Raw genomic sequence first — 89,829 nt, 5'->3', positions numbered from 1 at the left:
CCCCTACGTATTACCGCGGCTGCTGGCACGTAGTTAGCCGGGGCTTCTTAGTCAGGTACCGTCATTTTCTTCCCTGCTGATAGAAGTTTACATACCGAAATACTTCTTCCTTCACGCGGCGTCGCTGCATCAGGGTTTCCCCCATTGTGCAATATTCCCCACTGCTGCCTCCCGTAGGAGTTTGGGCCGTGTCTCAGTCCCAATGTGGCCGTTCACCCTCTCAGGCCGGCTACTGATCGTCGCCTTGGTGGGCCGTTACCCCGCCAACCAGCTAATCAGACGCGGGTCCATCCCATACCACCGGAGTTTTTCACACTGTTCCATGCGAAACCGTGCGCTTATGCGGTATTAGCAGTCATTTCTAACTGTTATCCCCCTGTATGAGGCAGGTTACCCACGCGTTACTCACCCGTCCGCCACTCAGTCAAAGAAAGCTTCAAACCGAAGTAATCTGCTTTCAGTGCTTCGTTCGACTTGCATGTGTTAAGCACGCCGCCAGCGTTCATCCTGAGCCAGGATCAAACTCTCATGTTTAAGTGTTTGTCTGGTCAGAAATCGCTGCTAGCAATTTCTTTCCCGTTCTTACTGTTTTTAGGTCGCTTATCTCTAAGCTGTTCTTGAATGATAACCGTCCGGCTCCTTACAGAACACGAACCATTATCCATGATTCTCTTTCAGAATTTTCAAGGTTTTACACTGTTTAGTTATCAAGGTTCGCTTGCTGCTGTCCCGTGCGACAGCTTCTATATACTACCACGCCATTTTACACTTGTCAACACCTTTTTTTATTTTTTTACAAAATTTTTTCCACCCCTTTTCCCCTCCCATTTTCCACCCATTTTTTCAACCCCTTTTTCACCTTTTCACCCATCCCCCCATACCCCCAACACTCCCACCCCTCCGCCCCCAAAAACCAGTTCAGACAGTCTGCGGCAAAATCCGCTCCGTGGTGTTTTCCGGTATCCAGTGTCCGGCTGTTCGCGTACACTTTATCTGATATGGACGAACATTGCCCCAAAATTCTCCGAAAAGAAAATCCAAAAGGCAATGTCCGTACAGAGCAGATAAAGTGTACGAGAACCGTCCGAACACAGGATACCGGAAAACACCACAGAGCAGATTTTGCCGCAGACTGTCTGAACGTCCGTCCCCCTATCCTAAAACGCCCTCAAATAAATCTCCAAAACATCCCCCTCCCCCATAACCACAAAAGCCTTCCCCAACCCAGCCCCTGCTCTCTTCGCCATAACCTCAAACCTACTATCATCAACCCCGACATCCCTCAAAGTCTCCGGCAGTCCCATATCCCTAAAGTACTTCCCGGTAGCCTCAATAGCCCTCTCTGCAATCTCCATATCCGGCAGCGACTCCTCAATCCCCCACACATTCACTCCATACTCCACATACTTCCACACATTATCCTCCCGCAGCATATGCCGCAGCCAGTGAGGAATCAGAACCGCCAGCCCCTCCCCATGAACAACATCATAGTAAGCGCTCAGCTCATGCTCCATGGCATGGACACTCCACCCCACCGGACTTCCCTTCGTCAGAAGCCCGTTAATCGCCCAGCTCCCGGCCCACATAAGATTCGCCCGGGCCTCGTAATCCTCCGGATTCTCACATGCGCGGCGCCCATACGCAACACAAGTCTTCAGTACCGCCTCTGCAAACCGGCTCTGCAGAAAAGCCCCTTTATTATTATTGAAATAAACCTCAAGAGCATGGCTCATAATATCCGCCGTCCCGGCTGCCGTCTGCTTCCTGGACACCGTAAACGTATACTCCGGATCCATAATAGAAACCTTAGGACGCATCCCCGGATTGGAAGGCCCCGTCTTCTCCTGTGTCTCCAGATTCGTAATAATCGCGCTGGTATCCATCTCACTTCCCGTCGCCGCAAGCGTAAGCACCGTAATCACCGGCAGCACCTTGCCGATCGCCGCCTTCCCGGTTACAATCCCCCACATATCATCACTGCCAGAGAGCGTCCCGGCCGCAATCAGCTTCGCGCAGTCAATCACACTGCCGCCTCCCACCGGAAGAAGCACATCCAGCTTATGCTCCCGGCAGAGCTTAACCCCCTCCTCCACACTGGTAATGCGGGGATTGGGATCCACGCCTCCCAGTTCCATGAACGGTATGTCATTCTCATTCAGAATCCCCACAACCCTGTCATACAGTCCAATCCTTTTGATACTTCCTCCGCCATAGACCAGCAGCACCCGGGTGCCCCATGTCTTGATCTCCTCCGCCAGCTTACCAATCTCTCCCCTTCCAAAATGCACCTTTGTGGGAATGTGATACATAAAATTCTGCATAAAATCCTTATCCTCCATTTCTCTTATCACAGGGCGGACAAACCTGCTTCTTCCAAAAGCCGCCCTTAAGCCAAGCTTAAACATCCTTCTTCCAGCTTCTTTTCTGCGTTGCTAAGACGTCTCTCCTGCCGCTTTATAACAGCGTATTACCTCTGCCAGCCGCTCAGGCTTCTCATAATACTGCATAAGCGTGCTGCCCAGGAAAAATCCCTGTCCTCCGCTCTCCTTTATAAATGCCACATCCTCCGGCCTGCGGATCCCCACACCGCAGTAGACCGGCCGGGACACTCCCTTTTCACGCAGCAGTTCAATCGCCTTCTTTAATGTCTTTCGTCCTCTTCCCTCATCCAGATCCCTCTGGGACGGCAATGCCTGCATATACACAAAGCCATTGGCAGAGCAGACCCTGGAAATCTCCTCCGGGTACATGGTATAATTCATGGAGGCAGCAATCTTTATCCCCTCCTGCATAAGCCGGGCCTTCGCCGCCTCATCCGTCAGATTCCCGGAAAGAATCGTTTCAATGCCATTATCCCGGCAAAAAGCAGCCAGCCTTCCCGGGGAAAGTTCCAGAATCGTTTCCTGGTACAGAAGTAAGATAATCTCCGTATCCGGAAACCTTCTGCAAAATCCCTGGAGCCTTTCCAGATACACCTCATAATCGCCGCATGCCTCCCTGGCCTTTTGCATCTTTTCTGCAATATAAGGCGGATCTACATAAGGATCCTTTGGCGGAAGGCTCCACTCTATGGCGTCACAGCCGGCCCTCACATAAAGCTCCGCTATTTCCAGACTTTTCTCCATACTGGGATATCCGCCTGCCAGATAACAAATCATCTTCATACACTATCCGTCCTGATTCTTCTTTCCGCCTGCCTGACCGCCTTCATTAAAGCTCTGCCAAGCTCCGGATCTATGGGTTCCATTGTACTGCCGCCCTTTTTCATGGCAGTGCCTACAATCGCTCCGTCCGCCGCCTCAAGCTGTTCCGCCGCATTTCCCAGACTGAATCCGCTGCCTGCCACTACCGGTATGGGAACCGCCTTTTTCACCCGTCTGACAGCCTCCAGAGGTGTTTCCAGCCCCGTGGACAATCCGGTCACAATCAAAACCTCCGCCCCGTATTCCCAGGCCGTCCGGGCCGATTCCTCCAGGGAAACCTCCGGCAGAAGCAGATGGGAATGCTTTACCTGGACATCGGCCCATATTCCGATATGCTCCGCCCCCAGCAGCCTGCGCATACGCAAGACCTCCTTTGCACAGGGGCCAATCTTCCCCGCCCCTGTAACCATCACGCAGTCCACATAAACCGGGCAGCGGATAAAGGAAGCCCCCGAAGCACAGGCAACGGCGATTCCTGCCGGGCCGTCATTAAAAGAAGCATCGATGCCGACCACAAGCCCCGTCTCTTCCACAACCTGCCGTGCAACTGCCGCCAGGGCTGCAGTCTGCTCCGTTTCCAGCCGCTCCGCCAAAGGCCTGTCATTTGTATTTTCCACAATAACAGCGTCCACTCCCACGGCCTTAAGAGCCGCAGCGTCTGCCAGAGCCTTATGGAGCACCGCTTCCATGCTTCCGCCGTACAGCAGTGTTCCCGGCAGCGGCAGGCAGTGCACCATCCCGGCAATCACCTTTTTGCCTTCCCTCATCTTCGCCGTCAATTCCTGACTCTGATTTTTATTCATCTCTTTTCACCTCGGTTACTGGGCCATAACGCCCAGTGCAGTGAGCAGGATACACACTGCCATGGAAAGCATAATCAGCACAAATGTATTTACCTTCTTTCCCAGCAGCCAGTAAAACAGCCAGATGACCCCCAGAGACGCCAGGCCCGGAAAAATATTGTCCAGGGTTGACTGTAAAGACACTGCCGCATCCTCCGTTCCAAAGGTGATGGCAAAGTTTGTCCATACAAAGCCGTTTGACATACAGCCGATGACAAGAAGCCCCAGAACAGACGCCGCCTCCATAATTTTCTCCATCAGCCCGGAGCTCTGAACCTTGTGCAGGAAATCAACGCCCAGGCGGTAGCCCATCTGTCCGCCCCAAAAACGGAACATAAAAGAAGGTATGTTATACAGCAGCCCATAGAGAATCACGCCCATCACCTGCCCCTGCAGCGCCATGGAAATACCAATGCCCGCGCAGATAATGCGCCAGGTTCCAGGAAAGATAGAATCCAGAATCCCGGAAAGAGGGCCCATCAGCGCACCCTTGACTGCCGGAATTGTCGCCGGATCAAAATCGGGATTCTTCGCATTTTCCTCCTCCATGGCAATGGTAAGGCCTCCCATGAACGCATGGCCCTGGGGTGTAATATTGAAAAATTCCATATTGCGTTTCAAGGCTTCCCGGTAACCCTCTTTATCATCCTCATAGATCTTTTTCAAAAAGGGCGCAATCATAAAGGTAAATGTCTTATGCACCAGCCGATCCCAGTTTACGGAAAATCCTCCGGTGATAGATCGGATATTCATCCGCCGGATATCTGCCTTTGTGAACATACGGTCTTGATTTTCTTGATTAGAAGTCGTCATCTGTCAGATCCTCCTCTCCCACCTCTGCACCGGCAAGCCTGCCTGTACGAAAGTCATATTTAATCAGAATGTAAACAACGCCTATCACTGCGGCTCCAAGAACCGGCACACCAAGATAGCCTGCCAGCACCCAGCCAAGGAAGAAAAAGGGCGCCGCTTTTTTGTTCATGGTCATACGCATCAGCATGGCAAAGCCAATCGCCGGAAGAATACCGCCCGCTACCGACATCCCCTCCACAAACCAGTCGGGAATCTGTCCCAGAAGGTTTACGACCGCCTCGCTTCCGAATCTCCAGGCGAAAAATACCAGAAGGAATTTTAACAGGATATTCAGGCCGCCCTCCAGAAACATAACGGCATAGATTCCCTTCTCATTTCCTTGATCTGCCGCTTTATCGGCCAGCTTGGATGTGAGGGAATGAACCGACCACAGCACATTCTGGAAGGAGGTCGCTATGATTGCAATGGGAATCGCCATAGTCAGGGCCGCTTCCGCCCCCAAGCCGGACTGGATGGCAAATGCCGTTCCCAGAACGCCGCCGACCGCCGCATCAGGCGGAATATAGGAGCCGATGGCCATAGCGCCCAGAAAGAATATCTCAATCGTTGCCCCGATGATCAGTCCCTGTGTGGGATCACCCAATATAATGCCTGTAATCCACCCCAGCACCAGCGGTCTGCCAAGGAACGGAGTGCCAAGCCCCCATTCTATATGGCTCCAGGCCGCCGTAAGCCCCAAAAGTATCGCTTGTAACATAGAATCCCCCTCCTTTTACTTTATCAATTTTTCTGCAGGTATCGCTTTGGTCGTCGGCACGTTCTGCATTTCCACGCGAATGCCCTCCGAAATCAGTTCTTTCAGCATGGCAGTCTCCTCCGGCGTAACCCATACCCAGCTTGTTAAGGTCTGGGTATTCTCCCGTTTCCCGTTGTAGCCGATGCTTACGCCCTTTAACACCGAGCAGTTCTTCACCATCCGGTATGCGTCCTCAATGGATTCCACAACAATCATCAGCCTGTATTGATCCGTCTTTCCTTTGTTGATGGCCTCAACCGAATCCGCAATGGTCTTGATGACCAGCTTCGTTCCCGCCGGCTTGCTCATTTTAATCGTCGTAAGCCGCAGCGGATCGTTCTGCAGGGAGTCGCAGGCAATCAGAATACAGTCTGCGCCCACAGAAGTTGTCCATGTGAACGCCACCTGCCCGTGCAGAAGTCTTTTGTCAATTCTCAAAAGCTTTATCAGTTCCTTCACCTCCTTGTTCTTCCAGCCCCAATCCTCCTGCCATCAGGCAGGCGATAAGGATCATTCGTTAAATTCCTCTTCCATCACCTCCTCCACAATCCGGTTGCAGTAGCATATAGAATTTTTTCCGCTGTTTACCACCTCATCGATCAGCTCCGGCAGCGGCAGATCCCTGCCCAGAAACAGCCCCAGCAAAAAGCCCAGGTTCATTCCGGCCAGAATGTGAAGATTTTTCCGGTCCAGATGGCGTACAAACTGGTTGCAGACACTGCCTCCCATGACATCGGTTACAACAATCACTTCGTCCTCAAGAGGGTATGCTGCCAGCAGCCGGCTCACAGAATCCTCCATCACCTCCCCTGGATCGATGTATGCCCCATAGCACCGGACATCCTCCACCTCTCCCAGAATCAGCCGCACAGCGTCCAGCATACCCTCCGCAAGCCTTCCATGGGAAGCAACAATAAAATGTCTCATCTTCTATCCTCCATTAAATGCATCCTTCTAAAATGAATGTTCCGGATTTTCATTTTCGATATAATCATAAATATATTTAATCTCCGACGTAGGAAGCTCCACATGGTAATGCTCACAAATCTGCACAAAGCTTTCCTTCACATAGCGGATAAACTGCTCCTGTTCCTTCTGAAACACCTGGGAATCCTCTTCGTCCTCCTCCGATGTCCTGGTCACAAGCCGCTCAATCAGACAGCTGATATGAATGTAAAGCCCTACGATTGTCTTTGCGGCAAACTGTCTTTCCATCATGTGCTGCAGCCGGTTCACCGCTATCTGTACGAATTCCAGAAGCTTGTCCGCATCCAGAATCGTCAGATGCTTCACAACATTCTGCAGGGAAAAATTTTTCAGAAGATTCCGGGCAAATTCCTCCAGCTGCATGGCATCCATATTTTCCGAAAACATCTGGCGTATATCCTTCTCATCCATTAGATTGATGATTTTCTCAATGGGGATAAACGGCGCTCCGCTGATGCCAGGGTTAAACACTCCCGACACGAACAAGACATTCCGGTTCTGAAATAATTCCCGGTTCTGCCGCTCTGCCACCGCAGAGTCAAAATCACAGCTTATGACTTCCACATCGCTGTTTTTCGGCAGACTGTCCCGAAACAGCCGGATCATGCGCTTCGCTACTCCGGTGTCGTTTTTTTCCACAAAGACAACCGTATCCGCCAGCTGGCGCCGGGGAATGACCCGGTAGGAAAATGCCCGGCGTCCGCAAAGCTCTTTAAGAACACATTCCGCTTTTCTGCCTTCCAGAATTCCTTTTCCCAGCTCCAGGGCCAGCCCTGTCGTGATATCGCTGATCATAACAAGATTCAGCTTCCTTTCCTGCAGAAGCAGCTCATCCAGGGCCTCCAGCGTATCCATATCAATCATCAGGATTAGATTCTTCACATGCTGCTGCGTCCGAAGATACCGCTTGATGCGTTCCGCTGTCTCCCCGACAGGGGTGTCTGCCAAAATATCCATGGGCACAAAAAGAAAGGTCTTCAGCCATCCGTTGACCGTCTGTGCAATACTCCCTGCCGTATGCCCGTGGGCCAGAATGACGCAGGATGTTTTGTTGACAGCCTTATCCGCATTCACCACGCAGATGCAGATATTCAGCGCCAGCAGGCAGACGTGATCCAAGCTCACATTCAGGCGGCGGTTCAATACGGCCGCTGCCTCCGCTGCAATTCCATGGACATCCGGCCTGGCTTCTTTTAGAAACTGCAGGCACTCCTGCAGCTCCTTTTCATGGAGCTGTTCCCACTGCCGCATATCCGTATCTGTCTGCATGGAATTGCAGATCACTCGAACGAGAAGCGCCAGCATATCGGCCGGAAGCTGTAACTGGTACAGGCTGCAGATGCTGTCCAGCCCATGTTCTACCATCTTATTTATGGCCTGGGTATGCTGATTCTGATGCGGTCCGCCGAACAGGAACAGCCCCTCAGACTCATACAAGATCTTAGACCAGGCAGCCGTCAGCTCCGTAAAATCTCCCTTCTGCTCTTTGTAATTCCGATACTCTTCCAGCAAAAGGGAAAAGAATTCCTTGTTTCTGGCAGACGCCTGTTCCGACAGAACGCCCAGGCTGACGGCCGTCTCTTCCTCATCACTTTCATTTTCCAGACGGTATTCCTCCACCATCTGTTCCGGCAGATGGAAAAGCTTAATCAGAAGCTCCCGATCCCTTTTTGTATAGTGCAGATACGCCTTCGCACAGCTAATCTGAATCATTCCCTTAAGCTGGGTTAGATTTTCCGAATACTCATATTGCAGAAAGGCATTGAGAGCCGGACGGCTGATGGTGATATCGATTCCAATCTTATGCATTTCATCGTCCAGAAAGGTCTGTATCAATTCTATTTTTTCCTGGATGGAACGCTCCCCCAGGGAAGGGATTCTGACGATAAAGGGAATTCTTCTAAGAAAATCCCGATCAAGGGTCTCCTTCGGATCCACGTTGGATGCAAAGGCTGTCTTGCAAGGCGCCCATGGGTTTCTTCCTCCGCCCACACCGCTTCCTTCCTCCAGCCTCCCAAACAGCCTGCTCTGCACCCTGGCCGGAAGCAGATGAATCTGATCGAAGAAAAGAACGCCCCCTTTCGCCTGTTCCAGAAAGCCGTCTTCTCCCTGTGAGAACATCCTCTCCCAGAATGCCTTCTCACACTCTGCAAATTCACTGCAGTTTATGGTAACCAGGCGGCTCTCCTCCCCGATATAGCCCTTCCCCTGGGCATACTCATACATCTGCCGGACCATAAAGCTTTTTCCCACTCCGGGCCCTCCAAAGAGCAGGATAGGAAGGCCGGACGGCGGATAGCCCATAGCTGCCTTACACTGCTCAACGCATTCCCGGAGGCTTCCGTAAAAGCCGGCTGCCCGGCCAAAGCCAAGCCGTACCATATCGTGGCTGCGGAGTATCTCCAGCAGATCCGTTTTACTCTTAAACACCACCATATTCAGTTTTATACGGTACTTTTTCTCAAAGGTACGCTTATGAATGAAATATACCGGTCTGGAAATAATCTTGATCGCCAGTGATTCCTTTACGAAATCATTCAGATACTGGCTTGCCAGATTTCTGCTGATACTCAAAAAATCACTAATGCTCTGGGCCGTATAGGGCGTATCGTTTTCTCCGTCATACTTCTCTGTCAAGAATGCCAGATATTCCAGAACCTCATCACGTGTATTTGACTGATACATTGCTTCTCTCCACTTCTGTCTGCTTATTATAGCATCCCGCTCTGCTATTATTTCGCAATTCAAACAGTTTCATCAGTTACCGCGCAATTCAGACACTTATCCGTATCCAATTGTTGATTTTCTCATATTCCGCCTCCTTATCCGACAGTTTTTTTGATATTTTGTACAAATATTTTCTAACTCGACACTTTTTCTCTTCACACTTCATATGAATTCTTCCCCAATTTCAAGACAAATACCCAGACGCAGGCCGTCAGGCCCCTGCCGCAGGAATAAAAAAAACAGGTATGCAACCCGATACCTGTTTCTAACCGCTCCTTTGTATTCCGAAAGCATACCCACACTTTCGCAAGAGTCTTCTATATTTACTTTTCTTCGTCCTCTTCTCCCCATTCCCGAATCTCATGGAGCAGCATAGGCATCACCCGGGAGCTGTATGCCTTCAGCGAATACTCCCCGTTGCAGATGCACCAATCGTAAAGCAGGGCTCGTTCGCAGAGTGCATACAGCTTGGTAATCTCATAGGAAGACATGGACGATGTCAGCTCCCCTTTCTGCTGTCCCTCCGACACAATCTCATTCAGCAGCCGGTAATACAGACGGTTCCGATCCAGCAGATGCTTCTCCCCCCTGGTAATCAGCTGGGACGAGTAAAGAGAGGCCAGAAGCTCCCTGGAAACACTGGTCTCAATCATACCGAAAAGCTCCTGGTTCAGATAGATCAGCTTGTCAAAGCTGTTCCCCTCCGGCTGGAGCTTTGGCAGAAGCTCTTCGTATTTATCGTCAAAGAGATAAGACAGGGAGCTTAACAGGGCATCCTTCCCTTCAAAATAATGATAAAAAGTGCCTTTCGACGTACCGGCCTCCCGTATAATCTCATCTACCGTAGTATCGTCATAGCCCTGCCTGTAAAAAAGCTTCCAGGCCGCCGTTACAATCTTCTTCTTTGTCAGCTGCTTTTTCTGCTTCGCCATAACCGCCTCCGCCTGAATTTTGCCTCAAGACCTAAGCCTTGGCTTGACGCTTTCTTTCGTTCTTAGTATAATATGGGAGTTTACTGAATGCAAGTACAACACACGGCATTGTTTATAGATACGAAAAGGATGTTACTGTTCATTCCGCGGCCAGTAACAAAAGGGGTATACTTATGTGGATAGCAGAAAATTGGAAAGACTATGAAGTACTGGACACTTCACAAGGCGAAAAGCTGGAGCGGTGGGGAAATTATATCCTGGTAAGGCCCGACCCCCAGGTCATCTGGGACACCCCCAGAACACACAAAGGATGGAAACAGAAAAACGGCCATTACCACCGCAGCAAAAAAGGCGGCGGCGAATGGGAATTCTTTCAGCTTCCCCAGCAGTGGAGCATCGGATACAAGACCGATACCCCACAAGCCCTTACCTTCCAGCTAAAGCCCTTCAGCTTCAAGCACACAGGCCTCTTTCCCGAGCAGGCCGCCAACTGGGACTGGTTCGGCGCAAAGATACGCGCCTGCGGCCGTCCGGTTAAGGTTCTGAATCTCTTTGCCTACACAGGAGGAGCCACCTTAGCCGCCGCCAAGGCCGGAGCCTCTGTCACCCACGTAGACGCCTCCAAGGGTATGGTAGGCTGGGCCAGGGAAAACGCCCGGGCCTCCGGTCTGGAAGCAGCCCCTATCCGCTGGATTGTAGATGACTGCGTAAAATTTGTAGAGCGAGAGATACGCCGCGGCAATCATTACGATGCCATTATAATGGATCCTCCCTCCTACGGCCGGGGCCCCAAGGGAGAAATCTGGAAAATAGAAGACGCCATTTTCCCACTGATTCAGCTGTGCAGTCAGCTCCTAAGCAAAGAACCTCTATTCTTCCTGGTCAACTCCTATACCACAGGGCTTGCCCCCGCTGTCCTAACCTACATGCTGGCATCCGCACTAAGGCAGTTCAACGGCGCTGTAGATTCCCAGGAAGTAGGACTTCCCGTATCCTCCACCGGTCTCGTACTCCCCTGCGGCGCAAGCGGACGCTGGTCGGCAGGCTAAACTTTCCAAACTCATAGCATAAAAAACTGCGGCCAGACGCTCCACGAGCCCGCCGCAGTTCTTTTTTTATTCTTTAATAATAGTAATAATTAGATTCAAGGCTTTCCATAACCCCCACCGCAGCCGCACTCATCACAATCACCAAAACAATCGAGAACACCATCATAATCGCAAAGAAAATGAGATAAGCCTTGAAAAAGTTAGATTTACTCTTCTTCTCCGTACTGCTGAAGGCCCACACAAACATCATTACAATATTAACACAGGGAATCAGCATAACAAGCATCGAGATCATCCACTCTCCCATGCTCATAGGCTCTTCCAGATTATCCTGAGCCGGCTGGTACTGATACTGAAGCTGGGATTGAATACTACTAGTCTGCGGCTGCTGATACTGACTGCCGCCATAGGAACCCTGCTCCTGATTCTCAGAATTATTGTACATATCATCCATAACATTGCCCTCCTCAAATTCCATCTTAAAATCCTTATATCTTCCGTCTTAGTGTACCACTTTTCCCCCGCCAATGCAACTCTTTTCCCTCCCCAAAACCTACCACATTAACTCCACCGGAAACCCATTCCTCATCCGATACACATAAAAAACCATCATCCCAAAAAGAAGCCCTACAAGCCCCGCCGTAAGCATATGCAGCCTCTTATCCAGCAGATACCGGTTTACCCCAAACATCCCTCCAAGCAAAATCCAGCCATACACCAAAGGATGAAGCTCCCACGCCTCCCTCAAGCGTCCTGTCAGAACCAGGACAAACGCCCGTGTCATCCCACATCCCGGGCAGGGCAGATGCAGCACAATCATCATGGGGCAGAACTGCCCGAAAAGCAAATGAACCGTCACATAATACACGGCAATTCCCAACAAAGCATACCGCAGACTGTACAAATCCTCTCCCAGACGCTTAAGCCCCTTCTTCACTCTCTCCATTCCTTCAGCTCCCTATCAAAAAGAGGGCCGCCTTTTCGGCAGCCCCCTCTGTCCTTACCTTGTCTTATTTTTCCTTTAAGCCTTGCCTGCGCTGCCCAGTACGTCTTTGATCTTATGAGCAACAACATCCTTTACATTGGCACGAGCAACAGTCAGATACTGTCTCGGATCAAAGTAATCCGGATGCTCCTGCATCACCTGGCGGATGCCGGCTGTCAGACCCAGACGCAGGTCAGAGTCAATGTTGATCTTGCAGACAGCAGATCTTGCCGCCTCACGCAGCTGCTCCTCGGGAACACCGATAGCATCCTTCAAAGCTCCGCCATTCTCGTTGATGATCTTTACATACTCCTGGGGAACGGAGGATGCACCGTGAAGAACGATGGGGAAGCCCGGAATTCTCTGCTCAATCTCATGGAGAATGTCAAAACGAAGCTGGGGCTTTGTGCCCGGTTTGAACTTGAATGCGCCATGGCTTGTACCAATAGCAATCGCAAGGGAGTCAACGCCGGTCTTGGTAACGAACTCTTCTACCTCGTCAGGCTGTGTATAGGAGGAATCCTCGTCGGATACATTCACATCATCCTCGATTCCAGCCAGCTTGCCAAGCTCAGCCTCTACCACTGCGCCGTGAGCATGGGCGTACTCAACAACCTTCTTTGTAATTTCAATATTCTCCTCAAAGGCATACTTGGAAGCATCAATCATAACGGAGGAAAAACCGCCGTCTACACAGGACTTGCAGATCTCAAAGTCTGCGCCGTGATCCAGATGCAGAGCAATCGGGATGTTCGGATTCTCAATGATCGCTGCCTCAACCAACTTGGTCAGATAAGTATGGTTTGCATACTTTCTGGCTCCTGCGGATACCTGCAGGATAATGGGGGAGTTCAACTCGCCGGCTGCCTCTGTGATAGCCTGTACGATCTCCATGTTGTTCACATTGAAAGCGCCGATTGCATAGCCGCCTTCGTATGCTTTCTTAAACATTTCCGTTGTTGTTACTAAAGCCATTGTTATCATCCTCACTTTTTTATGAAATTTTAACGGTTACGATCAGTATACTACAAACCGTAAAAATCATCAATGTAGAATTCATTTTTTTTGCAAAACCTTCTGGACTTCCCCTCCACTTTGTGATACGTTGTTTAATAGGCATAAGATTCTCTGCCAAATTTGCTTAACATGATAAATTACAGAATGGAGGAGATTTCTATGGGTGGATTTTTTGGAGTTGCTTCCAAAAGCGATTGTTTGTTTGACTTATTTTTCGGAGTAGATTACCACTCCCATCTGGGAACCAGACGAGGCGGCATGGCCGTATACGGAGAGGAAAAAGGCTTTGACCGCGCCATCCACAACATTGAAAATACACCGTTCCGAACAAAATTTGATAAAGATATGCGTGAGATGAAGGGCTATCTGGGTATCGGCTGTATCTCAGACTATGAGCCGCAGCCTCTCATTGTCCGCTCCCACCACGGCACCTTTGCCATCACAACCGTAGGCCGTATCAACAATACCGATGAAATCACAGATTTGATCTGCAAAAACGGACACGCTCATTTTCTGGAGATGAGCGGCGGAGACATCAACCCTACCGAGCTGGTAGCCTCTGTCATCAACCAGAAGGAAAACCTGATTGAGGGCATCCAATATGCCCAGGATCTTATCAACGGCTCCATGACCTTTCTGATTATGACTCCCAAGGGAATCTATGCCGCCCGGGATAAGATGGGCCGCACCCCTGTGGTGATCGGCCAGAAGGAGGACGCCTGCTGTGTATCCTTCGAAGACTTCGCCTACCTGAATCTAGGCTACTCAAGCTATAAGGAGCTTGGCCCCGGCGAGATTGTGGTTCTCACCCCGGATGGGGTAAAGACACTGGCGCAGCCGGGAAAGGATATGAAGATCTGCACTTTTCTCTGGGTTTATTACGGCTACCCCTCCAGCTCCTACCAGGGCATCAGCGTAGAGCAGATGCGTTATAACTGCGGCGCCAAGATGGCTGAAAGAGACAATGTGAAGCCCGATACGGTAGCCGGCGTTCCCGATTCCGGAATCGCCCATGCCATAGGCTACTCCAATGCCTCAGGGATTCCCTTTACCCGGCCCTTTATCAAGTACACGCCCACCTGGCCCCGTTCCTTTATGCCCACCATCCAGAGCAAGCGGAATCTGATTGCCAAGATGAAGCTTCTGCCTGTCCACGAGCTTATTGACGGCAAGAGCCTGCTGCTCATCGACGATTCCATTGTACGGGGCACACAGCTTGGAGAGACTACGGAGTTCCTCTACCAGAGCGGCGCAAAGGAGGTTCATATCCGGCCGGCCTGTCCGCCCATCCTCTACGGCTGCAAGTATCTCAACTTCTCCCGTTCCTCCTCCGAGATGGATCTCATCGCCCGGAGGGTGATTGAAAAGCTGGAGGGAGGGCCTGTGACAGATGAAGTATTAAAGGAATATGCCGACCCGGAATCGGAGAAATACGAACAGATGCTGGAAGAAATCTGCAGGCAGTTAAATTTCACGTCTCTGCGCTACAACCGCCTGGATGATATGATTGAATCTACGGGACTTCCGGCAGAGAAGCTCTGTACCTACTGTTGGAACGGAAAAGAATAAGAGTATGATCAAAAGGGCTGCCGCAATGCGGCAGCCCTTTCGTGGGATTTCAGTTATTCAGCCACTCCATGTCAAATTCCGTAAAATCACGGATACAATGAGCGGCCCCTGTGCGAATCAATTCCGGATGGACAGAATCACTTCCAATACCTATGATTTTTCCTGCATTATTTTCTCTTGCATAGCCGATTGCGCTTATGCTGTCTTCGATCACAATACATTCCGAAAGCGTCTTCCCCAATCTTCTGGCAGCCTCTGCCTGCATCTCTCCCTTGTCCGCATATGCACCGTCGTCATAGACGCACATCTCACGTTCAAACCACTCCTCCAGATGAAAGGTCTCAAAATAAAAATCAATGTTATCCTTAATGGAGGCCGTGGCAAGCGTATAAGAGATCTGCTGCTCCCTAAGCTTAAGGAACAGCTCCTTGGCTCCTGCTGTCAGATGTACCTTATCCGGATTCTCCATGCAGATTCCCCGGTATATGGCTTCCTTGTGGACAGACCACTTCTGTCTTTCTTCCTTTGTCAATTGGGGAGCAAGAGCATAAATCAGGGTATCGTTGGGCGGTCCGCAGAAAAATGCCGGATCCGGTTCCTCATCCTTTTCTTTGCAAAGCTCCCGGTAAACCCTTGACCATGCCTCCTCATGGAAGCATGTGTCAAGGAAAAGCGTACCATTAAAATCAAAAACGACTGCCTGCTTCATCCGCTCTTTAGAAGAGACCGATAAGTGCGCCTAGCAGACCTACTACCAGCAGTAATCCGATACACGCAACCGGAGTCCAGCCTTTCTTCTTAATTAAGAAGTACAGGCCCAGAGTAATGGTCAGCGGAATCAGCTTCGGAAGAATACCGTCCAAAATATCCTGGATGATAATGGGGCTTTCGCCGTTTTCAAACTGAAGCTTAATGGCAGTTGCACCATAGTTGGAGGTCAGAGCGCCTACAACAAATACGCCAAGGAGAGAAGCCGCACGGGTAAATTCCTTTGCATTGGCCGTCAGCAACTCAATGGCCTTGGAGCCCAGTCTATAAGACCAGTTCATCAGCCAGAAACGGATTCCAAACTGTACTGCGTTAAAGATCAGCAGGAACAGAATCGGTCCGGCCAGCGAGCCGTCTATGGCCATCTGCGATGTAATACCTGCCGTAATCGGCACCAAAGTAAACCAGAAAATAGCATCACCGATACCGCCAAGGGGGCCCATAGCCGCCACGCGGACACCACGAATCATATCAATATCTGCCTTCTGCTGTTCCAGAGAAAGCACAATACCCATTACAAAGGTTACCAGGAAAGGATGTGTATTAAAGAACTCCAGATTGTGTCCCATGGAGATCTTAAGGTCCTCTTCATTGTCCCCGTGGATCTTCTCCAGTCCGGGGAGAATACCGTAGAGCCATCCGCCTGACTGCATTCTCTCGTAGTTGAAGGAGCCCTGCAGGTTCAGGGAACGCCATACCATCTTATTCAAAGTCTTCTTATCCAGCGGCTGCGCCGGTGTCAGATTGTTGTAATGTGTTGCATTAGATGCCATCCTCGTCACCTCCATTTCCATTTCCTGCATTCTGTCTGATAGCAACGCGTGTCTGGAAGTCATTCAGTGCAATTGCGATACCTACGAATGCAACAAGGAGCAGTGCGGAACCGGAAAGTCCCGGAACATATCCGACAACAGTTGCCAGTGTAAAGCCTGCGAAGTAAATTCCCCACAGTTCATTAGAAAGCATAATACGGAGCAGGATAGCGAAACCAACGAAACGCATCATTCCGCCTGCAGCTCCCAGGCCGTCCATAATCCATCCATACTTATCGGAAATAGCCTGCAGGGTAGTACCAAGAGCTGTTCCTCCAAGAAGACCGCCGACACATACAACTGCAAACAGAAGTCCAAGAGCTCCCATAGCCAGATAATTCAGACGAACAATTCCCTTTGTGTCTCCCTTCTCCGCCATCTTGTCAGCAGTAGACATAAGGGGAGACATAACGGTGAACACAAGCGTAATCATGTACTGTCCGAAAAGTGCGAACGGCACGCCAAGACCTACGGCCGCCGCGGGCTCCAGTCCGGAACCGATGGCAAATACGGTTGCCATAATTCCTCCGATAATTGCGTTGGGGGGCTGTGCGCCTCCGACCGGCATGTTACCGATTGTCATAAGCTGATATGTACCGCCTACAACCAGACCGGTATGCAGATCGCCAAGGATGGCTCCCACAACCGCACCGGTTACGATGGGCTGGTACAAAGATTCTAAAAGGTTGTACTGGTCAATACCTACAATAAAGGCCCATACGCCGACCAGTAAAACTTGAATTGCATTAAATTCCATAATTTATACAATCTCCTTTCCCATAATAATTCAACAGGTTACTTATTTGAACAATTTCTCAATGTTCTCCGAAGCCTCGGTGGGAACTCTCCGAATCTCAAGCTCCACGCCAAGCTCCCGTAATTTTGCAAAGGCAGCCACGTCGCTGTCGTCTACAGCTACGGAGCCGGCAACCTGACGCTTGCCGTCCGCCATATGCATATTACCGATATTCACTTTTTTGATCGGCACACCGCCCTCTACCAGTGCAAGAACATCCTGGGGTGTCTCGCAGACAATAAAGATCATCTGCTTGTCAGATGCCTTATGAATGGTAGAAATGGTCTTCTCCAGTGTCCAGTAGCGCATAGCCGCATAGCTGGGGGCTGCCATATCCATCAGTCCCTGACGAAGCTTGTTGCCTGCTACCTCGTCGTTGGCTACCAGAATCAGGTTCGCGCCAATGCTGCCGCACCACTGTGTTGCCACCTGGCCGTGAACCAGACGGTTGTCGATTCTCGTTAAAACAATATTGGGCATAATACTCCCTCCTTAGATAATGATTCTTCTCCGAAAATCCCGTTCAGAGTGGCTTAATTATAATATTTTTCCAAATGTTAGTCTTTGTAACTTTTAACAATTTTTTTATTATTTTCGTTTTTATTTATAAAATTTTAATTATTTTTTATGATTTTTTATTATTTTGCTCTGAACTTTAGCTATATTGCATAATATTTTCCCAAAACAAAAAGGGATTTCATTCACCTTTACAGGCTTTCTGAAATCCCTCTCTAAATTATAAAAATCTGTTTATATTTTTCTCTGTCCTACAGAATTCCCAGGAAGGAAAGTGCAATGGACAAAACAAAGGTAGTTACAATCAGCACTACCGGGCTGACCTTTTTGTTCTTAAGGAAGTAGTACATTAAGAATACATATCCGATGGATAAGATATTCGGGAAGATCTTGTCAAAGAAATCCGCCTGCAGGGCAACCGTCTTTGCTTCATTTACCACGATCTCCGTCTGTACGTTGATGCTTACATAGGAAGCAATCAGTCCGCCGATTACGGTACAGCCAAGAACCGTAGCTGCCTTTGCCAGAACCTCGGATATATCTGTAATCTGCGCCACTGCCTTTACACCCAGGTTATACCCCAAGCGGGTCCAGAACCATCTCATAATAAAGATTGCCAGGTATACCAGGAAGAAGATGATGGGGCCCATTACACTTCCTTCCATGGCCATGGAGGAACAGATACCTGCCACAATGGGAAGAAGGGTGAACCAGAAAATAGCGTCGCCGATACCAGCCAGGGGCGCAAACAGGGCAACCTTCAGACCCTTGATAATGCTGCGGTCCGAATGTGACTCTTCCATGGAAATCAAAAGCCCCATAAGGAAGCCCACCAGATTGGGATGGGTATTGATAAATTCCAAGTTATCCGTCATGGCTGCGGACAGGCCGGCCTTATCATCCTTATAAATCTTCTTAAGGGCCGGAAGCTGTGCCTGCAGAAAGCCGCAGGACTGCATTCTCTCATAATTGAAGCCCGCCTGCAGGAGCACGGAATGAAGTGCCAGCTTATTAATATCTTTTTTTGTCAAAACCTTATTTTCATTAGATGCCATCCTCTTCGCCCTCCTCTGCCATATTTTGAACTGATGCATTTGCCTTTGTGCTCTTCTCAATATTGTATACAAACAAAGCCAAAGCAACGCCTACTACTGCGATGGGCAGCAGATTGGAGTAATCCAGGAAGCAGGCGATTACGAATCCGATAAGCAGGTAGGGAACAAATTCTCCCTTTAACATAACCTTTAACAGCATTGCAAATCCTACTGCCGGAAGGATTCCGCCGGCTACCTCGAAGCCATGGGTCAGCCATGCAGGAAGAATCTCTACAAAGGTCTTCATGGCGTCCTGCGCAACATAGGCGCAGAGGAATACTACAAGTCCGTACAAAAGCGCGATAATCGCAGTACAAGTCATATTAATCTTTACGATCTTGGCAGTGTCTGCTTCCTCAGCTGCCTTATCCGCACCTTTCATAAAGAAGGAGAAGGTGGAGTAGCAGAAGAGAATGATGTACTGCATCAGAAAGCTGAAGGGCAGCGCAAGCGCCATGGCGCCTGAAGCCTCAGTCTTTGTGGTATATGCAATCACCGTGGACATAACGCCCGCCAGAACCGGGTTGGGAGGCTGGGTTCCGCCTGCCGGCGTCAGTCCTGCGAATGCAAGCTCTGTAATACCGCCGGTTAAAAGGCCGAGCTGCACGTCTCCCAGAATCACGCCTGTCAGAGTACTTACGATAATGGGCCGGAAAATAAACAAGCCCTCCAGCCAGAAGTCCACACCTACAATAATTGCCATAATTGCCAGGCCAATGCCCTGCATCAATGTAATTTCCATAAATAGTGTTCCTTTCTCTCGTCTAAATTTCCTTGATACGCTCCTTTATGTCACCAGGCACATCCTGGATATATAAATCAACTCCCGCGTCCCGAATGGCTTTTAAATCTGCAAGGTCTGCGTCATCTACGTACACTTTTTTACTAATCTGATGCTTTCCCTGTGAAAAATGCATGTTGCCCACATTCACTTCCTTAATTGGCACGCCCCCTTCAATGAGCCTGCGCACATCCTTCGGTGTCTTGCAGACAATAAAAATCTTCTGACGCTCCGCCGCTTTATGAATCACATCAATGGTCTTCTGAATTGTAAAGAACCGGACTCCCGCTCCTGACGACTTGGCCGTTGCCGTCATAAGCTGCTGCATCAGCTCGTTTTCCGATGTCTCGTCATCGGCTACAAGTATCAGATTGGCCCCCAGCGTCATCGTCCATGTAACGCCAACCTGTCCGTGTATTAAGCGATTGTCAATTCTTGTCAAAACAATGTTGGGCATTTTGCTCCCTCCTTATAAAATTTATGATTCTTTTTGGAAATTTCCTATAGCGTGTTATTATTATAACCATAATTCACTACTAAGTATTTATAATAATTAGTAATCTTCTTATTATTTTTATGTTTTTTTACTGTTTTTTTATAAATATTTAATATTTTGTAGACATCTTTCACAAAAGCCTGTATAATATTTTCGTTATGGAGGTCAAAATATGCAATTAAAAACATCCAGCGCAGCATTTGAGCACTATGGTTCTGTGTATGAAACGCCTGTCGATTTGGAACAGACCGGCATGATCAGCAGGAACTGGCGGCTCATCGCCCGGCGAAGCATCAGCCAGCTCTACCATTTTAATTGTGAAGTATATCTCGAGATGCAGGAAGGCATGGCGGCTCTCCTGGTGGGAGATGCCCCCCAGGCTGACATGTTAGAGGTTTTTGCCGTCCACCGCTTTGTAAGAATAAAACCCGGCGTTTATTTTTCTCTTGTAGCCGTTACATCCAGTATCACCTGTAAGCTAATCACAGTCACATCCTACGCATCTACCGTGGAGGCCCTCTCACCGCCTTACCTGTTTGAACGAATCCTTCCCCGCATCCGAATCAGCGAAATCCTTGGCTATTTCTACTCTATCCGCGATTCCGGTTATGAATTCGGAGGAGAGAAGCATTCTTACTTTGAGCTTACCTACGTAGACCGGGGGTGTATGACCTCAGAGGTGGACGGAAAAGCCTACTCTTTAAAAGAGCGGGAGCTGATGATCTACGGCCCGGGACAGTTCCACACCCAGATCATTCCTGACGGCTGTTCCTGCTCCTATGTGACCATTATTTTCGACATGGAAACAATTGTTTATGATGTAGAGAGCCATCACTATGAGCTGCTGTTAAATAAAGTATTCACCTACGACAAAAAAATACATACCCTTATCAAAACCTTTGTTATGGAGAGCACCTCCCAGATTCCCTATATGAACAGCCTGATGCTTTGCCTGCTCCAGGAGACGATTATCCGGCTTCTCCAGTCCGCATTTATCGGCAAGAAAAATGAGAAGCCTGTAACGGAGGCCAGACAGCACTACCAGGATGAGCTTCTGGAAAAAATCCTGGCTTACATTGACGAAACTATCTACGAGCCTATTACCATTGCGGAGATCTGCCAGAAGTTTTCCCTGTCCCGCTCTTCTTTACAGATTTTATTTAAGGAAAACCTGGATCAGCCGCCGAAGAAATACATCAATGAGCTGAAGCTGGAGACCAGCCGCCAGATGATCTGCGAGGGAAAATATACCATCAGCGAAATTGCCTTGATGCTTGGCTTTAATTCCATTCATTACTTTTCCAGGGCCTTTACCCAGAAGTACGGGATGGCGCCCAGCGAGTATGCCAAGACGCTTTTCAAGGTATAAGGCCGCAGCTCCCACGGCGGACAAAGGGACGCAGCCTTGTACGCTGAAGGCACTTTCTTTTCAGAATACAGAAGAACCGCAGTCCGAGAGCATCAAAACTCTTTGACTGCGGTTCTTATCTGTTTTCACATCTGATTTGATCCTATGAATCAGCCAACGCCTGGATCGCATACCGGGAAATCTGAATGACCGTGCCCTTGGCCACCTCCACATTTACGGTTTCCTCCTCTATGCCTACCACTTTTCCATAAATTCCTCCGGCAAACATAATCTTGCTTCCAATCTTCAGCTCTGTGTGGACTTCTCCCAGAGCTTCTCTGCGCTTACGCATATTTTTGGCGGAAATAAAACTCAGAATCAGTCCGACGATTCCCATTATAACCGCTAATGTGATACAGGTCCAGCTAACTACTTCCCAGTTTATACCCATCGCTTAAATTCCATCCTCTTCCGCATTGTCCTCATGAGCCGCAAGCTCAAACCGAATGATATAATCCTTCCCTGTAGGAATCAGTGATTCCGCCATATCAAGGGGAGAATCGAATGCTCCCATCATCATGGAGCCCTCAATCAGCATGGGGAGATTGGAGCCTGCAATGACCTCAATGGCCTGATCCCCTCTGGCAAACTTGCACTCTACGGCGCATTTGAAGGGTGAGCCTCCTGCCAGATCGGAGAGAACCAGCACGCCGTCGCAGCCTTTCAGCTCGTCGAAGGCCTTGTTCAGATTCTCTGTTAATGTATCGGTGGAGTGATCCGCCTCAAAATCTACATATGCAATGTTCTCTGTGTTGCCAGTGATCAGCTTCAGGCTTGAGCCAAGCCCCGTTGCGAAATGACCGTGTCCGGTAATCAATAAACCAACCATCCTTACATCCTCCTATTTAAGTTCCGTAATATTCTGTTTTTTATTTTAATGTATAGGGATACAAAGTCACGCCCTTCACCACGCGGTTCACCTCTCCTGTGGGGCAGGGGTTGTCTGGGGTGATTCCCAGGGACAGGGATTTCAGTACCGCCAGGGTCTGCGCGAACAGAATGTAGTCAAAGCCGAGAAGTACATTTTCCAGAGGCTGTCCAACGCCGAACTCTACTGTATAGTCTGCCAGCTTCTTTGCTTCCTCGCAAGGCGTATTCATCACTGCAGCAATGCGGTTCTGCTTTCTCTGGGGGCTCATCTCCTTAATCAGATCCAGCTCGTACTTCCGGCGGTACTCGTCATCGCTTAAGTATACCACCGTGAGGGTTCTGTCGTCGATGATAGACTTAGGGCCGTGGCGGAAGCCTAAGGGTGAATCATACATGGCAGCCACCTGTCCGGCAGTCAGCTCCAGCATCTTCAGAGCGGATTCCTGAGAAACGCCCTTCAAAGCTACATTGCCCAGATATACAATACGGTTGAAGTCAAAGCCGTCTACAATCTGCTGTGCAAGGGCAAATTTCTCCTCCAGGAAGCCTGTTCCAGCCGCGCATACCTTGTCAATCTGTGCCGTAATCTCCTCCAGGCGATCCAGATTGAAGGCCAGATAAGCTGCCATGTACATATTGGAAAAGCTTGAGGTCATGGCGAAGGACTGGTCGTGGGTCTCCGGCGTGAGATTCAAGGCAAAGCAGTGCTCTCTGCCTTCCGCCATCTTGGAAAGGCTGCCCTCATGGTTGCAGGTTACAAAAAGATGATAGAGGTTCTGGCATACAACCTCTGCCGCCTCCACGGCTCCGATGGACTCCGGTGAGTTTCCGGAACGTCCAAAGCTTACCAGAATCGTAGGCTTTGTTCTGGAAAGGAAATCCTCCGGAGAGGGCACAATATCTGTGGTAGCGTAAGATTTTACCTTATAGCCGTATCTTCCGTTCAATGCCTGATATAAGGAATTGCCTATAAATTCACTGGTTCCGGCTCCTGTGAGAACAATGTCAAAATCCTCCGCTCCCAGTACCTGGTCAAGAAATGCCTGAAGCTCCTCCTTGCAGGCCGCAAGCTGTGCGCAGGTCTTCTTCCATGTGGAAGGCTGCTGGTGAATCTCGGTCAGAGTAAATACGGAAGATGTCTCCTTCATCTTCTCCTGTGAAATGCCAAATATGCTCATTTCTTAAAATCCTCCTTTGCTGTTTTATGTTGTGCTGCACATCCTATTATGTCCCGATTATAACCCATGAAATTCCCAAAAAACAATAGAAGTACTAAAACTAATAATGATTAGCTTAAAAAATGCAACCTATTCTGTTTATTCGGTGATATAATAAAGTTATTCCAATTTTATTTTCGGACAGGAGGTTTTTTATGCTGATTCAAAGTAAAAAAGTCTGGATTGCGGATCAATTTGTTCCTGCAATGCTTGAGGTAACGGATGGTAAGATCTCGGACATCCTTCCCTATGGCAGTCAGACAGCAGATGAGGATTACGGCAGTCTGCGCATTGTTCCCGGCTTTCTGGATATCCACTGTCACGGTGCTTACGGCTTCGATACCAACGACGCCAATGAAGAGGGCCTGCGCAATTGGACGAAAAACGTAGTGGACGAGGGTGTAACCGCTTTTCTCGCCACCACTATTACCCAGAGCGAGGAAGTTCTGACCAACGCTGTTGCCAATGTGGCAAAAGTAATGGAGGAAGGCTATGAGGGCGCTGAGATCTTAGGCATTCATTTTGAAGGGCCCTATCTGGACATGGTGTACAAGGGAGCCCAGCCGGAGCAGCACATTGTAAAGCCGTCCATTGAACAGTTTGAGCGTTACCAGGCTGCTGCCAAGGGGCATATCCGGTACATCACTATGGCCACTGAGACGGACGATGACTTTGCTCTGACCCATTATCTCACAAAGCAGGGTGTGGTTGTAAGCATCGGCCATTCCGCCGCCACTTACGATCAGGCTGTTATGGCCTATGCACACGGCGCCCGTTCCATGACCCATGTGTACAACGGTATGACTCCCTTTAATCACCGGGCCAACGGACTGGTAGGCGCCGCTTACCGCATCCGCACCATGTACGGGGAGCTCATCTGCGACGGCAATCATTCCACTACGGCGGCTCTGAACAATTACTTTATGTCCAAAGGGCCGGATTATTCCATTATGATCTCCGATGCCTTGATGGCAAAGGGATCCCCTGCCGGAAGCCGTTATATCTTCGGCGGCAGCGAGATTGAGATCTACCCTGACGGAAGCGCCCATTTAACCGCAACCGGAGGATTGGCCGGCTCTACCTTACGTCTGAACGAGGGGCTGCGGATTCTGGTGGAAGAGGCTATGGTTCCCTTCAACTATGCCATCAATTCCTGCACCATCAATCCCGCCCGGTGCCTGGGCGTGGACGGCCGCAAGGGACTTATCGGCGTCGGCATGGACGCAGATCTGGTTGTACTGGAGCCGGATTACAAGGTACATCAGACCTACTGCCTGGGCAGGGCACAGCTGTAAAAATGGACGGTAAAGCCGCAAAGGCGCACGAGAGGAACTTTTATGAGTGCCTTTTCGAATAAAAGTTTCTCTCATTACCGGTGTGTCGAAGCAGCTTTACCCTTTAGTGCTGTCGCGCAGCGACTTTTAATAGGAGGATAAGACTATGAAACATCCGATTCAAGAAATGATGGAACAGCGCAGACAGGGAAAGAAATGCGGAATTCCCTCCTACTGCACCGCCAACCCACTGGTACTGGAGATTATCTTAAGACGCGCAAAGCTTCTGAACACTCCGGTGCTGATTGAAGCAACCGCCAACCAGGTAAACCAGTACGGCGGTTATACGGGAATGGTTCCCAGTGATTTTTACGAAATGATTATAAAGATGGCAAAGGAATTTGACGTTCCGGAAAATCTGATTATTCTGGGGGGCGATCATCTGGGCCCCTTAACCTGGCAGAACCTTCCCGAAAAAGAAGCCATGGAAAAATCCGTAGAACTGGTCTATCAGTATGCCCGCGCCGGATTTACCAAGATCCATCTGGATACCAGTATGAAGGTAGCCGATGATCCGGAAGGACTTCTGTCTACGGAAACCATCGCCCGCCGGGGTGCTGAGCTCTACAAAGCATCCATGAAAGGTTATGAGGAGCTGAAGGCCGAGAAGCCCGACGCCCTCCGCCCTGTTTTTGTCATCGGAAGCGAGGTTCCGATTCCCGGCGGCGCACAGGAAGCAGAGGACAGCCTGACCGTTACAAGTCCTGCTGCCTTCCAGGATACGGTTGCCACCTACAAGCGCATCTTTGAAGAAGCCGGCGTAGGAGAAGGCTGGAAGGATGTTGTGGCTGTTGTCGTTCAGCCCGGCGTCGAGTTCGGCGACGATCAGGTATTCTTATACAGCCATGATGCAGCAGCCGGCCTTTGCGCTGCATTAAAGGAATATCCGGAGGTCTGCTTTGAAGGCCACTCCACTGATTACCAGAGTCCGGAATGCTTAAAAGACATGGTTCAGGACGGTATTGCCATCCTAAAGGTAGGCCCCGCTCTTACCTATGGCCTTCGGGAGGCTCTCTTTGCCCTAAGCTTTATGGAAAAAGAACTTGTTCCCCAGGAAAAGCGCGCCGGCTTTATCGAGACACTGGAACGGGTGATGCTGGCCCAGCCCGGCAACTGGCAGAAGCATTACCACGGAGATGACAAGCAGCTTGCCCTGGCCAGAAAGTACAGCTTCTCTGACCGCGCCCGTTACTACATCGGCCAGCCCGAGGTAGCGGCAGCCATTGACAAGCTCTTCGCTAACCTGAAGGAGTATCCTGTTCCCATGAATATGCTTCATCAGTATATGCCGGTTACTTATGCCAAGGTCCGGGACGGCCTCCTTCCGCTGGATCCCAAGGAGCTTGCCCTGGACGGCGTCACCTTCTTTATGCTTGATTATGAATATGCCGTAGCCCAATAAGCAGATATACATTCATCACAGTCAAGGGGCTGTCGGGAAAGACAACATCAGACTTTTCTGATTCTCTTATCTTTCCCGACAGCCCCTTGCTTTTCTCTTGCTGTTTTTCTCTTGTTGTTTCTATCTCGCTGCTATTTTTTCCTCCCGGTTATTCCGGCCTTCCAGCTTCGTCAATATGTTCCATAATTTCTTCAATGGAATGGTCAAAATCATTGATGCTCAGATAATCCATCCGGTCTGTATCCAGCACAAAGTCGCCTTCCTTCGGCCGGCTTCGGTACAAGCGCACCTCCTGTCTCCGGTCGCCCTCTTCTTCATTGTATATGAAAAGCTGGTACTCTATGAGTATAATCACATCCAGATTACCGTCTCCGTCATAATCCTTGAAGCTGACTGCCTGAACCTCCTGAAATTGCTCGTTTCTCCGATATTCCCCTTCCTCCATAAACGGAAATCGAAAAAGCTCTGCTCCGTCGCTGGGCTTGATAATGCTGAAGGTCACGTCACGGTTTCCACTGACGCTTTTATCCGGAGCATAGGATACAAAATACACGTCTCCCCATGGAGCCCCTAAGTCTACATTGAAGCTTTGCTCCTCTATCTTCCAGATCTCTTTGGAATACTCCACCCCTGCCGTATAGATGTTGGACAGAAACTGATAATCTTCCCCTTGCTTCTGAAGAGTCAGGCGGCAGGAAGGAACAGCGGGTTCGTAATTCTCGTCCCCCGGCACACATTCCAGCTCATAGGTATCCGCACTTATCTGCCTGCCGCTGACGCAGGTAAAATTCATGTAGTTGGTATCCCCATGCTGCCACACCCATGCGTCGGAATCCGGCAGGCAGGCCCAGGGTAATCCTTTCGTCATATCCTCCAGACTAAGCCCCAGCTTCTCCTTCAGAAATTCATCGATCTCACCTGTCGTCAGCCTGGTATAGTCCGTGTAGATTTCCTCCTCACCGGTAATTTCCAAGTATGCCTCCTCTTCTGCCTTGCTCAAGGGCGCAGTTTCAATACCCGCCCCCGAATAAAATACCTGGCTTAGATCCACATCCTGGGGCCTTGTATACTCAGAGAGTAAAAATCCGTAATTGCTTTTGCCGTTGATCCACTGGGTGAATCCGCGAAGCTCCTCACTGGTCAGATCACGGGGCACGTTCTCCTGGCCCTCTATCCCGGTTTCCGGATTCTCTGCCGCCTGTTCTATGTCTGGTTCTTCGCTCCTATTCTCTTGCTCCTGCTCCTTTGCGTCCGGCTGTTTCTGGATATCCTGTTCTTTTTTGCATCCCGTCAGAAACAACAGAACGCAGACTGACGCAATCCACAGTCTCTTTATTTTTTTCATTGTCTCAGCCTATCTTTCTCTTCTTTCTGACATAGGGCTTCTTATTATCCTTCCATACGGGCCGTTCCCGGCCGGTATGCATGCTCTGTGTCCTGCCTGTTGTCCTGCTTCTTTGCGTCTGCCTGGCCTTGGAAGTCCTTCGTCCCGGTTCGGCACGCTTTCCTGTCTGTCTGCTCCTGCTCCGGGCATGAACTGTCTGCTGCCGCGCCTTTGCCGCCGCATAAGCGCTTCCGCTCCCATGTACACGGCGCTTTTTCCGGCGCTTCCGCTTTCCGGATGTCCGTACCGCCATGCTGACGCCGATTCCTCCTGCAACTGCTGCGGATCCTGCAAAAAGTCCGAAGAATATCTTTGTCCATACATCCATACCGATGGCCCCGGTCTTTTCTCTCCACAGCTTCGCCCCGTCTTCCCATAGGGAATGTTCCGGAATCAAGGGCTCCTTTTCCTCCGATTCCTCCTGGGAATCATCGTTTTCCAGGCTCCAATCCGGATCTGATTCCAAAGAGTCTTCACTGGCCGGATCCTTTAACACGGTGTCCAGAATCTTCTGGGCGCTTCCGGTAGTTCCTGCGGACGGCTTATTCTTGTCCTTCTTTTTGTCATGCCCCCCGCCGGAAGAGCTTCCGCCGCCGGAGCTTCCGCTGTCGGAATTCTCTCCGCCGGTATTTTGGCCGTCGCTTCCTTCATCCGGCTTCTCCTCTTCCTCCGGAGGTCTCATTTCCTCTCCCACATCGTCGTCATCGGCATTGCCTCCGCTTGGGCCGCCGTTGTTGATGCTCTGCCCCCCATTGCCGGTATTGACCTCGCCCTCATACATGCCGTGGGCGCTGTTTACAGTCTTAAAGCTGTCTTTTACTACTTTGACAGTCGTTTTTTCCTCAGAGTTTACAACCACCTTTCCCAGAGAAATATTTTTACTGTTGTAAATATTCTTGTTCCCGGAAATATAAATGTTTAAAACTCCTGTATCCTCCTGGTAACGATACTCCTTCATTACGCCCTGGGGAATACTGCTTCCGAACTCAAAAGAAACATCTTCTTTTTTTATGCTTCCCTGTCCCGAAAGCTGGAAGCTGAGCTGTATGGCCACAACCTCCTCCGGAGGGGTAAAGGTTCCGTTCTGGTTCTCCCCGACAGGAAGTTCAAGAGTCGCCTCGATCCCCCCGTTTACATTGTTTAAGGACACGGTCTCCTTTTCCCCAGCCCTCACCGACAATACGAAAGCCGTAAAACAGACAAGTGAAATTCCAAGCCAGAGAATGAATTTATTTCTCATAAGTGCCTCCCTTGCTGCAGCTCTGACCGGCCGGCGTTCACAGGACAAACCATAACCCGTCAGATATCTTCATTCACGTGCTCTATTTTTTACTGCTGCTAAGACTTATTTCCGGAAGTGTTCCAGGTACGGTTATAAATTCCGTATCGCTGACTAACCGCTGGCCTTCATTGGTAAGTGCATTGTCCACCCTGTAAAGCTCTGCACGCACCTTCCCGGGAAGGCTTGCGGCAGAAATGCCTGCCGAGGGTTCTATCCAGTAGATCCAGGTTCCGTCTGAGGTATCGCCCAGCAATGCATTCCCCGGATCCTCTGCCAGAATAATCTGGTGTGCCGTCAAGGTTCCGTCTTCGTCCGTGCCGCCTACAATATTTCCGTTCTCGTCGTAGAGCACCACCACATTATATGCCGGATTTCCCTTATACGTTCCCGTAAATATGATGGAATCCTTCGGAATCTTTTCCCCTTTCTTCCCGTACTGGTAATCACTTGCAAGCTTTCCAACGGCCTTTTGTCCGTCGGCCACCGTCATAAATTCCACATTATCTCCGGAAGGCCCGTACAGGTCAAGCTCTGCCACGGAAATGTTCTTTCCCTGCTGCCCAACTGCCGTCAGCTTCACATACGCCGCATCGTAGGTACAGATCCAGTTGTCCTTGCCGTTGGTAAAGTAGACTCTTGACTTTCCGCCTGACTGTGCGAAGGTTCCGGTTCCTACCTCCCGGTATACCTGGCCGTCCTCACTGATCTCAATCTTATAATCCGTCGCCGCCTGTCCGCCGGACGGGAAGGTGTATTCCAAAGCCGATACCGGCGTACTCTGGTTCAGTTCCAGAAGGATATAAGGATCTTCCGTACCTGCCGTTCCGGTATACACCGTGCCCGGATTACCGTCAATCACCTTCGTTACTGCGGATATGGTTTCGCTCTCACAGGGAAGATCCTCTGTTCCGTCAGGCTTGGAATCCTCGCCGGAGGTCATATTCGTGGAAGCGGTCCATGCGCTCTTATCCTGCAGCCCGTCGCCTTTTATCTTTACGGTGCCTGCCTGGCATACGTCCGCACGGTTCAAATATTTATCTATGGCTGTCACCTCGTAGCGGATCACATGGTTGGCTGCAAAGGCTGCCTCATCCGTGAAGGTATCCGTCTGGGTAAAGCCTGCCGTCTCACGGCGCTCCTCTCCTCCTTCCACAAACACACGGGTAATCTCATAGCCCTGTAAAAGCTCCGGATCTCCCCCTGTATAGGTCATCTTCAAAGTAACCTTGCTGTTATTTTCCGAAACCGTGGCTGCCGCCGCCTGCTTTCCGGCAAATCCGGCTCCGCCCGCATGCTCCATCTCGTAAACACGGGCCGTATCGTCCACATAGTAAATGGCTCGTTTTTCCGCTTCAAACTGCTTCATGTAGGCTGTGCTTTCCGTATCCGGCCGCATACCCCAGCGGATAAAGAATTCGCTCAAATCTTTTTCTGCGGCTGCGCTTGCCAGACGCATCAGATTCTGCTCCCGTCCCCCGTTCAGGGTAAGAGCCACTCCGCCCGGCTTGGGAGCCCGGCTGGTATCTCTCGCATAGCTGTCTACTCTTGCAAAGAATAAATTGTCAAATATCTCATCATACGTTCCGTAAGTCTTGTAATTATAATCCCGGTCATAGGCCAGATGAAGCTGCCAGTACATACCAAGCTGGGTAAATACATTGCTTGCGGCCCCCTCTGTCCCCGAGGTTACCTTCTTGAATACCTCCGGATATTTGAAGCGGACTGTACTGTTATCGTCCTTGGCCTGGGCCAGCACAGAGAAATAATTATTTGTCACCTCTGCATGAGCATAGGCGCCCTGGTTGATATTATGTCCGATCTCATGTGCAATTCCCCAGCCGTAATACCGGCCGCTCTGATATCTTCCCCGTTCGTCTGATACGACCGGCTGGCCGCTCATCATTCCCGAGGTTTCGTTCCACTCGATACCGATGTGATTTCCTGCCGCATACATGAAGGCTCCTGCAAACATCTTCATATAACGGATATTCAAGTACCGATATGGCAGATGGTTCTTGTCGATAATACTGCTGTTGGTTCCCTCCGCAAAGGAATCGGTCAAGCCCTTATGCTGATAAAACAGCGTGAGCATATCTCCCATAGCCTGTACTGTCTGGGAAAGCCGTTCTTCCGGATTCTCTCCCAGCCCTGCAAGCACCTGGCTGGCCGGAAGCGAGAGCATCATCTGATCTGTCTGAATATCTGTAAGATTCAGAATACACTCTGCCTTATTGTATGCATATCTTACATTCTCATTCTCAGATCCGTCGTGAAGCTCTTCGTGCTTTTTGCCAAGCTCTGATACGTAGTCTCTCAGCTCCTGTACATATGTCTGTATCCGCTGGCTCTTTTCTTCTTCTGATACCCCGTACAGACAAAGCACCGGATAGCTGGTTCCGCCGCTGACCCGGACTGCATAGGCATCCCGGCTGTTGTTTCCGTTATACTGAATATAAAGGGCTCCTCCCCGTTCTTTATCCGTGGAGCAGATCTCCCCAACCTTAATTTCATTTCTGCCGATTTTCAGATTTACACTGCCGCTTAAGGCAGAGGATTCCGCATGATGCTGGGTATATACCAGGCTTAAGGATGTGGCCGCCCCTTCCTTCTTTCCCGGATAGCCCACGTATACTACAAGATCGTCGCCTGCTGCGGCCGTAACTCCAAGAGGCTGCCATGCATTTAAGCCTCCTACGGAAATTCCGGCATCCTTAGCACCTGCAATATCCGGGTTCACATAGAGAACGCCGTTCAGGCCTCCTGTCTCCAGAAGCTTTCTTGCCGTATCCAGCTCTTTTTGAAGAGCAGTCCGTTCGGGATGATATTCTCCGCTTACCGGATCTGCAGTATCCAGACGCTTCTGCAGCGCGTCAATGGTTTCCGCTGTCACATCCTCCCGGAGCGTGATATGAAGATCATCCTCGTACAGGTTCATAATATCCTGTTCGATACTGTCGTATTCATAGAAGCGTATTTCCGATACGGTTGTCTTTCTAAGGCCGCCGTTGTACCGTCCGATTCCGAACTGCACCTTTGAAGTGCGGACCGGTTCCTTGAATTTTATAAGGTAATAGTCCCGGCCGTCTGCCCGCTTTTTCAGCATGGTGATATTTTCTACCTTCTGCTTCGTGCCGTTCTCATCCCAGTATTGCACGTTGGCATACATATAAGCTCCCAGATCCAGAGGCTCTGCAAAAGCTATCATTCCCAGGTCATAGACACTGTCCAGTTCCACGGTCATACCCTTGTCTCCGCCTGGATAGGCTCCGCCGTAATCCCAGTCTTCTACCTGGACATAAGACGCATAGTTGTTGTCAAGGAGTCCCAGTGCGCTTTTCTTTTCCGTATCCAGAGCGCTGTCCACCATAACGCCGGCTCCGCCTATGGACGCCGCCTTAATATGGCTGCTCAGCACGCCGCTTCCGTTGGAGGTATTGATCAGACGGTAAGCAGGGAGCTTTGCGTCAATGAGGCCGCTTATAGTCCTCCCGGAAGCCTCCATAGACTTGGGGCCTTCTCCCAGCTCATTGGATGCCGTTACATAGACTATGTATTTTGTATTGTCCTTCAGATCGCCAATCTGGTAGTAGAGCCCTTCAATTCCTGCAATTTTCTGGAACTGCGCTGCCCCTTCTTCCTTCCAGTATACGTTGTAGCTGTCTGCATCCTCCGTCTTCTTCCAACGCACGTCTGCGCTTCGATAGCTTCCCTTTACCGATACTCCGTCCGGCGCGGGGGGCTTTCCGCTGACCTTGGGAACCACCGGAAGCTCATCGCAGTATGCGCTCTTCCAGGCTCCGTTTGTAGAGCGCACGCTTACCATATATTCGGTGCCGTTTTCAAGATCGTCCTTGTCAAACTGGCTGACAGTCAGCTTGGTGGAGGTTGTTTTGCGGATCTCTGTCTTGCCGCCCTTTGTGATGGATATTTCGTAGCCTGTTACATTGCTGGCCTTGTTCCAGCTTATGGTAAAGGACTTGTTTGCCGGATCCGCCTTAAGTCCCACGGGTATATCCGCTGCCGGCTCCGGAATCCTGCTTTCCATGTCATTGACAAATTCCACCCGGGAGATCTCCGCGAGATTCTGGGATTTGGCTGTCTTTGTGATCACCAGAATCACATGCTTAACGGCAACCTTTCCCCCAAGATTAATGCAGAGGGCTCCGTTGGGATCCCAGGAGCTCGTAAATTGACTGCTTTTTCCGTAGGACGGAGCGCTCAGCATACGCAGATTGCCCGGAGCAGAAAAGTCTACGTATTCATACTGTTCCTGACCGCTGCCATCCTGATAGTGAATCTGAACCATTCCCGCTTGGACAGCATGCTCACTGTTTTTCGGAGACTGAATGACAATCCCCCCAAGCTCCGCCTCTGAGCCGCCAAAGTCGAACATTATCGCTACAGGGCTCTGCCCGGATATGGTTCCTCCTGTGGGAATAAGGCCCACATTTCCGGTTCCGCCCTTAAGGAGATTGTCCAGATCGCCGCTGACATTCGTGCCGTTTCCTTCTTTCAGCGTCATTGCTTCATTGGGAATCAAAAGCTCCAGGGTAGAGGACTGCGGTTTTACTTCCGACAAAGCGGCATAATAATTCAGATCCAGCAGATCCACCTTTCCGTCGCCGTTGAGATCACAGCTTGTATCCTCCGAAGTGTTCTCAATTACGTTCAGAATAGTTTTTTCGTCTTCACCGCTGAATTTGCCGTCTTTGTTAACATCTCCGTAGAGGAGCACGCCCGGATGAGCCTTCTCCTGCTTTAACTGGGGAAGGCTTCCGGTGTAAACCTGTATCCGGCAGCCCAGATTTTCTTTTACTTCAATCTTCTGTTCATAGGGGATATAGCCCTGTCCTTCTATGGTTAATGTATATTCTCCGCTGCCCAGATTGGCAAACCGGGCAAAGGCTTTTGGAGCTTCCTCCTCCTGCTTTCCTTCCGTCTTGGAGGCAGGAAGAACCATGTTTGTATTAGAAGTGCCCGGACCTGTTAAGGTCACATGAAATTCCTGTTCTTTCTGAACTTCTATTCCCGAAATAATCTGTACCTCAACAGAGCCGGGGACTGGTTTTGGAGGCTCTGTCTGATCCAGATCCTGCCCTTCCTCCGGCACCGGGCTGTTCCCGTCTGGCTGTTCCGGCGGTACAGTATCTTTGGAAGGCTGTCCCTCCACAGGTGCGCTGTCCCCGGAAGGCTGCCCTTCTAAAGGTGCGTCGCCACCGGAAGGCTGTGCTTCTCCAGGCGTGCTGTCGCCGGAAGGCTGTCCTCCCTCAGGCGCAGTATCCCCGGAAGGCTGTCCTGTTGTTGTATCCGGGGCCTGCGTTGTTCCATCTGTCCCGTCGCTCTTGGGGGACTGTGTATCTTCCTCTGGGGCGTCTGCATTTCCCGGTTCTCCTATTCCGACAACCCCTGTAGCTGCAAACCTCTGATTCGTTCCGGCAAATACGGTGCTGCTTCCGGAGGAAACCACCAGCATCATCACCAGAATTCCTGCAAGAACTCTCGAAAATCTGTACCTCATATTTTTCTCTCTCCTCATATATTCTTAGAATCCTCCCGAAAAACCAGCCTCACAGGCCAAGGCAAAGGCGCCGCCGGGAGCATTCCCTTATGAACGGCGGGCGAAAAGTTAAGCTGCCGTTTTTTGTGAGTATACAGAAATATTTTATTATGAAATCAGAGGAAATGCAACTATTTTCGACAATTTATGTAACCTATTTATGTAACCTGTATCTACATAAGGTAATTCAAAAGGGTTTCTTTGAACGTGTCTTCCCCAAGACGCCGGAATCCCCAGGTATCTCCCAGCTTCCTGCACATATTCCTGTAATTTCCGTTAGGCGTAAGCTTTGCCGCCGATTCATTGTAACCGCTGACTTCATCATCAATCGCTCCCATCAGCTCCCGGGCGGCCGTATCGCAGTTGTGGGTATAAATCTGGTAAAGGGGAATCCCCTCTCTCTTAGGGAAATCTTCTATCTGCTTCCAAAGCTTTTCCGCCTCTTCTCCCGATCGCTCATACAGGGCGGCGTACAGTCTCTCAAAATCTTCCCCTGCGGCTATGTAAACCTCTGCTGCCTGAACAACTATTTCATACTGCTCTCTCGAAATCTTCCTCCAGAGGGCCCGATCAAAGTTGCTGCATTCCTCATATTCTCCTGCCGGAAGATTCCCTGTGTCCAGCAGCTCCTCTACGCCCTCTCTATCCAGAAAAAATTCCTTCATTTTCCCAATACCCTCTTTCCCCAGAAGGCACTGTGCCAGATTATACTGCATCCCATTGTAGCTGAATATCCGCCCTTCTCCCTGCTCATCCGTGAGCATCAGCGCCGCATGTCCCAGTCCTTTCATGCCGTCCACATTTAAAAGATAATAGATTCCGCAGAGTCCGTGCTCACTCCGGCATTCCCGGTAAGAGGTTCCGCTGCGGCTTATAAGCCGGTATATCAGAAAAGCACATATTCCCAGAAAAATAAGTATAAGAAACCGTCCGGCTCTTTTTCCCTTACTCATTTTGCTCCCCTTCCGGGCCCTGGTAGCTGTAGGCCCACAGGTTTTTTATCTGGCCCATAAGCTGGTTGATGTCCCAGGCTTCCTTGCTGCGAATCTTGCTGTTGGGATCGTTTAGGATGATTTTTCCATCCTCATCCACGCCGGTGAGCACCAGAAAATGCCCGCTGTCCGTAAAATCTCCGGGGCCTACCACGCAGATAATGGGCGTACCTGCCTCTAGCGCGGCCTTGATATGTTCTTCGTCAAAAATAACTTCCTCATAGAGAAGCCCAAGTTCGGATGCGCCCTGAGTCATCAGATCCCAGGAGGAACCGGAGCCGGATACATAGTAGCCGCTATTTTCCGCCATCCTGGCCGTCTTGTAGGGATTCCAGCTGCTGTCGCCGCTTAAGCCGCAGCGCACCATAGACAGGCAGGTAGGGCCGCAGCCGGTGAGAGCCAGGAAATCGTCCCCGTAGGTCTCGTAGCCCCAGCGCTCGTCCCATTGGAGGAACAAAGGAATCTTCCCCTGAGTCACCTCCTTTGACACGTCGATATCCACATGCCTGTCCTTGTTCTTTGGATAATTCATTACAAAATCCTTGGTTTCCGGATTTTTCTCCAGAAGCTTTAGGAGGCTTTCGGGGTATTCTTCTTTCTCTGCAAGCTTTTCAATATCTATTTTTTCTTCTTTTTTACCTGGCTCTGCAGTCCAGTTTTTTACAAGCCTAATCCCCAGGAAAAGGGCGATGCCAAAGAGAGCCGCTGTAAAGAGAACCAGGGCCTTTCGGATTCTGGCTTTGCGCTTTCGCCGGAGCTTAAGCCTTCTTCTGCGCTCCTGCTCCTTTCGTTCCTGCGCTCTTCTCTGCTCTACTTCCAGCCGATCCGGCCAGGAACCGGCGGCTGCCCGTCTTACTCCGGATGTCCTTTGCTCCGAGCGGCGCTGCGGCTGATATCCGCCGGCCTGTCTGCGGCCCTGCGGCTGCCCTCCGCCCTGGCGGGCCGGGCCGCTGCGGCCGCCGCTCTGTGTACTGCGGCTCCGGCCTTCTCCCCGTGCCCGTCCGTTTCCTTCCATGCGGCTGTTTCTGCTTCTTTTTTCATCCTGTCTCATGCTTTTTCCCCCATTATAAGAACGCTTACAGCTTTCGGCTCTCTGCTGCTTTACTCCTGCGCCAGACGGCTGCGATTCCTTTTTCTTATCTTTATTATTGCAGACAAGGATTGGGTATTTCTTTATTTTTTCTTAGGAAACCTCAAGTATTTTCTTACATTATACCAAAAAATTATAAAAATTCAAAAAAGAACTGCTCTTCTGGTTTAAACAACGCAAAATCAGAAGGACAGCCCTTTTTCTCTTAATTTTTATATGTAGTTTACAGATGCAAGGAAATATTCCTTTAATGTTGATGGCAGCTTATGCCTTTTAATCACATCCTCGCAGTATCTTTTATACACGGATTTTAATCCCTTGTTATGACGGCCGTCCCCTTTTGACATATAATAAATGTATGCCAGAAGCACAATAACATCAAATGTAATAATTTCGATCTGTTTCAGTTCATCCAAATCCTTTGCAATCTGATCCACCATAATTTCTTTGGAACTAAAGTAATTGATCTTATGAAAAGCCCCATAGGCCAAACTATATACTTCTCCTCTGTCTTTTGTGCTTCCCCGTGAATAGGACACCCTGTCATGTCTTGCAATGCTGTTGAATATGGTCGTATATATCGGATCTTTTCCATATAAATCATTTTCTGAAACAATTGTTACATTCTTTCCCTTATATTCATCCACCAAAGCTCTGGATGCTTCGTCCAGTTCACAATAAACCATTTCATGTATCATAATCTGCTCAAAGCTCTCCAGCATCGGAAGAAGATACAGCTGCTTCATATTTTCAAATGAACAATTGGGATCCGAGCCTCTGTCTTCAATCCCTACCATAAAAATATTTGCGTCAAACAAAACCGGCTGCTGAATGAGGATTTTTAACGAAATCTTCTTTAACGGGGAAATCATAGCTCCTTCCTCCAAATCTGTCCGATATAATCCATCAGTTCCGTATCATCCTCATCTTCATCCTCATCTGAAATTTTATCAAAAAATTCATAAATTAATGAACTGTCCAATTCCAGCAGCTTTGCGTCTGCCAGCATTTCCTCTCGCGATGCGAGACCGGCGTCATAGGCAAGGCGCATCTGTCTATAAATAAGGCTGTCTGAATCAAAATGATGATTACTGCAGCCATAGAGATGTTTCACTCGCTTCTCTAAAAACTTTATCTCCTGTAAAATACCTTTTATAAAACTGTAATTTTGAATATACTCCTCTATATCATCCATGTAATGTTCTTCATACAGCCTATAGATTACAGCTTTCAAAGGTAATTGATATTTCACTGTAAGATATATGCCAAGAGCAGCGTAGTCTTCAAAAAGCCATTTTCGTTCCCCCAGGCCGCCAAGTCGTTTTTTGAATAATTTTATTTCATTTCGCAAAGCCTCTTCCGGGAGCAGAAATTCTGCTGCAAAACGGCTTGCTTTTTTTTCATTGATGCTTTCCAGCGCGGAAAAGTTACAGATAAAGGGCTCTTCTTTCACTCTGGCATAATCTGTGATGTAATGATAATATTCATGGGCTGCCGCAAAAATTTGATTAATAAGCGGCTTTCTGGAATTCAGTACTACATAAGCTTTATCCGAGCCGCTCTGCGGAATGTACAGCAGGCCGTCAATCTTTTCCGAATCAAAATCAACCAGCTCAAAACGGATATTTGCGCTTTGCTCCATAATCCAGTCAAATATTTTTTCTCCAATAGGAGCCAGCGCATAATTTACCCGCTTCTCTTTTACCAGCTCTTTAATTGCGTCTATCTCTTCTTCTGTTAAAGAGGCAGTATTGAAATCATACTCTGCCTGATAATATGTCTCAAAAAGTTCTTGATTATCTACAGATACCATCCGCGCACCTTCTTGCCAAAGCTTCATATTTTTCTCTTACTTTTATTCTGTCCATCATTACGGCAATTTTCTCTTTATCATTCTCTTCCAGACTGCCCATTAAATAAATAAGTCCGTCGCTGTCACTCTCAACAAAATACTCTCCCGGATTCCGTCCAAAAACGCCGCACATCTTATCGAGGATTTCCAGGGTCGGCATCTGCTTTCCTGTTTCGAGCAGAGATAAAGTGCTTCTATTGATTCCCAGCTTTTCCGAAAACTTCACCTGTGTTTCATTTCCCCGCAACACGATCAGATCTTGACAAAATTTCTCCGTATTAAATGATTTCATTGTTTTCCCTCCCAAGTAATACGTTAAATATATTAACACACTATCCCAAAAACGTCAATTCTTGTTAGATTTTACAACCTTATTATATGCAGTTTTGTTCCATTCAACCCTCATAAAGCTTATTCTGCCTTGTCTGCGCAGATTTTTAATAGGGACTGCCCTTTTAAAGCCGCCTTCAGCAAGAGCAATCCCTTTCAGATCCTTATTGTACTGGTTCTCGATTCACAATCTTAATATAAGTCCTGGTTGTAATCAGATAGACAATCCCGTATGCAGCGGAAAATAGCAGGAAGCTGACAGCCGACACCCGGATAAGCAGGGGGCGGTTATCAAGCACGGCGGCTTTCAGCACCTGATACACGGCCGGCAGGGCAAAGGCAAGATGGAGGCCCGCCATCCCAAGGGGCAGACAGAACACCGTAAGCATCTGGGAGTTGATGCTGCGGCGGATCTCCTTTCGCGTCATACCAATTTTGCGCATAATAGAAAACTGCCTCTGATCCTCATAGCCCTCGGAAATCTGTTTATAGTACATAATCAAAGCAGCCGCAAAGACAAATACCAGGCTGACAACAAAGGCTAGAAACAATACCCCTCCGGCAAGGCTTTTCAGCTTGGCCCATTTTTCAGCCTTTGTATACCAGGTACACTCCGGCGCATTTTCCTCCTCTGACACTTCCTGTATCCACGCCTCACAGGCATCCCCGATGACAAGCTGCCGGTCTTGCTCCTCCGCAAGCCTCACACCGTATTCCCAAAAGCACAGCACCTGATTTTTCGTGCTCCAGGCAGAAGCATCGAATCCGCCCCAGAATCCTTCCATATCCGGGACTACAAGAACCATGTAATCCATCATCATGTCAGAATAACTGCCGTATAGCTTAAAGGCAGATAATTCCGGCATCTGCCTTACCGCCTTTTTAACAGTATATTCGCTCCCGTCCCAATTGCGGATTCTTTCGGCTTCCCCTGCCCTGGCTCCTCCTGCAAGGAACACCTCGCCGGCCTTCAATTCCTCCGCCGTATGGCAGAGACGATTGTAGTCTTCCAGGGAGATAACGCGTACACACACATAATTTTCCAGATATTCGTTCCACTCCTTCACGCTGCCCTCGCCGGGCGCATTTTTATAAATATCAACGTTCAGATCCAGGACGCCTTCCTCTATAGGCGCGTCAATTCCCACCTCGTAAAGTCCTGCAATCTCCGACACCTTGGCGCCTGCATCCTTTAGAACGGATTCCAGCTCTGCCTGGTATCTCAGCCCTGTTTCTCCCTGATTCAGTCCGTCCACCTCAATCATGCCGCCCAAATCATAAGGATAGTGACGTTCAATAATATCATCCACACCTGTGTAAAAACCGGCTGTCCCCACCAGAGCCACCAGAATTGCAGCGGCCAGAATACAGATAGAAGCCAGGCTTGCACCGTTTCGCTTCATCCGGTAGGTCAAGGCGGACACAGTGACAAAGTGGGCCGTTTTGTAGTAATAGCGCTTCCTCCTTTTCAGCCAGCCGCACAGAAATACAGATCCGGCGACAAAAAGCAGGTAGGTTCCGATTACCGCCAAGCCGGCAGCCATCATAAGCTGTACCATGGCATCCCGGGGATTTTCAATCCGGACTGCCCACGCATAAGCTCCTGCAGTAAGAGCCAGCCCGGCAGCGGCAAGCGCCCGGCGGCTTTTGGGAGGACGTTCCCCTGCTGCCTCGCTTCCAAGCAGCTCTATGGGATTGTTCTGCCGGATCTGCCGGGCAGTATTAAGGAAAATAAGTCCATAAATTCCTGCATAAAGCACTAAGGCCGTGAAAAACGCCTTCCACTCAATATAAATGCGATAATTGATTTCCTCCTCCATAATATTTACCAGGCCCAGCTCTGCAATTTTCGAAAACAGCACGCCGAAAAATATGCCCGTAAAAATTACAATTCCATAGGTAATCAGATTTTCCCAAATGAGGCTTACAAGAATATTCCCCTTATTCATACCCAGAATATTGTAAAGCCCGAATTCCTTTTTGCGGTTCCTCATAAGAGAGGAGCTGGTATAAAATAAAAACGGGACAGAGAACACTCCTATCAGCGCCTCGCCGCAGATGAGCAGCGTCGTCATTGCCTCGCCTCCGCGCAGATTGTGTACCATACTGGATTCTGCCAAAAATGCAAGGATATAGAATATCATCACCATGGCCGTTCCCGACAAAAGATAGGGAAAATAAAGCTGCTTGTTTTTCTTAATCCCCGTCAGCGCGAGCCTTCTGTAAATTCCTTTTTTCATCTGTGCTCACCACCTGTCATCAGTATAGTCAGCGTATCCGTGATCTTCTGATAGAGCTGCTCATCGCTGTCCTCCCCCCGGCAGATCTGATGAAAGACCTCCCCGTCCTTGATAAACAGGACACATTTGGCCCGGCTGGCTGCGGCTGCCGAGTGGGTAACCATGAGAATGGTCTGGCCGCTCTCATTGACAGCCCCGAAAAGACGTAAAAGCTCGTCGGAAGCCCTGGAATCCAGTGCGCCGGTTGGTTCGTCTGCCAGAATCAGATGGGGCTTTGTGATCAGCGCCCTGGCAACGGCGGCCCTCTGCTTCTGGCCTCCCGATACCTCGTAAGGATATTTTTTCAGGAGCTCCGTGATGCCCAGCATTTTTGCTATGGGCATAAGCCTATGGTGCATTTCCTCATAGGAAGCGCCTGCCAGAACCAGGGGAAGGTATATATTGTCCTCCAGGCTAAAGGTGTCAAGCAGGTGAAACTCCTGAAATACAAAGCCCAGGCTGCTTCTGCGGAATTTTGCAAGCTGCTTTTCCGACATTTTTGTGATGTCCCTTCCGTTTAAGAGAACAGAACCTCCGGTGGGCTTGTCGAGGGCTGCCAGGATGTTCAGCAGGGTGGTTTTTCCGGAACCGGATTCTCCCATAATCGCTACGTATTCTCCCTGCTCCACAGTAAAGGTTACGTTGCGCAGCGCAGTCACCTGACTGGAGCCAAAGCGTGTGGTGTATATCTTTTTCAGTCCTTTTACTTCTAAAATGCTCATGTTGAATGCCTCCTTTTGCTTTCTAAGTCTATCCTAACAAAGAAAGGGAAGTGTATTCCATTGCTTCGGCTTACATTTCCCCTTGATTTCTAACATTTTTGTAAGAACTTTTTGAAAAACAGGCATCCCGCTTTACGGCGGCTCCAACAATCAGGAGCATGCTCACTGCTCAGTCATTCATGGGATTCTGCATAAGGCTTAAATCTATCTTTACAGTCGTGCCGCTCTCCGGCTGGGAGGTTATGGAGATCTCCGCTCCCAGACGTTTACAAATCTCCCTACACAGAAAAAGGCCCAGGCCGCTTGCGTGCTTGTCCCGGCGGCCATTGATTCCGGTGTAGCCTCTCTCAAAAATCCGCGGAAGATCCTGGGGCGCTATGCCGATTCCTGTATCGCGGATGCAGAGCGTCTTAGGTTCTTCCGAACATATGGCAATGGAGCCCTGGCCTGTGTATTTCAGGGCATTGGAAAGAAGCTGCTCAATCACGAAGGAAAGCCATTTTTCATCGGATATTACTGTTTCTTTGACTGGCTCATAATCAAGCTTAAGCTTCTTGATGATAAAATCTCCCCGGAGCTTCCGGAGGTTTTCCCGTATGATTTTGTCCAGGCTGACAGGGGCAAATACGTAGTCTGTGGATTCCGCACCCATTTTTAAGTAGGTGAGCACCATTTCCACGTAATGCTCAATGTGGAGGAGATCGGACTTTAACCTTTGGGAGAGCCTGGTGTCCTCAGCTTCCAGGTTGAGGCGCATGGAGGCAATGGGGGTTTTGATTTGATGCACCCATATGGTGAAATAGTCTATCATTTCCTGACTGGTTTCTGTATGTTGTTCCTTCATGGACTGCATTTCCATACACAGCTTTTGAATCACGGACTGGTAATCGCTTTCCTCTGCCGCCGCTGGTATGGGAAGCTCATTTTTCAGTACATCTCCCTGGAGGTCTGCCAGTCTTGTCAATAATTTATGCTTTTTGTAAGCCTTGTACATGGAATTGCACAGAAAAATGCTGCCAAGCAGGGCACAGATTACGGCCGGATACAGAACCGCAGACAGTGGCAGGCGATACAGCCAGAAAACGATTCCAAAAACCGCTGCAAAAAGCAGTTCCAATAAAAGAAGCCGCATATGCTCCCGCAAATACCGAAGCGCAAAGGTCATGCCGATTCCTCCCCTATATAATAGCCCACGCCGAATTTTGTATGGATAAAGCCGGGAAGGCCCTTTGATTCAAGCTTTTTCCGCAGGCGGCCTACATTGACGGTCAGTGTGTTATCATCAATGTAACAGTCGGATTCCCACAAAAGCTCCATAAGGCGTTCCCGGCTGACGATCCGGCCCTTGTTTTCCATGAGCAGGCAGAGGATCCGGTGTTCGTTTTTTGTCAGATCAATGGTAATGTCCTGATAGGTAAGCGTCCCGTTTTCCACGTTGAGGAAGGCTCCCTGATGCTCTAAGACGGGCATAGCTGCCGCAAAATCATAGGAGCGGCGCAGAAGCGCCTGGATCTTGGCAAAGAGCACGTCCATATCAAAGGGCTTTGCCACAAAGTCGTCGCCGCCCATGCTCATTGCCATAACCATATTCATATTGTCGGAGGCGGAGGAGAGGAAGATAATCGGAACCTTAGACAGCTTCCGAAGCTCGGTGCACCAGTAATAGCCGTCAAAGGCCGGAAGGCCGATGTCCATCAGCACAAGATGGGGCTGTATTTCCGAAAACTCTGTGAGGATTTTGCGGAAATTTCCCACTCCATATACCCGGAGCTCCCATTTTTCGCCTCTCGCTTTTACTGCCTCCAGAATGCCCTGGTCGTCTTCTATCATATAGATGCGGTACATCTCCCTTTTCCTCCTCTCCCAGTTTCTATTTTTATCATTTTAGAATCATCTTACTACAAAAATTTTAGAATGTCATTTGATTTTATTTAGAAATGCCAAAAAAGGCTGCCGGGAAATATGACATCAAACTTTTCTGATGTCATATTTTCCGACAGACCCTTTCGACACTTTCGCTTACCGGCTGTCTTTTAATGCATAGCATTTACACGTATTGTATTGTCCTCCGGACTTCCTGCTATCAGATACTGATATTCCGTTCCATCCAGCTCAAAGGTTCCTTCGCAGCTTCCATTTGCAAAAGATTCTGTAACGTCAATCCGGACAGCTCCGTTTATATCCAGGAAAATGTGCTCTCCTTCCTTAACGACCTGGACTTTTGCGGGATCTGCACATTCTTCTTCCGTGCTCTTCGCCGCAGTCTCTTCGTTTCCGGTCATGTCTTCTCCCTTCTCAGGGCCCTCTGCATCCACCTCATACTTAACCGTGTATACCATTCCGTCTCCCAGTTCATAGTAGGTTCCAGGTTCTGCAGGCAGTACTCTTCCGTCTGATGTAGTCACCGAAATGATCCAGTATCTTCCTGTGGCTGCGTAGGAGATAATATTGCTGGAAATCAGCGCCAGCGCCAATGCAGCTGCTGCAATACAGCTTCTGCGCAATATTTTTTTCCCGTGTTTCTGATGATATTCTTTTCCCATAGCTTCCACCTTTCTCAACAGTTGCTCGGAAGCATGTACTTCCCGGTAGGCAGCCTGGTAGAATTCCTTGTTTTCTTTTTCACCTGTCATTTCCACGCCTCCTTTAATTGTTGTCTCAATTTTTCACGAGCCCGCATTAAGCGGGTCTGGATGGCAGTTTCGGAGATGTGAAGAAGCTTTGCAATTTCCTTTATGCTGTATTCTTCATAGTAATAGAGGTAGGTTGCCTCCCGGTATTTGGGCGGCAGCTTCTGCACTGCCCAAAAGAGCTCACTGTGTTCCGGCTCTGTGAATTCCGGTTCTGTAAGAGTTTCCTCCAGGGAAATGACTCTCTTTCTCCACAGGGAGCGCCAGAGGTTATTCGCCTCGTTTACTGTCACTCGGATGAGCCATTTGCGGATATGCTCTTCGTCCTGGAACTCCGGGCTGCTCTCCAACAGCTTGAGAAAGGTACTCTGAACGATGTCTTCTGCATCGTGAGGATTCTTACAGCTGCTTAGGGCAACACGGTATACCGTGTCCAGATACCGTTGAACAATCCGTGTGTACTCTGTCTCCTCCAAAGACTCACCTCCTGTTCTGCTTTTGAAAGGCCTTTCAATATTAGAACGGGTCTGGGGGCTGGTATATCACATTTTTTATCAATAAATTTTTTTGTTTAGTCACTTAGCGTCTATCCAGCCATAATTTCTCATTTCTTGCCGAAATGCGCTCCTTCTTGGATATTTATCCTTATATGATGTCATAAGTCTCTGTTTTGCGTTTATCTCTCCCATGGACTCCCGCACCTCTCCCAAAGCAGCGATATACGCCGCACATTCCCCATAATAATTTCTGCGGTTTGCGTCCATAATTCCTGCTGTCCGCTTTTCAAGCAGCGCTGTAATTCTTTTTAGCGCACGGTCTCTGATATCAGATTCCATTTGGATCTTAGACTTCCATTTTAAAAATAATTGGCAGAACAGCTCGTTTTCGCCTATCTTTTCAAGACCGCAGACACCTTTTCGATATTCTTCTGAGGAAAATTTCATAACGCTTTTCACAATCTCTGCCATAGCAGCCATTCCTTTGCCGTTCCATTGCCCCTCGTACAAATATAACAGATACAGCGCAATTCCCTGTTTCATAAAAGTTCCCGTCCAGCCTAATGCCTGCGATTGATTCAATCCCTTATCCAATACATCCGCAAACTGCCCGTCTAAAAATCCGAGCAGGAAAACCGTATTGCCATCCAGTCTGTTTTCTTCCCTTTCGGAGCATGAATAACTCCTTTCATGTATGCCAAAAGAGCTGCCGCCTTTATCTACAGATGATTTCATAAAGATCTTTTGAAGCGCTTCCCTTTTCTTATCATCTTCGCTGCCATTTAACAGCGCACGAAGATAGTTCAATGCAGAGGTATCCGATTCATATGCCGCAAAATAGCACTTTTCCAGTAAAGGCAATTCCCCGTTTGACGCAATAACATACTCAGCCGTTTTCAATGCTGCCCTGCTGCGTATAATATATTTCTCCGGTATCGCCTTCATCGCTTTTATTCCTATGGATACCATATCATTTGCCGCCGCATATTTCCTGTCTTCCAATATATTCACATATAATCCCGGATGGACAGCGGCATATTTTTCCGCGTACGGAACCTCCAAAGAAATATCGTTTAACAAACTGACTGCTTCCAGAATAAGGCGATCCGCATCATGCCCTGTCTTATCGCCAAGATATTCAATCCAAAACGGAAGAAACTCCTCAAATGCAGGTAATTCTTCATCGCCATGCTGCATAATCGCTTCTAATGTAACTGCATCCTCTTTTGCATTTACAATAATGCCATACAATGTCTCCGGACGTTTGACCGGCGGTACTGTATGATATGCACAATATATCGTATCAAGGACAAACCGTCTCAGGCTGAAGTTCAACAGTTCACAGCGCGCCATATCCCTGAGGGAAAATTCTTCATCGCCATACTCACTATCGCATAGAATTTCCATTGCCAACATTTGACTTCCGACTTCAAAGCCTTCTCGATATCTCTCCCTGTCCATACAAATATGCACGAAATCACAGGCTTCCTCAAGCATATCTGAAATTCCGCTGTTGTCCTCGTAATAAAATTCTTCGCCGCTGTCAGCATACCATTCATCATATTCTTCGTTCAATATTTCAGTAATCGCAATTTCCTGTGAATCAATGCTCTCTAAATTGTCTTTGGCACGGCGATACATTTCATCGAAACCAATATCTGTTTCCTCATTTTTGTCTGGCATCCTTCCTGCTTTATTCCCGATAGATTTCAGCATTTCCAGAAACTCTTCCCTGCGCTGCTCCGGCAAAACCCTCCCGATCCCATGAATAAAAGCAATGAGCTGTTCTGCTGAATATTGCGCTGTAAGGGTATCCGTCTGTTTTAAAAAATTTGTCAGGTTCATATCGTATCTCCATTCTTATCTCTATTAGCAGTGATTTACTGTCTGGCGGACTGCGTGGGTTTCACCAATACATTCCTGCTCCAGCTTTATATTTTTTTCCAGCATAAATCGGATTATCTCGCAGAATTCTTTCTCTTTGCCTATTTTCCTCAATCGCTTTTGATCTGACTCAGTCAAGCGCTTTCCATATTGCATATATCGTTTCAGTGTATCCAAATCCATATGGTAACTCAAAAACGGAATTCCCGTCTTTTTCCGCAGATCCAGAAGAATGGAAAATCCTCCCGCATCAATATCTCCAAAATGATAATACTTCGCATCCGGGATTGTTTCATAAACCATTTTTAAAAAAGTCCTTCGAATCCTGTTGTGATATCCGCCAAGATATATAAAAAGACTATCCTCCTCCCAGTACCTAAAAAAAGAGGTGAGATTTTCGATGGTAATTACTTTCTTTATCCTGCTCAGATCCGAAAACCGAATGCTTGAAAGATCCTCGCCGGAAATGCCTATTCCCTGCTTTAACAGAGATAAATCGATGATTCCCTCACCGATAGATATCCTGGCATCCCCCTTAAAATACACATAATCAGGGGTTCTGTAAATTCCATATTCCGCCAATAGTTCCAAGGTGTCCATTTCCGCATATTCCTCCGAAAACTGCCGGAATACTTTGGCAATACGACTTTCTATCCGCTCAAAATACTTTGAATCCTGAAAATGCCTGATAGAAAATTCCCTGATATAGCATGACTTCCTATTCTGCTCTACAAGTACACATGCCCGAAGAAACTCTTCCGTCTCCTTCCTCTTCTCCAGCTCAATATATTCTTTTACTGACTTATGATTTTGTAACCGTTCCAGAAGATACCCAGCAAAAGCCGCTGTGATGGGCGCTTCCACATTCAGATATTTCTGAAGCAGGGTAATGTTTTCTTCTTCCAATCCCCGCTTTGGCTTACGTCCAGCATATTGATAAGCCTCTTCTATGTGATCTGTCATCAGCCGGACTTTCCAAATCACATAATCCTGCTTGTTATCCTTCCAAATGATGCGGATTAGCTTTTTGCTTTCCAACAACTTCATCAATACATGAATGTTTTCATATTCGTTAGAGCTCTCATCAAAATAGGACGGGATCGATGTCTTTGTAAAACGGAGCTCTATCTGTATGGTCCGTTTATTCTCCCCTGTAGACAGCAGACTGTTCTCATATGCATCTAACAGGTGATTTAAAACTCTCCGATCATACTGCACCATTGATATACCTCTCTGCAAAGCTTACCTTTTCGTCCGTCATCACCAGCAGCGTTTCTTCAACGAACGGACTGATATACTGTATTTTATCAGGAGGAGCTGCAATCAGAATCTGCAGCGGCAGTCTTCTTAAGAATTCCAGAACACCACCGATCCTTTCGTCATCCATGTTATTAAAGGCCTCATCAAACAGCACAAGGCCTATTGCTTCTCCTCCGATATTATTTTTATAAAGCTGGACAAAAGATGCCGCTACCGTCACATAAAACGGCGTCTGCGTTTCTCCGCCGCTCTTTTCCTCACACACTTTGGAATACAGAGAATAATTTCCATCACTATGAATGATGCGGATATCATAATCCATATAGGTTCGATAATCCGTAAATTCATCTAAGGCCCTGGCATTATTCTCATTATCCAGCGCCAGCCGTTCAAACAACTCCTCTATAACCGCTTTATGATTCTCGTGGAACAGCCCGCTGAAAATGGATTCTCCCCGCATAGCATTAAAATCATCCATGATCATCTCATAATACTGTCTATATCTTTTACTCGGCATATATAGGAACTCATACTTTTCATTGCTGAATATAATATCATCAAGCGCCTTATTCAGCTCTTTGAACTCTGCCTGAGCCGTCTTCATATTTTCCTGCAGCTTGGAAAGGAACTGCTCTCTGAATTCTTCCTCTGCCGCACATCTGGCCGCCTCCACTTTGCCTTCGTACTGCAGCAGTTCCGAATTCTTAAGCTTCATATATTCTGTTTCAAAATCCGGATAACCATCCATCGTCGCCGGAGCCCCAAAATCATGAGCCGTTTTGTATTCGCCCATGAATTCCTTCATGGAATCGACGGCTTTATCTACCAGCGTCTGATTCGCTTTTCTCCGCCTGAGATAATTATCCCGGAACTGTGAGAAGGACTTATCCTCGGTATGTTTCTCATATTCCTGCTCCCAAACCGGCAGGGAATCACCGGCTTTATCTCCCAATTCCTTGTAAATAACTGCTTTTTCGGCATGCTTTATCTGCCCGTCTGCCGCCTGTTCTTTTGTCAGGCTGATTCTTTCTTCCGTTTTGCCTGCCGCTCTGTTCAAAGAATCCAGTTTAACCGCCAGCTCTCCCAGTATTTTCTCAAGCGCTGACAGCTGTACCTGTTTCATAATCATATTGGAGTTCTTCTCTAAGGTGGCAATATTTTCTCTGCATTTATTGATTTCCAGCTCAACCTGACGCAAGTCCCCAATAACATCCAGCCTGTACTTGATGTCTGTATCATACTCAGTCTCCAAAGGCTCCAGGACGAATTCCATCTGTTCCAGTCTGGTATGAATCTGCCTCAACTGTTCCTTTATATCTTCACGCTTTTTCCTGGCCTGTTCCAGCTGGACCTTTAACGCATTCTGACCAATGTAAGGAGTTTCAAAAACAGCCGGCTTTATGGCACTGGCCACATGATTCTGATACTTCATACACTCCTTTGTAATGGATGTTTTATAGTTTTTCAGATCCCGATAGCGCACACACATGTGCACTTTTCCCAAAATCATATTGATATAGCGTTTTGCATATTTGTTTTTTGAGGTAACAACGGAGGCCAGCGATCCTTCCGGAGCCGTATCATGCTGATCCAGATTCTGCGTATTGATAAGGCCGACTCCGTATGCTTTTCCCTCTTTTCGCAGCTTGTCATAAGTACCCAGCGCAATATCAAAGCTATCCGGTTCTACTAAAATGTAAAACCTCTGTGTATTCAAATACCCCTCTACCGCATTTCGCCATGAATCATCCGTGATTTCTAACATCTCGCATAAGATGCGTGGTTCCGGCGTTCTGCCAATGCGGCTGAATTCTTCTTTTATGGCCGTTCTGACACGCTCCACATCTTCTGCATAGGATAGCTTTTTCTTCATCAATTGTTCTATTTTGCCGTCCAGCTCCTGCTTCTGACTGCTGACCCTTGCTTCTTCCGTCAATGCTTCCGCTCTTTTTTTGAAAATCTTATCACGCATTTCATTTTTATAAGCGAGCACATGCAAAAGTGTATCCTTCGTCTCTGCCAGATTGATATCCTTGTCTATTTCACATAAATTTTTATAGTAAAGCCTTACTGTGCTGTCTACATCCCTGACCTGCAGCAGCTTCTTAAGCTGCCCCTTCGCCGCATCTACGCTTTTTTGGAGTATTTTGCGTTCTGTCAGCATCTCTTCTTTTTTGCTTTCCAATAAATGCAGCCTTTTCTCCTGTTCATCCTTTGCCAGGAAATCCTTATCTGTTGCAAGTTCCGCCCTCAGATCATCCCTAATCTGCTGCTTTTCGGTCTGTTCTGCTCTCACAGAGTCAATCTGCCTGTTCTGCTCCTCCAATCTGAGGATATCCGACTGTATTTCTGACTGCATTCTCTTAATATCTTCACCAATCAGATCTGCTTCCACTCTGGCAAGATAATATTCATACTGACTGTCCTTACGCAGGCCATCCACTGCCTGCTCATGCATGGTATTGATTTTTTCCAGTCTTCCAATACGAATCTTTACATTCTCTAACGTGCGCTGCAAATCCTGGTATGTGCGGACATTTTCACGCAGCACATCAATATTCACTTCTTTCTCATCTAACACATAGGAATAAACAAAATCTTTGATATCATCGATCGGCCTGAAAGCCAGGGCCTTTGGGATAAGTCTGAAAAACTTATCCTCGATTCGTCCAAACCTGTTTTTCATCATAGATCTGGCTTCTTTGTCCGTCGTACACCATTGTTTAATCTTCTTAGCGTTCGTAGTTCTGAACTGGTTGATGGACTTTGGTGTTTTCCCCTGGAAGAAAAGAGAATCCTCCAGACAGATGCCGTCCATCAAATATCTTGCCGTTTTTTCCTGTCCCTCAGAAGCCGAATCTACCACTGCACCCACCACAAAGTATTTATCCCTTTTTTCCTCATAGAATTCCAATGCAATATGTGCACTGATTTCACCGGTACGTTCATACGGCCTCTTTTCCCGTCCTGTTTTGCAGCGGATATATCCTGTTAGTTTTCTCTTCCCATTCTCGTGTGCTGCTTTATTGAAATAATTTGTAGAACAAATCACTACAAACTGGATTGCGTCCAAAAGCGTGGACTTGCCGGCGCCATTTTCACCGGAAATCAAAGTGGATTTTTCTAACTCAATCGTCGTGTTCGTAAAACGATGCCAGTTAATCAGCTTCACCCTCATCAGCTTCTTCACTGCTCTTTCCTCCCTTTTTGTAAATCTCCAGTTTCTCATAGGCAGCCTTAATATCTTCCACCCGGACGGCCATCAGAATCGCATCAAAAATAATGATGCGCGCTTCTTCATCTGTCAGGTTGGTATCGAGGGTTTCAATCAGCTGAAATCTTTTTAATGTGCTGATTGCATTACGAAAAGTTGTTTTATCAATCATCTTGTCCCGGATTTTTAGGCTTAAGAATTTTTCATGAATATCGCCCACATTTACGATCACTTCATCTGAAACGGAAAGGTCTCTTCTTTTTTCGTCATAAAGAATTCGAAGAATCAGCAGAAGAATGGATTCGAACAGCTTCATATTATAGCGGTTGTAATTCTGAGGATTTGTCAGCTGGATGACATCGTATTCCTCATTGATCTCCAGACGGTATCCCAAAAGAGCAAAGCATTCCGAAAACTTTTCTTTATATTTCATTATAAAATAGTAATCCTGCTTGTTTGTTTCATTTCTCCTGCAAAGAAAGCACGAGCTTAGAAGGCGATTGCAGATTCTTGAAAAGTCGTCTTTATCCCGCTGCAGCATTCCCTCTAGAATATTCATTCCTATCAATACTCCTTCCTATGTATCGTAAAATCATTAAAACAATAGCCGGCTTTTTTTATCATCTCTTTTACAGCAATTGTATACTTCATATTTTTTCTCTGTCCATAAAGCCTGACATAAATCATTTTGACAAAGTCATCTGTATCTCCCAGAGGCAGTTCTGAAGCTGACATTTCCTGTCTGTCACCAAGCTGCTTTTCCACATAATTATTTATCTTTTCCGGATTTAGAACTTTTGCCAGTTTTTCCAGCATCCGCCTCATTTTTTCATCTCGAAGTTCTTGATTCGGCTCCTCATCTGAAAGCATTTCTGGTTCAAATGCCTTTTTCCCCTCAATCGGCGTATAGAAAGACTTTTCATCCAATACGGCAGAGCTGTAAATCCGGATTAGTTCATCCATAAATTCAATTCGATAAATTCCGCTCAAATCCTTATCATCCCGGTTGATTTCTTCGTTCATCCCTGATAGGATTTCCTTGATTTGTCCTCTGACATCCTCCCCTCCTATCAGATAAAACTTTGCCCGGTTGATTGCTGCTCTTTGATACTGCGTATTCTTGCGGTTAATCTCTGACAAAATCTCATCCATATTCTGGAAGGCATCTATCACCTGATGAATGTAATGGTAAACCAGCTCCTCCGCCTCATCCCTTGAAATCTCCCGGATGCCCGCCAGTTCCTGACTTGCTTTTTCCATATAAGACTTGCTCCGGCTTTTACTTTCCAGTCTATCTATAATCTCCGGGCGGAATTTTGAGACATTGTCCGATGTAAGCAGCCGATGATAGGCCTTATCCACTATATTCTCAATATAATCGTTGAAAAGCACATTCATAATCTCAGCGGGTGTTTTATATCTGGTCAGTTCATCTATATAATGCTTGATGCCGGAACTTAAGTTTTTAAGACCCATAATCAGCATATCCGTATTTTCCATTATTGATAAAAGGACAATGCCCGGATTGTCCGTCGCACTTCTCACCAGACTGTATATTGTATAAATATACCCTTGATATTCAATCTTTTTTCCTTCTGCAATCTCAAGGAGGGTCTTTATTACCTTGACTGCATATTCCTTAAAATTAATTCTTTGCACGTAGCTTTTATCTGTTTCAATATCAATCCATCCATAAGTCTCCAGCTTCCGAATCATCCAGTTTGCTTTATCTCTTGCAGATTTTCCTTCTACATCTTCCCCTTCCAGCTCTGCTGCCTGTGTCTGTTCAAAATAGTACTGCAATTCTTCTACCAGGATATCTCTTTCTACACCAAATGAAGGCTGATGATCCATGACGGAAAACAACTTGCAGATACATTCCCAATATACTGTCTTATTCGGAGATGCCAATGGCACAAAAAAACGTTCATCTATAACACGAAACACATTCGTCTCCTTCCATCGAAACGTGTTGAACCATTTCCGGACAGCAGTCGTTTGTTTCTCTCAGCTTTCCCGAAACTTTGTCCATGACAATTCCTCCTTAAAATCATTGTAATAACCAAAGAACGGATGACCTTAAGGAGGGAGGGCTGTCTGCACCATAATGGTGCGGCCGGATTACCTGCCAGTTCTGCAAGATTTCCTTGCGTTTTGTTTTTATCTTTGCTCCTATATTGTACCAAGTCGCTAGCGCGACGGCTAGCTCCAGTTATAATTATTCTCGCTACATTATAGAAAAAAGTAGCAGTTTTTGTTTTTATGTTGTATTGTTGAATTACCCCTAATCCACAATCACATAACAACCAAAACTGCTATGCTTATTTTATCATGGATTTCTCATTTCAACAACTGTATATCTTATTTTCCTCGTCCGCCGCCTTTTCTGAAATGTAACCCGTTGTTTTCTTACATTTCATCAAAGGAGATTTTATTATGGACAATTATTTAAACACTTTCCGGGAGATGATCTCCCTGCGTGGCCTTACGGACCATACACTCAAAAATTACTGCACCTATATCCGTGCCTATCTGGATTACCTTTCCCGCTTTCTCCTTAAAGCTCCCGAAGATGTTTCCTGGAATGAATTGCGTGATTATATCCGCTGGCTCCAGAAATCCAGAAACCTTTCTGACAGGACTATCAACTGTGCCATCTCACAGCTCCGCTTTTTTACCATCTATGTCCTCCACAAAACATGGGACGATACCCAGCTACCCTTCCGCAGGTTCGATGAATATCTTCCCTATGTCCCCTCCAGACAGGATACCTGGACTTTCATATCCACTATGCCTGATTTAAAGCAGAAGGCCATGACTGCCCTGATGTATTCCTCCGGCCTCCGCATCGGCGAGGTATGCTCCCTGCGTTATGAAGATGTTGACAGAAAGAATCTCAGACTCCATATCACTCATGGCAAGAACCGCCATGACCGCTATGCCATCCTTTCAACAGCCGCTCTTGACCTGCTTACCCAGTACTGGTTTCAATACGGAAAGCCCCGGGGATATCTTTTCCCCAAGCAGAACGGACAGGACAGGCCCATTGACACCTTTTTCCTTTCCAGGCATATCCATGCCCATGAGGACCGCCTTGGCTGGGAGCGCAGGCTCACCTGCCATTCTTTCCGGCATGCTTTCGGCACCCATCTGTATGAGGATGGCGTTGACCTGCTTACCATTAAAGCTCTGCTGGGACATAAATCTTTAAGCTCCACCGCCATTTATGTCCATCTGGCCTCCAATGGCACCGGCTCCGCCGTCAGCCCTTTTGACCGCATGGCAGGTGTTTCTCATGGGTGAATTTAAGATCCGGCAGGTATTTGAAGCTTCTTATCAGGCTTATTCCGCAAAAGCGCCTTATCTGTCGGATGTACAGCGTAAAGCGGCACATTCCATCCTGAAATGTAAATCCCCTTCCCTCGGGTGTAACGTAAGCCGCTGTGACTGCTGCGGACATATGGTATTCCACAATAATTCCTGCCGTAACCGCAGCTGCCCTGACTGTCAGGCTGTCTTAAAAGAAATCTGGGTGGACAAGCGCAGGGCCGAGGTTATCGATTCCCCCTATTTCCATGTGGTATTTACTCTTCCACATGAACTGGGGCCGCTCTTTTACCACAACCAAAAGCTCCTTTACGGACTCTTCCACAGATGCTGCGCCCAGACCCTTCTCGAATTAGCTTCAAGCAGGAAATATCTCGGGGCTGTGCCCGGCATCATACAGGTCCTCCATACCTGGAACCAGGAGCTTTCCTACCATGTCCATATGCACTGTATTGTTTCCGGAGGCGGCCTTACAAAGGACCATAAGATACGCCTCTCTTCCAATAACTTTTTTATTCCGGTCAGGGTTCTGAGGGATAAATTCAAGGGAAAGTTTATGGCCTGCCTCAGCCTGCTTTATAAGGACGGCTCCCTTGTTTTTCCTTCCTCCTGCTCCGCTCTTAAAAATCCCTGCTCTTTCAGGAAGTGGAAGGATTCCCTTTATGCAAAGGACTGGTGCCCTTACATAAAAGAAACATTCAACGGATTCGGCAATGCAATTGAATATCTTGGGCGTTACACCCACAGAATTGCTGTTTCAAACAGCAGGCTCCTTTCCGTTTCACGGGATTCGGTCTCTTTTTCTGCCAGAGGTTTAAAACCTAATGACCCAAAACGCACCATTACACTGGACAACATTGAATTCATACGCCGCTATCTGATGCACGTCCTGCCTTCCGGTTTTCAGAAAATCCGGTACTATGGTTTCCTGAACAACCGCATGAAGACACACAACCTGACGGTTATTTTTAAACTTCAGGGCGGACAGCGTTTCCGGCAGCGTTATGCCGGTATGGCCATGGCAGAACTGCTCAAAGCGGTCTGGGGTTTTGATATCCGCATCTGCCCGGAGTGCGGCTGTGCTTCCATGAAGCAGCTTGGAAGAATGTATGCGGCTTCCGGATAAAACAGCGTTTTTTCATACTGTTTTTCAAGACCTCCCGGCGGAAGGTCTGTGAAGCATGCCCTTAAATACGAATACCGCATAACAAAGACCTGCCTTCACAGCCTTTTTTCATAGGATTCTCCTGTTTAGGGGAGCTGGAAAAGATACTATCCCCATATACATACCGGCTGCACGTCCGCGAATTGGTACAATTGGAAAGAATCACATTCCGAGCAGTTTTATCTTTTGTATAAAGCTGTTCTCTTTTTCTGCTCTGAATCTGATACTTTCCTTAAGAATATTACCACATAACCGCCTGTTTTTCCATAAAATGCGGCAATAATTCGTAAAAATCACTGCAAATTTAAGCAGTTCATACGCTATATTGCAAGAAAACCTAACCTCTGTCATTTCAATCACTCCATCTTACCGTCTTCGATTTTATTAAAGACCTGTTTCTCAATAATTTACTCACTTAACAAATGGGAATTTAATCCCAAGTGATTTTCAGGGCATTCTCGGCGGTTTTTTCTTTGATATACACCTTGTATCTGACGTTTTTGGAATTTTTTTATCCTGGGGTTATCACAAGACTACGCTCGTTATCCTTTGGATAGTTGATAGACGGCATTATTTGTATTACCACTTACTTCGACATATCCCGTCTCTACAAGCATAGTCAAGTATCTATAAGTAGTTGATTTGGATTTTTTAATCACCATTTCAGCAACTTGTGGCGTTATTTTTCCGTTTTTATCTAAATACTTCAAAAGAGGTAAAACCTTATCATAATTCTTTTTTGTCAAAACTTCGGTCAAAACTTCGGTCAAACTTCGGTCATTTTTTTGACCGAAGTTTTTATTATCTATTTCGAACCTTTCATGGATCTTTATAGTAGTAATCATATAAGTTCTGTCCGCATCCGTTTCAAACTCCGGCATGGGCGAACCGTTTCTTTTCAGTTCACGCAAAATTTTCGATATACCCGTTGATTTCTTTTCAGACAAATCAATTTCCTTGAAAAATTCTCCAATTTTGGGATTTCTGTATCTTCTTGCCCTGACTTTCCCCGCCGCAAACTTTTCCATATCAATATACTGATCCGGTCCGGGAAAATTGATAATCTAAATTTGATCCAAATAAATTCGAATCTCTACCGGCACATCCTCTTTATAATTTTTGTGTAAAACTGCATTTACAAGCGCTTCTTCCAATGCATTATACGGATAGTTGAAAAAACGGTCTGCTTCCGCCCTTCCATCAACCTTTACCACCTTTTCCTCAATCACAGTTGCCTTAATGTAGTCTAGTGCGTCTCTTACCTGCTTCCATATCGGGCCGTAAAATGTCTTCTCTGTAAAATCAGACGCCTCCGCCTCCTTATCATGAAAACGCACCAGCTCAATCTTGCTTCCTGCAATCAACTTGTCTGGTCTTTCCCCAAACATAAGCAGTCCAATATTTTTGATTGCTATTCCCTCATCTTTTTCTTCCGCCACTTCCTCGGATACTAATAAGTCCTCCAAAGAGCGTACATTAAGTTCTTCAATCAATGAACTGTTACTTTCACTGATAAAATCTTCCAAGTATCCCCTACGCATATGCTCCATAGATGCCCGACTGTTTATACGGTCAACAAATGGTATGGAAGCAAATTTCTCAAAAAGTTCCGCTATCTCGCTCTGTTTGGCTTCTACCGTAAGCGATGCCGGACGAATCCAATATTTTATTGTGCGATCCTGCTCTTTCCCTATTTGAATAATATTTGTATAACTTAGATGGCATACTTCCATACCTTCTAAGATCAAATTTTCTACTTTATGGCACCGCTTACAACTTTTTCACTGTTGCAAAGTTTCAAAAAGGGCTTCCCTATTCTTAGGAAAGCCCCATAAAATCTAACTTTTTACTGATTACTCAATAATTGTAGCCACACGGCCAGACCCTACTGTACGTCCACCCTCACGAATAGCAAACGTAAGTCCCTGCTCCATAGCGATAGGATGAATCAGCTCAATGGTCATCTCTACGTTATCGCCAGGCATGCACATCTCAGTACCAGCAGGCAGATTGCAGACACCGGTAACGTCGGTAGTTCTGAAGTAGAACTGCGGACGATAGTTGTTGAAGAACGGTGTATGACGGCCGCCCTCATCTTTGGTCAGTACGTATACCTGAGCGGTAAACTTTGTATGGCAGGTAACGCTGCCAGGCTTAGCAATAACCTGACCTCTTTCAATCTCGGTTCTCTGAACACCACGAAGCAGAGCTCCGATGTTGTCGCCGGCCTGAGCCTCGTCAAGAAGCTTACGGAACATCTCGATACCGGTAACTACAGTCTTACGTGTCTCTTCCTTGATACCGATGATTTCAACTTCCTCATTTACATGAAGCACACCACGCTCAACACGGCCGGTAGCAACAGTACCACGACCAGTAATGGTGAATACGTCCTCTACAGGCATCAGGAACGGCTGATCGGTTGCACGCTGGGGATCCGGAATATACTCGTCTACAGTCTTCATCAGCTCCATGATCTTGTCGCCCCACTCTCCTGAAGGATCTTCCAGAGCCTTCAGAGCGGAACCCTTGATGATCGGGCAGTCTGTGAACTCATACTCCTCAAGCTGCTCTGTGATCTCCATCTCGGTCAGCTCGATCAGCTCTTCGTCATCCATAGCATCGCACTTGTTCAGGAATACTACGATATAGGGAACACCTACCTGACGGGACAGAAGGATGTGCTCCTTTGTCTGAGCCATAACACCGTCAGTAGCAGCAACTACCAGGATAGCGCCGTCCATCTGAGCAGCACCGGTGATCATGTTCTTTACATAGTCGGCATGGCCCGGGCAGTCAACGTGTGCATAGTGTCTGTTCTCGGTCTCATACTCAACATGAGCAGTAGAAATAGTGATTCCACGCTCTCTCTCCTCGGGAGCCTTGTCGATGTTCTCGAAATCAGTAGCAGTGTTGCCGGCTACTCTCTCAGAAAGCACCTTGGTAATAGCTGCTGTCAGAGTTGTTTTACCATGGTCAACGTGACCAATGGTTCCGATATTACAATGGGGTTTGTTTCTTTCAAATTTAGCTTTAGCCATTTTGAATGTCCTCCTTAATTCTTACGCCTTCGCGGCATTTTTCATAATTATTTGTTTCGTTATTTAGATAAACTCGGCTATCTTTGATTATATTTCAAAGCGCCTTATTTTTCAAGCAAAACTTTCAATATTATTCGGTTATTTCTTTGCTGCCAGTACCTTTTCCTGAATACTCTTGGGCACCTGCTCGTATTTCTCAAAGAACATGGAGTAGTTACCACGGCCCTGTGTCTTGGAACGAAGGTCTGTAGAGTATCCAAACATCTCTGCCAGAGGTACGTAACCGCGGATCATCTTTCCTCCGCCGATATCGTCCATACCCTCGATACGGCCCCGGCGGCTGTTGATGTCGCCGATAACGTCGCCCATGTAATCCTCGGGGGTAGTAACCTCAACCTTCATAATGGGCTCCAAAAGTACCGGATTACCCTTCTGCATAGCCTCCTTAAATGCCAGAGAACCTGCAATGTGGAATGCCATCTCACTGGAGTCTACCTCATGGTAAGAACCGTCGTATACGGTCGCATGAAGTCCAAGCACCGGGAAGCCTCCCAGGATACCGGACTGCGCCGCCTCTTCGATACCCTCGCCGACTGCAGGAATGTATTCCTTCGGAATCGCACCGCCCACAACCTGGGAATCGAACTTGAACAGCTCTTCTCCGTTGGCGTCCATGGGCTCGAAGCGTACCTTACAGTGGCCATACTGTCCACGTCCGCCGGACTGCTTCGCATACTTGCTGTCCACGTCCACCGGCTTCGTAAAGGTCTCCTTGTAGGCAACCTGAGGTGCGCCTACGTTGGCCTCTACCTTGTACTCTCTTAAGAGACGGTCAACAATAATCTCAAGATGCAGCTCGCCCATACCTGCAATAATCGTCTGGCCCGTTTCCGGATCCGTGTGAGCACGGAAGGTCGGGTCCTCCTCTGCAAGCTTTGCAAGAGCCTCGCCCATCTTGCCCTGGCCGGCCTTTGTCTTCGGCTCGATAGCCAGCTCGATAACCGGCTCCGGGAACTCCATGGACTCCAGGATTACCGGATGCTGCTCGTCGCAGATGGTATCGCCTGTGGTGGTAAACTTAAAGCCTACTGCCGCAGCGATATCTCCGGAATATACCTTGTCAAGCTCCGCTCTCTTGTTTGCGTGCATCTGAAGGATACGTCCTACACGTTCCTTCTTCTGTTTGGTAGAATTATATACGTAGGAACCGGAATTCATGGTTCCGGAGTATACTCGGAAAAATGCAAGCTTTCCTACAAAGGGGTCAGCCATAATCTTAAATGCCAGTGCAGAGAAGGGCTCTTCGTCAGAAGAATGACGCTCCGTCTCGTTGCCTTCCATATCCGTTCCCTTGATGGCCGCAATGTCCGTGGGAGCCGGCATATAGTCAAGCACTGCATCCAGAAGCTTCTGAACGCCCTTGTTCCGGTAAGCTGTACCGCAGCATACGGGCACTGCCGTACACTCGCAGGTCGCTTTTCTCAAAACCTTCTTCAAATCATCTACAGCGGGTTCTTCTCCCTCCAGATATACCATCATCAGGTCATCGTCCAGCTCACAGATTTTCTCAACCAGCTCGGTACGATAAAGCTCGGCGTCATCTGCCATATCCTCCGGGATATCAACAATGGAAATGTCCTCGCCCTTCTCATCGTTGTAGATGTAGGCTTTCATCTCGAACAAATCAATGATTCCCTTGAATTCGTCTTCCTTTCCGATGGGAAGCTGAATGCAGATGGCATTCTTTCCAAGTCTTGTTTTAATCATTTCTACCGCATTGTAGAAATCTGCACCCAGGATGTCCATCTTATTGATGAACGCCATACGGGGTACATTGTAGGTATCAGCCTGGCGCCAAACGTTTTCAGACTGAGGCTCTACACCGCCCTTCGCACAGAACACGCCTACGGCGCCGTCCAGTACACGAAGGGAACGCTCTACCTCAACCGTAAAGTCAACGTGACCCGGGGTATCAATGATATTGATACGATGCTCCAAAGCTCCATCCTGGGGCTTGCAGTTCTCCTGGTGGGTCCAATGACAGGTTGTAGCTGCGGAAGTGATGGTGATACCACGCTCCTGTTCCTGCTCCATCCAGTCCATGGTAGCAGTACCTTCGTGAGTATCTCCGATTTTATAGTTTACGCCAGTGTAATACAGAATACGCTCGGTCAATGTGGTCTTACCGGCATCGATATGAGCCATGATTCCGATATTCCTGGTTCTCTCCAATGGATATTCTCTTCCAGCCACGGGTTTTCCTCCTCAAATCATCAAGCACAAACGACTTTCGGTCTTGATTAGAACCGATAGTGTGCAAATGCCTTGTTGGCCTCTGCCATCTTGTGCATGTCTTCTTTTCTCTTCACAGATGCGCCTGTGTTGTTGGCGGCATCCATAATCTCATTTGCAAGTCTCTCTTCCATGGTCTTCTCACCGCGCTTACGGGAGAACATGGTCAGCCAGCGAAGCGCAAGAGCCTGACGGCGGTCCGGGCGAACCTCAATCGGTACCTGATAGGTTGCTCCACCGATACGTCTTGCCTTAACCTCGAGCATAGGCATGATGTTGTTCATAGCCTCCTCGAATACTTCCAGAGCCGGCTTCTCAGTCTTTGCCTCTACTCTTGTAAATGCTCCGTATACAATCTTCTGTGCCACACCCTTCTTACCGTCCAGCATAATGTTGTTGATAAGCTTGGTGACAACCTTATTATTGTACAGCGGATCTGCTAATACATCTCTTTTCTGGATATGTCCTTTACGTGCCACGATACTTCCCTCCTTAATACGTGCTTATTAAACCTCTGGCTTAATAAAATTCACTCTTTAATTCTCAGGTACTCACATGTGTCTCTCTACTTGTGTTGTGCACGGCAATTTCTATATACAACCCGCAGCCTGTTAAGGGCGATATGTCATTCCGGCATGCAGACATGTCTGTCTGCCCAACGTCTCATAGCTTCTGTTCTTATAAACGAAATGCTTCCGGTTTATAAGGTGTTACCTGTAACAAATCTGAGCCGAATTTACTTCTTAGCGTCTTTCGGTCTCTTGGCGCCGTATTTGGAACGGGCCTGTCTTCTCTTCGCTACGCCTGCGGTATCCAATGTACCGCGGATGATATGATATCTTGTACCGGGAAGGTCCTTTACTCTTCCTCCGCGGATCATAACAACACTATGCTCCTGAAGGTTGTGGCCTTCGCCCGGAATATAGCTCGTTACCTCGATACCGTTGGAAAGACGTACTCTGGCAATCTTACGAAGAGCGGAGTTCGGCTTCTTCGGTGTGGCAGTCTTTACTGCAGTACATACACCGCGCTTCTGGGGTGCGGATGTATCCGTAGCTTTCTTTTTCAGAGAGTTAAATCCTTTCTGAAGAGCGGGAGCAGTAGACTTCTTCACAGAGGTCTGTCTTCCTTTTCTTACTAACTGGTTAAATGTTGGCATTCCTTTCACCTCCTGTAATAAGTGGCTGGCATGCTGCCGGCCCTGTCAGGCTGCTGTGCCATGATCGGCTTTATGGCGCACGAAAACCTGCGCATTCGCACACACTGGTTCATTATAGTAACAAAACTGCCGGCTGTCAAGGACTTTTTCAAAGAAACCCGGCAGATTCTGCCGGGTTTCTTTGAATTCTTACAACAATACTCTATAAACAATACATCTTCCCTGGCTTCTCACCAAACCAGGGCATAGGAAGGCCGTCTTTTGCACTCTCACAGACCTTCTTCGCACTGGCAAGCCAGTTCTGGCTGTCCCTTTCCGGCTTAGGAAGATGCAGAGCCAGAATCTGAGCGGGCTTCAGATGTTTTACAAGAAGCCGTCTGCTGGAAGGCAGACCGATAACAGGAAAGGGCGCAATCAGTATATCCGGCGTTTGCTCCCATGCCCCGATTCGTGCAAACAGCTCCTCCCGAGGCCAGGCATCCCCCAAAAGCACCATCCGTTTTCCTTCCATCTCAACCATGGCGGTCAGATTCTGAACTCCCGCATAGGCCTCGCCCATATGTGTGCTGTTAAAAAGCTCGGCGCAGCCGCCGGGAAACCATATCTTCACATTCCCCTTTTCCTCCGGAGAAACCTCATACATCCTCCCCCTATCAGGCGCCATCCCGCGAAGCTTCCCAATGACCTCTTCTGTAGAAATAATCATCAGCTCCGGATTTCGTCCAAGAGCCTCTGCCGTATCTTTAGGACAGAAATGATCTCCATGGGCGTGCGTAAACAAAAGCGTCCCTATGCCTCCCTTCTCTATCCCGGCAAAAAGCTCCGCTTTCACTTGGGGAGGCGTATCCGGATACAGCCCGTCCGGGTCTTTGCTAAAAGCATCCACTCCGACGGCCTTTCTTCCTATTTTTATGAGCACGCCGCAGCTGGCCGTATGGTACACTATGATATTGGTATTCATAATAAAACGCCCGCCTTCCATATTAGATCAAGCTTTCAAGTGCATTTTAAATTAAATTTCAATCCTCTGTCAAGAATACACTCTTTTTAATTTTTTAAAAAAATGTTAAAATAGATGCAATAAAATTCTATTCTCGTGTATTAATGAAGTGAAAGGAGAAGGCAATTATGATAATTTGCTTGACGTCGGCAAATGACAGTGGAGGAATACCGGATTCCTCCCGATTGGATCGCTGCCTTTTCGGAATCGCCCATGAAGATTCCAATGCTCTTGGAGAGCTTTATGACTGCACCAGCGCTTCTGTCTATGCTTTTGCCCTTTCTATTTTGAAGAATACCCAGGACGCAGAGGATGTCCTGCACGACTGCTATCTCCAGATTTATTCGGCAGCCCCCAGGTATCAGTCCTCTAAAAAGCCCATGGCATGGATTCTGACCATCACCCGGAACCTCTGTCTTTTGAAGCTTCGGGAACGCAGAAAGACGGCAGATATCCCTCCGGAAAACTGGGAGCCTTATCTGGAGGCATGCGAGACTGTCTCCTTGGAGGATCGGCTGATTCTAACGGAATGTATGGAGCTTCTCTCCGACGAGGAGCGTCAGATCGTTATTCTCCATGCTGTTGCAGGCTTTAAGCATCGGGAAACTGCAAAGTTCCTTGCGCTTCCCCTGTCCACCGTTCTTTCAAAATACAACCGCGCCATAAAGAAACTAAAAAATCATATAGGAGAGGAGGATTGAAGATGGCAGACAAGAACACTGAGCAGAAAATCAAGCAGGCCTTTTCAAACGCTGTTCCCGACATACGCGGCAGCATCCTTTCCGACTGCAAATCTCAGAAAGGAGCTGTAATCATTATGACAGATACCAATAAAAAAACCTTTTTATCACGGCGTCTTGCCGGTATTGCAGCGGCATTTGTACTGCTGATCGGCGGTTTGGCCGGCTTCCAGATATACCGCACCAATTATTCCGTTGCCTCCACCGTCTCTCTGGATGTAAATCCTTCCATTGAGATTGAGGTAAATAAAAAAGAAGAGGTTCTGGCCGTAAATCCCCGAAATAAGGACGCAGAAACCGTAGTCGGCAGCATGAATTTCAAAGGAAGCAGCCTTGACGTAGCCATAAACGCACTCATCGGCTCTATGCTCCGCAACGGTTATTTAAATGAGCTGGCCAATTCCATCTTAATCAGCGTAGACAACCAGGATCCGGCCAAGAGCGCAGAGCTGCAGGAGCGTCTGGCTAACGAAATCAGCGCCGTCCTTCAGTCCGGAACCTTCAACGGGGCCGTTCTAAGCCAGAGCATTTACGCAGATTCCAATCTCAGGCAGCTTGCCGAGACTTACGGCATTACTTTAGGCAAAGCCCAGCTGATTCAGCAGATTATTGACCAGAGCGCCTTTTACTCCTTTGAGGATCTGGTTCCCTTATCCATCAATGAGCTGAACCTGCTGACCGAATCCGGCAATCTGAATCTGGCAAATGTGAATTCTCTGGGAACCGCCAGCGACAAAGCCTACATCGGCGAAGAAAAAGCAAAGCAGGCCGCCCTCTCTCATGCCGGAGCTTCAGCAGATAAGCTTACGGAATACGAGATCGAACTGGACTATGAACACGGCGCAATGGTTTATGAGATTGAATTTAAATGTGAAGGTTTTGAATACGACTATGAAATTGACGCTGTTACCGGAGCCGTTTTAAAGAGTGGGAAGGAGACGGATGACGACTATATTCCGCCCAAGGCTGACACTCCGCAGCCGGATACCGGCAGCTCTTCCCAGACAAATAACAGCGGCCCCCAGGCTGACGGCGGCTCTTCCCAGGCAGGCGGCACACCACAGGCGAATAACACGCCCCAGGCTGACGGCAGCTCTTCCCAGGCGGATAATACGCCGAAAGCCGACAACAGCTCTTCCCAGACGAATAGCACGCCTCCTCAGCCTGCTCCGGAAAGCCAGAAGCCCAAGGCCTCCTATATTGACGAAGGCCAGGCTAAAAATGCAGCCCTCTCCCATGCAGGCGTATCGGCAAATGCTGTCACAGAATATCAGAGCGAATTGGATCGGGAACACGGCATTATGGTCTATGAGATTGAATTCAAATGCCAGGGCTTTGAGTACGAGTATGAAATCGATGCCTCTACCGGCGCCGTTCTGAAACATGAAAAAGACACAGATGACGACTATGTTCCGCCTCAGGCAGGAGGAGACCAGGCTTCCGGGGGAAGCAGCGGAAATATCGGCGAAGCGCGAGCAAAAGAAATTGCTTTCTCCCACGCAGGTGTCTCGGCAGATTCCGTTCATAATTACGAAGCTGGCTTAGATGAAGATGACGGTATGATGATTTATGAAATTGAATTCAAAGCCGGCAATTGTGAGTATGAATATGAGATTGATGCTGTCAGCGGTTCCGTTTTGAAATACGAATGGGACGAGAACGATTAAAGAAAAGCTTGCGTCGTTAACGCATAAACGCAAGGGGCTGCTGCAAAATAAGACAGCAGCCCCTTGTTAATGAGTATTAATTTCAAATCCTTCTCTTTAGGAAAACAGAGCCTCCCGAATCACTTCGCATACGGTAGGATGGGGGAAGATCGTTCTCTTTATGCTCTCCAGAGGAATCTTATTTTCAATCATCAGGGCCAGAGAATAAATGTACTCTGACGCATAGGAGGACATCAAAGCCGCGCCTATTATCACATCCCTCTGCGAATCAATGATAATCTTGCAGATCCCATTACTCATTCCATTTTCCGCCACATGACGGCCGCTGAAATTAATGGAGGCCTTCTTAACGGTATAAGGAATCCCGGATTCTTTTGCCTGCTCCTCGGACATTCCCACAAAAGCCGCTTCCGGGCTGGTATACACTACGCCGCAGACTGCGTCATAGCTCATGGCATCCTCCTTTCCAAGGATGGTGTTGACAGCCACCTCACCCTCACGGTAGCCCACATGGGCCAGCATTACTTTTCCATTCACATCACCTACGGCGTAGACCCCCGGCACATTGGTACGCATCTGGGCATCCGTCACAATGGCTCCCCGTTCCATCTCTACGCCAAGATCCGCAAGGCCCTCAATATTGCTGTTGGCCCGGCGGCCTACGCACATCAATGCTTTGTCGTAAGCGGCCACATCTATTCTGCCGTCTCTTGTAAAGGTCACAACGCCATCTGCCACCTTTTTCACTGCGCTTGAGAGATAGAAGGTCACGCCTTTTTTCTCCAGCTCCTGCTGAAGGAGAAGGCTTACCTCCCGATCGTTAGGCCCCAGTACCTTGTCCATCATCTCAATGACCGTCACCTTGGCTCCTGCCTCCTGGAAGTAAGCCGCCATCTCAAAGCCAATAACGCCGCCGCCTACGATCAGAAGCTTTTGGGGAATCTCCGTCATGTCCAGAATCTCGTCGCTGGTCATAACCGTGCCTTTTTCAAACTCCTCTTTTACGCCGTCAATGGGCGGTACCACCGGAGAGGAACCGGACGCGATAATGATATTCTTTCCAAGAAAAGTTTCCGTTTCTGTGGACACCGTCAGAGCCCCATTCTCCCTGGACAGCTTTGCTGTTCCGTTCACCACCTTAACCTTTTTTCGCCTCAGGCCTCCGGCCACACCCTGCACCAGGGTCTTTACCACCTCGTTTTTCTTCTGGACAACTGCCCCGTGATCCAGGGAAGCCTCTCTGACCGTTACGCCGTAGGGTTCTCCAGCACCGTTGGCATAGTGGTATATCTTAGATGCATACAAAAAGGTTTTTGTAGGAATACAGCCTACGTTCAGGCAAGTACCGCCTAAGTTCTTTTTCTCTACCAGAAGCACGCTCTTTCCGTGGTGGGCTGCATACTCTGCGCTGTTGTAGCCCGCCGGGCCGCCGCCAATCACAATTACATCAAATTCCTGCATCAATTTCCTCCATTCCAGTACCGTAATGCTTCTTCAATACACTTTGACTAAATCAATTTCTGGCCGCAGGTACATGCGTCCATAAATCGATTTGTGCATTAAATAAGCATTACTGTTTCCAGTTCCGTAATGCTTCTTCAATACACTTTAACTAAATCAATTTCTGGCCGCAGGTACATGCGTCCATAAATCGATTTGTGCATTGAAAGGCATTACTGTTTCCAGTTCCATAGTATCCCTTACAATACATCAGATTATTTTCTGATTATTCTATCATACAATCCCTGCAGTGTAAAATGCAAGAATATTCTACGCAAATCACAAAAAAACAAACATAAAAACAGAGAGCCGCAGATTTTATCTTCTGCAGCTCTCTCTACTTTCTTAGACCTCGGTCAGTTCTTCTTCTGTTTCTTCAATTACTTCTTCCTCAGAGCCTTCTTCCAGCAATTCTTCTGCCGCATCACTGTCAACGGCTTCTTCTTCCAAAAGCTCCTCTGTCAGCTCCGGCTCTTCCTCCAGCTCCTCACAGATCTCCGGGTCATCATATATCTTCAGCTCTGTATCCAGCTTCACAGACTGATAACGCTTCATACCCGTACCGGCCGGAATCAGCTTACCGATCAGCACATTCTCCTTAAGGCCGATCAGCGGATCGACTCTTCCCTTAATAGCCGCCTCGGTCAGAACCTTGGTCGTCTCCTGGAAGGACGCAGCAGACAAGAAGGAATTCGTTGCCAGGGACGCCTTGGTGATACCAAGCATCACCTGCTTGCCCTCTGCCGGACGCTTGCCCTCTTCCTCCAGCTTCTCGTTCATTTCGTCGAATTCCAGCACATCCACCAGTGTTCCGGGCAGGAAATCCGTATCGCCGTTATCCTCCACACGGATCTTCTTTAGCATCTGACGCACAATCATCTCAATATGCTTGTCATTAATCTCAACACCCTGGAGGCGGTATACACGCTGTACCTCCTGGATCATATAATCCTGTACAGCCCGGATGCCCTTAATCTTCAAGATGTCATGGGGGTTCACACTACCCTCTGTCAGCTCGTCTCCGGCTTCCAGAACCTGGCCGTCCTGCACCTTCATACGGGAACCGTAAGGAATCAGATAAGTCTTGGATTCTCCGTCGTCGCCTGTCACCTGAATCTCACGCTTCTTCTTGGTATCCAGAATGGTTACCGTGCCGGCAATCTCTGTGATAATTGCAAGTCCCTTGGGCTTTCTGGCCTCAAACAGCTCCTCTACACGGGGAAGACCCTGTGTAATATCGCCTCCGGCCACGCCGCCTGTATGGAAGGTACGCATGGTCAGCTGTGTACCCGGCTCGCCGATAGACTGGGCTGCAATGATTCCTACAGACTCACCTACCTGAACCGCCTCGCCCGTTGCCATATTAGAGCCGTAGCATTTTGCACAGACGCCGATGTGTGATTTACATGTCAATATTGTACGAATCTTCAATCTGTCAAAGGGCTCGCCGTTCTCATCCACTCCGGAATTGATAATAGCTGCGGCGCGTCTTGGCGTAATCATATGATTTGCCTTTACAATGACATTGCCGTCCTTATCCTTAATGGTCTCGCAGGAGAAACGCCCTGTAATACGCTCCTGGAGACTCTCAATCTCTTCTCTTCCATCCATAAAGGCCTTTACTACCATGCCCGGGATCTCATCCCTGTCCTCACAGCAGTCCACCTCACGGATAATCAAATCCTGGGATACGTCTACCAGACGCCTTGTCAGATAACCGGAGTCTGCTGTACGCAGAGCCGTATCGGACAGTCCCTTACGTGCGCCGTGGGCAGACATAAAGTACTCCAAAACGTCCAGACCCTCACGGAAATTGGATTTGATAGGAAGCTCAATGGTGTGTCCTGTGGTATCCGCCATCAGTCCGCGCATACCGGCCAGCTGCTTAATCTGCTTATCGGAACCACGGGCTCCGGAGTCCGCCATCATATAGATGTTGTTGTATTTATCCAGACCGTCAAGCAGCGCTTTGGTCAGAATCTCGTCCGTCTGCTTCCAGGTCTCCACAACCTCTTTGTAACGCTCTTCCTCAGTGATCAGACCACGCTTATAGTTCCGGGTAATCTTATCCACCGTATCCTGGGCGTTCTTAATCAGCTCCGGCTTCTCCGGCGGCACAGTCATATCGGAAATAGATACCGTCATAGCCGCCTTTGTAGAGTATTTATATCCCATGGCCTTGATGTCATCCAGAACCTCTGCGGTGCGGGTTGCCCCATGGGTATTGATAACCTTTTCCAGAATCTGCTTTAAGCCCTTTTTGCCAACGTGGAAGTCCACCTCAAGCTTCAGCTCATTGCCCGGAATACTCCGGTCTACAAAGCCCAGATCCTGGGGCAGAATCTCGTTAAAGATAAAGCGTCCCATGGTGGATTCAATAATATCCGAAATCTCACTGCCGTCAGCCAGGGTCTTGACTGACTTCACCTTGATTCTTGACTGAAGCTTGATCGCTCCGTTCTCATAAGCAAGGATCGCCTCATTTACATTCTTAAAGAACTTGCCCTCACCCTCGATTCCCGGGCGCTCCTGGGTCAGATAGTAGATTCCAAGCACCATGTCCTGGGAAGGAACGGCTACAGGCCCTCCGTCCGAAGGCTTCAGAAGGTTGTTGGGGGAGAGCAGAAGGAAACGGCACTCCGCCTGGGCCTCTACGGACAGGGGAAGATGCACAGCCATCTGGTCTCCGTCAAAGTCTGCGTTGAAGGCCGTACAAACCAGGGGATGCAGTTTAATCGCCTTACCCTCTACCAGAATCGGCTCAAACGCCTGGATCCCCAGTCTGTGGAGAGTAGGAGCACGGTTCAGCATAACCGGATGCTCTTTGATCACTTCCTCCAGTACGTCCCATACCTCGGGCTGTACCTGACGCTCTACCATCTTCTTGGCACTTTTAATGTTGTGAGCCGTGCCTTTCTGTACCAGCTCCTTCATCACAAAGGGTTTAAACAGCTCAATGGCCATCTCCTTGGGCAGACCGCACTGGTAGATCTTCAGCTCCGGCCCCACTACGATAACGGAACGGCCGGAATAGTCCACACGCTTTCCGAGAAGGTTCTGGCGGAAACGTCCCGATTTACCTTTCAGCATATCGGAGAGAGACTTAAGGGCGCGGTTGCCCGGGCCCGTAACGGGGCGGCCTCTTCTTCCGTTGTCAATCAGCGCATCCACAGCCTCCTGGAGCATACGCTTCTCATTTCTTACGATGATATCCGGCGCCCCCAGCTCCAAAAGCCGTTTCAGGCGGTTGTTCCGGTTAATAATTCTACGATACAAATCATTGAGGTCAGAGGTGGCGAACCGGCCGCCGTCCAGCTGAACCATCGGACGCAGGTCGGGCGGAATCACAGGAATGGCATCCATAATCATCCATTCCGGCTGGTTTCCGGATTCACGGAATGCTTCCACAACCTCCAGACGCTTGATAATACGGGCCCGCTTCTGTCCCGTGGCATTGGTAAGCGCGCTTTTCAGCTCCACGGACTCCTTCTCCAGATCAATAGCCTCCAGAAGCTCCTTGATGGATTCTGCGCCCATTCCCACACGGAAACGGCTTCCATACTTCTCACGCATATCCTGGTACTCTTTTTCTGTCAGAATCTGCTTATACTGAAGCTCCGTATCCCCGGCATCCAGCACAATATAAGATGCAAAATAGAGCACCTTCTCCAAGGTACGGGGAGACAGGTCCAGAATCAGTCCCATACGGCTCGGAATCCCTTTAAAATACCAGATATGGGATACCGGCGCCGCCAGTTCAATATGGCCCATGCGCTCGCGGCGGACATTGGACTTGGTAACCTCTACGCCGCAGCGGTCGCAGACTACACCTTTATAGCGGATCTTCTTATACTTTCCACAGTGACATTCCCAGTCCTTGCTGGGTCCGAAGATACGTTCGCAGAATAAGCCGTCCTTTTCCGGTTTCAGGGTTCTGTAATTGATGGTTTCCGGCTTCTTCACCTCGCCCTTGGACCATTCCCGGATCTTTTCCGGCGACGCAAGTCCAATCCGAATCGCGTCAAAGGTCATAGGCTGATAAACCGCTTGATTCGTTGTTTCTGGCATGAATACACTCCCTTTCTTATTCTTCCTCAAATTCCTCTTCGAAGTCTAAAAAGTCATCCTCGTCTTCCTCATCTTCTTCTGTGACGTCAACCAGTTCTTCTCCTTCGAATTCCTGTTTGCTGAATCCATATTCTCCAAAAGATTCCTCTTCCTTATTGGAGTGTCTGTCGCCTTCAATAATGGAGCGCAGATCCACGTCGCCGTAGTCGCTTGTCTCCATAATCTCCACTTCTGTATTGTCATCCCGGAGCACTCTTACATCCAAGCCCAGGGACTGAAGCTCTTTCAAAAGCACCTTGAAGGACTCCGGAATGCCTGCCTCCGGAATATTGTCGCCCTTAATAATCGCCTCGTAGGTTTTCACACGGCCGATGACGTCGTCGGACTTCACAGTCAGAATCTCCTGCAGGGTATAAGACGCACCATAAGCCTCCAGAGCCCACACCTCCATCTCTCCGAAACGCTGGCCGCCGAACTGGGCCTTGCCGCCCAGAGGCTGCTGGGTAACGAGAGAATACGGTCCTGTGGAACGGGCGTGAATCTTATCGTCTACCAGGTGATGCAGCTTCAGATAATGCATGTGCCCGATGGTAACAGGGCTGTCGAAGTACTCTCCCGTCCGGCCGTCACGCAGACGCACCTTACCGTCCCTGGAAATGGGAACTCCCTTCCACAGCTCTCTGTGATCCAGATTGTCATGGAGATATTCCAGCACCTCCGGAAGAAGCTCTTCCTTGTACTTTTTCTCAAACTCTTCCCACTCCAGATTCACATAGTCATTGGCCAGATCCAGAGTGTCCATAATATCATTCTCATTGGCTCCGTCAAATACCGGCGTTGCCACGTTAAAGCCAAGGGCCTTTGCCGCCAGGCTCAAATGAATCTCCAATACCTGTCCGATATTCATACGGGACGGTACGCCAAGAGGGTTCAATACGATATCCAGGGGACGTCCGTTGGGCAGGAAGGGCATATCCTCCACCGGAAGCACACGGGAAACCACACCCTTATTTCCGTGGCGGCCCGCCATCTTGTCTCCCACGGAGATCTTTCTCTTCTGTGCAATGTAGATGCGCACGGCCTGGTTCACACCCGGAGACAGCTCATCTCCGTTCTCCCTGGTAAATACCTTGGCGTCTACTACGATACCATATTCTCCATGAGGCACCTTTAAGGAAGTATCCCGGACCTCTCTGGCCTTTTCCCCGAAAATCGCCCTAAGAAGACGCTCCTCCGCAGTCAGCTCCGTCTCGCCCTTCGGCGTTACTTTTCCTACCAGAATATCGCCTGCCCGAACCTCGGCGCCGATACGGATGATTCCTCTCTCATCCAGATCCTTTAAGGCATCGTCGCCTACGCCGGGAACATCACGGGTAATCTCCTCCGGCCCCAGCTTGGTATCACGGGCTTCTGCCTCGTATTCTTCAATATGAACAGAGGTATACACATCCTCCTGTACCAGACGCTCGCTCAAAAGCACGGCATCCTCGTAGTTATAGCCTTCCCAGGTCATAAATCCAATCAGCGGATTCTTGCCCAGGGCGATTTCTCCGCCGGAGGTGGAAGGCCCGTCGGCAATCACCTGGCCTGCCTCTACCTTCTCTCCCTTGAATACAATGGGCTTCTGGTTGTAGCAGTTGCTCTGATTGCTTCGTGAAAACTTAGTCAGACGATAGGTATCCTTAGTTCCGTCGGGACATTTTACCACAATCTCATTGGATACGGAGCGTTCTACCACGCCGGAATGCCTGGCCACAACACACACGCCGGAGTCTACCGCCGTCTTTGTCTCCATTCCCGTTCCCACAACAGGTGCTTCCGTCACCAGCAGCGGCACTGCCTGACGCTGCATGTTGGAGCCCATCAGCGCACGGTTTGCGTCGTCATTTTCCAGGAAAGGAATGAGCGCCGTCGCCACAGAGAACACCATCTTCGGAGATACGTCCATGTAATCAAACATGGAACGCTCATACTCCTGCGTCTCCTCGCGGTAACGTCCGGATACGTTCCTGCGGACAAAATGTCCCTCTGCATCCAGGGCCTCATTTGCCTGGGCCACATGGTAATTATCCTCTTCATCCGCCGTCATGTATACCACCTCGTCGGTAACACGGGGATTCTTCGGATCGGATTTGTCAATCTTACGGTAAGGCGTCTCCACAAAGCCGTACTCGTTGATCCTTGCATAGGTTGCAAGAGAGTTGATAAGGCCGATGTTAGGGCCTTCAGGGGTTTCAATGGGGCACATTCTTCCGTAGTGTGAATAGTGCACGTCACGAACCTCGAATCCGGCACGGTCTCTGGACAGGCCGCCGGGTCCAAGTGCAGACAGACGGCGCTTGTGGGTCAGCTCTCCCAAGGGGTTATTCTGATCCATGAACTGGGACAGCTGGGAGGAGCCGAAGAACTCTTTCACGGCCGCAGTTACCGGCTTAATGTTGATGAGGGACTGGGGCGTAATGTTCTCCTGATCCTGCGTCGTCATACGCTCCCGGACGGTACGCTCCATTCTGGACAGACCGATGCGGTACTGGTTCTGCAGAAGCTCGCCCACCGCACGGATACGGCGGTTGCCCAGATGGTCAATGTCGTCGTCATTGCCCACACCGTATTCCAGATGCAGGTTATAGTTAATGGAAGCAATAATATCTTCCTTTGTAATGTGCTTTGGAATCAGCTCGTGAATATCACGCTTCACGGCTGCCTTGCGCTCCTCCAAATCGCCAGATTCATCCAGTATCTTTTTCAGAGCCGGGTAATATACTAATTCCGTAACCCCAAGTTCCTTAGGATCCACATCCAGGAAATGCGTGATATCCACCATCATGCTGGAAATCACACGGATATCCCTCTCCTCGCCTTTAATCATCACAAAGGGAACCGCCGCATTCTGAATCTCATCCGCCAGTTCTCTGGAAATCTCTGTGCCTGCCTCCGCAATAATCTCTCCGGTCAGAGTATCTACTGCATCCTCTGCCAGAACCTGTCCGCGGATTCGGTTGCGCAGCATCAGTTTTTTGTTGAACTTATACCGGCCTACTTTTGCCAGATCGTATCTTCTGGGGTCAAAGAACATGCTGGTGATCAAGCTCTCGGCGCTCTCTACGGCCAAGGGCTCTCCCGGACGTATCTTCTTGTACAGCTCCAAAAGGCCTTCCTGGTAATTCTCTGCCGTGTCCTTGCCCAGGGTCGCCAGGATCTTGGGCTCCTCGCCGAAGAGCTCCAGGATCTCCGCATTGGTTCCAAAGCCCAGGGCACGCACCAGAACCGTGATAGGAACCTTTCTGGTCCTGTCTACACGCACGTAAAAAATGTCATTGGAATCCGTCTCATACTCCAGCCATGCGCCGCGGTTGGGAATCACGGTACAGGAATACAAGCCTTTTCCTACTTTATCATGATCAATTGCATAGTAAATACCAGGGGAACGAACAAGCTGACTGACAATGACACGTTCTGCACCGTTGATCACAAACGTACCGGTCTCCGTCATCAGCGGCAAATCACCCATGAAAATCTCGTGTTCATTAATTTCATCGGTTTCTTTATTATAAAGACGTACCTTTACTTTCAGAGGAGCTGCATACGTTGCATCTCTTTCCTTGCATTCCTCGATTGTATATTTAATATCGCCTTCGCCTGTGCAAAGTGTAAAATCAACAAACTCAAGACTTAACTGACCGCTGTAATCGGCAATCGGAGAAATGTCGTCAAACACTTCCCGAAGTCCCTCATCCAGAAACCATCCATAGGAATCTTTTTGAACCTCGATCAGATTCGGCATTTCCAAAACTTCTTTCTGTCTTGAATAGCTCATTCTACTGCTTTTACCGGTTGTAATAGGACGTATCCTGTTCTTTTCCATTGACGTTCACCCCTTATTTTAGTTGTGAATTGCAGTGTTTTTCGTCATTTTTGACAATGACAGTCACAAAAACAGAGTATAACTCACCACAATAGTGCATCCTACATGATAACATAGGCTTGTTTGTGTGTCAAGCATTGTTTTGGGAAAATTTTTCAGAAATTTTTCAGAAAATTTTTTATATTACAAAAAGCCGCCGCAAAACCAGAGCATCGGTCTTGCGGCAGCTTCGCTTTCCATCTTTCATTTATACCGCCATAAATAAGGCGAGGATAAAAATAGCCAATACAATCAGAGCTGCCACGATGCCGACAGCCGAAAGAATCACTCCAGCCACTGCGGCTCCATGTCCCGCGCGGCGCTGTACCAGACTTACGATTCCGCCTGAATTTGGAATTGCTTAGCAGCATATAGACCCAGCAGCCCTTGTGATTGCTGGTATTTTTTTGTCAATATGTTGTATATTTTACATAGGTTATATTGATTTATTCTTCGATTTGTGGTATACTAATATCCAGGGAGGGGTCTACTATGCATGTCAAAGTTATTACATCAAAAGGTGTTTCCCGTTTGTATATATACGAAACCTATTACGATAAAGATACTACTACTGGAAAAGGCAGAGTCCGAAGCAAAATGCTCGAAAGTCTGGGGCGGCTTGATGAACTCCAAAAAATTTATGACGATCCTGTCGCACATTTCAAAACAGTATGCGAACTGCGCACTGCCCAAAACAGGGAAATCCGTAAGCAGTCCGTCATCATTGATCTGGATGCGAAAATATCCATAGGCGAAGACAGTCTTAAAAATATCGGCTATGGGATTCTTAAAGCGCTTTATAAGGAATTAGAACTCGATAAGTTCTGGAACTGGAAAACAAGGCATCTTTCGATTGATTACAGCATTGACAAGATTTTCCGCCTTCTTGTATTTTCCAGAATACTCTACCCCGGTTCTAAGAAAAAAGCCTATGACAGGCGGAATATTTTCTTTGAGGGTTTCAACGGCTTCTGTCTCGATGATGTTTACTATTCTCTTGACATCATTGCCAGAAACCAGGAAGCCCTCCAAAAATGGATCTTTGACCATTCCGGAAAAATCTCGGAACGCGACCTTTCGGTTGCTTATTTTGACTGTACCAACTATTACTTTGATATCGGCCGCCCCGATGCAGACATTTTGAATGATGACGGAAAACCGGTTGATAAAAACGGCGGCGAAATCCAGCCAAAGTATAGAAAAAGAGGACCGGAGAAAAACCGCCGTCCCGACCCAATCGTTGAAATGGGACTTCTTATAGATAAAAACGGCATCCCTATGGCCTACGACCTGTTTCCTGGAAATGAGTCGGAAAAACTCCATATGCGCCCTATTATAAACCGCTTAAAGAAAGATTATTCCAATACCCGTACCATATTCGTAGCGGACCGCGGGCTCAACACGTCGGACAATATCTATTGGATTAATGGAAGCAACAAAGGGGATAACAATCAACGTGATGGTTATGTATACGGACAATCCGTCCGGGGCGCCGACGCGGAATTTAAAGCATGGGTGCTCGCAGAAGATTATATAATCGATAAAGTAAAGGACGACGCCGGGAAAGAGATTGCGTTCAAGCATAAATCGCGCATATATCCAAAAGAATTGCATGTAAACACAACAAAACCCGGAAGCAAAAAAACTTCTAAGAAAACAGTCCGCGCTGACCAGAAGCAGATGGCTTACTATTCTGAAAAATATGCGAAAAAACAGAAAGCAGATCGTGACGTTATGGTTGCACGTGCCAGGGATCTGATTAAACACCCTAAAAAATACGACAAAGTGACTTCTGCCGGAAGTGCTGCATATGTAAAAAATATATCGTTTGATAAAACCACGGGGGAAATCCTGGAAGGAAAGGTTCTTGAGCTGGATGAAGAAAAGATCCGGGAACAGGAACTTTATGACGGATACTATGCAATCGTTACAAGCGAATTGAATATGAGTGATTTTGAACTGCGGGACATATACCGAGGCCTTATACACATTGAAGATACTTTTAAGGTTTCTAAATCAGACTTCAAATCTCGCCCGGTCTATGTATCTACGAATGACCACATAGACGCACATTTTTCCACATGCTTCACCGCTTTAGTTCTGATACGTCTTCTTCAGGCAAAGCTTGGGAACAAATATCCTGTTGGAAGAATACTTGACAGTCTCCGTAAATACAATTGCACCAAGATAGACACCGGACTGTATCAACTTCTGTATTTTGACGAGATACTCAAAGATTGCGGGGATATCTTCCATATAGATCTTAATAACAAGTACAGGACTCAGCTGCAAATGAAGAAGCTCCTGCGGTACTAAAAAAATTTTTTCATTACGAAAAACGGCCCGTATAACCTATGTAGACAAATCGGCTCAAAGCCCTAATTGAGAGGCTTTGAGCCGTCTTTTTTCCAAACTTGAGATGATAACATAGGCTTGTTTGTGTGTCAAGCATTGTTTTGGGAAAATTTTTCAGAAATTTTTCAGAAAATTTTTTATATTACAAAAAGCCGCCGCAAAACCAGAGCATCGGTCTTGCGGCAGCTTCGCTTTCCATCTTTCATTTATACCGCCATAAATAAGGCGAGGATAAAAATAGCCAATACAATCAGAGCTGCCACGATGCCGACAGCCGAAAGAATCACTCCAGCCACTGCGGCTCCATGTCCCGCGCGGCGCTGTACCAGACTTACGATTCCGGTAACCAGGCCCACCAGTCCCAAGATCAGAGACAGCCCAATCACGAAGAAAAGCAGCACAGACAAGATGCCGAATACCAGGGAGGCCACAGACAGGTTGTTGCTTTTTCTGTCCGCTTCCGGATCCTGTTCTCCCACAATCACCACCGGCTGATGAGGAACAGCTCCTCCGTTGGCCCAATAAGTTTCGTTTTGATTTCCCGTATCTCTTTCCATCTGCTCTCTCCTAGAAAAGTCCGAACTCAAGCTGTAATTTCAGCAAGATAATAAAAATCACCACCTGAATCAAGGTGCATCCCACAAATGCGCCGATCAATCCGCCCTTTTTCCCGGAAAGCCCCAGCTTGGGATAAACGAGAATGCCAAACAGCAAACCCACCAGCAATCCGAAAATGCCGGAGAAAAAGTATCCGCCGATAGTGCTGATTCCGATAAAGACATTGGCAATCACCGGCATGGTATGTAAGGGGATATACTCTTCGCCGCTTCCCAGATATCTTCCGTTCACTGCCAAATCCACTTTATTGCCGATTGCCACAACACGAATCTCCGCTCCGTCAATGGTAATCGGATAATCTACCATATTTACAAACCAGTTCTGGCTTTTGGCACGGTACACCTTACCGTTCACAATCACCTTCGTTCCAAAGCCTGCCCGGTACTCTACCGAATGAGTTACTCCGTTGACATTGACATCCCACGCTCTTTTCATAACTGCTCCGCCTCTCTTTTCATAATGTTTCCTGCGGCCTGTTAAGACCCTTGCATATCATTCATTATACTATAATTCCGCAAAAATGCATCTGTTTTTTTCACTTTTCTTAAACTTAGGTGGATTTTCATAGGAAACAGGAGCCTGTCAAGCCTTCTCCCAGAGTGCGCCATGGCGCACAAAAAAATGAGCGGAGAAACGAATCCTCCGCTCACAATATATTTCATGCCGCAAAAACTTATTTCAGAGTAACAGTTGCTCCCTGCTCCTCCAGCTTTGCCTTCAGCTCCTCAGCCTCTGCCTTGGTAACGCCTTCCTTGATTACCTTCGGAGCGCCGTCTACCAGGTCCTTAGCTTCCTTCAGGCCAAGACCAGTGATCTCACGAACAGCCTTGATAACCTTAACCTTGGAATCTCCAGCGCCTGTCAGCTCTACGTCGAAGGAATCCTTCTCCTCTGCTGCGGCTGCGCCGTCGCCAGCTGCTGCAACTACTACGCCGGCTGCTGCGGATACGCCGAACTCTTCCTCACATGCCTTTACCAGATCATTTAACTCTAATACGGATAACTCTTTGATTGCCTCAATAAACTCAGCAGTTGTCAATTTTGCCATTTTATTTTCCTCCTAAATAATTTTAATTGCGCACTCTCCATTGAAACCTGCGGCTCAACGGGTGTTCATAAAGATTCTGAATCATTAAGCCTCTTTTGCTTCTGCGATCTGGCTGATCACACGGGCAAAGTTGGCAATCGGGGACTGGATGCTTCCAAGCAGCTTGCCCAGCAGCTCTTCTCTGGACGGAATCTTGGAAATCGCCTCCATGCCTGCTGCATCGTAGTAGGTTCCCTCTACAATGCCGGCCTTGATCTCAAGCGCCTTTGCATCCTTTGCGAACTTGGCAAGGATTCTGGCCGGTGCAGTTGCATCTGTCTTGGAGATGGCGATCGCATTGGGGCCTTCCAGGTGCTGGCTCAGGCTCTCACAGTCTGTTCCCTTGAAAGCAAAGTTCATCATTGTGTTCTTGTAAACCTTGTAGATAACATCGTTCTCACGAAGCTCCTTACGAAGCTTTGTGTCCTGCTCTACAGTAAGTCCGCAGTAATCTACGATCACAACAGACTGTGCATCTGCAATATTGGCAGCGATCTCATCTATCACCGGTTTCTTCAACTCGACTTTTGCCATGAATGGTGTACCTCCTTATATTATTTGTCCACCAACCCGACGGATTTTTCATGGATATGAAAGAAAAACCTCTCCGCCAAAGACAGAGAGGTTTTCGAAAATCATTCTCATAAGGAAAATGCATCGTCCTCGGCAGGCGGCTTCAACCTTATGCCTTACGGCACCTGCTGTCTTCGGGTCGTGTTACATGCCATGCAAGCATAGCATATCTAAATCTAAATGTCAATCAAAAACTGCAATATTTCAGCCTAAACCAGCTTTGCCGGGTTCAGCTTCACGCCAGGTCCCATCGTGGGCGTAATGGTAATGCTCTTAAGGAACTGGCCCTTCACTGCGGAAGGCCTTGCCTTATTGATTGCATCGATAAGCGTCTGGAAGTTGTCCGCTAACTGCTCCTCTGTGAAAGAAGCCTTTCCAATTGGCACGTGGATAATGTTTGTCTTGTCAAGTCTGTACTCGATCTTACCGGCCTTGATATCCTGGATAGCCTTTGTCACATCCATGGTTACCGTTCCGGCCTTGGGGTTCGGCATCAGACCCTTGGGTCCCAGTACGCGGCCGAGACGTCCTACAACGCCCATCATATCCGGGGTTGCAACAACTACATCGAACTCAAACCATCCCTCGTTCTGAATCTTCGGGATGAGCTCCTCTGCTCCTACGTAATCTGCACCTGCAGCCTGGGCCTCGTCAGCCTTGGCATTCTTGGCAAATACCAGAACGCGTGCAGTCTTACCTGTTCCGTGGGGAAGTACAACGGCGCCGCGGATCTGCTGGTCCGCATGACGTCCGTCGCAGCCTGTCCGGATGTGAGCCTCGATGGTCTCGTCAAACTTTGCAACAGCCAGCTTCTTTACGATGCTGATTGCTTCATTTTTATCATACTGGGTCTGTTTGTCGTAGAGCTTTGCAGCCTCAACGTATTTCTTTCCATGTTTCATATTAAATAACCTCCTGGTGGTAATTGCGGGAATCTGGGTTAATCCCTCCCACGTTTCTTATTCACCCCTCAGGCATCTGCGGATTCGTACCCATTTGGGGACGGCAGCTCTGCCTTCAAGGTCTACAGTTACGTCTTAGTCTGTTACAGTGATACCCATGCTTCTTGCTGTACCAGCGATCATGCTGATGGCGGCGTCAATGCTTGCCGCATTGAGATCCGGCATCTTCAGCTCTGCGATCTTCTGAAGCTCTGCTCTTGAGATGCTTGCTACCTTTGTCTTGTTCGGAACTCCGGAACCAGACTGGATGTTGCATGCTTTCTTAAGCAGCACGGCTGCAGGCGGAGTCTTTGTAATAAAGCTGAAGGATCTGTCTGCGTAAACTGTAATAACAACCGGAATGATCATTCCGTCCTGGTCTGCGGTTCTTGCATTGAACTGCTTTGTAAACTCTACGATGTTTACACCATGCTGACCAAGCGCCGGTCCGACTGGCGGAGCCGGTGTTGCCTTTCCAGCAGGAATCTGTAATTTAATATAACCTGTTACTTTTTTTGCCATATCAGGCACCTCCTTGTGGTAATCGCGGGAATTAGGGTTAATCCCTCCCACTTACTTTCATTCTGCTGCTGTCCTCTCTGTGACCGGCAGCTTTGTTTCCAACTACATTTTTCTTACTTCTGTGAAGCTGATCTCTACCGGAGTCTCCCGGCCAAAGAGATCCACATTGATGATAACACACTGCTTTCCATGGTTCATGGACTGGATCGTTCCCACCGTATCGGCCCAGACGCCGCCCGTAACAATCACGGTATCTCCCTCTGCAAAGTCTATTGCGAGGTTCTCGGCCTGGATGCCCAGCGGTCTCATTTCCTCCTCCGTGAGCGGAACCGGCTTGGAGCCAGGCCCAACAAATCCGGTAACGCCTCTGGTGTTGCGCACCACATACCAGGTGTCGTCGTTCATCACCATGTTGATCAGAACATAGCCGGGGAACAGTTTCTTCTGAACCTGCTTTCTGGCTCCGTTCTTCATCTCCACCACATCCTGCATGGGAACTCTCACTTCTAAGATCTGTTCCTCCAGATGTCTGTTCTCAATCGTCTTTTCAATGTTGGCCTTAACCTTGTTCTCATACCCGGAATAGGTATGGACTACATACCAGTTCGCCTCTGCCATATCGTCACCCCTATAACTTCATGATAACATCAATACCGTAGGTCATAATAACGTCCAGTATCTTAATGATGATGCCCAAAGCCACGGATGTTGCCACAACTGCAATGGTCTGCTTTGTAAGGGATTTTTTATCCGGCCAGATGATCTTCTTGTATTCAGCTTTAAGACCCTTAAACCAGCTCTTCTTGGGAGCTTTTTCTGCTGCGTCGCTCATCTTTCCACTTTCCTTTCCGGCATCCTACTTCGTCTCTTTGTGCAGTGTGTGTTTCCTGCAGAATCTGCAGTACTTACTGGTCTCCATCCTGTCCGGATGGTTCTTTTTCTCTTTTGTCATGTTGTAATTACGTTGTTTACACTCCGTACATGCCAATGTGATTTTTACGCGCACGACTTCCACCTCCGCTTAATTTCTGTTTGTCTGCGGCCTTGCGAGGACCGCCGTTTTTCAGGCATAAAAAAAAAGCCTACTTCCATTCGCCATAGTATCATAGCATGATATGTAAGAGAATGTCAAGGATTTTGTAAAACAAATCTGAAAGAAGGCGGCGCAGCGAAAAATTTAATTCCGGCGCGAATTGTAACTTGACATGGTTTTTTGGGGACTTTACAATGAAATTATATAGAAACAGCACGGCTTTTAAAGGATTTTTTCCTAAGGTATCGCAGAAAAAGAAGGGGCTGATATATAATGGAAGAAACTGTTCGGGTTGCCGACCGCATCTTTGATATTTTGGAAGCTTTGGCCGCATCCAGCTCTCCCCTGGGGCTTTCGGAGATTGCCAAGGCCACCGGTATGAGCAAAAGCACGGTTCACCGGCTTGTAACCTCCATGTGCGTAAGACAGTATGTGGAGAAAAGCAGCGACGGCTTCTATTCCATCGGCTACAAGCTGATTGAGACCGTAAGCCTTCATATCAATCAGCTGGAGCTTCTCACGGAAGCCAAGCCCTTTTTAAGCGACATTATGCGTGACCTGGATCTGACTGCCCATCTGGGAATCCTGGACGGCTGCGACGTGGTTTATCTGGAAAAAATGGATATTTACCCCAACACCAGACTTTATACACAGGTCGGGTACCGCTCCCCTGCTTTCTGCTCCTCCATCGGGAAATGCCTCCTGGCCTGCCTGTCCGGAGACGAACTAGAGGACGCCCTGTACCTGTGTAATTTTAAGAAATATACGGCAAATACCATCACGGATATCCGGGAATTCAAGCGCTATCTCAAGGTCATCCGGCGTCAGGGCTGGGCCATGGATAATGAAGAATACCAAATCGGCCATCGGTGCGTAGGCGCGCCGGTATTTGATTACCGCGGCTCCCCTGCGGCAGCCATCAGCGCCAGCGGTTCCATTGCACAGCTCTCGGATGATAAGCTTGAGATGGTAATTCGGGAAGTAAAACAGGCGGCGGAAAAGCTTTCCCGGAGAATGGGATATGTGGAATAAGCAGCAGCCCCCGCAACAGTTAAGAGGCACAAAAAGCGCCCTCCAGAATGCAGATTTTGGGAGGACGCTTTTTTATGCTTTATCTGTCTCGATTCACACCATTCATATTAGATAATATTCTTCAAAACAATCGTCTTTGTCCTGGTCACTTCATCAAAGGTGGACATAACGCCCTCGGTTCCGATTCCAGAATACTTGTAGCCGCCAAAGGGCATCTCAAAGCTGCGGAAGAAACTTGCGCCGTTGATGATGGTTCCACCGCATTCCAGCGCATTGCACACCTTCATGGCCGTCTTCATGTTCTCCGTGAATACACAGCCGCAGAGACCGAATTTCGATCCGTTTGCAATTTCAACGGCTTCCTCTGTGGTATCAAAGGCGATAATCGGAACTACCGGCCCGAAGATCTCCATATCAACCGCCACGTCAGCCGTCTTGGGAACATCTGCAATTACTGTAGGAGCAATAAATGCACCGTCTCTGGTTCCGCCCAGGATAACCTTGCCGCCCTGCTCTACCGTGAGCTTAATCTGCTCCTCCACCTTAATGGCAGCCTTCTCACTGATCAGGCAGCCAATCTGGGTGCTCTCCTCAGCCGGCATTCCCTGCTTTAGCTGTTTGATGCGCTCTACAGCTTTTGCCGTAAATTCTTCCACACGGTTCTTATGAATCAAGAAACGCTTGGATGCACAGCATACCTGTCCCGTATTGTACATACGGCCCCAAATAAGCTCCTCTACCGCAAGATCCACATCGCCGTCCTCCAGTACGATGAAGGCATCGTTTCCGCCCAGCTCCAATGCAATATGGGCCAGATGATCTGCCGCTGTTCTTGCCGTCTCAATGCCTACCTCTGTGGAGCCTGTGAGAGTAATTGCATGAACGTCCTTATTCGCGCACAGCCATGCGCCTACCTTGGAGCCGCGTCCTGTGACAATCTGAACAGCTCCCGGCGTTACGCCGGCCTCGCCCAAAAGGGCTGTCAGCTTACAAAGCGTCAGCGGATTGTCTGTGGAAGGCTTCACGATTGCCGCATTTCCTGCAAGAAGTGTGGGGGCCACCTTCTGATCAAAGAGATCGCAGGGGAAGTTAAAGGGAATCACGCAGGCAATCACGCCGATAGGCTCCCGTTTCGTAATCAGCACATGCTTATCCTGGCCTGCCTCCATGCCGGCCGGAATCGTCTCGCCGTACAGATGCTTTGCTTTCTCGGAAAATGCTTTGAACGCAATGGGAATATTGCCAATCTCAGCTCTTGCTTCGGTGATGGGTTTTCCTGTCTCCTGGGATAAGGTCTGAGCCAGATCCTCTTTATGTTCCTCCACCAGCTCAAGGAAACGGTACATAATCTCTGCCTTTTCATAAACCGGAACGCCGGCCCAGATTTTCTGCGCTGCCGCTGCCTTCTCTACTGCCAGATCCACATCCTCTTTTGCAGCCGCCGGAACCGTATCCACCACTGCTCCGGTTGCCGGATTGATCACTTCGATTACTTCGCCGTTGGAGGCATCTACAGATGCTCCGTTAATAAACATTTTCATGGGAATTTTTCTCCTTTTCTTGATCTGCACATTCTTTTTTGCATAGAGGGTAGGGTGTTTTCTAATGATGTCTCGCTTTTATGCCTCAAAGCCCGTGAAGGAAAGCATCAAGCCGCCGCAGGTATTCAATCCGTCTGCCTCGAAGCCGTACTCGCCAAAGGTGAACTCAACAATAAATGGAACACCCCCCGCTTCCTTCTTAAGCTGCTCCGCCACTTCTCCAATGCGGCTGTCAATGCCCGCTCTTCTTCCGCCGCAGTGTACCAGATGGAACGCTCCGGCCGGGGCTGCCATCTTTTCCTTCAATTCGGCAAGGGTATTGCCGGTAGAGTCAATGAGCTCATCTACGGTTGCCTCCATGCGGATAACCGCCGTACCCTCTGCCAGATTATTTCCAATGTTCATGCTCAGATCGTCGTTGCCGTTCATGGGATGACGGATGGCTGTCAGATCGCCCAGCCGGTCTTTTACGCCCAGCGGTGATGTAATCGTCTGTACCAGCAGATCGCCGCCCATAACCGCATCGGTGCCCATGCCTCTCCAGTCTGCATATTTCTTAAGAGCCGGAACGCCGTCAATCTCTGCCAGAACGCGGTTATCCACTACCTTTGTGATAACGCCCACATCCTTTGTCTCTCTGTAAGCGCCTGTGAATTTGTTTGTCATTTTCTTTTCCGTATAGAAAAACGCAACTGCTACGCCGTCTGCAAAGGCTCCCTTATCCGTATAAAGCTTCCACTCCCCTGCAATGCTGTTGTCTGCGGCGCTTCCGCCATAGAAGGGAACTCTTCCGATCACCTTGGTAATGCCCTTTAAATAGAACTCTTCTTCTCCTGGAGGCGCTGTCATATAGAAATAATCCGGAGCCGTTGACTTTCCCGCCCGCTCCAGCGCAAGCTTCGCCGCCTGCTCGCCTGCATCCACAGGACATCCATTCTTCTCAACCGCTGCAATCCCTACCGTCATTTCCGGATCGGATACTGCCATAATTCCCACAAAACCGTCCTCTCCCGTCACATAGCCTTCCGGCGTTATCACGCCTGTAAAGGATGTGTTGCCGATCACGGGAACTCCCGGAAGCTCCTCTGCAATTCCTGCCAGCATAGCATCCAGATCATAAGCACAGCTTGCATATACATATGCCATATTCACAGAATCAAGATCTGCTTTTGCCTTTTTTGCAGCCTCTGCTCCTGCCGCCTTAGGGTTACTGTTTGTACTGGAACCAGTGTTACCTTTCAACATTTTGTACCTCCTTCTATTTTGTTTAAATCAGACAATATTCATGTCTTATTTCATTATAATTTATTTATTTTCACAGACAACACTTGGATTCCGTCAAACGAAACGGGTGTTCCGCTGTGCGGAACACCCGTTTTCTCAAATTTTCTCTCTATTTTTAACAATTCAGCCTTCTTCATGCCGGCACACCGTCTTTTACAAAAGCAGAAGCAGAAGATTCCTGCGGTAGATCCAGGACAGTAGTTCACTGTCCGCAATCATCCACAGAAGCTGGCCTCCTGTCTTTGTACCTGCGCACATGGTAACTACAAAGAAGAAAATCCACACAAAGAAGATCCCCTCGCACAGCCCCAGAACCAATCCCGCTATTTTATTCAATCCATGCAGAACCGGAAGCATTGCCACGATTCCTAAAGAAAATAAAATCCCCTGAACCAAGACGCTTACCAGAAGAAAGGTTATCAAAAACGCAACTACCTCCAGAGCCAGATCTGCCAGATAGCCGCTTACCATATCCTCCAGTCCAATCATCTGCATGGCCTCCGCCAAGTCCAGTTCACTTGCCGCAATGCTGTTCTGAAGCACGCGATACAGAGATGTCTGCTCCTTTAAAAACCCGGCAATGTGGGGAGACAATGCGGAAGAAGCTATGAGCGTGAGTACCATGCTCAATACCCTAACCGATTTCTTAATAAATCCTTTCCGATGGCCATCCCAGGCCGCAAGTACCAAAAAGCCGGCCACTGCCGGCACCAGCCAATTCATATTCTTTCGTTCTCCTCTATTTCAGCTTAATTTCTTCTGTCCGATCCGAAAAAACAAGTATATATTTCCGAAGCCCGGAACCTTTATAAATATCTGCAATGGTTCCGCTAAAATTACCTGTATACCGGAGTATGCCCTGTCTGCTGTAGATCTCACATTCACTCTCATTAAATAAGATCAGATCGCCGCCGGACATCTTAACCTGGCTGTAAGCAAGGTTTGTCCCCTGATTCAAAACAAGATTCCCCGAGGTGTCGTAAAGATGCACTTCGTATCTGGCGCCTTCCTTTTCTGCTCCTTCGACCACTATGCCCACATGCTCCGTCCCTGTAAAAACACTGCGGATCTCCGCAGCTTCTTCGACCACCGCTTTTTCCTCGGGTATCTCTTTCCCTTCATAATAGATGATTCCCCTGTCCGATACGGCTGCGCAGATACTGTCCCCCATATATTCAATCCGGGGAATCAGCTGATCCTCATACACCTTGGACGCCACAATCTTATCTACAAAGTTGCCTCCCACAGAGCCGAAATTATAAAACACAATGCAGCTGGCAGAGCTTCCGCCCTGGATCTGAAGGTAAGACACCGCTACCTTTCTCCCGTCCGAGGAAATCCCGACAGCAAGAGGCTGTCCCGTCTCCGAAAGCCTGCACCTCGCCTCTGTCAGCTTCTCCCCCTCATCATCGTAAAGACAGATCCAGGAAGCAGAGCTGTCGCTGAGCAGCATAGCCGTCACCCCCTGGCTGGAAACGCTGACTCTCTGAATCGGAAGCAGCGTGGTGATCTGGGTTCGAAGCCCTTCTTCGTCAAACACATAGGCTTCATTTCCCTGCATGTCCGCCACTACCACAGAATTCTGGCAGACGTCCAGAATGGGCATCTGCATATTGTACGTCTGGCTCCAAAGAGCCTCATTTCTCAGGTTTACACAGGAAATGCCGTCCCGGCTGTATTTCAGAATCTTTCCGTTGTACTCTGCATACTGGGTATTCAGAGTATCGGTACGCTCATTTGAGGAAAGAACCTCATAGCCTCCGTAGGTTTTAAACCGGCTCCAAGACCACATGCCAAAAACAAGCCCTGCCACCGCAACTATGCATATCAGGCTTCTGACTCCGATTCCTGCTTTGTGACGGAACAATTTTTCTTTATAGCTTTTCATCTCCTCCGTTGTGTCCGGAGTTTCAAATAAAGGTGTAATCTTTGCCATATACTTATCCTTAAATATCTGTACCCCACAGCTTTTAGATATTATGATAGCACAGATTTGTTAAGGAAGCAAAAGTTTTTGTCCCACCAGAATATGATTCATATCATGTATTTCATTCAAGCTGCAGATTTCATCAATCCTATTATCCTGCCCGTAGATTTTCCGGCTGATTTTCAAGAGCGTGTCCCCCTCCTGGACAGTGTAACTGTCAGGTATGGCAATGACATTCTGGCTGAGGGCCGTCTCTGCCGGCTGCTCAGGCTCCTCCTGCCGGGGCGCCTCTTCTGCTTTCGCTTCCTCCGGCTCTTCTGCGCCCGTCTCCTCTTCCGGATTCTCCTGAGGCTCCGATTCCTGTTCCTCCTCCGGCTCCTGTGGCTTCGGCTCCTGTTCCTCCTCCGGCTCCTGGGACTTCGGGGTCTCTTCTCCTTCTTCCGCTTCCTGAGGCTTCGAAGCCTCTTCTGCCCCTTCCGGCTCCTGAGCACGCACATTCTCCTCCTCCATAGCTGTTGTAAGAGAATCTGCATCCATCGCCGCCAGCTCCTCCTGCTCGTCCAAGGATCGGGAGATCTCGCTTAAGGTCATCTCCAGCCCCTCCATCTTCTCATAATTATTAATCAATGTAATCCCTATCACAAGAACCACCATCACAAGAAACGTACTGGCCGTATACAGGAATGTCATAACCTTTTTCTGCCCCGATATATCCTTTTTCTCCTGAACCAGCGTCCGAAAGCTTCTGGCCGCCCGATCCTCGAAGCCTTCTCTTGTCTCAATGCTCTCTCCGCTGCCCGTATCCACCATGTACCGCTGCATAGCCTCGTTTTGCTCATAGAAGATACAATATCCCTTCTGTCTGGTAAGCCTTCCGTTCTCATAAGCGAAAAAATCATCCTCCCCGGCCTCCGGATCCGCCACCATAAGAACCTTGTCCACTCCGCCAAAATAATTGACATGGGTCTTCAAGAGTCCGGGATCCAAATCCATGGGATATCCGGGCACGGACAAAAACCATCCCAGGATATCCTGCTTGGCAAAATACTCCTTGATGGTTTCATATATTTCTGCCCAAACCTCGTCTGTGAAAGGAACCCCCTCCCAAAAGTCCGCCGCGCCCTCCACAGCCACTGCGCTTCTGATAAACAGATAGGGAATTCCTTCTGCTCTCTCAGAGTCTCCCAGAAGAATTGCCGCCCGGCTGCTCCCCGCCTCTTCCTTCGCCATTTTCTTTAAATATGTAACAACATAGTCCTCTATGAAGATCTTTCTGCCAGTCTCCGGCTCCCCAATCTGCCGGACATTCCTGGGCAGGTTCAGCTTTCTTCCCTGTCCCGTATCCTTTGTATTTTCCTTATAAACGATTTCAATCATACTCTTTTCACCTCATTACTTACAGGAATTACTTGCATGGTATCACAAGGCTTATGCATGATTTGTCATTTTCTGTCAAAGGAACCGGAATTTTTTTCGACATAACGAAAAATGGGCTGTCCGGAAATATGAGATCACACATTTCTGATTCCATATTTTCCGACAACCCATGTTTTTGCTTATGTTATTTTCTTACATGAATTCTTTTACCTGCTCATATACGCCTGTTCCGTCAAGGCGGTACTTCTCAATCAGCTTTGCCGCCGGGCCGGACTCACAGTAAGTATCG

The 89,829-nt window shown here is 48.4% G+C and carries 77 protein-coding genes, 1 rRNA gene and 1 other annotated feature (2 of these 79 running past the window's edge); of the genes, 11 read left to right on the top strand and 67 right to left on the bottom strand.

Going from position 1 to position 89,829, the window contains the following annotated elements; genetic code table 11:
• The 10 genes from VV089_RS20100 to VV089_RS20055 all read right to left on the bottom strand — a co-directional run.
• Positions 1 to 534: ribosomal RNA gene (locus VV089_RS20100) — 16S ribosomal RNA — on the bottom strand (it extends 1,002 nt beyond the left edge of the window).
• Between the two features lie 623 nt (positions 535 to 1,157).
• Complete coding sequence (locus VV089_RS20095; protein ID WP_334337156.1) at positions 1,158 to 2,405, bottom strand: iron-containing alcohol dehydrogenase; 1,248 nt, start codon at positions 2,403 to 2,405, stop codon at positions 1,158 to 1,160.
• 27 nt (positions 2,406 to 2,432) lie between these two features.
• Positions 2,433 to 3,164 (bottom strand): tryptophan synthase subunit alpha, encoded by a 732-nt coding sequence (locus VV089_RS20090; protein WP_334337155.1) that lies wholly within the window; start codon positions 3,162 to 3,164, stop codon positions 2,433 to 2,435.
• Positions 3,161 to 4,006, bottom strand: a complete 846-nt coding sequence (locus VV089_RS20085; protein ID WP_334337154.1) for a BtpA/SgcQ family protein — start codon at positions 4,004 to 4,006, stop codon at positions 3,161 to 3,163. Before VV089_RS20085 ends, VV089_RS20090 begins: the two co-directional genes overlap by 4 nt.
• A 15-nt stretch (positions 4,007 to 4,021) precedes the next feature.
• Positions 4,022 to 4,858: a PTS system mannose/fructose/sorbose family transporter subunit IID gene (locus VV089_RS20080; protein ID WP_334337153.1), complete on the bottom strand. Its 837-nt coding sequence runs from the start codon at positions 4,856 to 4,858 to the stop codon at positions 4,022 to 4,024.
• Positions 4,845 to 5,615: a PTS mannose/fructose/sorbose/N-acetylgalactosamine transporter subunit IIC gene (locus VV089_RS20075; protein ID WP_334337152.1), complete on the bottom strand. Its 771-nt coding sequence runs from the start codon at positions 5,613 to 5,615 to the stop codon at positions 4,845 to 4,847. Before VV089_RS20075 ends, VV089_RS20080 begins: the two co-directional genes overlap by 14 nt.
• Before the next feature lie 15 nt (positions 5,616 to 5,630).
• The gene (locus tag VV089_RS20070) at positions 5,631 to 6,113 is read right to left on the bottom strand and encodes a PTS sugar transporter subunit IIB (protein ID WP_334337151.1); all 483 of its coding nucleotides are present in this window, start codon (positions 6,111 to 6,113) and stop codon (positions 5,631 to 5,633) included.
• Between the two features lie 51 nt (positions 6,114 to 6,164).
• The gene (locus VV089_RS20065; protein ID WP_334337150.1) at positions 6,165 to 6,581 is read right to left on the bottom strand and encodes a PTS sugar transporter subunit IIA; all 417 of its coding nucleotides are present in this window, start codon (positions 6,579 to 6,581) and stop codon (positions 6,165 to 6,167) included.
• 27 nt (positions 6,582 to 6,608) lie between these two features.
• Entirely contained in the window at positions 6,609 to 9,326 is a 2,718-nt protein-coding gene (locus VV089_RS20060) for a sigma 54-interacting transcriptional regulator (RefSeq protein WP_334337149.1), read from the bottom strand.
• A 365-nt stretch (positions 9,327 to 9,691) separates the two neighbouring features.
• Complete coding sequence (locus tag VV089_RS20055; RefSeq protein ID WP_334337148.1) at positions 9,692 to 10,300, bottom strand: TetR/AcrR family transcriptional regulator; 609 nt, start codon at positions 10,298 to 10,300, stop codon at positions 9,692 to 9,694.
• Positions 10,301 to 10,473: 173 nt separating this feature from the next.
• On the opposite strand from VV089_RS20055, the gene VV089_RS20050 reads away from it, so the two are divergent.
• Complete coding sequence (locus VV089_RS20050; RefSeq protein ID WP_172541676.1) at positions 10,474 to 11,349, top strand: class I SAM-dependent methyltransferase; 876 nt, start codon at positions 10,474 to 10,476, stop codon at positions 11,347 to 11,349.
• Positions 11,350 to 11,422: 73 nt separating this feature from the next.
• Here the strand turns inward: VV089_RS20050 and VV089_RS20045 are convergent, their stop codons facing one another.
• The 3 genes from VV089_RS20045 to fba form a co-directional block, all read right to left on the bottom strand.
• The gene (locus tag VV089_RS20045) at positions 11,423 to 11,803 is read right to left on the bottom strand and encodes a hypothetical protein (RefSeq protein WP_334337146.1); all 381 of its coding nucleotides are present in this window, start codon (positions 11,801 to 11,803) and stop codon (positions 11,423 to 11,425) included.
• Between the two features lie 99 nt (positions 11,804 to 11,902).
• A complete protein-coding gene (locus VV089_RS20040; RefSeq protein ID WP_334337145.1) occupies positions 11,903 to 12,295 on the bottom strand; it encodes a DUF2752 domain-containing protein in 393 nt (130 codons plus the stop codon).
• A gap of 75 nt (positions 12,296 to 12,370) precedes the next feature.
• Positions 12,371 to 13,309, bottom strand: coding sequence for a class II fructose-1,6-bisphosphate aldolase (gene fba, locus VV089_RS20035; RefSeq protein ID WP_172541896.1), 939 nt, complete (start codon positions 13,307 to 13,309; stop codon positions 12,371 to 12,373).
• A 201-nt stretch (positions 13,310 to 13,510) separates the two neighbouring features.
• Between fba and VV089_RS20030 the strand changes: the two genes are divergently transcribed.
• On the top strand, positions 13,511 to 14,920 hold the full coding sequence (locus VV089_RS20030; RefSeq protein ID WP_334337144.1) for an amidophosphoribosyltransferase: 1,410 nt from the start codon (positions 13,511 to 13,513) through the stop codon (positions 14,918 to 14,920).
• 49 nt (positions 14,921 to 14,969) lie between these two features.
• Here the strand turns inward: VV089_RS20030 and VV089_RS20025 are convergent, their stop codons facing one another.
• The 7 genes from VV089_RS20025 to agaB all read right to left on the bottom strand — a co-directional run bounded on the left by VV089_RS20025 (position 14,970) and on the right by agaB (position 20,144).
• The gene (locus VV089_RS20025; protein ID WP_334337143.1) at positions 14,970 to 15,629 is read right to left on the bottom strand and encodes an HAD family hydrolase; all 660 of its coding nucleotides are present in this window, start codon (positions 15,627 to 15,629) and stop codon (positions 14,970 to 14,972) included.
• 7 nt (positions 15,630 to 15,636) lie between these two features.
• On the bottom strand, positions 15,637 to 16,461 hold the full coding sequence (locus VV089_RS20020; protein ID WP_334337142.1) for a PTS system mannose/fructose/sorbose family transporter subunit IID: 825 nt from the start codon (positions 16,459 to 16,461) through the stop codon (positions 15,637 to 15,639).
• Entirely contained in the window at positions 16,451 to 17,257 is an 807-nt protein-coding gene (locus tag VV089_RS20015; RefSeq protein WP_334337141.1) for a PTS mannose/fructose/sorbose/N-acetylgalactosamine transporter subunit IIC, read from the bottom strand. The genes VV089_RS20020 and VV089_RS20015 overlap by 11 nt, the downstream gene beginning before the upstream one ends.
• A 42-nt stretch (positions 17,258 to 17,299) precedes the next feature.
• Positions 17,300 to 17,776 (bottom strand): PTS N-acetylgalactosamine transporter subunit IIB, encoded by a 477-nt coding sequence (agaV, locus tag VV089_RS20010; protein ID WP_334337140.1) that lies wholly within the window; start codon positions 17,774 to 17,776, stop codon positions 17,300 to 17,302.
• Between the two features lie 287 nt (positions 17,777 to 18,063).
• Entirely contained in the window at positions 18,064 to 18,867 is an 804-nt protein-coding gene (gene agaD, locus VV089_RS20005; protein WP_334337139.1) for a PTS galactosamine transporter subunit IID, read from the bottom strand.
• Positions 18,857 to 19,648, bottom strand: coding sequence for a PTS galactosamine transporter subunit IIC (agaC, locus tag VV089_RS20000; protein WP_172541002.1), 792 nt, complete (start codon positions 19,646 to 19,648; stop codon positions 18,857 to 18,859). Before agaC ends, agaD begins: the two co-directional genes overlap by 11 nt.
• Before the next feature lie 22 nt (positions 19,649 to 19,670).
• The gene (gene agaB, locus VV089_RS19995) at positions 19,671 to 20,144 is read right to left on the bottom strand and encodes a PTS galactosamine transporter subunit IIB (RefSeq protein WP_172541003.1); all 474 of its coding nucleotides are present in this window, start codon (positions 20,142 to 20,144) and stop codon (positions 19,671 to 19,673) included.
• Positions 20,145 to 20,355: 211 nt separating this feature from the next.
• Between agaB and VV089_RS19990 the strand changes: the two genes are divergently transcribed.
• Positions 20,356 to 21,552 (top strand): AraC family transcriptional regulator, encoded by a 1,197-nt coding sequence (locus VV089_RS19990; protein ID WP_334337138.1) that lies wholly within the window; start codon positions 20,356 to 20,358, stop codon positions 21,550 to 21,552.
• 142 nt (positions 21,553 to 21,694) lie between these two features.
• Here the strand turns inward: VV089_RS19990 and yajC are convergent, their stop codons facing one another.
• The 3 genes from yajC to VV089_RS19975 are packed head-to-tail and all read right to left on the bottom strand — an operon-like array spanning position 21,695 to position 23,639.
• Positions 21,695 to 21,982 (bottom strand): preprotein translocase subunit YajC, encoded by a 288-nt coding sequence (gene yajC, locus VV089_RS19985; protein WP_334337137.1) that lies wholly within the window; start codon positions 21,980 to 21,982, stop codon positions 21,695 to 21,697.
• 3 nt (positions 21,983 to 21,985) lie between these two features.
• Positions 21,986 to 22,420 (bottom strand): PTS sugar transporter subunit IIA, encoded by a 435-nt coding sequence (locus VV089_RS19980; protein WP_334337136.1) that lies wholly within the window; start codon positions 22,418 to 22,420, stop codon positions 21,986 to 21,988.
• Between the two features lie 40 nt (positions 22,421 to 22,460).
• On the bottom strand, positions 22,461 to 23,639 hold the full coding sequence (locus tag VV089_RS19975; RefSeq protein WP_172541685.1) for an SIS domain-containing protein: 1,179 nt from the start codon (positions 23,637 to 23,639) through the stop codon (positions 22,461 to 22,463).
• Between the two features lie 194 nt (positions 23,640 to 23,833).
• On the opposite strand from VV089_RS19975, the gene nagA reads away from it, so the two are divergent.
• Positions 23,834 to 24,973: an N-acetylglucosamine-6-phosphate deacetylase gene (gene nagA / locus VV089_RS19970; RefSeq protein WP_334337135.1), complete on the top strand. Its 1,140-nt coding sequence runs from the start codon at positions 23,834 to 23,836 to the stop codon at positions 24,971 to 24,973.
• 145 nt (positions 24,974 to 25,118) lie between these two features.
• Positions 25,119 to 26,414, top strand: coding sequence for a class II D-tagatose-bisphosphate aldolase, non-catalytic subunit (locus VV089_RS19965; protein WP_334337134.1), 1,296 nt, complete (start codon positions 25,119 to 25,121; stop codon positions 26,412 to 26,414).
• 148 nt (positions 26,415 to 26,562) lie between these two features.
• On the opposite strand, the gene VV089_RS19960 is transcribed toward VV089_RS19965, so the two are convergent.
• The 19 genes from VV089_RS19960 to VV089_RS19870 all read right to left on the bottom strand — a co-directional run bounded on the left by VV089_RS19960 (position 26,563) and on the right by VV089_RS19870 (position 53,334).
• On the bottom strand, positions 26,563 to 27,759 hold the full coding sequence (locus VV089_RS19960; protein ID WP_334337133.1) for a hypothetical protein: 1,197 nt from the start codon (positions 27,757 to 27,759) through the stop codon (positions 26,563 to 26,565).
• Positions 27,760 to 27,763: 4 nt separating this feature from the next.
• On the bottom strand, positions 27,764 to 29,038 hold the full coding sequence (locus VV089_RS19955; RefSeq protein WP_172543644.1) for a hypothetical protein: 1,275 nt from the start codon (positions 29,036 to 29,038) through the stop codon (positions 27,764 to 27,766).
• 82 nt (positions 29,039 to 29,120) lie between these two features.
• The gene (locus VV089_RS19950; protein ID WP_334337132.1) at positions 29,121 to 34,598 is read right to left on the bottom strand and encodes a fibronectin type III domain-containing protein; all 5,478 of its coding nucleotides are present in this window, start codon (positions 34,596 to 34,598) and stop codon (positions 29,121 to 29,123) included.
• Positions 34,599 to 34,810: 212 nt separating this feature from the next.
• On the bottom strand, positions 34,811 to 35,590 hold the full coding sequence (locus tag VV089_RS19945) for a hypothetical protein (protein ID WP_172543642.1): 780 nt from the start codon (positions 35,588 to 35,590) through the stop codon (positions 34,811 to 34,813).
• Entirely contained in the window at positions 35,583 to 36,680 is a 1,098-nt protein-coding gene (locus tag VV089_RS19940; protein WP_334337131.1) for a C39 family peptidase, read from the bottom strand. Before VV089_RS19940 ends, VV089_RS19945 begins: the two co-directional genes overlap by 8 nt.
• Before the next feature lie 251 nt (positions 36,681 to 36,931).
• Positions 36,932 to 37,591 (bottom strand): hypothetical protein, encoded by a 660-nt coding sequence (locus VV089_RS19935; protein WP_334337130.1) that lies wholly within the window; start codon positions 37,589 to 37,591, stop codon positions 36,932 to 36,934.
• Positions 37,588 to 38,532 (bottom strand): ImmA/IrrE family metallo-endopeptidase, encoded by a 945-nt coding sequence (locus VV089_RS19930; protein ID WP_334337129.1) that lies wholly within the window; start codon positions 38,530 to 38,532, stop codon positions 37,588 to 37,590. Before VV089_RS19930 ends, VV089_RS19935 begins: the two co-directional genes overlap by 4 nt.
• The gene (locus VV089_RS19925; protein ID WP_334337128.1) at positions 38,516 to 38,863 is read right to left on the bottom strand and encodes a helix-turn-helix domain-containing protein; all 348 of its coding nucleotides are present in this window, start codon (positions 38,861 to 38,863) and stop codon (positions 38,516 to 38,518) included. Before VV089_RS19925 ends, VV089_RS19930 begins: the two co-directional genes overlap by 17 nt.
• Before the next feature lie 202 nt (positions 38,864 to 39,065).
• Positions 39,066 to 41,141, bottom strand: a complete 2,076-nt coding sequence (locus VV089_RS19920; protein ID WP_334337127.1) for an ABC transporter permease — start codon at positions 41,139 to 41,141, stop codon at positions 39,066 to 39,068.
• Entirely contained in the window at positions 41,138 to 41,902 is a 765-nt protein-coding gene (locus VV089_RS19915) for an ABC transporter ATP-binding protein (RefSeq protein WP_334337126.1), read from the bottom strand. Before VV089_RS19915 ends, VV089_RS19920 begins: the two co-directional genes overlap by 4 nt.
• Positions 41,903 to 42,071: 169 nt before the next feature.
• A complete protein-coding gene (locus VV089_RS19910; RefSeq protein ID WP_334337125.1) occupies positions 42,072 to 43,067 on the bottom strand; it encodes a sensor histidine kinase in 996 nt (331 codons plus the stop codon).
• The gene (locus VV089_RS19905) at positions 43,064 to 43,747 is read right to left on the bottom strand and encodes a response regulator transcription factor (RefSeq protein WP_334337124.1); all 684 of its coding nucleotides are present in this window, start codon (positions 43,745 to 43,747) and stop codon (positions 43,064 to 43,066) included. The genes VV089_RS19910 and VV089_RS19905 overlap by 4 nt, the downstream gene beginning before the upstream one ends.
• Before the next feature lie 188 nt (positions 43,748 to 43,935).
• A complete protein-coding gene (locus VV089_RS19900; protein ID WP_334337123.1) occupies positions 43,936 to 44,535 on the bottom strand; it encodes a hypothetical protein in 600 nt (199 codons plus the stop codon).
• Entirely contained in the window at positions 44,532 to 45,008 is a 477-nt protein-coding gene (locus tag VV089_RS19895) for an RNA polymerase sigma factor (protein ID WP_334337122.1), read from the bottom strand. The genes VV089_RS19900 and VV089_RS19895 overlap by 4 nt, the downstream gene beginning before the upstream one ends.
• Positions 45,009 to 45,107: 99 nt before the next feature.
• Positions 45,108 to 46,874, bottom strand: a complete 1,767-nt coding sequence (locus tag VV089_RS19890; RefSeq protein WP_334337121.1) for a hypothetical protein — start codon at positions 46,872 to 46,874, stop codon at positions 45,108 to 45,110.
• A gap of 24 nt (positions 46,875 to 46,898) precedes the next feature.
• Positions 46,899 to 48,134, bottom strand: a complete 1,236-nt coding sequence (locus VV089_RS19885) for a Wadjet anti-phage system protein JetD domain-containing protein (protein ID WP_334337120.1) — start codon at positions 48,132 to 48,134, stop codon at positions 46,899 to 46,901.
• Positions 48,121 to 51,363 carry an ATP-binding protein gene (locus VV089_RS19880; RefSeq protein WP_334337119.1) on the bottom strand — a complete coding sequence of 1,081 codons (3,243 nt, stop codon included), beginning with the start codon at positions 51,361 to 51,363 and terminating at the stop codon, positions 48,121 to 48,123. The genes VV089_RS19885 and VV089_RS19880 overlap by 14 nt, the downstream gene beginning before the upstream one ends.
• Positions 51,332 to 51,928, bottom strand: coding sequence for a DUF4194 domain-containing protein (locus VV089_RS19875; RefSeq protein WP_334337600.1), 597 nt, complete (start codon positions 51,926 to 51,928; stop codon positions 51,332 to 51,334). Before VV089_RS19875 ends, VV089_RS19880 begins: the two co-directional genes overlap by 32 nt.
• Before the next feature lie 23 nt (positions 51,929 to 51,951).
• Positions 51,952 to 53,334 carry a Wadjet anti-phage system protein JetA family protein gene (locus VV089_RS19870; protein WP_334337118.1) on the bottom strand — a complete coding sequence of 461 codons (1,383 nt, stop codon included), beginning with the start codon at positions 53,332 to 53,334 and terminating at the stop codon, positions 51,952 to 51,954.
• Positions 53,335 to 53,823: 489 nt separating this feature from the next.
• Here VV089_RS19870 and VV089_RS19865 point away from each other — a divergent pair, with 489 nt between their 5' ends.
• Together VV089_RS19865 and VV089_RS19860 are read left to right on the top strand one after the other, a co-directional pair.
• Positions 53,824 to 54,690, top strand: a complete 867-nt coding sequence (locus tag VV089_RS19865; protein WP_334335690.1) for a tyrosine-type recombinase/integrase — start codon at positions 53,824 to 53,826, stop codon at positions 54,688 to 54,690.
• The gene (locus tag VV089_RS19860) at positions 54,683 to 55,840 is read left to right on the top strand and encodes an IS91 family transposase (protein ID WP_334337117.1); all 1,158 of its coding nucleotides are present in this window, start codon (positions 54,683 to 54,685) and stop codon (positions 55,838 to 55,840) included. Before VV089_RS19865 ends, VV089_RS19860 begins: the two co-directional genes overlap by 8 nt.
• A 581-nt stretch (positions 55,841 to 56,421) precedes the next feature.
• Here VV089_RS19860 and VV089_RS19855 read toward each other — a convergent pair.
• The 7 genes from VV089_RS19855 to VV089_RS19825 form a co-directional block, all read right to left on the bottom strand.
• Positions 56,422 to 56,907, bottom strand: coding sequence for an ATP-binding protein (locus VV089_RS19855; RefSeq protein ID WP_334337116.1), 486 nt, complete (start codon positions 56,905 to 56,907; stop codon positions 56,422 to 56,424).
• 36 nt (positions 56,908 to 56,943) lie between these two features.
• On the bottom strand, positions 56,944 to 57,627 hold the full coding sequence (locus tag VV089_RS19850; protein WP_334337115.1) for a hypothetical protein: 684 nt from the start codon (positions 57,625 to 57,627) through the stop codon (positions 56,944 to 56,946).
• A 105-nt stretch (positions 57,628 to 57,732) separates the two neighbouring features.
• Positions 57,733 to 58,920 (bottom strand): elongation factor Tu, encoded by a 1,188-nt coding sequence (tuf, locus tag VV089_RS19845; RefSeq protein WP_172541055.1) that lies wholly within the window; start codon positions 58,918 to 58,920, stop codon positions 57,733 to 57,735.
• Between the two features lie 138 nt (positions 58,921 to 59,058).
• A complete protein-coding gene (gene fusA / locus VV089_RS19840) occupies positions 59,059 to 61,173 on the bottom strand; it encodes an elongation factor G (protein ID WP_334337113.1) in 2,115 nt (704 codons plus the stop codon).
• Positions 61,174 to 61,220: 47 nt separating this feature from the next.
• Complete coding sequence (gene rpsG, locus VV089_RS19835; protein ID WP_172541053.1) at positions 61,221 to 61,691, bottom strand: 30S ribosomal protein S7; 471 nt, start codon at positions 61,689 to 61,691, stop codon at positions 61,221 to 61,223.
• Between the two features lie 257 nt (positions 61,692 to 61,948).
• Positions 61,949 to 62,371, bottom strand: coding sequence for a 30S ribosomal protein S12 (rpsL, locus tag VV089_RS19830; RefSeq protein ID WP_160569193.1), 423 nt, complete (start codon positions 62,369 to 62,371; stop codon positions 61,949 to 61,951).
• 202 nt (positions 62,372 to 62,573) lie between these two features.
• On the bottom strand, positions 62,574 to 63,332 hold the full coding sequence (locus VV089_RS19825) for an MBL fold metallo-hydrolase (RefSeq protein ID WP_172541052.1): 759 nt from the start codon (positions 63,330 to 63,332) through the stop codon (positions 62,574 to 62,576).
• A gap of 167 nt (positions 63,333 to 63,499) precedes the next feature.
• On the opposite strand from VV089_RS19825, the gene VV089_RS19820 reads away from it, so the two are divergent.
• Both VV089_RS19820 and VV089_RS19815 read left to right on the top strand, forming a co-directional pair.
• Positions 63,500 to 64,072: an RNA polymerase sigma factor gene (locus VV089_RS19820; protein WP_334337111.1), complete on the top strand. Its 573-nt coding sequence runs from the start codon at positions 63,500 to 63,502 to the stop codon at positions 64,070 to 64,072.
• Between the two features lie 2 nt (positions 64,073 to 64,074).
• Positions 64,075 to 65,778, top strand: a complete 1,704-nt coding sequence (locus VV089_RS19815; protein WP_334337110.1) for a PepSY domain-containing protein — start codon at positions 64,075 to 64,077, stop codon at positions 65,776 to 65,778.
• A gap of 96 nt (positions 65,779 to 65,874) precedes the next feature.
• On the opposite strand, the gene lpdA is transcribed toward VV089_RS19815, so the two are convergent.
• The 3 genes from lpdA to rpoB form a co-directional block, all read right to left on the bottom strand.
• Complete coding sequence (lpdA, locus tag VV089_RS19810) at positions 65,875 to 67,239, bottom strand: dihydrolipoyl dehydrogenase (protein WP_172541049.1); 1,365 nt, start codon at positions 67,237 to 67,239, stop codon at positions 65,875 to 65,877.
• A gap of 384 nt (positions 67,240 to 67,623) precedes the next feature.
• Positions 67,624 to 71,346: a DNA-directed RNA polymerase subunit beta' gene (gene rpoC, locus VV089_RS19805; protein ID WP_334337109.1), complete on the bottom strand. Its 3,723-nt coding sequence runs from the start codon at positions 71,344 to 71,346 to the stop codon at positions 67,624 to 67,626.
• Positions 71,347 to 71,362: 16 nt separating this feature from the next.
• Complete coding sequence (gene rpoB, locus VV089_RS19800; protein WP_334337108.1) at positions 71,363 to 75,211, bottom strand: DNA-directed RNA polymerase subunit beta; 3,849 nt, start codon at positions 75,209 to 75,211, stop codon at positions 71,363 to 71,365.
• A gap of 531 nt (positions 75,212 to 75,742) precedes the next feature.
• On the opposite strand from rpoB, the gene VV089_RS19795 reads away from it, so the two are divergent.
• The gene (locus VV089_RS19795; RefSeq protein WP_334335993.1) at positions 75,743 to 77,566 is read left to right on the top strand and encodes an IS1634 family transposase; all 1,824 of its coding nucleotides are present in this window, start codon (positions 75,743 to 75,745) and stop codon (positions 77,564 to 77,566) included.
• Positions 77,567 to 77,811: 245 nt separating this feature from the next.
• Here VV089_RS19795 and VV089_RS19790 read toward each other — a convergent pair whose 3' ends face one another.
• The 9 genes from VV089_RS19790 to rpmG all read right to left on the bottom strand — a co-directional run bounded on the left by VV089_RS19790 (position 77,812) and on the right by rpmG (position 82,352).
• The gene (locus VV089_RS19790) at positions 77,812 to 78,162 is read right to left on the bottom strand and encodes a DUF4190 domain-containing protein (protein ID WP_172543748.1); all 351 of its coding nucleotides are present in this window, start codon (positions 78,160 to 78,162) and stop codon (positions 77,812 to 77,814) included.
• A 10-nt stretch (positions 78,163 to 78,172) separates the two neighbouring features.
• Positions 78,173 to 78,658, bottom strand: coding sequence for a hypothetical protein (locus tag VV089_RS19785; protein WP_172543747.1), 486 nt, complete (start codon positions 78,656 to 78,658; stop codon positions 78,173 to 78,175).
• Between the two features lie 238 nt (positions 78,659 to 78,896).
• Positions 78,897 to 79,271, bottom strand: a complete 375-nt coding sequence (gene rplL / locus VV089_RS19780) for a 50S ribosomal protein L7/L12 (protein ID WP_334337107.1) — start codon at positions 79,269 to 79,271, stop codon at positions 78,897 to 78,899.
• A gap of 84 nt (positions 79,272 to 79,355) precedes the next feature.
• Positions 79,356 to 79,844, bottom strand: a complete 489-nt coding sequence (gene rplJ, locus VV089_RS19775; RefSeq protein ID WP_172543746.1) for a 50S ribosomal protein L10 — start codon at positions 79,842 to 79,844, stop codon at positions 79,356 to 79,358.
• Between the two features lie 53 nt (positions 79,845 to 79,897).
• Positions 79,898 to 80,039 (bottom strand) — a sequence feature (ribosomal protein L10 leader region).
• A gap of 53 nt (positions 80,040 to 80,092) precedes the next feature.
• Positions 80,093 to 80,785 carry a 50S ribosomal protein L1 gene (gene rplA, locus VV089_RS19770; protein WP_334337105.1) on the bottom strand — a complete coding sequence of 231 codons (693 nt, stop codon included), beginning with the start codon at positions 80,783 to 80,785 and terminating at the stop codon, positions 80,093 to 80,095.
• A gap of 135 nt (positions 80,786 to 80,920) precedes the next feature.
• On the bottom strand, positions 80,921 to 81,346 hold the full coding sequence (rplK, locus tag VV089_RS19765) for a 50S ribosomal protein L11 (protein ID WP_172543744.1): 426 nt from the start codon (positions 81,344 to 81,346) through the stop codon (positions 80,921 to 80,923).
• Positions 81,347 to 81,448: 102 nt separating this feature from the next.
• Positions 81,449 to 81,964, bottom strand: coding sequence for a transcription termination/antitermination protein NusG (nusG, locus tag VV089_RS19760; protein WP_172543743.1), 516 nt, complete (start codon positions 81,962 to 81,964; stop codon positions 81,449 to 81,451).
• A gap of 10 nt (positions 81,965 to 81,974) precedes the next feature.
• Entirely contained in the window at positions 81,975 to 82,178 is a 204-nt protein-coding gene (gene secE, locus VV089_RS19755; RefSeq protein WP_172543742.1) for a preprotein translocase subunit SecE, read from the bottom strand.
• A gap of 24 nt (positions 82,179 to 82,202) precedes the next feature.
• Positions 82,203 to 82,352 (bottom strand): 50S ribosomal protein L33, encoded by a 150-nt coding sequence (rpmG, locus tag VV089_RS19750; RefSeq protein WP_140393106.1) that lies wholly within the window; start codon positions 82,350 to 82,352, stop codon positions 82,203 to 82,205.
• Between the two features lie 300 nt (positions 82,353 to 82,652).
• On the opposite strand from rpmG, the gene VV089_RS19745 reads away from it, so the two are divergent.
• Positions 82,653 to 83,411: an IclR family transcriptional regulator gene (locus VV089_RS19745; RefSeq protein ID WP_334337104.1), complete on the top strand. Its 759-nt coding sequence runs from the start codon at positions 82,653 to 82,655 to the stop codon at positions 83,409 to 83,411.
• Between the two features lie 107 nt (positions 83,412 to 83,518).
• On the opposite strand, the gene VV089_RS19740 is transcribed toward VV089_RS19745, so the two are convergent.
• The 6 genes from VV089_RS19740 to VV089_RS19715 all read right to left on the bottom strand — a co-directional run.
• Positions 83,519 to 84,952: an aldehyde dehydrogenase family protein gene (locus VV089_RS19740; RefSeq protein WP_334337103.1), complete on the bottom strand. Its 1,434-nt coding sequence runs from the start codon at positions 84,950 to 84,952 to the stop codon at positions 83,519 to 83,521.
• Positions 84,953 to 85,030: 78 nt separating this feature from the next.
• The gene (locus VV089_RS19735) at positions 85,031 to 86,197 is read right to left on the bottom strand and encodes an FIST signal transduction protein (RefSeq protein ID WP_334337102.1); all 1,167 of its coding nucleotides are present in this window, start codon (positions 86,195 to 86,197) and stop codon (positions 85,031 to 85,033) included.
• Between the two features lie 192 nt (positions 86,198 to 86,389).
• Positions 86,390 to 86,959 carry a CvpA family protein gene (locus VV089_RS19730; protein ID WP_334337100.1) on the bottom strand — a complete coding sequence of 190 codons (570 nt, stop codon included), beginning with the start codon at positions 86,957 to 86,959 and terminating at the stop codon, positions 86,390 to 86,392.
• A 16-nt stretch (positions 86,960 to 86,975) separates the two neighbouring features.
• Entirely contained in the window at positions 86,976 to 88,172 is a 1,197-nt protein-coding gene (locus tag VV089_RS19725; RefSeq protein WP_334337099.1) for a DUF5711 family protein, read from the bottom strand.
• A 60-nt stretch (positions 88,173 to 88,232) separates the two neighbouring features.
• Positions 88,233 to 89,540, bottom strand: a complete 1,308-nt coding sequence (locus VV089_RS19720) for a LysM peptidoglycan-binding domain-containing protein (protein WP_334337098.1) — start codon at positions 89,538 to 89,540, stop codon at positions 88,233 to 88,235.
• A 192-nt stretch (positions 89,541 to 89,732) separates the two neighbouring features.
• A protein-coding gene (locus VV089_RS19715; protein ID WP_172543735.1) for a transketolase family protein crosses the window boundary here: on the bottom strand, positions 89,733 to 89,829 show its 3' portion. 842 nt of this gene lie beyond the right edge of the window; only the last 97 of its 939 coding nucleotides appear in the window; the start codon falls outside the window, past its right edge; the stop codon is at positions 89,733 to 89,735.

It is taken from the genome of Candidatus Merdisoma sp. JLR.KK011, from assembly GCF_036941125.1.
Taxonomy (GTDB): Bacteria; Bacillota; Clostridia; order Lachnospirales; family Lachnospiraceae; genus Laedolimicola.
Note: the sequence above shows the minus strand (reverse complement) of the source record. Positions and strands in the feature narration are given on the sequence as shown.

Bases quoted from the DNA above. Each gene is read 5' to 3' on its own strand.
- VV089_RS19860 (WP_334337117.1), top strand. From the start codon at position 54,683: ATGGGTGAATTTAAGATCCGGCAGGTATTTGAAGCTTCTTATCAGGCT.
- lpdA (WP_172541049.1), bottom strand. From the start codon at position 67,239: ATGCAGGAATTTGATGTAATTGTGATTGGCGGCGGCCCGGCGGGCTAC.
- VV089_RS20050 (WP_172541676.1), top strand. From the start codon at position 10,474: ATGTGGATAGCAGAAAATTGGAAAGACTATGAAGTACTGGACACTTCA.
- yajC (WP_334337137.1), bottom strand. From the start codon at position 21,982: ATGGGTATAAACTGGGAAGTAGTTAGCTGGACCTGTATCACATTAGCG.
- VV089_RS20090 (WP_334337155.1), bottom strand. From the start codon at position 3,164: ATGAAGATGATTTGTTATCTGGCAGGCGGATATCCCAGTATGGAGAAA.
- VV089_RS19950 (WP_334337132.1), bottom strand. From the start codon at position 34,598: ATGAGGTACAGATTTTCGAGAGTTCTTGCAGGAATTCTGGTGATGATG.
- agaV (WP_334337140.1), bottom strand. From the start codon at position 17,776: ATGCCCAATATTGTTTTAACGAGAATCGACAACCGTCTGGTTCACGGC.
- VV089_RS19915 (WP_334337126.1), bottom strand. From the start codon at position 41,902: ATGAGCATTTTAGAAGTAAAAGGACTGAAAAAGATATACACCACACGC.
- VV089_RS20080 (WP_334337153.1), bottom strand. From the start codon at position 4,858: ATGACGACTTCTAATCAAGAAAATCAAGACCGTATGTTCACAAAGGCA.
- agaB (WP_172541003.1), bottom strand. From the start codon at position 20,144: ATGCCCAACATTGTTTTGACAAGAATTGACAATCGCTTAATACACGGA.
- tuf (WP_172541055.1), bottom strand. From the start codon at position 58,920: ATGGCTAAAGCTAAATTTGAAAGAAACAAACCCCATTGTAATATCGGA.
- VV089_RS19815 (WP_334337110.1), top strand. From the start codon at position 64,075: ATGGCAGACAAGAACACTGAGCAGAAAATCAAGCAGGCCTTTTCAAAC.
- fba (WP_172541896.1), bottom strand. From the start codon at position 13,309: ATGGCTTTAGTAACAACAACGGAAATGTTTAAGAAAGCATACGAAGGC.
- VV089_RS19940 (WP_334337131.1), bottom strand. From the start codon at position 36,680: ATGAGACAGGATGAAAAAAGAAGCAGAAACAGCCGCATGGAAGGAAAC.
- VV089_RS19735 (WP_334337102.1), bottom strand. From the start codon at position 86,197: ATGTTGAAAGGTAACACTGGTTCCAGTACAAACAGTAACCCTAAGGCG.
- VV089_RS20045 (WP_334337146.1), bottom strand. From the start codon at position 11,803: ATGGATGATATGTACAATAATTCTGAGAATCAGGAGCAGGGTTCCTAT.
- VV089_RS19930 (WP_334337129.1), bottom strand. From the start codon at position 38,532: ATGGTATCTGTAGATAATCAAGAACTTTTTGAGACATATTATCAGGCA.
- VV089_RS19795 (WP_334335993.1), top strand. From the start codon at position 75,743: ATGCATGTCAAAGTTATTACATCAAAAGGTGTTTCCCGTTTGTATATA.
- rplJ (WP_172543746.1), bottom strand. From the start codon at position 79,844: ATGGCAAAAGTCGAGTTGAAGAAACCGGTGATAGATGAGATCGCTGCC.
- VV089_RS19725 (WP_334337099.1), bottom strand. From the start codon at position 88,172: ATGGCAAAGATTACACCTTTATTTGAAACTCCGGACACAACGGAGGAG.
- VV089_RS19935 (WP_334337130.1), bottom strand. From the start codon at position 37,591: ATGATTTCCCCGTTAAAGAAGATTTCGTTAAAAATCCTCATTCAGCAG.
- rplL (WP_334337107.1), bottom strand. From the start codon at position 79,271: ATGGCAAAATTGACAACTGCTGAGTTTATTGAGGCAATCAAAGAGTTA.
- VV089_RS20020 (WP_334337142.1), bottom strand. From the start codon at position 16,461: ATGGCATCTAATGCAACACATTACAACAATCTGACACCGGCGCAGCCG.
- VV089_RS19730 (WP_334337100.1), bottom strand. From the start codon at position 86,959: ATGAATTGGCTGGTGCCGGCAGTGGCCGGCTTTTTGGTACTTGCGGCC.
- VV089_RS20030 (WP_334337144.1), top strand. From the start codon at position 13,511: ATGGGTGGATTTTTTGGAGTTGCTTCCAAAAGCGATTGTTTGTTTGAC.
- VV089_RS19945 (WP_172543642.1), bottom strand. From the start codon at position 35,590: ATGAGTAAGGGAAAAAGAGCCGGACGGTTTCTTATACTTATTTTTCTG.
- rpsL (WP_160569193.1), bottom strand. From the start codon at position 62,371: ATGCCAACATTTAACCAGTTAGTAAGAAAAGGAAGACAGACCTCTGTG.
- rplK (WP_172543744.1), bottom strand. From the start codon at position 81,346: ATGGCAAAAAAAGTAACAGGTTATATTAAATTACAGATTCCTGCTGGA.
- VV089_RS19955 (WP_172543644.1), bottom strand. From the start codon at position 29,038: ATGAGAAATAAATTCATTCTCTGGCTTGGAATTTCACTTGTCTGTTTT.
- VV089_RS19825 (WP_172541052.1), bottom strand. From the start codon at position 63,332: ATGAATACCAATATCATAGTGTACCATACGGCCAGCTGCGGCGTGCTC.
- VV089_RS20055 (WP_334337148.1), bottom strand. From the start codon at position 10,300: ATGGCGAAGCAGAAAAAGCAGCTGACAAAGAAGAAGATTGTAACGGCG.
- VV089_RS20040 (WP_334337145.1), bottom strand. From the start codon at position 12,295: ATGGAGAGAGTGAAGAAGGGGCTTAAGCGTCTGGGAGAGGATTTGTAC.
- VV089_RS19820 (WP_334337111.1), top strand. From the start codon at position 63,500: ATGATAATTTGCTTGACGTCGGCAAATGACAGTGGAGGAATACCGGAT.
- VV089_RS19740 (WP_334337103.1), bottom strand. From the start codon at position 84,952: ATGAAAATGTTTATTAACGGAGCATCTGTAGATGCCTCCAACGGCGAA.
- VV089_RS20065 (WP_334337150.1), bottom strand. From the start codon at position 6,581: ATGAGACATTTTATTGTTGCTTCCCATGGAAGGCTTGCGGAGGGTATG.
- VV089_RS19925 (WP_334337128.1), bottom strand. From the start codon at position 38,863: ATGAAATCATTTAATACGGAGAAATTTTGTCAAGATCTGATCGTGTTG.
- VV089_RS20060 (WP_334337149.1), bottom strand. From the start codon at position 9,326: ATGTATCAGTCAAATACACGTGATGAGGTTCTGGAATATCTGGCATTC.
- VV089_RS19900 (WP_334337123.1), bottom strand. From the start codon at position 44,535: ATGACAGGTGAAAAAGAAAACAAGGAATTCTACCAGGCTGCCTACCGG.
- VV089_RS19960 (WP_334337133.1), bottom strand. From the start codon at position 27,759: ATGAAAAAAATAAAGAGACTGTGGATTGCGTCAGTCTGCGTTCTGTTG.
- VV089_RS19865 (WP_334335690.1), top strand. From the start codon at position 53,824: ATGGACAATTATTTAAACACTTTCCGGGAGATGATCTCCCTGCGTGGC.
- VV089_RS19785 (WP_172543747.1), bottom strand. From the start codon at position 78,658: ATGAAAAGAGCGTGGGATGTCAATGTCAACGGAGTAACTCATTCGGTA.
- secE (WP_172543742.1), bottom strand. From the start codon at position 82,178: ATGAGCGACGCAGCAGAAAAAGCTCCCAAGAAGAGCTGGTTTAAGGGT.
- rpoC (WP_334337109.1), bottom strand. From the start codon at position 71,346: ATGCCAGAAACAACGAATCAAGCGGTTTATCAGCCTATGACCTTTGAC.
- VV089_RS19855 (WP_334337116.1), bottom strand. From the start codon at position 56,907: ATGGAAAAGTTTGCGGCGGGGAAAGTCAGGGCAAGAAGATACAGAAAT.
- agaC (WP_172541002.1), bottom strand. From the start codon at position 19,648: ATGGAAATTACATTGATGCAGGGCATTGGCCTGGCAATTATGGCAATT.
- VV089_RS19965 (WP_334337134.1), top strand. From the start codon at position 25,119: ATGAAACATCCGATTCAAGAAATGATGGAACAGCGCAGACAGGGAAAG.
- VV089_RS19975 (WP_172541685.1), bottom strand. From the start codon at position 23,639: ATGAGCATATTTGGCATTTCACAGGAGAAGATGAAGGAGACATCTTCC.
- nusG (WP_172543743.1), bottom strand. From the start codon at position 81,964: ATGGCAGAGGCGAACTGGTATGTAGTCCATACCTATTCCGGGTATGAG.
- VV089_RS20015 (WP_334337141.1), bottom strand. From the start codon at position 17,257: ATGGAATTTAATGCAATTCAAGTTTTACTGGTCGGCGTATGGGCCTTT.
- VV089_RS20095 (WP_334337156.1), bottom strand. From the start codon at position 2,405: ATGTTTAAGCTTGGCTTAAGGGCGGCTTTTGGAAGAAGCAGGTTTGTC.
- agaD (WP_334337139.1), bottom strand. From the start codon at position 18,867: ATGGCATCTAATGAAAATAAGGTTTTGACAAAAAAAGATATTAATAAG.
- VV089_RS19745 (WP_334337104.1), top strand. From the start codon at position 82,653: ATGGAAGAAACTGTTCGGGTTGCCGACCGCATCTTTGATATTTTGGAA.
- nagA (WP_334337135.1), top strand. From the start codon at position 23,834: ATGCTGATTCAAAGTAAAAAAGTCTGGATTGCGGATCAATTTGTTCCT.
- VV089_RS20075 (WP_334337152.1), bottom strand. From the start codon at position 5,615: ATGTTACAAGCGATACTTTTGGGGCTTACGGCGGCCTGGAGCCATATA.
- VV089_RS19990 (WP_334337138.1), top strand. From the start codon at position 20,356: ATGCAATTAAAAACATCCAGCGCAGCATTTGAGCACTATGGTTCTGTG.
- VV089_RS19920 (WP_334337127.1), bottom strand. From the start codon at position 41,141: ATGAAAAAAGGAATTTACAGAAGGCTCGCGCTGACGGGGATTAAGAAA.
- VV089_RS20085 (WP_334337154.1), bottom strand. From the start codon at position 4,006: ATGAATAAAAATCAGAGTCAGGAATTGACGGCGAAGATGAGGGAAGGC.
- VV089_RS19905 (WP_334337124.1), bottom strand. From the start codon at position 43,747: ATGTACCGCATCTATATGATAGAAGACGACCAGGGCATTCTGGAGGCA.
- VV089_RS19890 (WP_334337121.1), bottom strand. From the start codon at position 46,874: ATGAACCTGACAAATTTTTTAAAACAGACGGATACCCTTACAGCGCAA.
- VV089_RS20025 (WP_334337143.1), bottom strand. From the start codon at position 15,629: ATGAAGCAGGCAGTCGTTTTTGATTTTAATGGTACGCTTTTCCTTGAC.
- VV089_RS19910 (WP_334337125.1), bottom strand. From the start codon at position 43,067: ATGACCTTTGCGCTTCGGTATTTGCGGGAGCATATGCGGCTTCTTTTA.
- VV089_RS19980 (WP_334337136.1), bottom strand. From the start codon at position 22,420: ATGGTTGGTTTATTGATTACCGGACACGGTCATTTCGCAACGGGGCTT.
- rplA (WP_334337105.1), bottom strand. From the start codon at position 80,785: ATGAAACATGGAAAGAAATACGTTGAGGCTGCAAAGCTCTACGACAAA.
- VV089_RS19885 (WP_334337120.1), bottom strand. From the start codon at position 48,134: ATGGTGCAGTATGATCGGAGAGTTTTAAATCACCTGTTAGATGCATAT.
- VV089_RS19720 (WP_334337098.1), bottom strand. From the start codon at position 89,540: ATGATTGAAATCGTTTATAAGGAAAATACAAAGGATACGGGACAGGGA.
- rpoB (WP_334337108.1), bottom strand. From the start codon at position 75,211: ATGGAAAAGAACAGGATACGTCCTATTACAACCGGTAAAAGCAGTAGA.
- VV089_RS19875 (WP_334337600.1), bottom strand. From the start codon at position 51,928: ATGCTGCAGCGGGATAAAGACGACTTTTCAAGAATCTGCAATCGCCTT.
- VV089_RS19790 (WP_172543748.1), bottom strand. From the start codon at position 78,162: ATGGAAAGAGATACGGGAAATCAAAACGAAACTTATTGGGCCAACGGA.